Origin of the sequence: Bacillus sp. VT 712 (assembly GCF_001614195.1) — a bacterium.
GTDB classification, from domain to species: domain Bacteria; phylum Bacillota; class Bacilli; order Bacillales; family Bacillaceae_H; genus Priestia; species Priestia flexa.
In genome coordinates this window covers 1-115,343 of the sequence record NZ_LWBK01000005.1, presented here as the reverse complement: position 1 = coordinate 115,343, position 115,343 = coordinate 1, and the positions used below count along the sequence as shown (strand labels likewise).

Genomic DNA, 115,343 nt, shown 5'->3' with positions numbered 1-115,343 from the left:
AACAAAAGGTGCACTCAATTTGAATGCACCTTTTGTACTTACTTTAAGCTATTTTCAAGTGTTGTTAAAATTTCTTCTTTTTCACTTTTAGGCGAGTTTTCCCATAGTACTTCGAAAAGTACACCTAGACCTGGAAGCATTTTTTCTTCACCGCTTTTGATAGCATCCATAATCGTTGCTTCAAGCTCTTCTTGAGAATTACCTGAAACATTTGATATAATAGCATTTCGTAAATTAAGATTCATCGTGATCACCTCAACTATAGATAGTAAAATCAAAAATAGTTTGTGTATGTCACATTCAATTTATGTATCGTAACTGAAATTGATAAATAGAGGAGTTATGTTTGGTGAAGCGAATTGATTCCGTGAAGAACCCACAGGTTAAACTATGGAAAAAATTACATACAAAAAAAGAGCGCGATAATCAAGGTTTATTTTTGGTGGAAGGCTTTCATCTTGTCGAAGAAGCTTTAAACCAAAGAGAAATGATTAAGTATCTCATTCTTGCTGATAATGTTGATATTCCATCGCATTGGAATGTTGATACGGTTGAGATGATTGTGGTGACGCCTGCTGTTATTAAAGCAATTGCTGATACAGAAACCCCTCAGGGAATTGCAGCCGTTTGTTACCAAAACCAATCATCATCCGTCTTACAGACAGCGCGTCGATTAGTGCTGTTAGATGCCGTCCAAGATCCAGGTAACGTAGGAACCATTATTCGTACAGCAGAAGCTGCTGGAATCGATGCAGTCATTATTGGAGCAGGTTGTGTAGATGTTTATAACAGTAAAGTCATCCGTTCGACTCAAGGTGCAATCTTTAACTTGCCTGTTATTAAGAAAGACTTAATTAGTGCGATTAAAGAACTAAAGGAATGTGGAGTTAGCGTGTATGGTACATCATTACAAAATGCTTCTGTGTACACGGAAGTTGAAAAGCCAGAAGCTTTTGCTCTGATTGTTGGTAACGAAGGGCAAGGTGTAAGCTCAGCGGTGCTGAATGAAACGGACCATAACCTATATATACCGATATTTGGAAAGAGTGAATCGTTAAATGTAGCAATTGCATCAGCAATTTTAATGTACTATTTACGTGGAATGTAGTTGCAACGGCTAGCCGTTTTCACTATAATAATACAATAGCTAAATATGCGAAAAGCAGTGATAGAGAGCAGTAGCTTATGTAGCGTTATTCAGGGAGAAAATGCCGTGACTGAAAGCATTTTTATAAGCGCAATAAGTGAATTCACCTCTTGAGTTGACACTTGGACCATCATTTTTGATGTAAAGGTGTTCCGGATATTCCGTTAACGTTAATGAAGTGAACTGTGCAGATGCATGGTTAACAAGGGTGGTAACGCGATTAAACCTCGTCCCTTTTTGGGAGAGGTTTTTTTTATTTGCAATTTTTTAAAACAAAAGGAGGATTATTCAATGAAAGAGCGTTTACAAGAGCTGCAACAAGAAGCGATTGTTAAAATTGATGACTCAAAAGATTTAAAAGCATTGAATGATGTACGTGTAGCTTATTTAGGAAAAAAAGGACCAATTACAGAAGTACTTCGCGGAATGGGGAAATTATCTGCTGAAGAGCGTCCTGTAATGGGAGCACTTGCAAATGAAGTGCGCGAAGCAATCGCTTCAAAGATTGAAGAAAAGCAAGCGGCGCTAGAAGCAGAAGAAATCAACCGTAAACTAGCTTCAGAAACAATCGATGTGACACTTCCTGGTCGACCAGTTAAAGTCGGTACACATCATCCGCTAACAAGCGTAATTGAAGAGGTTGAAGATTTGTTTTTAGGCATGGGCTATGAAGTAGCTGAAGGACCTGAAGTGGAGCAAGATTACTACAACTTCGAAGCGTTAAATTTACCAAAGGGTCACCCAGCACGTGATATGCAGGATACGTTCTATATTACTGAAGAAACGTTATTACGTACTCATACATCAACAGTACAAGCCCGCGTAATGAATGGAAATGAAGGGAAAGGTCCAATCAAAATCATTTGTCCTGGTAAAGTATATCGTCGTGATGATGATGACGCTACGCATTCACATCAATTTATGCAAATTGAAGGTTTAGTTGTAGATGAAAATATTCGTATGAGTGATTTAAAAGGAACGCTTGAGGTATTTGTGAAAAAAATGTTCGGTGCAGAGCGTGAAATTCGTCTACGTCCAAGCTTTTTCCCGTTTACTGAACCATCTGTTGAAGTGGACGTATCATGTGCTAAATGTGGAGGAAAAGGCTGTAATGTTTGTAAGCAAACAGGCTGGATTGAAATTTTAGGCGCTGGTATGGTACATCCAAATGTACTTGAAATGGCCGGCTATGACTCTAAAAAATATCGCGGCTTTGCATTTGGAATAGGCGTAGAGCGTATCGCTATGTTAAAGCACGGCGTTGATGATATTCGTCATTTCTATACAAATGATGCTCGTTTCTTAAATCAATTCAAACAAGTATAAAGGAGGGACTAACATGTTTGTATCATATCGTTGGTTGCAAGAATATGTAGATTTATCAGGAGTAAAAGCTGAAGAACTTGCTGATAAAGTCACAAAAAGTGGAATTGAAGTTGAAGGTGTAGAAAATTTAAATAAAGGCGTAAGCGGTGTTGTCATCGGTCACGTAGTAGAATGTGAACAGCATCCAAACGCAGATAAGTTAAGTCGTTGTCAGGTTGACCTTGGGGATGAAACGGTTCAAATCGTTTGTGGTGCTCCAAACGTAGCACAAGGTCAAAAGGTAGCGGTAGCTAAAGTAGGCGCTGTATTACCAGGCAATTTTAAAATTAAGCGTGCTAAGCTTCGCGGTGAAGAATCAAACGGCATGATTTGTTCTCTTCAAGAGCTTGGAATTGAAAGCAAGCTTGTCGCAAAAGATTACCAAGAAGGAATCTTTGTATTCCCAAGCGATGCTGAAGTTGGAGCAGATGCTTTAGAAGCATTGAATTTGCATGATGAAGTATTAGAACTTGGCTTAACGCCAAATCGTTCAGACTGTTTAAGCATGCTAGGGGTAGCTCATGAAGTAGCAGCAATCTTAAATCGTGAAGTAAAATACCCAGAGGTTGAGTTTCAAGAGACGGAAGAAAAAGCATCGGATTACATTTCAGTTGCAGTAGAAGCAAAAGAAGATAATCCTTTATACGTAGCACGTATGGTGAAAAATGTTAAAATTGCGCCGTCACCGCTATGGATGCAAACGCGCTTGATGGCAGCTGGGATTCGACCACACAATAACGTAGTTGATATTACAAACTACATTTTACTTGAATACGGTCAACCACTTCATGCGTTTGATTATGATCGTCTTGGCTCAAAAGAAGTTGTTGTTCGTCATGCACAAGAAGGCGAAGAAATTGTAACTCTCGATGATCAAAAACGTGTACTAAAAGAGAACCAGCTTGTCATTACAAATGGTAAAGACCCAATTGCTTTAGCCGGTGTAATGGGAGGAGCGAATTCTGAAGTCCAAGATGACACAGTAAATGTGTTAATTGAATCTGCTTACTTCCGCGGGTTATCTGTGCGCCAAACATCGAAAGAGCACGGTCTTCGTAGTGAAGCAAGTGCACGTTTTGAAAAAGGAATCGACCCAAGCCGCACACGTATAGCAGCTGATCGTGCTGCTGAACTAATGGCTGCTTATGCGGGTGGAGAAATTGTTTCAGGAACAGTTGAATTTGATGAAATGACAATTGAACCAGCTGTTGTATCTGTAACGCTTGAGCGCATCAATCATGTTCTTGGTACAGAGCTAGAAATGGCTGAAGTTCAAGAAATCATGAATCGTCTTCAGTTCGAAAGCAAAGTGGAAGGCGATGCCATTATCGTAACCGTTCCAACGCGTCGCGGTGATATTACAATTGAAGAAGATATTGTGGAAGAAGTAGCTCGTATGTATGGGTACGACCACTTACCAACAACTCTTCCTGTGACTGTAGCAACGCCAGGCCGTTTATCTGATTATCAGCTAAAGCGTCGTAAAGTACGCCGTTTCTTAGAAGGCGCTGGGTTAGCTCAAACAACAACATACTCATTAACAAGTGCAGAGAAAGCAACACAGTTTGCATTAAATACTGCATCAACAGTTCGTTTAGCGATGCCAATGAGTGAAGACCGCAGCGTTCTTCGTCAAAGCTTAGTACCACACTTACTTGAAGCTATTAAACACAATAACGCTCGTCAAACAGACTCAATTGCGCTATATGAAACAGGTTCAGTGTTCTTGGGAACTGAAGAAGGTCAGCTACCAATAGAAGAAGAGCGAGTAGCAGGAGCAATCACAGGCTTATGGCATTCTCACAGCTGGCAAGGTGAAAAGAAAGCAGCTGATTTCTATGTGGCTAAAGGCGTTGTAGAAGGATTATTATCAGCATTAGGTCTTGATAATCACATTCAATATAAGCCTACAAATCAAGAAGGCATGCACCCTGGACGTACAGCGGCAGTTGTATTAAATGGTCAAGAAGCTGGGTATGTTGGTCAGCTTCATCCAGTGACGCAAAAACAATATGGTCTTCGCGAAACGTACGTATTTGAGTTAAACTTAAAAGCAATCTTTGCGGCGAAAGTAGAAGAAGTTCGCTATTCTGCAATTCCTCGCTTCCCATCAATCACAAGAGATATTGCTCTTGTTGTGGATAAAGAAGTATTAGCAGGAGAACTTCAAACAGCGATTTATGAAGCTGGTGGAGAACTATTGAAAGAAGTTGCGGTGTTTGACTTATATGATGGTGAAAGAATGGAAGAAGGCAAAAAGTCTGTCGCTTTCTCTTTACGCTATCTAGATCCAGAGCGCACGCTTACGGATGAAGAAGTATCAGCAGCTCACGCTAATGTATTAAAAGTTGTTGAAGAACAATTTAAAGCAAGCTTACGTTCATAAAAAAACAAGAGGCTGGGACATAAGTAATTCAGCCAATGATAAACCTGAACGATTGAGAGTTTCTCACTTTTAATCGTTCAGGTTTTTTGGTTGATTGTGAAAACAATGTTGGAAACAGGGTGGAATGGAGCGTAGGACACTCGACTCCTGCGGGAAAGAGAGGGAAAACTGAGATCCCGCAGCGCAGCGAGGAAGCTCAGGTTCCTCCCCGCGGAAAGCGAGTGGCCGTAGCGCAATGGAACGAACGTGTTCAGACAAACCAAAAAGATTGGAACAGCTATTGTTCGTCTCTTAGAAGCAATCATTTTGTTATGTCCCAAACTCTTTATTTTTTTACTAAAGCTAAAGCTTTTTCTGTATTTGCGAAGTGAGTTTTAGCAATGGAATGTAAACCTTTAACTCCGTGCTTTTTAATAATGGAGGCAGCTGCAATATCCACCTGTTTGCCTGCGCCACGAGGAATGGTCATACCGACCGTTTCTGAAAGCTTATCCATCTGTTTTAAAAAGGCATACCTTGCAATAATAGAAGCAGCAGCTACTGCTAAATGTACGCCCTCGCCTTTCGTACTAAAATATACGTTTTCATTAGCTATTGCTTTTTCATTAGCGATATGTTTGTAATAAGTATTCTTTTCAACAAATTGATCAATTAAAATGCCGTCTGGCTTTTCAGGACTAAGCTTATTCAGCACGTTTAAAATGGCTTTATTATGAAGAAGTGCTTTCATTTTTCCTTGTGTCATACCTCGTTCTTGGAAAGTATTATACTTTTCATTATGTAGGACGAGCAAGCTGTAAGGAGTAATTTTTATTAATTGCTGAGCAAGGGAAATAATTTTTTGGTCGGTTAAATCTTTTGAATCGCGGACACCGAGCTCTTTCAATAATGGAATTTGTTCTTTTTTAACGTATGCAGCAACAACCGTCATTGGACCAAAGTAATCACCAGTTCCTGCCTCATCAGAACCAATTACCGATAGCTCACTAAAGTTTGGAGGTAAAACGGCTTTAGTTTTAGAAATTTGCTTTTTAATTGGTGCGGTTGTGTTGCCCCATTTCACAGCTTCTACTTCCGCATCTTTCCCTTGAAACAGTACTTTTCCAGATTTATAAGCAGTGATTGAGCTGTTACCTGTCTTTGCAGTAAATATTGCACCGGCAGGTACTTTAGCCTGTAAGTGCGGAGTGTAAAATGTTTTCATTTTGAAGATGTCATCAGATGATAAAGTTAAAACAACGTGTGACATATGTCTCCACCTTTCATTGTCGATAAGCTGATTAGTCAACTTATTTTACAAATAAATGTCTATTTTTTATAATAACGTAAATATTGATATGTTTCCATTGCAGTCTTCTTCATGATATGATATTGATTAGGATTTTTTGTGGAACGGAGGACTTTCTCGTGTCAGGACAAGATAAAACACGTGCGACAGTTGATATATATGGTCAGCCTTATAAAATTGTTGGAACAGAAAGTACTAGTCATATCCGACTGGTAGCTTCGATTGTTGATGATAAAATGAGGGAGATTAGCAAAAAAAATCCGTATTTAGACATTAATAAATTAGCTGTTCTAACTGCGGTCAATATTGTGAATGAGTATGTAAAGCTCAAAGAGGAATATGAAATGTTAGAAAAAAAACTTCATCAGAAAGAGGAATGAGACTTCTAATGTTAGACATTATTTTAGTTATCCTGCTGCTGTTAGGATTTGTTACTGGATTAAAACGCGGGCTAATACTACAAATCGTTCACCTTGTGAGCTTTGCCGTAGCGTTTATTGTAGCCTATATTTTTAGCGCAGATTTAGCACCTCGACTACGTTTGTTAATTCCGTTTCCAAATATGCAACAGCAAAGCGTTGCATCATTTGTATTAGATCCTGCGTTTCTTGAAGATGCTTTTTATCGCATGATAGCTTTTGCGATTTTGTTCTTTGTTACCCGTCTTGTTTTACGTATGGTTGGTTCTGTGCTAACTGCTTTAACGGATCTTCCGATCTTACGTCAACTGAATAGATGGGGAGGAGGAGCATTAGGCTTCGTAGAGGTTTACGTTCTCGTATTCATTCTACTCTATCTGGGGGCGGTTCTTCCTGTAAATGACGTACAAACGGCGATTCAGCAGTCAGCAATTGCCACAAATATCGTTGAAAATACACCTTATTTATCATCTGTTATTCAAGATTTGTGGACAGAATACGGTATGGTATAAGCAAGTAATTTAAATAGACAGTGGAGAGGATTGCTCAGAAGTGGCATAATACTTTTGAAATCCTCTTTTTTTGTTTTACAATAATAAAGAAGGACTAAACGTAAATAAAGCTTTTTGGTGTCAAAGTAGTACAAGTAAATATAGACCGCACTGATACATATAAATCTTGAATCGAGGTTGAATAATGAATAAAAAAGATGTTATTAAACTTTTAGAGACTATTGCTACATATATGGAGTTAAAAGGAGATAATCCATTTAAGATTTCTGCTTTTCGTAAAGCTGCGGCAGCGCTTGAGAGCGATGAGCGTAGCCTAAGTGATATTGAAGACGTAACAACTCTACAAGGAATTGGAAAAGGTACAGCGACGGTAATTGAAGAATTTAGAGAAAAAGGCCAGTCATCCGTATTAGACGAATTGAAAAAAGAAGTGCCGGAAGGGCTAGTACCGCTTTTAAAACTTCCTGGATTAGGTGGAAAAAAGATTGCAAAGTTATATAAAGAGTTAGACATTGTGGACATCATTTCACTAGAAGAAGCTTGTCATAATGAAAAAGTTCAGGGATTAGCTGGCTTTGGTAAGAAAACAGAAGAAAAGATTTTAGCCGCAATCGCGGAATATGGAAAAAGACCAGAGCGGTTACCACTTGCATTTATGCTACCAATTGCTGAAGAAATTCTAGGACAATTAGAAGCGATGACAGATATTATTCGATATTCACAAGCTGGAAGTATTAGACGAATGAAAGAAACGGTAAAGGATTTAGATTTTATTATTTCAACGGAAAACCCAGCAGCTGTTCGAGAACAGCTTGTGTCATTGCCGCTTGTTAAAGATATCATTTCAAATGGAGATACAAAAGTTTCTGTGACGCTCGGCTATGACTACGACGTATCCGTTGACTTCCGTCTTGTTGAAGATCAAGCTTTTGTTACAACGCTTCATCATTTTACTGGTTCCAAAGATCATAATGTTCGTATGCGTCAATTAGCTAAGGAGAACGGGGAGAAGATTAGTGAATACGGTGTGGAAAACATAGAGACAGGTGAAATCCAAACATTTGAAACAGAAGAAGCGTTCTATCATCATTTTGGACTAGCATTTATTCCACCTGAGGTTAGAGAAGATGGACGTGAAGTAGACATCTTTACAAAGAATCAAGAGCTCTTAAAGCATGATGATATTAAAGGCGACTTACATATGCACTCAACGTGGAGTGATGGAGGTTACTCTCTTGAAGAAATGGCTGAAGCTTGCCGAGCAAAAGGTTATGAGTATATGGCGATTACCGATCACTCACAGTATTTAAAAGTAGCTAACGGATTAACGCCAGAGCGCATTCGTAAGCAGCGAGAAGAAGTAAAGAGGTTAAATGAAAAATATACGGATTTTACGATTCTAGCAGGAATTGAAATGGACATTTTACCAGACGGGACGCTCGATTATGAAGATGAGCTATTAGCTGAAATGGATTTTGTCATTGCCTCTATTCATTCAAGTTTTTCACAATCTCGTGAAGACATTATGATGCGTTTGAAAAACGCGTTAACAAATCAACACGTAGATTTAATTGCACATCCAACGGGACGCTTAATTGGTCGAAGAGAAGGGTATGATGTGGATATTAATTTGTTAATTTCACTTGCTAAAGAAACCGATACTGCTCTTGAATTAAACGCAAACCCAAATCGTTTGGATTTAGCAGCAGAGCACATTAAGAAAGCACAAGAAGCAGGAGTGAAAATTGCTATTAATACAGATGCTCACAACCTCGAGATGTTAGAAGACATGAAGGTTGGCGTATCTACTGGCGTAAAGGGATGGTTAAAGCCTCAAACAGTGTTAAATACGTATAGTTTAGATGAGTTAAAGGTGTTTTTAAACCGCCACAAAGAGTAATAATTATCAGGAGGAATTTATTTTGCAACCAAGGATCTTTCAAGTGCTTGAATTTAATAAAGTAAAAGAACAGCTAGCTACAAAAGTTGCCTCATCTTTAGGGAAAGAAAAAGTAGATCAGCTTGTTCCATCTACAGACTATGAACAGGTTTTAAAATGGCAGGATGCTACAGATGAAGCCACAACAGTTCTAAGACTTCGTGGACATGCACCTCTCGGTGGAATTTCGGATGTAAGACAAAGCGTAAAGCGAGCTGAAATTGGAGGAACGTTAAGTCCAAATGAACTCTTAGATATTGCTGGCACAATCTATGCAGCGAGACAATTAAAACAATTTGTTGAGCAATTAGTAGAAGACGAAGACGTCAAGATTCCAATCATCCAAGAACATATCGAAAAGTTGGTACCCCTGCCAGAAGTAGAGCAAGCGGTTAAGATAAGCATTGATGAAAATGGAACGGTTCTAGACGGTGCTAGCGAACAGCTGAGAGGCATTCGTCAAAAGCTTCGTTCGACTGAATCACGTATTCGTCAAAAGCTAGAGAGTTTAGTGCGCTCATCTTCTGCTCAAAAAATGCTCTCAGATACGGTTGTAACGATTCGAAATGACCGATTCGTTATTCCAGTAAAACAAGAGTATCGCAGTGCTTATGGAGGTATCGTTCACGATCAGTCATCTTCAGGTGCAACGCTATTTATTGAACCGCAAGCAATTGTTACGTTAAATAATGAATTGCAAGAAGCGAAAATGAAAGAAAAGCAAGAAATCGAAAAAATCTTAATTGAGCTCACGACTCAAGTGGCAGAAGTAGCAAATGAGCTAAGACAAAACATTTATTTACTCGGTGAATTAGATTTTATGTTTGCTAAAGGACGTTATAGTCACGAGTTAAAAGCTTCAAAACCAAAGATGAATGACCGAGGCTACATCAAGTTATTTAAAGCAAAGCATCCTCTGATTTCGCAAGATGAAGTGGTAGCCAACGATATTGAGATTGGTGATGACTATACGTCGATTGTGATTACAGGTCCTAATACAGGCGGTAAAACCGTTACGCTAAAAACAATTGGTTTATTTACACTAATGGCTCAAGCTGGCCTCCAAATTCCAGCGCTAGACGGTTCAGAGATGGCGGTATTTAAGCACGTATTTGCCGATATTGGAGATGAGCAGTCAATTGAACAAAGCTTAAGTACGTTCTCTTCTCATATGGTTAATATTGTGGATATCTTAAAGAAGGTAGATAGCGAAAGCCTTGTTTTATTTGATGAGCTAGGAGCCGGTACAGACCCTCAAGAAGGAGCAGCGCTAGCCATTTCGATTTTGGATGAAGTATATGGGTGCGGTGCAAGAGTAGTTGCAACCACTCATTATCCAGAACTAAAGGCATATGGATATAACCGTGCCGGTGTTGTGAATGCAAGCGTTGAGTTTGATATTGAAACGCTAAGCCCAACTTATAAGCTATTAATTGGTGTACCAGGACGAAGTAACGCATTTGAAATTTCAAAGCGATTAGGGCTAGAAGATAAGGTTATCAATCATGCTAAAAGCTATATTGGTTCTGAGACAAATAAAGTGGAAAACATGATTGCGTCCCTTGAAGAGAGCAGACGTAAATCGGAAGCTGAACTAGCTGAAGCGGAAACATTACGTAAGGAATCTGAAAAGCTTCATCAAGAGCTTCAGCGTCAAATTATTGAATTCAATGAACAGCGCGATAAGCTATATGAAAAAGCAGAAAAGAAAGCTGAAGATACAATTAAGGAAGCATCACAAGAAGCGGAAAACATTATTCGGAATTTACGCCAAATGCAAAAAAATCAGCAAGCATCGATTAAAGAGCATGAGCTGATTGAAGCAAGAAAACGCCTAGAAGATGCGGTCCCTACATTGGAGAAAAGTAAAAAGCAAGTTTCTAAACCTAAAAAGCAAGAGAGAGTCCTGTCTCCGGGCGACGAAGTGAAAGTTGTGACATGGGGACAAAAAGGTACGTTACTTGAGCGGACAGGAAGTAATGAGTGGCAAGTTCAGATGGGTATTATGAAAATGAAAGTAAAAGAAAAAGACCTAGAGTACATCAGCTCACCAAAACCTGTTGAAACAAAGCCTCTTGCAACGGTAAAAGGTAAAGATTATCATGTTAGCTTAGAACTTGATCTTAGAGGAGAAAGATACGAAAATGCACTTAGTCGAGTTGAAAAATATCTAGATGATGCGCTTCTTGCAGGTTATCCACGCGTATCTATTATTCATGGAAAAGGAACTGGTGCTTTACGAAAAGGTGTGCAAGAATATTTAAAGAACCACCGTTCAGTTAAATCAGCTCGTTTTGGCGAAGCTGGTGAAGGAGGGACAGGTGTTACTGTTGTAGAATTTAAGTAATAGAGAAGATGAGGGGGAGGAGAGCTGTAAGGAATGGATAATTTTTGGAAAGATCCTTATGTGGAATCAGCGGCTTACTACAGCGTTGTTATATTAAGTATTGTTGTATTTTTAGCGATTTTCGAACTTGTAACAAAATATAAAAACTGGGAAGAAATTCAAAAAGGGAACCTTGCAGTTGCCATGGCTACAGGAGGTAAAATATTTGGCTTAGCCAATATTTTTAAGTATTCCATCGAGCATAATGATAATTTATTTACAATGCTGGGCTGGGGAATCTATGGGTTTGTTCTTTTGTTAATCAGCTACTTTATCTTTGAGTTTTTAACACCAAAGTTTCGAATTGACGACGAGATTGAAAATGATAATCGCGCGGTCGGCTTAATTTCATTGATTATTTCTGTTGGCATGTCGTTTGTCATTGGTGCAGGAATTGGATAGGGGAGCAGAGACATGGAACTATTGGCAAAAGTATTGATTGGATTATGCGGATTGTTTATGGTGATTGGCCTTATTTATTTGTTGTTTTTTTCATAAATTAGTTAGACAAGAGAAGAGTGAAAATCTCTTCTCTTTTTTTATAACTATTTGTCATGCTAATTACTGATTCAAAAGTAGTATACTTTAAGAAGAAAGAAAATTTAAAAAATAAAGGAGGGAGCAGTATGCTTGATAAACCATGGGTTTCTCAGTACCCATCTGAAATACCTCATTCACTTGCATACAGTGAAAAGACGTTAGCTCAGCTTTTTGAAGAAGCAGCTAAGAAGAATCCACATAAGTGTGCTGTGCACTTTTTAGGCAAGCGACTCACGTTTCATGAACTATATGAGCAAGCAATTACTTTGGCTGTATACCTCAAGGAAATAGGTGTACAAAAGGGAGATCGAGTCGCCATAATGTTGCCAAATTGTCCTCAAGCTGTTATCTCTTTTTATGGAGTTCTCTTGGCAGGAGGAATTGTTGTTGAAACCAATCCGTTGTATACAGAAAGAGAATTAGAGTATCAATTAAATGATTCAGGAGCAACATGTATCATTGCTTTAGATCTATTGTATCCGCGCATCTCAAAAGTGAAAGCGTTAACAAAAATTAAACATGTTATTTCAACTTCAATTAAAGACTACTTACCATTCCCGAAAAATCTATTATATCCTTATGTACAAAAAAAGCAGCAAGCTATAACTGTTCAAGTTGAGCATATGGGTGATACGCATCTATTCCCAACTATTATGAAGCGTAAAAGAGAATCTGAAACCTTTGTATACGACGTTACTTCTAATGAAAATATTGCCTTATTACAATATACTGGTGGAACAACTGGATTTCCAAAGGGAGTTATGCTTACTCATAAAAACTTAGTAACGAACGCAACAATGTGCTCTCATTGGCTTTATCGGTGCAAACAAGGTCATGAAAAAATTCTTGGAATCCTACCGTTTTTTCACGTATATGGTTTAACCACGGTACTCATTTTGTCTGTTTTAGAAGGATATGAAATGATTTTATTACCGAAATTTGATGTGGAAAGCGTTTTAAAAACAATTCATAAGCAGCGTCCTACTTTGTTTCCAGGTGCCCCAACTATTTATATTGCGTTATTAAATCATCCAGATCTCAGCAAATACAACTTATCATCCATTGATTCATGTATTAGTGGTTCTGCACCTCTCCCTGTTGAAGTACAGGAAAAATTTGAGGAAATAACGGGAGGGAAGTTAGTAGAAGGTTACGGTTTAACTGAGACATCTCCAGTTACACACTCTAATTTTGTTTGGGAGAAGAGAATTAGAGGCAGTATCGGTGTTCCTTGGCCAGATACAGATGCCAAAATTATCTCGTTTGAAACAGGCGAAGCATTGCCAATTAATGAAATTGGTGAAATTGTAGTAAAAGGTCCACAGGTTATGAAAGGATATTGGCATCGTCCTGATGAAACCGAAGCTGTGTTACAAGATGGGTGGCTGAAAACAGGTGATGTTGGTTACATGGATGAAGATGGCTTCTTCTATATTGTAGATCGTAAAAAAGATATGATTATTGCAGGTGGATATAATATCTATCCTCGTGAAATTGAGGAGGTACTGTATGAGCACCCGAAAGTGCAAGAAGTCGTTGTTGCTGGAATTCCAGATGAATACAGAGGAGAAACAGTAAAAGCTTACATTGTTCTAAAAAATGGTGTATCATGTACAGAAGAAGAATTAAATACTTTTTCACGTCAATATTTAGCGGCATACAAAGTTCCTCGGGTATACGAGTTTCGAAAAGAACTTCCGAAAACAGCAGTCGGAAAGATTTTAAGAAGAGCACTCGTTGAGGAAGAAAAGGAAAGCCAAAAAAAGGCGACGTGATAAACGTCGTCTCTTTTTTTATAAAACACAATTGACAGAATCATCTTATTTCTTTATTATAAAAATATGAATGAATCATCATTCATATTTTAAAGGAGCGTATTTAGATTGAAAAGAAATAAGCCAAAGTACATGCAAATTATTGATGCAGCAGTAATTGTTATTGCTGAAAACGGCTACCATAATGCTCAGGTTTCAAAGATTGCTAAGCAAGCAGGAGTAGCTGATGGAACGATTTATTTATACTTTAAAAATAAAGAAGATGTATTAATTTCTTTATTTCAAGAAAAGATGGGACAGTTTATTGAAAAGGTACAGGAAGAAATTGTTGAAGTAAACACTGCTTCTGAACGCCTATATATGTTAATTGATAAACATTTCTCATTCTTAGCAAGTGATTATTCATTAGCGGTTGTCACACAGTTAGAGTTAAGACAATCAAATAAAGAGCTTCGCTTGAAAATTAATGATGTATTAAAAGATTACCTTACTGTTATTGATACCATCCTTCAAAAGGGAATCGAAACAGGAGAGTTTCCAGAAAACTTGGATATTCGCTTGGCCCGCCAAATGATATTTGGGACGATTGATGAAACGGTCACTACATGGGTGATGAATGATCAGCGTTACGAATTAAGCGAACTATCTAAAAAAGTACACTATTTATTAATGAATGGATGCAGTGGCTCTCCGCTTTAATGGGGAGAGCTTATGCTCTACATAAATTGAAGCAAGAGGTGAGTAGAATTGAGCGCTTTGTATAGTGAAACAATTCAAGGAATAACGTTTATTACATTTAACAACCCACCTGCTAATGCGCTGTCTCAAGGCGTATTACAAGAGCTTTCACAACTACTAAAAAAGTACGAAGAGATTGAGGAAACTCGAGTTATTATTCTAAAAGGTGAAGGGCGCTTTTTCTGCGCAGGAGCCGATATTAAAGAGTTTACTTCCTTACAACAATCCACTCAATATGAAAATTTAGCTAAAAAAGGTCAAAACTTATTTGAGTATATTGAAAATTATCCAAAGCCTATTATTGCCATGATTCATGGAACGGCTCTTGGAGGAGGGTTAGAATTAGCGATGAGCTGTCACATGCGATTTGTTACGCATGATGCAAAGCTTGGCCTACCTGAACTCCAGCTTGGAATCATTCCGGGATTTGCAGGTACCCAGCGACTGCCACGCTATGTGGGAGCTGCTAAGGCATGTGAAATGATGCTAACAAGCAGGCCAATCAAGGGAACAGAAGCGGTAACCCTTGGATTAGCCAATGCTTCCTACCATGAGGAGGAACTTCATTCAAAAGTAACGGCGATAGCGGAAGTAATTGCTAAAAAGAGCCCAAGTTCTGTAAAAGCGACCCTTGAATTACTACAGTATACAAAAACGAGTCGTTATTACGAGGGAGTAGAAAAAGAAGCACAACTTTTTGGAAGCGTATTCAACACGGAGGATGCAAAAGAAGGGGTTACGGCTTTTATTGAAAAAAGAGAGCCAAAGTTTGTTGGAAAGTAACTATCTTTAGGAGGGGAAATAAATGAATATTTATGTTTTATTAAAAAGAACATTTGATACTGAGGAGAAAATTGCTTTACAAAATGGTCAAATTGCAGAAGATGGAGCAGAGTTTATTATTAACCCTTACGATGAATATGCAGTAGAGGAAGCAATTCAGCTGAAAGATAAGCATGGGGGAGAAATTACGGTTGTAACGGTAGGAAACGAAGAAGCAGAAAAAGAGCTTCGTACAGCACTTGCAATGGGAGCTGATAAAGCGGTGCTAATCAATATTGAAGACGACGTAGAGTATGGGGATCAGTATACGACAGCTAAAATTTTAGCGCAGTATTTAAAAGATCAATCGCCGGATTTAGTTTTAGCAGGGAACGTGGCAATCGACGGAGGATCAGGCCAAGTTGGTCCGCGTGTCGCTGAACTATTAGAAATTCCGTACGTTACTACGGCAACAAAGCTTGATATCGATGGAACAAACGTAACAGTTGTACGAGATGTAGAGGGTGACTCAGAAGTTATTGAGACAACTTTACCGCTACTGGTTACGGCGCAACAAGGTCTAAATGAGCCACGCTATCCATCTTTACCAGGCATTATGAAAGCAAAAAAGAAGCCGCTGGAAGAACTGGAGTTAGATGATTTAGATTTAGATGAAGATGATGTAGAAGCAAAAACAAAAACAATCGAAATTTATTTACCACCTAAAAAAGAAGCAGGACGCGTTTTGAGTGGCGATATTCAAGATCAAGTAAAAGAGATGGTTACGCTATTGCATTCAGAAGCAAAAGTAGTTTAAAAAAAGCTTAAGATAATGGGGGAATTGAAATGGGACGCAAAGTATTGGTGTTAGGAGAAGCAAGAGAAGGTGCATTACGGCACGTATCATTTGAAGCAATTGCTGCAGGCGCAACGGTTGCTGAAGGTGGAGAAGTCGTTGGCGTTCTTGTTGGTAAAGGAGTGAAAAATTTAGGAGACGAACTCATTCATTACGGAGCAAACCGAGTAATTGTAACCGAGCATGATGACTTGGATTCTTATACATCTGATGGCTATGCACAAGCACTATTGGCTGTTATTCAAGAAGAAAAGCCAGAAGCAATTATATTTGGTCATACGGCTTTAGGAAAAGATTTATCACCTAAATTGGCTGCGCGTCTAGATAAGGGGCTAATATCAGACGTAACAGCACTTGAAGCAGCAGGTGGAAACTTAGTCTTCACTCGCCCAATCTATTCAGGAAAAGCGTTTGAAAAGAAGATTTCTACAGAAGACTTTATCTTTGCTACCATCCGTCCAAACAATATCTCGGCTTTGGAAAAAGACACGAATCGTACAGGAGACGTAAAAGAATTTGATGTGGAAATTAAAAATCTACGTACAATTGTAAAAGAAGTAGTTCGCAAAGCCACTCAAGGGGTAGATTTATCAGAAGCAAAAGTAGTCATTGCAGGTGGACGTGGTGTAAAAAGTGAAGATGGATTTAAGCCGCTAGAAGACTTAGCTGATGTGCTTGGTGGAGCAGTTGGAGCATCCCGCGGAGCTTGTGACGCTGAGTACTGCGATTACTCACTTCAAATTGGCCAAACGGGAAAAGTTGTAACACCAGATCTTTATATCGCTTGCGGTATCTCAGGAGCTATTCAACATTTAGCTGGAATGTCTAATTCAAAAGTTATCGTGGCTATTAACAAGGATGCAGAAGCAAACATCTTTAAAGTAGCGGATTATGGCATTGTCGGTGATTTATTTGAAGTCGTACCACTGCTTACAGAAGAATTTAAAAAATTAAAAGTACAATCCTCATAAGAAAAAGTCTTTTCTGCCAGCTACGGTGGAAAAGACTTTTCTTATGAAAATAATGAATGAATTGTTTAAAGGTGTGTAAAATAGGATACAGGTATTATATAAAGCCATTCAGCTTGGCTAGCCTTTCGCTGTTCCATGTCCTGGAACGACCTGTATTATGTAGTAAATAAGTTGTTACGAATACGTTAAAAAGTATAAGCAAATAAATAGCCACTGTTATATGAAGGTGGTATACTTTCTTTATCATGTAGATATAGCATATATTTAGGAGGAATTACAATGGCAATTGCACACGCAACAGATCAAACTTTCTCAAATGAAATTGGTTCAGGGCTAGTTCTTGTTGACTTTTGGGCACCATGGTGTGGACCATGTAAAATGATTGCGCCAGTTCTTGAAGAGTTAGATCAAGAATACGGTGAAAAAGTGAAAATCGTAAAGGTAGACGTGGATGAAAACCAAGAAACTGCTGGTAGCCACGGCGTAATGAGTATCCCAACTTTAATTTTATTTAAAGATGGACAAAAGGTAGACCAAGTTATTGGTTACCAACCAAAAGAAGCACTAGCTGAATTAGTTGATAAACACGCGTAAGTAAAAAACCTAGCGATAGCTAGGTTTTTACTACTTTATACCGCATTGACGGTTTCGTACATTTTTTCTAAAAGTGATATAATAAAAGGAAACGAATAAACGTTCGTTTCCTTTTATTTTTGTATAAATGAAGAATAAATATAGATAAGCAAGAAGGTTTTGGCGAAAGTTAAAAATATTGAAGGAAGGAGAGCAGTATGAATCCTTATTTAAAAGAAAAGCTGGCTATTTTACCTGAACAACCGGGTTGTTATTTAATGAAAGATAAGTATGGAACGGTTATTTATGTTGGAAAAGCAAAGGTTCTAAAAAATCGAGTTCGTTCTTATTTCACAGGGTCTCATGATGGAAAAACGCTGCGCCTGGTTAATGATATTGTAGACTTTGAGTATATTGTGACGTCGTCAGACTTAGAAGCCCTTATTTTAGAAATGAATTTAATTAAAAAGCATGATCCTAAATATAATATTATGCTGAAAGATGATAAGGGGTATCCCTTTATTAAAATTACGAATGAAAAACACCCTCGCCTTGTCATCACGCGCAAAATTAAAAAGGATAAAGGAAAATATTTTGGACCGTATCCAAATGTTCAGGCTGCAAATGAAACCAAGCGGCTATTAGATCGCATTTATCCTTTGCGGAAATGTACGACGATGCCTAATCGAGCATGTTTATATTATCATATTGAACAGTGCCTAGCTCCCTGTGTATATGACGTTACGGATAGCCAAAACAAAGAAATTATTGATAATATTACGCGTTTTCTAAGCGGTGGTTATGAACAGGTGAAAATTGAATTAACAGAAAAGATGATGAAAGCTTCAGAAGAGCTAGATTTTGAACGTGCAAAAGAGTATCGAGATCAAATTGCTCATATTGAAGCTACAATGGAGAAGCAAAAAGTAACGTTCAATGACTTTATTAACCGTGATGTATTTGGCTATTCTTATGATAAAGGCTGGATGTGTGTACAAGTTTTCTTTATTCGACAAGGAAAGTTAATGGAACGCGAAGTGTCTATGTTTCCGTTTTACCACGAACCAGAAGAAGATTTCCTAACGTTCATTGGACAATTTTACGGAAAAAACTTAAAGCCTAAAGAAGTTCTTGTGCCAGCAACTGTAGATGCAAACCTTGCAGAACAGCTTTTAGAAGTAGACGTTCAGCATCCAAAACGAGGAAAAAAGAAAGAGCTTGTTGAGCTTGCGTCAAAAAACGCTCAAATTGCCTTAAAAGAAAAGTTTTATTTAATTGAACGAGATGAACAGCGTACGGTTGGTGCTGTCGAGCAGTTGGGGCAAGCACTAGGAATTGAAGCGCCTTATCGTATTGAAGCTTTTGATAATTCCAACATTCAAGGAACAGATCCTGTTTCTGCTATGATCGTTTTCATTGACGGTAAACCTGAAAAGAAAGAATATCGAAAGTATAAAATTAAAACGGTTGAAGGCCCTGATGATTATGGTTCAATGCGTGAAGTGGTACGAAGACGATATACGCGCGTATTAAAAGAAGGTTTACCTTTACCAGATTTACTTATTGTTGACGGTGGAAAAGGTCATTTAGCAGCTGTTCAAGATGTTTTGGAAAATGAACTAGGGCTGCTTGTTCCAACAGCTGGATTAGTCAAAGATGAAAAGCATAGAACATCTAATTTAATGATTGGAGATCCTCCTGAAATTGTTCCACTTCAGCGTAACAGCCAAGAATTCTACTTGCTTCAGCGAATTCAAGATGAGGTTCACCGCTTTGCTATTACGTTTCATCGACAAGTTCGTTCTAAATCGGCTTTTCAGTCTATATTAGACAATATTCCAGGAGTAGGTGAAAAGCGTAAAAGAGCGTTGTTGCAAAAGTTTGGATCTGTTAAAAAGATGAAGGAAGCATCAATCGAAGAGATTCAAAATGCAGGAGTTCCAAGGCCGGTTGCGGAACAAATTGTTGAAGCCTTAAAAAATTAGTATTGAATTCCAGTTTAAACTCTGATAAGCTAGAACATAATTTCATATGACACTTCATTAAACTGAAGTGAAGATAGAGGTGCGAATTTTAAGAGTACACATTTGGAAGAGTATGAGCTCTAAAGACAAATGTGGAAAGGAAAATTTGCCGAAGTGAATGACATCTCATAGAGTCATTTGCTGGTTCTGCGTTGAATAAATGTAGGATTGTCAAGAATGTGTTTCTTGGAGAGCTATCTCACGGCATTGAACGTTTTATATATACTTTTCGTTCGTTAAGCAATGAGATATCCATCTCATTGCTTTTTTTATTGTCTGAGCTTAAGCAATAGATCGCCTCTTTATCATATTGAAAACAAGTGAAAGGATGAGGAGACTTATGGGATTAATCGTTCAAAAATTTGGTGGAACTTCTGTTGGATCAACAGAACGAATTCAGCATGTAGCAAATCGAGTTATCCAGGAAGTTGAGCAAGGCAATCAAGTAGTAGTGGTTGTATCAGCAATGGGTAAAACAACAGATGAATTAGTAAGATTAGCAGGAGAAATTACAAGTAAACCAAGTAAACGAGAAATGGATATGCTACTAACAACCGGTGAGCAAGTTACCATTTCTCTCCTTACAATGGCGCTGCAAGAAAAAGGCTATGACGCTACTTCCTATACAGGATGGCAGGCAGGAATTTGTACGGAAGCTCAGCATGGAAATGCACGAATCACCAAGATTAATGAACAAGCCATTGCAGGGCGTTTGAAAGAAAATCATATTGTGGTCGTAGCAGGATTTCAAGGAATGTCGGAAGATAACAGCATTACAACGTTAGGAAGAGGCGGATCTGATACAACAGCCGTAGCTTTAGCAGCGGCATTAAAAGCAGATAAGTGCGATATCTATACAGACGTAACGGGAGTATTTACAACGGACCCTCGCTACGTGCAAGGCGCTCGTAAACTGCAGTCTATTTCATATGATGAAATGCTAGAGCTTGCAAATCTAGGGGCGGGTGTATTGCACCCTCGAGCAGTAGAGTTTGCAAAAAACTATCAGGTGCCACTAGAGGTAAGGTCAAGTCTAGTATTAGAAAGAGGAACGATTGTTGAGGAGGAAGTATCGATGGAACAGAATTTAGTAGTAAGAGGAATTGCATTTGAAGATAATATCTCAAGAGTCACAATTGAAGGGCTAAATAATGAACTTCAGACATTATCAACCATTTTTACAGCATTAGCAAAAGAGCACGTTAACGTGGATATCATTATTCAAAATGTGACGTCAGACAATCGTTTATCTATTTCTTTCTCGATTAAAACAGAAGATACGGATACGACTTTATCTGTGCTAGCTCAGTTAAAAGAAGTAGTAGGTCATAAAAAAGTGGAGCATGAAAGGGGCTTAGCTAAAGTTTCGATTGTTGGATCGGGTATGATTTCAAACCCAGGCGTTGCTGCCGATATGTTTGAAGTATTAGCTGTGGAAGAAATTGAAGTGAAAATGGTAAGTACGTCTGAAATTAAAGTATCAACAGTTGTGCCACATAAAGACATGGTCAAAGCGGTAGAAACTTTGCACACTGCTTTTGAATTAGAAGAGCAAGATATTTATCAAGTTCAAAAATAAAAGCGGGCACAGCCCGCTTTTATTTTTTATATCTTTCCGTTCTAGTTTCAGGTGTAATGATATCTTTTTTATCCCATTGAACGGAAAAAAGGACTTTGTTGGCTTTTTCTTTGTTGGTTAAATAAGTTTCTGTTAGACAGTTTTTTAACTGTTGAACTTGTTCAGCAACAAAGCCAGCTTCAAGATGGAAAGATGAATTGGGATACTCAGTAAATCTTCGTTTGACAACTTCACCTGTTAATTCCATTTCAATGTTATATTTTTCAGTTTTTAAAATGGTTAATTGTCCCCAGCCAGCTTTCACAAAAAAGCCGCTAATCTCTTCAATAGAGGAAAGTGGAAATTTTCGTGCTAACCGTTTTCCTGCCCAGTACGAGATTTCATTCGTATCATTGCTAAGAAGCTCTGGAATTAGCACGTCTCGAAGTAAGCTGTATCCAAAATAAGGAGTTGTAGGTGCTTGTGGAGTATCGGTTTGATTGATTTCTTCACTTTCAACGATTTCTTGCTGCGTTTCAGTTTGTTGATTGCTCATTTTTTCCCCTCTTTCTTTACATCTATTATATACAAATTGAGCAGTTCTCTCATCTATTTTTAAAAATAAATCAAGCAAAGTCCATGAGATGGTTGTTGCATCTATAACTTTTCGAAACACGTAAAAAATTATTGTACAATAAAATGAATATCCTTTTATAGGAAGTCGCAATCTTTTGTGGAAAACGGTTACATAAAGGTGTACAATAAGAAGTGTAAAAAATATAAAATCCTATAACATCAACTTAGTAAGCGTTAACAAACTTAATTTTTTATAAATTTATATTTTAATGAAGATTTAAATATCTTATCTTGACGCTCTATGTTGATGGGAGTAAAATTGATGTGTCACATATTTTAATAGAGAATGCAAAGGTTTTCATTTTCTGTTGTATCAATCTATTTATTTTATTCGGGAGCTTTGTTTTCACTAACATTGTTTATCTAACTAAGGGGGGTATTACGCACATGGCAGCGAACAAAGAGTTTCAGTATCGCAAACTACATTCTTTACTAGGTGTCATACCAGTAGGCATATTTTTAGTCCAACATCTGGTTGTCAACCACTTTGCAACAAAGGGAGAAGAAGCGTTTAATCAAGCAGCTCATTTTATGGAGAGCTTACCTTTTCGCTACGCACTTGAAATCTTTATTATCTTCTTACCTATTCTATTTCATGCTATCTATGGCTTGTATATTGCGTTTACTGCCAAAACGAGTGTAAGCAGATACGGTTTCTTCCGTAACTGGATGTTTGTCTTACAACGTGTATCTGGCGTTGTAACGCTTATTTTCATTACATGGCATGTTTGGGAAACACGTATTCAAGCTGCGCTTGGTCAAAAAGTAGACTTTAATATGATGCAAGATATTTTAAGTAATCCTGGTATGATGGTATTTTATATTGTTGGTGTTGTGTCAACGATTTTCCATTTTGCTAATGGATTATGGTCATTTGGCGTTAGCTGGGGGTTAACTGTAACACCTCGCTCTCAACGAATTTCAACATATGTAACATTAGCGATTTTCTTCGCATTAACATTTGTAGGTGTACGTACACTATTCGCATTTGCATAAAATTACGTTTTAAAGGAGTGAGGTTACGATGAGTAAAGGAAGAATTATTGTTGTTGGTGGCGGCTTAGCGGGCTTAATGGCAACAATTAAAATTGCTGAGTCTGGCAAACAAGTTGATTTGTTTTCATTAGTTCCAGTGAAGAGATCTCACTCAGTTTGCGCTCAAGGTGGTATTAACGGAGCTGTAAATACAAAAGGTGAAGGAGATTCACCGTGGGAACACTTTGACGATACGGTATACGGCGGAGACTTTTTAGCCAATCAACCTCCAGTAAAAGCAATGTGTGAAGCTGCCCCAGGCATTATTCATTTATTGGACCGTATGGGTGTTATGTTTAACCGTACTCCTGAAGGTTTGTTAGACTTCAGACGATTCGGAGGAACACAGCATCACAGAACTGCGTTTGCAGGCGCAACAACAGGGCAGCAGCTTCTGTATGCATTAGATGAACAAGTTCGTCGCTATGAAGTAGCAGGGCTCGTAACAAAGTATGAAGGTTGGGAATTCTTAGGAGCAGTATTAGATGATAAGCGTACCTGTCGTGGAATTACCGCACAAGATTTGAAGTCTATGGAAATTAAAACATTCCCTGCAGATGCGGTAATTATGGCCACAGGTGGACCTGGTATTATTTTCGGAAAATCAACGAATTCAGTTATTAATACTGGTTCAGCAGCATCCATTGTGTATCAACAAGGAGCTTACTATTCAAATGGGGAGTTTATTCAAATTCATCCAACAGCCATTCCTGGAGACGATAAGCTTCGCTTAATGAGCGAATCTGCTCGTGGTGAAGGCGGACGTGTTTGGACATATAAAGATGGTAAGCCTTGGTACTTCTTAGAGGAGAAATATCCTGCTTACGGTAACTTGGTACCTCGTGATATTGCAACACGTGAAATATTTGATGTATGCGTAGCGCAAAAGCTTGGTATTAACGGCGAAAACATGGTTTACTTAGACCTTTCTCACAAAGATCCAAAAGAGCTTGATATCAAGCTTGGTGGAATCATTGAAATTTATGAAAAATTCATGGGAGACGACCCACGTAAAGTACCAATGAAAATCTTCCCAGCTGTTCACTATTCAATGGGCGGATTGTGGGTAGATTATGATCAAATGACAAATATTCCTGGTCTGTTTGCAGCAGGTGAGTGTGATTACTCCCAGCACGGTGCAAACCGTCTAGGTGCTAATTCACTTCTATCAGCTATTTATGGCGGTATGGTCGCTGGGCCAAAAGCGGTTGATTACATTAATGGCTTAGAGAAAAGTGCCGATGCTCTACCAACAAGCCTATATGATCAACATGTGAAGCAGGAAGAAGAAAAATGGCAAAGTATTATGTCAATGGATGGAACAGAAAATGCGTATATTCTTCATAAAGAGTTAGGAGAATGGATGACTGACAACGTGACAGTTGTACGTTATAATGACAAGCTGTTACAAACAGATGAGAAAATTCAAGAGCTTATTGAACGCTATGATCGTATTAATATTAACGACACAGCGAAGTGGAGTAACCAAGGGGCAACGTTTACTCGTCAGCTTCAAAATATGCTTCAGCTTTCTCGCGTAGTGACGCTAGGTGCATACAATCGTAACGAAAGCCGTGGGGCTCACTATAAGCCTGAATTCCCAGATCGTAACGATGAAGAATTCTTAAAAACAACAATGGCTCAGTTTGTTGATAAGAAAAAGGCACCAGCTTTCCATTATGAAGAAGTAGATGTGTCATTAATTAAGCCACGTAAACGTGACTATACAAAGAAAAAAGATGAGAAAAAAGCAACGAAAAAACAACAAGAGGGGGTTCGTTAAATGAGTGCACAACAAACGGCACAAAAAACAGTTCGTTTTGTTATTACTCGTCAAGATTCGCCTGAGACAGCTCCTTATAATCAAGAATTTGAGATACCTTATCGCCCTAATATGAACGTGATTTCTGCGCTAATGGAAATCCGCCGTAACCCTGTTGATGCAAACGGTAATGAAACAACACCTATTAACTGGGATATGAACTGCTTAGAAGAAGTTTGTGGAGCATGTTCAATGGTCATTAACGGCAAGCCCCGTCAATCTTGTACCGCTCTAGTAGATAAGTTAGAACAGCCGATTCAACTTCAGCCAATGAAGACATTTCCTGTTGTTCGTGACTTACAAGTTGACCGAAGCAGAATGTTTGATTCATTAAAGAAAGTAAAAGCGTGGGTTCCAATCGATGGAACATACGACTTAGGACCGGGGCCTCGCATGCCTGAGAAAAAGCGTCAATGGGCATATGAACTTTCAAAATGTATGACGTGTGGAGTTTGTTTAGAAGCATGTCCAAACGTTAACGATAAATCAAACTTCATCGGACCAGCACCACTTTCTCAAGTAAGATTATTTAATGCTCACCCAACTGGTGCTATGAATAAAGGAGAAAGACTAGAAGCAATTATGGGGGATGGAGGCCTTGCAAACTGCGGTAACTCACAAAACTGCGTGCAGTCTTGTCCAAAGGGTATTCCATTAACAACATCAATTGCAGCGCTTAACCGAGACACAACGATTCAGGCATTCCGTAACTTCTTCGGTAGCGATCAAGTATAATTACAAAAGAGCTCCACGGCTTTTGCAGCTGTGGAGCTCTTTTTATTTTGAAAAAATTTAGAATGCAGTAACCCATTTATTGCTTCCTACATAAGATATGGTGACTAAATTTACACCCATCCGATAGTTCAACTCAGGATCAGGCAAGGAGGGTTATATTGAAAGAAAAAGAGTTTCAACCTAAACCACTGCTGACAAAGCGTGAAAGAGAAGTATTTGAGCTTCTAGTACAAGACAAAACAACAAAAGAAATCGCGAGTGAACTATTCATTAGCGAAAAAACAGTGCGCAATCACATTTCAAATGCGATGCAAAAGCTTGGAGTTAAGGGGCGTTCTCAAGCAGTTGTCGAACTCCTTCGTATGGGGGAACTTGAATTATAACATGAGCGGGGTATCCCTGTTGGGAACCCGCTTTTTGTTAGTGTTTAGAATGTATCATTAGAAAAAATTAAAATAAATAAAAATATACATAAATGAAACTTATCGCTTGAATACAAAACGCATTCTCCGTATAATAAAAAGTGAGAGAGATTTTCTCTACTTTAGATAAAAGGAGGTGCAAATATGAGAAGAGTTTGGTTTTTAATTATGTTTTTCATGCTGCTTGCTTTACCTTTAGGTAATTTGCCAGTTTCATTAAACGATGGTACACAACAACATGCCACTGTTGATACTGTAGCATTAAATCATCCTACAGAAAGTGTACAGCATTCAACTGGCGTAAAGCTCGTTACCAAGCATTTTAATATATCGTTCGAAACGGGATACGCACCTGTTTTGTCAGTAACACAAGTTGAACAACCTCTAATATATGAAAGTCAAAAAGAGTTATTTGCTCTCCGACAACCCTTTATTTATGCAAAACAATTTCAAACAAATTACCTCTAACTATTCAACAATTAAAATCCTACGTTTACCTTATAAAAAATTAACGTTTAATAAGGTTATTTGTTGTGCAAACTTTTATGTATTAAACGTTACCCTATAAAACTATAATTTCCCATATACACTTTATTAGATTTACACGAGATTAAGATGAGTAACTATCAAAAAATCATTATGTTATAGGAGTTGTTCATGCATGGTTGTTAGAGAATCTGAGCTTCCAGGTATCGGCAGAAAATTTGAAATTGATACACAGGAAGGAAATCGTATTGTTATTATTCTTCATGATGACGGTCGTCGTGAAGTATATTATTTTGATAAAAGAGACTTGGAAGAAAGTGCTTTTGATATTACGCTTAACGATACAGAAGCCAGACAGTTGGCTGCCATTTTAGGAGGCATGATTTATAAGCCAAAGGCAATGGAAACAATCGAAGTGGCTTTTAATGACCTCATCATCGAATGGTATAAAGTTGAATCGGGCGCCAAAGCTCATAATAAAACTATCGGCGATATAGACGTTCGTAGTAATTATGATGTAACAATCGTCGCCATTATGAAAGGACCCAAAACAAAGCTTTCTAGTCCTGGTCCAGATACTGTTATTGAAGAAGGAGACACGCTCGTTATTTCTGGTGAGAGAGGCAACTTGAAACGGTTAATTACAGAGCTTCTTTCAAAAGGAGGTAGCGCTTAATCTATGGATCATTTAGTTTTTGAAGTTGGAACAGCGCTAGTATTGGTGGCAGTGGCTGCTGTTTTGGCAAATAAATTAAAATTTACTATTATTCCATTTTTAATCTTATTAGGAATGGCAGTAGGACCACATGCTCCGGAATTTGGAGCCCTAAGCTTTAAGTTTATTGAAAGTGAAGAAATTATCTCTTTTATGGGCAGAATTGGGGTGCTATTCCTTCTCTTCTACTTGGGCTTGGAATTTTCAGTCGGAAAGTTAATTAAATCGGGGCGTTCTATCGCTGTTGGTGGTTCCATTTATATCTTAATTAACTTTAGTCTTGGTTTGTTGTATGGGTACTTGACAGGTTATCCTCTTTTAGAAGTACTCATTATGGCTGGTATTATTACGATTTCTTCAAGCGCAATTGTTGCTAAAGTTCTGGTTGACTTAAAGCGAACGGCTAACCCTGAAACTGAACTTATTCTAGGAATTATTATGTTTGAGGATATTTTCCTAGCAGTCTATTTATCCGTCGTATCAGGGCTTGTACTTGGTGACCACACGTCCATCTGGAGCTCTGTCGTATCGGTTTTAATTGCGTTTGGTTATATGTTGTTGTTCTTTATCATTGCTCGCAAAGCAACGCCTCTACTCAACAAATTGTTAAACATTTCTTCAAATGAAATTTTTATTATTGTTGTGTTTGCAACACTGTTTTTTGTTGCTGGATTCTCAGAAACAATTCACGTTGCAGAAGCAATCGGAGCATTGCTGTTAGGTCTAGTGTTTTCAGAAACGGAGCATCGCGATCGCATTGAGCACTTAGTCATTCCATTTAGAGATTTCTTTGGAGCGATTTTCTTCTTTAGCTTTGGATTAAGCATTGATCCTTTAACGCTATTAGATGCAGCATGGTTAGCAATCGGTGCGGTTATCTTAACCATCATCGGAAACTTCACAGCCGGTATGATAGCTGGTCGTAAAAGCGGATTATCTCATAAAGCATCAACGAATATTGGATTAACGATTGTTTCACGTGGGGAATTCTCAATTATTATGGCTAATATTGGAATAGCGGGTGGACTGGCTTCAATTTTACAACCATTCGCAGCTTTATATGTACTCATTCTAGCCATTCTCGGACCATTATTAACGAAAGAGTCGAAGATGATTTATGGAATGTTAAACAAGATTTTTAAATGGAAAAAGGTTGAAAAATCTCATTAATCATAGTTGGCAAATCGGAATAATTTGATATATTTCAAGGTAATGAAATGGATGGCTTGGTATTTTGAGGACCAGCGGATTACTGAATGGAAAGCTTCTACCTATTTTAGGTGAGAGTTTTTTGTGTTAATAGGATAATAAAATGAAGGAGTTCTCTAAAGAAGCAAGATCTCGTCTATTTATCATAAAGGAAGTCAAAATAAAAATTTTAAAAAAGCCGACTCAAATGAGCGGCTTTTTAGGTTGTTGGTTTTGGTTTAGTAGGAACAGCTTGATCGACTTTTTTAGTTTGCTGGATATAGACTTTGAATAAGAAGATATTTAAGCATCCTAATGTTAAGAACAAAGGTGCGAAATAATATTCTTTTACGAGGAATAAAACGAAAACGCTTCCAAAACAGAACAGAGAACTAAATAAAAAGTAAAACTGTAAGAACTTTTTCACTTTAATCGCCTCCTGTTTACAACTTCTTACACTTATTATATCAAATGATTAACAAAATAGACACAAAATATTCACAAATTGTTCAAAAAAAATTCGCAAAATATCTTGATTTTTTGTCGAAAACAATCATATGTGTATGATGTATAACAAATGGACGAAAAGAGTTGCTTAAATTGGGAATATATATGTAAAATTTAATATTGCAGGAAAAACGTACAATTAAAGGGGATGAATAGATGAAAAAATTGAGCTTGTTTTGTTTGATGATGTTAATCATGATTATAGCGGGCTGTTCAAATGAAGAAGCAGCGAGCGATCGCTTTGAACAATATGTGAAGCTTTGGAATGATCAAAAGTTTGAAGACATGTATTCTTATCTATCTCAAGAAGCTAAAAAAGATGTGACAAAAGATGAGTTTGTAGCTAGATATCAAAATATTTATGGCGGAGCTGAGGTAAAGAAATTAAAAGTAAAGGCCATAAAATCTGAGGGAAAGCCAGAAAATAATGAAATTTCTTTACCGTTTGAAGTAAGTATGGACACGGCAGCTGGGAAAGTTTCTTTTAAAGAAAACGCGCTATGGGTTGAAGAAAAAGTTGATGATAAAAACAAGTGGAGCGTATCTTGGAAACCCAGCATGATTTTTGAGGGAATGACGGACGGAGATGAAGTAAGCGTTAAAACATTGCGAGCTGAGCGAGGAGAGATTACCGATCGTTCTGGAAGTTATTTAGCTCAGAATGGAAATGCTTCTCAAGTAGGCATTGTACCAGTAAAATTCAAGGCGAAGATGGATGAGAATAAAGAGAGCTTAAGCAAGCTTTTAAATATATCCACTGAAGAAATAGATAAGGCGCTTAATGCTTCATGGGTAAAAGAAGATCAGTTCGTGCCAATCAAAACAATGACAGAAGATGAAGCTTTAAAAGGGGAAGAGCAGCTTCTAGGCATTGAAGGAGTTCAAATTAATAATGTACCTGCACGTGTTTATCCATGTGCTGAAGCGTGTGCACACTTAGTAGGTTATGTAGCCCCTGTGACGGCAGAGTTTTTGAAACAACATAAGGGTGAAGGATACAACTCCCAGTCTAGCGCTGGTTTAATTGGTATAGAAGCTCAATACGAAGAGACGCTGCGTGCCAAAGATGGAGCAGTAATTTCGATTGTGGGTTCTGATGGTAACGTAAAGAAAGAAATTGCGAGTAAGGAAGCTGAAAACGGAAAAAATGTGCAGCTGACAGTAGATGTAGCAATGCAGAAAAAGCTATATGAACAAGTAAAAGATGAAAAGGGGCTCGGGGTTGCGATTCATCCTACAACAGGAGATGTATTAGGAATGGTTAGTGCACCTTCTTTTAATCCAAACCATTTTTCTTTAGGAATTACATCTACAGAGTACAGTAAACTGTCTAACGACGCAGCTAAGCCGTTACTGAACCGTTTTAACAAAACATATTCACCTGGCTCTACATTTAAATTACTATCGGCAGCATTGATTGCTGACAGTGAGAAGTTTGATTTGAATGAAAAGAGAACAATCGGTGATAAATGGCAAAAAGATAGCAGTTGGGGCGATTTTTATGTCACGCGTGTAGGCAATCAACCTAACGTCAATTTTCGAGATGCGCTTGTCACATCAGATAATATTTATTTTGCCCAAGCAATAACGGAATTAGGAGTAAAAGCGTTTGAGCAAGGTAGCAAGAAGTTTGGTTTTAACGAAAAGTTACCAATCGAGTTTCCGTTTCAAACGTCTAAAATTTCACAAAGCAATTCTATAGACTCTGAACTTCTCTTAGCAAATTCAGCATATGGACAAGGAGAAGTGCAGGTTAGTCCTCTTCATCTAGCATCTGTATATTCGTCTATTGTAAACGATGGGAATATGATTAAACCAAAGCTTGTTATGAATGAGGAAACAGAGCCTGAGTTTTGGAAAGAGGACGTAATGAGTAGTGAAGCAGCTTTAAAGATCAAAGAAAGCTTAATTGGCGTTATTGAAGATCCTAATGGGACAGCGAAAGAAGCGAAAATAAGTAACTTAACGCTTGCTGGAAAAACTGGTACAGCAGAATTGAAACTTTCTCAAGGTGAGAAAGGAAAAGAAAATGGTTGGTTTGTAGCGGTAGATACTGAGTCACCACATTTACTAGTAGCTATGATGGTTGAGGATGTAAAAAAAGGTAGTCATGATGTTACGCCAAAGGTAAAAAATATATTTAGCCCAAAATAACAATTAAATAAGAAAAAAGAGGGGGAGAATTTAAGTATTCCCCTTCTTCTTTGTTTTGATTTAATTTTCAGAATAAATAAAAATGTTAAAAGTTTGTAAACCCCAATATTACCCAACTGCTTGGTAACCCTTGATACAACAAGGGTTTATATAATAAGAAAATAAGATTGTAAAGTGGGGTCTTTACAATTCGTCTGAAAACATATTGACATTCGTTCATAATAGGAGTAATTTTTGTTTTGGTATTAAAAATTTCAGTGAAAAAGCTAAGTTTTTGTCGAACGATGTAAAGAGATATAATCTACGATGAAAGCTTACTTAAAATAGGGACTGAAAAAATACATAACGAGTCCTTATAAAGGTTAATAAATTGGATGGAGGCTTTACCGTGATTAAAAGGAAAAAAGACAAATTTTCTGAAATGTTGCTTGATATTGCTCAAAACCTAAAAGACTCAGCTGACTTTTTAGGCAACTTTGAATTAAACAATGTATCAGATTTAAAAGAATTCGCTAATGTATTAAAAGCATACGAATCAAAAGGTGACCAATATGTTCATACAGTAATTACAGAACTGAATAAAGCATTTATCACACCGATTGAACGTGAGGATATTTTACAATTAGCGATGAGTCTAGATGACGTATTAGACGGTATTGATAACTTTGCAGCTATGCTGGAAATTTACTCAATTGCAAAATTTGATGAGTATGTAAAAGAATTTGTGAAGAATATTCAAAGTTGTGCAGCTGAAATTTTACTAACAATTAATCTTTTATCTGAAAAGAAATTATCTCAAATCAGTGCACATGCAATTAAAATTAAAGAATATGAGTCGCAATGCGATATTTTATATAGAAGAGCGTTGAAGCAATTATTTTCTACATGTAAAGATCCAATTCAAGTAATACAGTATAAAGAAATTTATGAAATATTAGAAGAGGTGGCAGATTACTGTCAAACTGTTGCTAATAATTTAGAGACAGTTATCATGAAGAACGCGTAAAGGGGCAATAAAATTGGATTCACTGTTACTTTTAACTATCCTTGTTGTCGTTGGAGCGCTTGCCTTTGATTTTATCAATGGCTTTCATGATACAGCAAATGCAATTGCTACGTCTGTTTCAACCAAAGCGTTAAAGCCTAGACATGCAATTATTATGGCGGCAACAATGAATTTTATAGGAGCAATGACTTTTACAGGAGTTGCAAAAACAATTACAAAAGATATCGTTGATCCATTTACACTTCAAAATGGATCAGTTGTAATACTAGCTGCGTTAATCGCTGCGATTGCATGGAATTTAATTACGTGGTATTACGGAATACCAAGTAGTTCGTCACATGCTATCATCGGTGCAATTGCGGGAGCTGCCATTGCAGCAGCGGGATTTGGTGCATTAAACTATGGCGGTTTTATCAAAATTATTCAAGCTCTTATCATCTCACCAATCCTTGCTTTTGTTGTTGGTTATATTGTATATACCATCATAAAGCTAGTCTTTAAACATAATAGTAATTTATCTAAGACTAACAAGCAGTTTCGTCATGTTCAAATCTTAACAGCGGCATTACAATCTTACACTCACGGAACGAACGATGCTCAAAAGGCGATGGGGATTATTACAATGGCCTTAATTGCAAACAATATGCAGAGCTCAACTGATATTCAGTGGTGGGTACAGCTCTCTTGTGCATTAGCAATGGGAATTGGAACATCAGTTGGTGGTTGGAAAATCATTAAAACAGTTGGTGGTAAGATTATGAAAATTCGTCCGGTTAACGGTGTAGCGGCAGACTTAACAGGTGCTGCGATTATTTTTGGAGCGACGTTTATTCACCTACCAGTTAGTACGACGCATGTTATTTCATCATCAATTCTTGGTGTTGGTTCAGCTCATCGTATTAAAGGTGTTAAATGGGGGACGGCACAGCGCATGTTAATTACATGGGTTATTACGTTACCAATCTCCGCTACGTTAGCAGCAATTGCGTATTTCATCTTAGATCTATTCTTTTAAAGAAGCTCAATTCCTGAGCTTCTTTTTTAGTTATCTAAACGAAAGGTTAGATTTTAGGCAGCCGTTTAAGTTCTAGCTTGAAAAAGAGCGTGAAAAAGAGGACAATAAACATGATAGTTACGAAGGTACGTAGGGCGCTATGCGTTTAAATAAAAATAGAAATAAGGTGAATTCCTTAGAAAGTTAGAAAGGTGGTATATGATTGCGAGATCAAGATGAAAGCATGGTAGCAGAGTTGGAAAGGTCGCTTCGACATATTGAAGCAATCATTAAACAAAAAGGTAGAGAAATTTTGGGGCAGTACTCGATTACTCCGCCCCAATTTATTGCATTGCAGTGGTTGTTTGAGCGTGGTGATATGACAATCGGTGATTTGTCTAATCGAATTTATTTAGCCTGCAGTACCACAACTGATTTAGTAGATCGTATGGAAAAGAACAAATTGGTGATGAGAGTAAAAGATCCAAAAGATAGACGAGTTGTTCGTATCCATCTGCTTCCAGAAGGAGAGCGGATTATTGAAGAAGTAATTTATAAAAGAAGAGGTTATCTAGAAGGTGTACTAAGTGACTTCTCAGAAGAGGAAATAAAAGATCTTCAAGGTAAATTAAAGAGATTACATGATGAAATGAAAGAAAAATGAGGCGATTTTTGTGAGTAGACCAATAGGTGTTATTGATTCAGGTGTAGGTGGATTAACCGTTGCGAAAGAGATTATGAGACAGCTTCCGAAAGAACAGATTATGTATATCGGAGACACAGCTCGCTGTCCATACGGGCCCCGACCCAGTGAAGAAGTGAAAGCTTTTACTTGGGAGATGACGAACTATTTAGTAGAGCGTAATATAAAGATGCTCGTCATTGCCTGTAATACAGCCACGGCTGTTGTACTTGAGGAGATTCAGCAGCAGTTAGATATTCCTGTACTTGGAGTCATTCAACCTGGTTCTCGTGCAGCGCTTAAAGTGACGAAAAATCACAAAATAGGTGTCATAGGGACAAACGGTACGGTCAAGAGTCAGGCGTATACACATGCTCTTAAAGCTTTGCATAATCGAGTAGAAGTAGATAATCTAGCCTGTCCACTATTTGTACCGTTAGTCGAGAGCGGTAATTATGAAAGTGACGAGGCTTTACAGATTGTAAAGGAAACGCTAAAGCCGTTGACTAACACGGATATTGATACGTTGATTTTGGGATGTACTCACTACCCACTGTTACGACCCGTTATTCAACAGGTAATTGGAAGTGGTGTCCAGCTGATAAGCTCTGGTGAAGAGACAGCTATTGAGGTGAGCGCTATCTTATCTTATAGTAATTTACTAGCATCAAACGGTGAATTACCTGAGCATCAATTCTTCACAACAGGATCAGTTGAACTTTTTCAATCTATTGCATCGAAGTGGTTTGAGCATCCGGTGTATAACGTAAATCATATTGTTTTATAATCTACACAAAAGGAGCAGTGAGAGGTCGCTGCTCCTTTCGTATGAAAAAATAAATTCCTTCGGTCTAAAATAAAAAAAGGCTCGTATACATAATAGTACAAACCGTCTGAGGAGGGGAAGAAATGTCTAAAAAGACAAATCTTATCATGGTGTCAGCAGTGGTAGCTACATCGGTACTATTATCGGGATGTGGGATGTTTGGCGGTGAAAAAACGGCAGAAATTGATCCACCAAAAGATGTCACCTACGTTAAAGATGAAAAAGCATTGGAAACTGAAGGTAAAGTAGCAAAAGAAGGAAGCAATCAGAAGAAAGAAGCAGCAAAGTCTAAAGCTGAAAATAAAACAGAAGTTTATTTGATTGATAAAAACGGCTACGTTGTGCCTCAAACATTAACTATGCCGAATGAAAAAGGTGTTGCGAAACAATCGCTTGAGTATTTAATTGAAGGTGGAGAAGTTTCAAATCTCTTGCCAGATGGTTTCCGAGCGGTGTTGCCAGCGGATACTCGCGTGTTAGGAACGAAATTAGAAAAAGACGGAACGATGATTGCTGATTTTTCACCTGAGTTTGCCAACTATAAAAAAGAAGATGAACTTCGTATTTTACAAGCAATTACCTGGACACTTACTCAGTTTGACGGGGTAGAAAAAGTTAAGCTTCGTATTAATGGCTATGATAAAGATACAATGCCAGTTAATAACACGCCGATTAGCGAAGGATTAAGCAGAGCGGATGGTATTAACTTTGATAATTCAGGTGTTGTGAATATTACTCAAACAAAGCCGGCTACGGTTTATTATTTAGCTCAAAACGGGAAGCACACGTACTACGTTCCTGTTACGAAACGAATCAAGGTGAATGAAAGCGATATGTATACAGCTATTGTTAATGAATTAGTGGAAGGCCCATCAGCTTCTTCAGGGCTTGTTACAGACTTTAATCCAGATGCGCAGCTTGTATCTAAGCCGAAATACGCGGACGGTGAGCTAACGTTAACGTTCAATGAAAATATTTTTGGTAATCTGAAAGGAAGCAAAGTATCTCAACAAGTACTAGATTCACTTGTCCTTTCATTGACAGAGCAAACAGGTGTTGAAAGCGTTGCGATTAAAGTGGACGGTAAGAAGACGTTAACGAATGAAGAAGGGAAAAAATTAACTGAACCGGTGTCTCGACCGAAAAATGTGAATACAAAAAGTTTCTAAAAAGGTTTTTCACTATATTGATGATAAACATAAGAAGGAGACTGAGACGTAAGTAGTTCAGCCTCTACTATACCTGAACGATTGAGAGTTCATAACTTTTAATCGTTCAGGTTTTTTGGTTGATTGTGAAAACAATGTTGGAAACAGGGTGGAATGGAGCGTAGGACACTCGACTCCTGCGGGAAAGAGAGGGAAAACGGAGATCCCGCAGCGCAATGGAACGAACGAGTTGAGACAAATCAAAGAGATGGGAACAGCTATAGTGTTCGTCTTTTAGAAGCAATCATTTTGTTATGTCCCAAACTCTTTTCTTATTCGATAGGTATGCTTGTTAATGATATAGGTATATAATGAAAGGTGTTGTGCTTTACAGCGTTCATACGAAATGATACATATAAAAAACTATATTTAAGGAGGAGAATGTATGCGCAATGATGGTCGAAATCAAAAGGAAATGCGTCCGGTTACGATTAAAACGGACTACTTAAAGCATCCTGAAGGTTCTGTATTAATATCTGTAGGGGATACAAAAGTAATTTGTACAGCAAGCATTGATGATCGAGTACCGCCTTTTATGCGTGGTCAAGGAAAAGGTTGGATTACAGCTGAATATTCTATGCTTCCGAGAGCAACGCAACAGCGAAATATCCGTGAATCTACTAAAGGAAAAGTGACGGGGCGTACAATGGAAATTCAGCGTTTAATTGGGCGTGCTCTCCGCGCGGTTGTAGATTTAGATAAAGTTGGCGAAAAAACAATCTGGATTGATTGTGATGTTATTCAAGCTGATGGGGGAACGCGCACAGCATCCATTACCGGAGCGTTTGTCGCAATGACGCTTGCTTTTGAAAAGCTGCTTAAAGAAGAAAGAATGAAGGAAATGCCAATTACAGATTATTTAGCCGCTACGTCTGTTGGAATGCACCGTGAACATGGTGCTATTCTAGATTTGAATTACGAAGAAGACTCAACTGCAGAAGTTGATATGAACATTATTATGACAGGGCAAGGTAAATTTGTTGAGCTGCAGGGAACAGGTGAAGAAGCAACGTTTTCTAAACAAGAGCTTAATGAATTAATTTCGTTGGGGGAAAGCGGAATTAAGCATCTTATTGAAGCGCAAAAACAAGTGCTTCAATCGCTCTAAGCAAAGCTGTTAACATTAGATGTGGAGGAGATTAAGATGGGTCGAGAAGTCATTATTGCAACAAAGAATGCAGGGAAAGTAAAAGATTTTAAAACACTTTTTTCTTCTAAAGGCATTGAAGTTAAGTCGTTGCTAGATTTTCCTGAGATTGCTGATGTTGAAGAAACGGGAACAACTTTTGCTGAAAACGCCATTTTAAAAGCTGAAGCAATCTCACATACATTACATACTGCCGTTATAGCGGATGATTCTGGTTTATCTATTGATGCGTTAAATGGGGAACCGGGCGTGTATTCAGCGCGATATGCTGGCGAACAAAAGGATGATAATGCTAATATAGAGAAGGTACTAGAAAAGTTGAGCGGTGTGCCGTTTGCTGAGCGAACTGCAAGGTTTCATTGTACGCTGGCTCTTTCTGTACCAGGAAAAGACACGATTACAGTAGACGGAACGTGTGAAGGATATATCTTGGAAGAGAAAAGAGGAGAAAATGGCTTTGGCTATGATCCAATCTTCTATATCGAACGGTGGAAGCGTGCAATGGCGGAATTGACGAAAGAAGAAAAGAACACAATTAGCCACCGAGCAAACGCACTAAAAAAGCTTGAACCACTGATTGATGCCCAATTTTAAAGGAGTGATGACGTGTGAAACTATTGATTGTAAGCGATAGCCACGGATTACAAGATGAGTTAATCGTAATTAAGGAGAGACATGCAGATGTAGATAAAATGATACACTGTGGTGACTCAGAACTTTTGCAAAATAGTAAAGAAATGGCGAACTTTTTAAGCGTTCGTGGAAATTGTGATTACGATGCATCCTATGTCAACGATCGCGTTGAAAAAGTGGGAGAAGCTACATGTTTGGTAACACACGGTCATTTATATAACGTCAAAATGTCAATGATGAATCTTCACTACAAGGCAAGGGAAGTAGGGGCAAATGTCGCATGCTTCGGTCACTCTCACGTTGCAGGGGCAGAAGTAATGGACGGCGTATTGTTTATTAATCCCGGAAGTATTTTACTGCCGCGTATGAGAAAAGAGCGCACGTATGCTATACTTGAGGTTGAAGATAATGAAGCAACCGTTCAGTTTTATGATATAAGTGGTGATCGTATTCCTAGCATGCAGCTGACGTGCACGCTTGCTTAAAAAATAAATAAAATAAATGAGAAGAGAAAATTTCTCCTCTCTTCTCATTTATTTTTTAAAAAAACGTTGACTTTTTAATTATATTTAAATATAATTAAAAATGTCTTTGAAACAATTTAGTAATATGTCCCAGTAGCTCAGCAGGATAGAGCAACGGCCTTCTAAGCCGTCGGTCGGGAGTTCGAATCTCTCCTGGGACGTCCAAAAAGCCTACTTTTTATCTTAAGATAAAAAAGTAGGCTTTTTGTTTTGTTCTCCTAAGAAGTACAAATGAACTCGATAGAAAAACTTTTTTAAAGTCATCTCATCCTTAGAGTCTCAACGATGAAAGCGTATCCAAAAATTCTGTTTAGTCTAAATTATCTAAAAAATATTCAAAAAACGGTTGACTATGTATAAAAATGGGCGTAAGATAGTCCTCAAATATAAGTTTTCTAAAAATTTTAATTAGTTGAAAACGTTAGTTTTCTCTGTTGTTTGAAAGTGGAAACCTGAGAATAACAGAGAGATGAAATAATGAATTAAAACGTTGAAGAGGATAAGTAGTTTTGATAGTTTGGTATCAACAGAGAGTCGGGTTGCTGGAAGCCGACGTTACCAGATCAAAGTGAACTCACCTCAGAGTGTCATCCTGAATTGAGTAAGGGTGGCCGAGTGTTATTCCAACACACTCGTTATCAAAACGAATGTTTATACATTCATGAGGTAGTCTTCGTGACTACAAATGAGGGTGGTACCGCGTAAAGTACAAAAGACTTTTCGCCCCTTGACCTATCTTAATAAAGTGGGTCTTTGTCAGGGGTGGAGAGTCTTTTTTTCTTTTTATTAAGAAAACGAAAGGATGAGAAAAAGTGGGAGCCAATATGCAAACAAAAGAGCCAGCAAGCATTGGGAAACAAATGAATGGATCTGACATGTTGATTGAATCTCTAAGAAGAGAAAATGTTGACGTCATTTTCGGTTACCCAGGAGGAGCTGTCTTACCAATTTATGATAAGCTTTACGGCTCAGGAATGTTTCATGTACTTGCTCGTCATGAGCAGGGTGGGATTCACGCAGCCGAAGGGTATGCGAGAATTTCTGGTAAGCCTGGTGTTGTCATTGCTACAAGTGGACCTGGTGCTACAAACATTGTAACTGGTTTGGCAGATGCAATGATTGACTCACTTCCTTTAGTTGTATTTACGGGGCAAGTAGCGTCAAGTGTAATTGGTTCAGATGCGTTCCAAGAAGCCGACGTATTGGGAATTACAATGCCGATTACCAAGCACAGCTATCAAGTACGTAAAGTCAGTGATTTGCCAAGAATCATTAAAGAAGCATTTCACATTGCAACAACGGGAAGACCTGGTCCAGTATTAATTGATATCCCAAAAGACATGGCGCAAGGAGATGGCGAATTCAGCTATGAAGGTGAGGTTAACTTACCTGGCTATCAGCCTACATACACGCCAAACCAGCTGCAGGTTAAGAAATTAGCCGAAGCGGTAACAGCTGCTAAAAAGCCAGTTATTTTAGCAGGCGCGGGTGTATTGTTAAGTAAAGGTTCAGAAGAATTAAAAAATTATGCAGAACAGCAAAACATTCCTGTTGTGAACACGCTGCTAGGCTTAGGCTGTTTTCCGGCGGATCATCCGCTTCATTTAGGAATGGCCGGCATGCACGGCACGTACACAGCAAACATGGCGATTTATGAGAGTGATCTTCTCATCAGTATCGGAGCTCGCTTTGATGATCGTGTAACAGGCAATTTAAAGCACTTTGCACCAAATGCTAAAATTGCACACATTGATATCGATCCCGCTGAAATCGGTAAAAATGTACCAACGAAAATCCCAATCGTGGGAGACGCAAAAGAAGTGCTGTCACAGCTTCTTTTACAAGATGGCGAAACAGGAGATTATACGAAATGGCATGAGAAATTAGCTGGGTGGAAACAAGAATATCCTTTATGGTATGAGAACTCTTCAGAAGTGTTAAAGCCTCAAAAAGTGATTGAGCTACTGCATCAATATACGGATGGAGATGCCGTAGTGACAACAGACGTAGGTCAGCATCAAATGTGGGTTGCTCAATACTATACGTTCAACAATCCAGACCGATGGGTAACTTCGGGCGGTTTGGGAACAATGGGGTTTGGTTTACCTTCTGCCATTGGTGCACAGCTGGCAAATAAAGATAAAACAGTTGTAGCAGTTGTTGGAGATGGTGGCTTCCAGATGACGCTTCAAGAATTAGGTGTCATTCATGAGCTTAATCTACCTGTGAAAGTGGTTATATTAAACAATCATTCTCTTGGAATGGTTCGTCAGTGGCAAGAAATCTTCTATGAAGAGCGCTATTCTCATTCACTGATTCCGAATCAGCCAGACTTTATGAAACTAGCGGAAGCTTATGGTATTAAAGGGCTTCAAGCAACGACTGAAGAAGAGGCACACGCTGTATTAAAAGAAGCGATGGAGACGGATGGTCCAGTGTTAATGAACTTCTTCGTAGCACCAAAAGAAAATGTGTATCCGATGGTTGCTCCTGGAAAAGGACTTCATGAAATGGTGGGGGTGAAACCGTGAAGCGGATTATAACAGCAACAGTGTTAAATAGAGCAGGCGTATTAAATAGAGTAACAGGGTTGTTCACCAAAAGAAATTTCAATATTGAAAGTATTTCAGTAGGTCATACCGAATCAGAAGACGTATCGCGCATGACGTTTGTAGTAAACGTGGAAGACGATGGCGCTGCTGAACAAGTAATTAAGCAATTAAACAAGCAAATTGATGTCTTAAAAGTTCAGGACATTACTGAACAGGCCGTTGTTTCACGAGAGCTTGCTTTAATGAAAGTAGCTTCAACACCAGCGAGCCGAAATGAGCTGTATGCAGTTATTGAGCCATTTCGAGCAACCATTCTTGATGTTAGCCGAGATAGTTTAATCATCCAGGTAACAGGTGAATCAAGTAAAATCGAAGCGATGATTGATCTACTTCAGCCATACGGACTGAAAGAAGTAACGCGAACGGGTACCGTAGCTGTACCGCGCGGAACGCAAAAAGTAGCGGCAAAGTGGTCATCAATTATTTAACTAAGATATAAACCAAAAATTAACCTATAAAAATTAAAAACAAAGAGGAGAGATTTATTATGACAAAAGTATATTATAACGGTGACGCAAAGGATCAATTCTTACAAGGTAAAACAGTAGCAATCGTAGGATACGGTTCACAAGGTCACGCTCATGCACAAAACTTACGCGATAGTGGAGTAAACGTAGTTGTTGGTTTAAGAAAAGGTAAATCATGGGAGCAAGCTGAGCAGGATGGATTCACAGTTCTTTCAGTGAAAGAAGCTGTACAACAATCTGAAGTTGTGATGGTCTTATTACCAGATGAGCATCAACCAAAAGTATATAATGAAGAAATTTTACCAGGATTAAAGCCAGGAAAATCATTAGTTTTTGCACATGGCTTCAACATTCACTTCAACCAAATCGTTGCTCCTGAATTTGTAGATGTATTCTTAGTAGCTCCGAAGGGTCCAGGACATCTTGTGAGAAGAACATATGAAGAAGGTGCGGGTGTACCAGCTCTATTTGCTGTATTCCAAGACGTAACTGGTGAAGCAAAAGAAATTGCGTTAGCATACGCAAAAGCAATCGGATCAGCTCGTGCTGGTGTATTAGAAACAACATTTAAAGAAGAAACAGAGACTGATTTATTCGGTGAGCAAGCAGTTCTTTGCGGTGGCTTAACATCATTAGTAAAAGCAGGTTTTGAAACGCTTGTAGAAGCAGGCTATCAGCCAGAAGTTGCATACTTCGAGTGTTTACATGAATTAAAATTAATCGTTGACCTTATGTATGAAGGTGGATTAGCAGGAATGAGATATTCAATTTCTGATACTGCTCAATGGGGTGACTTCGTATCAGGGCCACGCGTTGTAGATGAGCGTTCAAAAGAACAAATGAAAAAAGTGCTTGAAGACATCCAAACAGGTAAATTTGCTAAAGGTTGGATCCTAGAAAACCAAGCAAATCGTCCAGAGTTTACAGCAATCAATAACAGCGAAAATGAGCATTTAATTGAAAAAGTTGGTGCGCAGCTACGTGAAATGATGCCATTTGTAAAAAAACAAAAGAAAGAAGCGGTGGTCGCTAGTGCAAAAAATTAACCTATTTGACACGACGCTACGAGACGGGGAACAATCACCTGGAGTTAATCTAAACCTACAAGAAAAGCTTGAGATTGCAAAACAGTTAGAGCGTTTAGGAATTGATGTAATCGAAGCAGGTTTCCCAGCTTCTTCAAAAGGCGATTTTCAATCGGTGAAGGAAATTGCGTCGACTGTCAAAGATTCTTCTGTAACAGGCCTTGCAAGGTCTGTTACACAGGACATTGACATCGCTTGGGAAGCCTTAAAAGACAGTGCTGAACCAAGGCTGCACGTATTTATTGCTACTTCTCCAATTCACTTGGAGCATAAGTTGAAAAAGACACCAGAGCAAGTGCTAGAAACAGCGGTTGAAATGGTGAAATACGCAGCGAAAAAGTTTCCGATTGTTCAATGGTCTGCCGAAGATGCATGCCGAAGCGAATTACCGTTTCTAGCACAAATTGTAGAAGCTGTCATTGATGCAGGGGCTAAGGTTGTTAATATTCCGGATACGGTTGGTTATACAACGCCGGCTCACTACGGATCTGTGTTTCAATATTTAAAAGAAAATGTTTCAAACATTGATAAAGTGTCATTGTCTGCTCATTGTCATGATGATTTAGGCTTAGCGGTAGCGAATTCACTTGCTGCAATTGAAGCAGGAGCAACACAAATTGAAGGGACAATCAACGGGATTGGTGAGCGTGCTGGAAATGCGGCTTTAGAAGAAGTTGCACTTGCCTTAAATATTCGCAAAGATTTCTATCAAGCGGAGTCAGGCCTGGTTTTACCAGAAATTAAGCGAACAAGCGACTTAATTAGCAAGCTAACGGGCATGACGATTGCACCAAATAAAGCAATTGTAGGTAAAAATGCTTTTGCTCACGAATCTGGTATTCACCAAGATGGTGTCTTAAAAAACCCATTAACATACGAAATTATTTCCCCAGAACTTGTTGGGGTGAAACAAAACCCGATTGTGCTTGGGAAGCATTCTGGAAGACATGCATTCCGTACACGCTTAGTAGAGCTAGGGTTTGTTCTAGAAGATGAGCAAGCGAACGTTCTATTTGAAAAATTTAAGGACTTAGCAGATAAAAAGAAAGACATCACAGATGATGATTTGTTTGCGCTAGTAGTGCACAAGCAGGTTAATCACGATGTTGAATACAAGCTAGAAGGACTTCAAGTACAGTATGGTATTAATAATATTCCAACTGCTACAATCACGCTTCAGCGTAAGAATGGAGACGTTGTTCAAGAAGCGGCTACGGGATCAGGGAGCGTTGAAGCAATTTACAATACGCTGGCACGTTGTTTAGAACAAGATGTAAAGCTATTAGATTATCGCCTACAGTCCATTAACGGTGGACCGGATGCGCTGGCAGAGGTATTTGTTAAAGTAGAAAGTGACGGTGTGGAAGTAAGTGGAAGAGGCGTAGCATTTGATGTACTAGAGTCATCGGCAAAGGCTTATATCAACGCAATTAACCGCTTATTCGCAGTTAAGCAGCACCGCGTTGAGCAAGAAGTGTAATACGTAGACAAGAAGGGAGAGACTATCATGACAAAAAAGGTAGCGGTGTTACCTGGAGACGGAGTTGGGAAAGAAGTTACAAAAGGTGCAATCGACGTCTTAAACGCCATCGGTCAACGCTTTAACCATCAGTTTGAATTTAGCTATGGGTTAATCGGAGGAGCTGCTATTGATACAGAAGGAGTACCACTTCCAGAAAGTACAGTAGCGGTTTGTAAAGAAGCGGATGCAGTATTGCTTGGGGCTGTAGGTGGTCCTAAGTGGGATGCCGTTCCTACACAGCTCCGTCCAGAGCGAGGCTTATTAGCAATTCGTAAAGAACTGGACCTTTATGCTAACTTGCGTCCAGTTACTTATTATGATAGTTTAGCAGATTCTTCTCCTTTGAAAAAAGAATATATTCAAGACGTTGATTTTATTATCGTACGTGAGCTAACAGGCGGCTTATATTTTGGAAAACCAAGTGAACGCCGCACAAATGGGAGTGAAGAAGTCGTTGTAGATACGCTCTATTACAAGCGTGAAGAAATTGAGCGTATCATTCGCCAAGCATTTGAAACAGCAAAAGTTCGTCGTCAAAAGGTTACGTCTGTTGACAAAGCGAACGTATTGGAGTCAAGTCGTTTATGGCGTGAGATTGCTGAAGAAGTATCAAAAGATTATCCCGAAATTGAGCTTGAACATATGCTAGTGGATTCAGCAGCGATGCAGCTTATTCGTAATCCAAAGCACTTTGACGTAGTCGTTACTGAGAACATGTTCGGAGATATTTTAAGTGATGAAGCTTCGATGCTGGCTGGATCTTTAGGGATGTTACCATCTGCTAGTTTGACGTTAAACGGACCTTCTCTTTATGAACCTGTTCATGGCTCTGCACCAGATATTGCAGGCCAAAATAAAGCTAATCCAATCGCAGCTATTTTATCAGCAGCGATGATGTTAAGACATTCATTTGGTCTTGAAGAAGAAGCGAAAGCAGTGGAACAAGCGGTAGAACACGTATTAAATGCTGGTCATCGTACAGCAGATTTAGCGAACGGCTCACATTATTTATCAACTGAAAAAATGGTAGAAGCAATTGTTGATACGATTGCTGACGATTCTGCAATTGTTAACATTATGACAGCTTATAGTTAATCATGCGTTTCTCACCTTTATGTGAGAAACGTTTTTCATAACTGGAAAGGAGGAGCAAGATGAAAGCAAAGAACATTATTGAGAAACTATGGGAACAACATGTAGTACGCCAAGAAGAGGGGAAGCCGGATTTATTATACATTGATCTTCATCTTATTCACGAAGTAACGTCACCTCAAGCATTTGAAGGCTTACGTGTTGCTGGGCGAAAAGTAAGGCAACCCAATTTGACGTTTGCAACGATGGATCACAACATTCCGACCGTTGACCGCTTCAACATCAAAGATCCAATTGCAAAAAAACAAGTTGATACGTTATCTGCAAACTGCGCTGAGTTCGACGTGAGGCTGTTAGACTTAACGAATGAAGAACAAGGAATCGTTCATATTATTGGACCGGAATTAGGTTTAACGCAGCCTGGTAAGACAATTGTATGTGGGGATAGTCATACATCTACCCACGGAGCGTTTGGTGCATTAGCATTTGGTATTGGTACGAGTGAAGTTGAGCACGTATTAGCTACTCAAACGCTTTGGCAAGCCAAGCCAAGAACGATTCAAGTAAAAGTGGATGGCCAAAAGAAGCCTGGTGTATTCGCAAAAGATATCGTACTAGCGATTATTCAGAAGTTTGGTGTGAACTTTGGAACAGGTTCTATCATCGAATTTACGGGAGATTGCATTAAGCAGCTTTCAATGGAAGAGCGGATGACCATTTGTAACATGTCCATCGAAGCAGGAGCAAAAGCAGGCTTAATCAGCCCTGATGAAGTGACTTTTTCTTATATTAAAGGAAGAGAATATGCACCAAAAGGTGAAAAGTTCACTGAAGCAGTTGAAAAGTGGAAAGCGTTAGCTTCGGATGAAGGCGCAGAATATGATCAAACGCTAGAAATTGATGCAAATGAAATCGAGCCTGTTGTGACATGGGGAACAAATCCTGCGATGAGTTCGTACATTAGTAAAACAGTTCCTACATTTGAATTATGTAACACGGATTCAGAACGCAAATCATTGGAAAGAGCGCTAGACTACATGGGGTTAACTCCGGGTATGGCAATTGAAGATATTCCAATTCAACACGTATTTATTGGTTCCTGTACGAACGCTCGCTTATCGGATCTACGTGATGCAGCTTCTTTTATAAAAGGAAAGAAAGTATCACCGAATGTGCGAGCAATGGTTGTACCAGGTTCTCAGAAAATTAAACGTATTGCTGAAGAAGAGGGGATTGCAAAAACGTTTGTTGAAGCTGGATTTGAATGGCGTGATTCAGGATGTAGCATGTGTTTAGGGATGAACTCGGATTTAGTTCCTCAAGGGGAACATTGTGCTTCCACGTCAAACCGTAATTTTGAAGGACGTCAAGGTAAAGGGGCGCGAACTCACCTTGTTAGTCCAGTGATGGCGGCGGCAGCAGCAGTATATGGTCACTTTGTAGACGTTCGTAAATTACAAGAAGAAGCTGTGAGATAAGGAGAGGTAACATGAATGCATTTACAGTTGAAACAGGAAAAGTAGCCGGGATGGACCGCTCTAATGTCGATACAGATCAAATTATTCCAAAGCAATTTTTAAAGCGCATTGAGCGTACTGGTTTTGGAAAATATTTATTTTTTGATTGGCGATACAATGAAGATGGAGTAACGCCAAATCCTAGCTTTGAGCTAAATGCGCCTGAAAATGAAGGAGCAACAATCTTAGTTGCAAATGAAAACTTCGGATGTGGTTCTTCACGTGAGCATGCACCGTGGGCATTGTTAGATTACGGCTTTAGAGCCATTGTGGCGCCATCTTTTGCAGATATCTTTAAACAAAATTGTCTAAAAAATGGAATTCTACCAATTGCATTACCAGTTGAAGATGTTGAGTATCTATTGAAGGAATCAAAAGCAGCTGATTATAACTGCACGATCGATTTACATCAGCAAACAATTTCAGACGAAGCTGGATTCAAACGAACGTTTGACATTAATAGCCATTGGAAATATATGCTTGTAAATGGGTTTGATGAAATTGGTTATACGTTATCGTTTGCTTCTGACATTGATCAGTATGAAAACAATACCGTTCGTTATTGAAAAAAGCTGGGCAAAGTTACCTCTTTGCTCGGCTCTTTTTTGCGTTCTATTAGACAACTTGCTAAACTGTATAGCAAAGAAATGTGAAGTGAGGAGAGAATATGACTGAGCAAAAGCGAGATAATGTAATTGCGTTTCCTCATTTGCAAGAGCGTTTAGTAGAAAAAGCGAAAGAATATCTACAGAATAAACGCTTTAATGAGGCTCTGCATTTATTTAAGCAAGCATACGAAATAGGCCAAGAGCACCGAGACGTATTGTTCGGGCTAGCTGTATGTTATTTAGAACTAGGAGAGGTTGAAACAGCTAAAACGCTTTGTAAAAAGATGTTGCATGAAGACATAGGACATTACTATGATAATCTACAAATGCTTTTAATGATTCTTATCCAGCTTGGTGAGTATAAAGAAGGCTATGAAACCTTGCAGGCTGTTATAGAAGAACATGATGTACCCGCTGAGGATCAAGAGCAAATTAATCAGCTCTTAGCGTTTTGCTTATCGAGAATGAATCAAGAAAAGGACATAGAAGGACAAACAGAGCAGGAGCAGCTTACGCGTTTAAAAGATTTCTTAAATGAGACGGTCGTTTCAAATCAGATTGATCATTTACACACGCTCCCTCTTCATCGAATGAATCAGTATAGCTTCTTCTTACAAGAGCTATTCACAAATGAATCCGTTCATCCCATTGTGAAAACCGAGGCTCTTAAAATATTAATGAAGGAACAGGTTAACCATGACTTTCACATCAACAAATTTCAGCGTGAGAAAAAAATTAATCCGCTCACTTTACAGCAAATAATACCATCTCCGTTAGCCATTCATGTTGAGAAATCCCTGAGGGAAAAGTTGGAACACGAAAATCCCACTATGCTCCAAGCAAGCTTAGAGATTTGGAATCGTTATTTATATGTTTTATTTCCATTCAGTCCGGTTAATGAACATGTAGGTATCTGGGTGGAGGCGTTATACGCACTCGCAACTGAATTATATGGTGAAGAGGTTGACGCTGAGCAAATCGCACTGATGCATAACTTCTCTGCTGAGGATTTGAAACAAGCTATTAAACACCTAAAGGAAATTGAAGAAATTTCTTTGATATAAAATGAGGTGTTTTGTTGAAACGTCATTGTTGTATGTTATAATATAATGGTTGTAAAATGCACTTAAACAAGTATAGTAGAATTTCATCTTTACATCACGTTCCTACTTACTTTAAAGTAATAGGGAGTTCGATAGATAATGAAGGAAACATTGATCTCATTATCAGAGTGAAAATCACTACTTAAAATGATTTTGGAGGGAAATATACATGTCTGCAAAATGGGAAAAACAAGAAGGTAATCAAGGCGTTTTAACAGTAGAAGTTGAAGCTGCTGAATTCGATAAAGCCTTAGATAAAGCATTCACAAAAGTTGTTAAACAAGTAAACGTACCAGGTTTCCGTAAAGGGAAAATGCCACGTCCACTATTTGAAAAACGCTTTGGTGTAGAATCTTTATACCAAGATGCACTAGATATCTTATTACCAGAAGCTTACAGCAATGCTGTTGCTGAAGCTGGTATCGAGCCAGTAGATCGTCCGGAAATCGATGTTGAAACAATCGAAAAAGGACAAGACTTAGTTTTCACTGCTAAAGTAACAGTTAAGCCTGAAGTGAAATTAGGCGAATACAAAAACTTAGAAGTTGAAAAATTAGACACAACAGTAACTGACGAAGACGTTGAAGCTGAATTAAAATCTCTTCAAGAGCGTCAAGCTGAGCTAGTAGTAAAAGAAGAAGGCGCTATTGCTGAAGGCGATACTGCTGTAATCGACTTTGAAGGATTCGTTGATGGAGAAGCATTCGAAGGCGGAAAAGGTGAGAACTATTCATTAGAAATTGGTTCTAACACATTTATCCCAGGCTTTGAAGAGCAATTAGTAGGTTTAGAAGTTGGCGCTGAAAAAGACGTTGAAGTAACGTTCCCAGAAGAGTACCATGCTGAAGAGCTTGCTGGTAAAAAAGCAACTTTCAAAGTGAAAGTACACGAAATCAAAGCAAAAGAATTACCAGCATTAGACGATGAATTTGCTAAAGATGTAGACGAAGAAGTAGAAACTTTAGAAGCATTAAAAGCGAAAACAAAAGAAAACTTACAAACTGCAAAAACAAACGAAGCTGAATCAGCTCTACGTGATGCATTAGTAGAAAAAGCTGCTGAAAATGCAGAAGTAGAAATTCCAGAAGCAATGTATGCAACTGAAATGGATCGTATGATGCAAGAATTCGAGCAACGTTTACAAATGCAAGGTTTAAACCTTGAGCTATACTTCCAGTTCTCTGGTCAAGATGAAAAAGCTTTACGTGACCAAATGCGTCCAGACGCTGAAAAACGCGTGAAGATTAACTTAACGTTAGAAGCTATTTCTCAAGCTGAAAATCTTGAAGTAACTGACGAAGAAGTAGAAAAAGAATTAGAGAGCATGGCAGGAATGTACAACATGCCTGTCGAAGAAATTAAGAAAGTGCTTGGCAGTCTTGAAACAGTTAAAGCTGACATGAAGATTCGCAAAGCTATAGAATTTCTTGTAGAAAACAGCAAAGCTGTAGCATAATAATAGTAAAGAACAAGGCGCGACTTGATCGTGCCTTGTTTTATAACCTTCAAAAGTTTTTTCATACCATAACGACACGCCAGCACGCTGTTTTGTTCAATTGTCAAAAATCCGTAGTTATGAAATTGGCTTAATAAGCTGACAATACATAATAGCCAATCGATGCTTTTCGCTCATCAAGTGTTTATACATAAAACGTTTTAGTATCTATTCCGAAAAATGTATGATAAAATGCAATACAAATCTTTTCATACATGGGAAACTCGGTATGATAAAAGGTCATGCTTTTACTAAGAAGAGGAAGAGCAGTTGGCAAATAACTCGGATTAAGTGAGCTTCCAGCACTTTAGTCATTACTATAAGGGGTGAAAATTATGTTTAAATTTAACGATGAAAAAGGGCAACTAAAATGTTCGTTTTGTGGTAAAACACAAGAACAAGTTCGTAAATTAGTTGCTGGTCCAGGTGTTTACATATGTGATGAATGTATCGAGCTTTGCACTGAGATTGTTGAAGAAGAGCTTGGAACAGAAGAAGAAGTAGAATTTAAAGATGTGCCAAAGCCAAAAGAAATCTGTGAAATTCTAGATGAGTATGTAATTGGCCAAGATGAAGCGAAAAAATCTTTGGCTGTAGCTGTTTATAATCATTATAAACGCATTAACTCAAACAGTAAGATTGATGACGTTGAATTAGCTAAAAGTAACATTTCTTTAATTGGTCCAACAGGTAGTGGTAAAACATTACTTGCTCAAACGTTAGCTCGTATTTTAAATGTGCCGTTTGCTATTGCTGATGCAACGTCGCTAACAGAAGCTGGTTACGTTGGTGAGGATGTTGAGAACATCTTATTGAAGTTAATTCAAGCCGCTGATTATGATGTAGAAAAAGCAGAAAAAGGCATTATCTATATCGATGAAATTGATAAGGTAGCAAGAAAGTCTGAAAACCCATCAATTACGCGTGACGTATCTGGTGAAGGTGTTCAGCAAGCATTGCTTAAAATTCTTGAAGGCACTGTAGCAAGCGTTCCTCCACAAGGTGGACGTAAGCATCCGCATCAAGAATTCATTCAAATTGACACAACAAATATCTTATTCATTTGTGGTGGAGCATTTGATGGTATTGAACCAATTATCAAGCGTCGTTTAGGTAAGAAAGTAATTGGGTTCGGTTCAGAAACAAAACAAGCAGATCTTAACGATAAAGAGTTATTATCAAAAGTTCTGCCAGAAGACTTATTAAAGTTTGGCTTAATTCCTGAGTTTATCGGTCGTCTACCTGTTACGGCTAGTCTTGTACCGTTAGATGAAGGAGCGCTTGTTGAGATTTTAACAAAGCCAAAAAATGCGCTAGTAAAACAATATCAAAAGCTTCTTGAGCTAGATAATGTTGAGCTAGAGTTTGAAGATGAAGCACTTGTTGAAATTGCTCGTAAAGCAATTGAACGTAAAACAGGTGCACGTGGTCTACGTTCAATCATTGAAGGTATTATGCTAGAAGTGATGTATGATTTACCGTCTCGTGAAGACATTGTTAAATGTATTATCACTGGAGAAACGGTTCGTGATCAAGTAGCACCTAAGTTTATTTTAGAAGATGGTTCAACGGTTGAACAAGGAAGTAAAACATCTGCTTAATAAATAAGAAGACAGAGCGTTAGTTTTTAACGTTCTGTCTTTTTTTATTTTATGAAGAATTTTATGCTAAATTTGTTTATTCCACCTGTTGCAAGGAGATAATAACAAATAATTATCTTAACAATTGTTGCAGGAGGTTACTTATGAATTGGACGAATATTGCCTTAATGGTTCAGCTATTCTTTGGTATCATTATTGGCTTGTACTTTTGGAATTTATTGCGCAATCAGCGCACACAAAAAGTATCAATTGATCGGGAATCAAAAAAAGAAATGGATCAATTGCGAAAGATGCGTGCCATTTCACTAACTGAACCATTAGCAGAAAGAGTTAGACCGTCAAGTTTTCATGATATTGTGGGACAAGAAGACGGCATTCGTGCTTTAAAAGCCGCGCTATGTGGCCCAAACCCACAGCACGTTATCGTATATGGACCTCCAGGCGTAGGGAAAACAGCAGCAGCTCGTCTTGTACTAGAAGAAGCAAAAAAAAATCAAAAGTCTCCTTTCAAAAAAGGATCAGTATTTGTAGAACTTGATGCGACGACAGCTCGTTTTGATGAACGAGGGATTGCTGATCCTCTTATCGGATCTGTACATGACCCTATCTATCAAGGAGCGGGGGCTATGGGACAAGCTGGAATTCCTCAGCCAAAGCAAGGTGCTGTAACGGATGCTCACGGAGGAATTTTATTCATTGATGAAATTGGTGAACTACACCCTATTCAAATGAACAAATTACTAAAGGTATTAGAAGACAGAAAAGTATTTATGGAAAGTGCGTATTATAGCGAAGAAAATGCACAAATTCCGACTCATATTCACGATATTTTTCAAAATGGACTCCCTGCTGATTTTCGTTTAATTGGGGCAACAACGAGAACACCGAGTGAAATTCCGCCAGCCATTCGCTCACGCTGTGTTGAAGTGTTTTTTCGCGAGCTTGATCAAGATGAAATCATTAGCGTTGCGAAAAAAGCCGCTCAAAAAGTACAAATGGAAGTAACAGATAAAGGGCTGTCTATGTTGTCTACATATGCTCGCAATGGGCGAGAAACAGTTAATATGATGCAAATTGCAGCTGGATTGGCAATTTCAGAAGATCGTAAAGACATAAAGAATGAAGATATTGAATGGATTATTCATTCAAGTCAGCTAACTCCACGTCACGAGCCGAAGATTCCAGAACAAGAACAAGTAGGATTAATTAATGGATTAGCTGTATATGGACCTAATTCAGGTGCGTTATTAGAAATTGAAGTAAAAGCAATGAAAGCAAAAGAAAAAGGAAATATTACCATTACGGGGATAGTAGAAGAAGAAAACATCAATGGGCAAGGAAAATCCGTACGAAGAAAAAGTATGGCCAGAAGTTCAATTGAAAATGTCATTACTGTGCTGCGCTCCATGGCTGTGCCTGCCGATGAATATGATATTCATGTGAACTTTCCAGGAGGAGTGCCAATTGATGGACCTTCCGCAGGAATTGCGATGGCAACAGGCATTTATTCTGCTATCTATGAAGTGCCGATCAAACATACAGTTGCAATGACTGGAGAGATTGGACTGCACGGAAATGTTAAACCAATCGGAGGCGTCATTCCTAAAATTAAAGCGGCAAAGCAGGCAGGGGTAACTCATGTAATCGTTCCGAAGGATAATATGAATGGAATGGTGGAACAGATTCGAGGAATTGACATTTTACCAGTGACTCAACTAGCAGATGTTTTAAAATATGCACTCTTACCAATACAAGATCACGTTGCTCACCTATCAAAAGAAGCCGGGGTGCCAAAGCGCGAATTCATGTAATATTAGCGACATTTAGTTGGAAAATTTTTTTATATGAATATCATCTGCCTTTTTCGCGTATAAAACCTTTATACACGCTTTACGAAAAAGGCTTTTTCTATGTGAAAAAGATATTTACTTCGCTTTGCATTGCAAAGACTTCACATGGTACAATTAATAATTACTATTATTAGACATGCCAAGTTAAATAGGATAAAATTGAAGCAGAATTTATCCCTTACATACTATGGAATAAACGGGCATTGGAGGTGTTCATTGAATGACGAAAAATGAAACAATTCGCATTCCACTTTTACCTTTACGTGGGTTGATTGTCTATCCAACTATGGTATTGCATTTAGATGTTGGAAGAGATAAATCCGTGCAGGCTTTAGAAAAAGCAATGATGGACGACCACTTGGTGTGCTTAGTTTCTCAAAAGGAAATGGGCATCGATGAACCAGCGGTTGATGACTTATATAAAATGGGTACTTTAGCAAAGATTAAGCAAATGTTAAAGTTGCCAAATGGCACGATGAGAGTATTAGTTGAAGGATTAAACCGTATTGAAGTCAAGGAAATAATTGAAGAAGAAGGTTGCTTCCTGGCTGATGTAATGAAATACAATGAAGAACATGAAACAGATGTGGAAGACAAAGCGCTAATGCGCACGCTTTTAGATTACTTTGAACAATACATAAAGCTATCTAAAAAGGTATCCGTTGAGACGTTTTCAACCGTAACAGACATTGAAGAACCGGGACGGTTAGCCGATATTATTGCTTCGCATTTGCCGATTAAAATTCAATTGAAGCAAGAAGTTCTTGAAACTGAAGATGTAAAAGAGCGCTTGAACATGCTCATTTCTTACATTCAAGATGAACAAGAAGTGCTACAACTTGAAAAGAAAATTGGACAACGTGTGAAAAAGTCGATGGAGCGTACTCAAAAAGAATACTATCTTCGTGAGCAAATGAAGGCTATTCAAAAAGAGCTAGGCGATAAAGAGGGTAAAGGCGGAGAAGTTGCTACACTTCGAGAAAAGATTGAAGAAAGTGGTATGCCTGAGCGCGTGATGATGACTGCGTTAAAAGAACTAGATCGCTATGAAAAAATTCCCGCTACTTCTGCAGAAAGCTCAGTTATTCGTAACTATATCGATTGGCTACTTGCTTTGCCATGGACAAAGGAAACTGAAGATCGTTTAGATATTCACCGCGCAGATAAAATTCTAAATGAAGAGCACTACGGTCTTGAAAAAGTAAAAGAGCGTGTGCTCGAATACTTAGCTGTTCAGAAATTAACGAACTCATTAAAGGGACCAATTCTTTGTTTAGCTGGACCTCCAGGAGTAGGTAAAACGTCTCTAGCACGTTCTATTGCGACGGCGTTAAATCGGAATTTTGTCCGTGTATCGCTCGGTGGCGTGCGTGATGAATCTGAGATTCGAGGCCATCGCCGTACATACGTAGGCGCGATGCCTGGACGTATTATTCAAGGAATGAAAAAAGCTGGTACAGTCAACCCTGTCTTTTTATTAGATGAGATTGATAAAATGTCTAATGACTTCCGTGGAGACCCATCTTCTGCTATGCTTGAAGTCTTGGATCCGGAGCAAAACCATAATTTTAGCGATCACTATATTGAAGAAACGTATGATTTATCAAAAGTGATGTTTGTAGCTACTGCTAATAATTTAGCGACGATTCCAGGACCTTTACGCGACAGAATGGAAATCATTAATATTGCTGGCTATACAGAGCTTGAAAAACTTGAAATTGCTAAGCGTCATCTAGCAGTGAGACAGTTAGAAAACCATGGTCTGAAAAAAGCTGACCTTCAAATTCGAGAAGATGCTCTAGTAGCAATCATTCGTCTTTATACGAGAGAAGCGGGCGTTCGTAACCTCGAGCGTGAAATTGCATCTATTTGTCGTAAAGCTGCTCGCATTATCGTATCTGGAGATAAAAAGCGCGTAGTCGTAACTGAAAAGAACTTAGAAGAATTTTTAGGAAAAGCAAGGTTTCGCTATGGGCAAGCTGAATCTGAAAACCAAGTTGGTGTTGCAACAGGGTTAGCTTACACAACTGTGGGAGGAGATACGCTTGCAATTGAAGTTAGTCTATCTCCTGGAAAAGGTCGCCTTGTACTAACAGGGAAACTTGGTGATGTGATGAAAGAGTCTGCTCAAGCAGCTTTTAGTTACATTCGTTCAAAAGCGGAAGAGCTAGGAATTGATGAAAAGTTCCATGAGAAATATGACATTCATATTCATGTGCCAGAAGGAGCAGTACCAAAAGATGGACCTTCGGCAGGAATTACAATTGCAACAGCTTTAACTTCAGCTTTAACAGGTAGACCGGTAAGAAGAGAGGTAGGAATGACGGGTGAGATTACGCTTAGAGGTCGCGTCTTACCAATCGGTGGATTAAAAGAAAAATCATTAAGTGCACATCGCGCTGGACTTACAAAAATCTTAATCCCTCAAGACAACGAGCGTGATATTGAAGATATTCCAGATAGTGTACAAGAACAGTTGGACATCGTACTTGTATCTCATTTAGATCAAGTATTGGAACATGCATTAGTAGGAGAGGTAAAATGAAAGTAACCCAAGCGGAAATTGTTATCAGCGCAGTAAAGCCTGATCAATATCCAAAAGAAAACTTGCCAGAATTTGCTTTGGCTGGTCGATCAAATGTAGGAAAATCATCATTTATTAATAAAATGCTTAACCGTAAAAACTTAGCACGTACATCGTCAAAGCCTGGAAAAACACAAACGTTAAATTTTTATTTAATCAATGAAATGATGCATTTTGTTGATGTTCCAGGCTACGGGTTTGCTAAAGTGTCTAAGACAGAGCGTGAAGCATGGGGCAAGATGATTGAAACATATTTAACGGATCGCGATCAGCTAAAAGCGGTGTTATTAATTATTGATTTACGTCACGCGCCGTCTAAAGATGATGTCATGATGTACAATTTCTTAAAGCATTACGAAATTCCTGTAATGGTTATTGCCACAAAAGCGGATAAAATTCCGAAAGGTAAATGGCAAAAGCACTTAAAAGTTGTACGTGATACGTTAGAGCTAGAAGCCGAAGATGAACTCATTCTATTTTCATCTGAAACTGGTCAAGGAAAAGATCAATCGTGGAGATCACTTCAATACCGCATGAATAATTAACAAAAAAAGGTTGAAACGAAAAGCGCTCGCTTTTCGTTTCAACCTTTTTTACATATATTACTTACGTTTGAAAAATAATAAATATAAGCCAATGAGTAGGAATAGAATAGGCCAAAAGGTAGCTAGGTAATTCACGCCGTTTTCAACCGCTGGGGCAAACTGATTTAAATTATTTGAAAACATCATAAACAGCGCAATGAGTAATAAAAGAATACCTTGAAATAGGCCGGTTTTACTCTTTTTCGCACTCAGTAAAAAGCTCAGTGCAATCATTAAAATGACCATGCTAGTATGTTGAGGCCAGAACGGCAGCCAGTCACTTACATAAAAATGACCGCCTAATGTAATTAATATGTAGCTTGCTAGTACGTTAGAATAGTCTTGCGAAATGCGACATTGTGCCCCAAGCGCAACTCCGACTAAAACGAGCAGGAGAGGCCAGGTGTATAAGTGTTCTGCGATTTTTAAGTTAAGCTCGTCTACTAGAAAAAAGATTCCAAATCCAACTAATAAAACTCCGAAAAAAATTGACTGTTTCTTCATCGTAACCTCCTGGTGTGATTAAACAGGAAAAGTGATAAATCACTGCTTTTTTGATACAATTTGTTATGGATAATCGTTAATATCTTAACACATGTTTTCAAAGACTGTTCACATTTTTTTTAAGAACGAGTAGGGAAACATGTTATAATAGAGATAGATAAAAGGACAGTAATTTAATTTTTTATTGAAGGGGGTATGTACAAGTGCATATTATAGCAGTCGGCTTAAATTATCGAACAGCCCCTGTTGAAATAAGGGAAAAGCTTAGCTTTAAAGAACAAGAGTTAGGCTCTGCAATGAAAGCTTTAAGTAGTCAAAAGAGTATCTTAGAAAACATTATTGTGTCAACATGTAATCGTACGGAGATCTATGCAGTAGTGGATCAGTTACACACAGGGCGTTACTATGTAAAAGCCTTTTTGGCAGAGTGGTTTGAACTAGATAAAGACGAGTTTTCACCTTTTTTAACAATTGCTGAAAACGATGGTGCTATTGAGCATTTGTATCGAGTAAGCTGTGGGTTAGACTCAATGGTTGTAGGTGAAACACAGATTCTTGGACAGGTACGTTCAAGCTTTTTACTTGCTCAACAAAATCAAACAATTGGAACGGTATTTAATCAATTGTTTAAGCAAGCTATTACACTAGCCAAGCGTGCGCACAGCGAGACAGAGATTGGAGCCAATGCTGTTTCAGTGAGTTACGCTGCGGTTGAGTTAGCGAAAAAAATTTTTGGTGATCTGTCATCGAAGCATGTGCTTATTCTAGGTGCAGGTAAAATGGGCGAGCTTGCTTTGCAGAACTTATACGGCAGCGGTGCTCAAAAAGTAACGGTTGTAAATCGTACATTCGAAAAAGCAGAAGAACTTGCTAAGCGCTTTTCTGGTCAAGCGAAACAGCTAAACGAACTTCAATGTGCGTTAATTGAAGCTGATATTTTAATTAGCTCTACGGGAGCTAGTACGTTTGTCGTATCAAAAGATATGATGAAGCAAGTAGAGCGCATGCGCAAAGGACGACCTCTTTTTATGGTTGATATCGCGGTTCCGCGTGATTTGGATCCTGCACTTGCAGAGCTTGATAGCGTCTTTTTATATGATATTGATGACTTACAAGGGATTGTGGATGCGAATTTACAAGAACGCAAAAAGGCTGCTGAAACAATCGAGTTAATGATTGAAGCTGAAATTGTTGATTTTAAAATGTGGCTAGGTCGTCTTGGGGTTGTGCCTGTTATTTCAGCTCTTCGTGAGAAAGCACTAACTATTCAGGCTGATACGATGGCTAGTATTAATCGCAAGCTTCCGAATTTGTCTGAGCGTGAACGAAAAGTGCTGAACAAACATACGAAAAGCATCATAAATCAACTGCTGCGAGATCCGATTTTACATGCAAAAGAACTGGCTGGAGAGCAGCATGCTGAAGAGTCGTTAGAATTGTTCATGAAGATTTTTAATATTGAACAAGAAGTGGAAGCTCAAAAGCAAAAAGAATCTCATCATGAGCTACCCGTAACTCCTCAACAAGTAGCTTACCAGTCGTAAGTGAGGCTTTGATATGGTTGATATCTCATTGACCAGAATTTATGAATTAATTGTAATTTTATACGCGGTCAGTGTTTTGCTTTATTTCATTGACTTTGTACAGCATAACCGGAAGGCAAATAAAGTAGCCTTCTGGTTACTTTCTATTGTGTGGTTTTTACAAACAATCTTTTTGTTTTTACGAATGTGGGAAACCAGTAGAGTCCCAATCTTAACAATTTCAGAGGGCCTGTACTTCTATGCGTGGGTGCTCATTACGCTATCGTTAGTCATCAATCGTTTATTTAGAGTTGATTTTGTCGTGTTCTTTACGAATGCGATTGGCTTTTTAATCATGGCGATTCATACGTTTGCACCAATGGAAACACAAACGTCGGTTGAAGCAGAACGATTGGTATCAGAACTTTTAATTTTTCACATCACAATGGCTATTTTATCTTATGGAGCTTTTTCCATTTCTTTTGTTTTCTCAGCTTTGTACCTTGTACAGTATGATTTGCTGAAAAAGAAAAAATGGAACAAGCGACTGATGCGCATTGAGGATTTAACGAAGCTGGATTATCTGTCTTACGTACTGATCTTAATTGGTGTACCTCTATTGTTGCTTTCCTTGATGCTTGGGTTAATATGGGCGTATATTAAAGTAGTCGATTTTCACTGGTATGATACAAAGGTATTAGGTTCGTTCTTTATGCTCCTTGCATATAGCGCTTACTTGTATGTGCGTTTGAGAAGAGGAATTCAAGGTCGGGCAATAGCTATTTGGAACATCGCATTATTTTTAATTTTATTGATTAACTTTTTCTTATTTGGAAGTTTGTCAAACTTTCATTTTTGGGAGTCGTAAAACTAGGAGGACAACATGCGGAAAATTATTGTCGGCTCACGCCGAAGCAAGCTAGCATTAACACAGACAAAATGGGTTATCGAACAGTTGAAACAACAAGGTCTTCCTTTTGAGTTTGAGATTAAAGAAATTGTCACAAAAGGAGATAAAATCTTAGATGTAACGCTTTCTAAGGTAGGCGGAAAAGGCTTATTTGTAAAAGAAATTGAACAAGCAATATTGTCAAAAGAAATTGATATGGCCGTTCACAGCATGAAGGATATGCCGGCTGTTTTACCTGAAGGGTTAACAATTGGATGCATTCCGCTGCGTGAAGACCACAGAGATGTGCTCATTTCAAAGACCGGAAAAACGTTTGAAGAGCTACCAAGTGGAGCTGTCATTGGAACGAGTAGCCTACGACGTGGTGCACAGCTTCTTGCAAAGCGTTCAGACATTGAAATTAAATGGATTCGAGGCAATATCGATACACGTTTAAACAAACTACAAACAGAAGAATATGACGCAATAATTCTAGCTGCAGCTGGTCTATCACGAATGGGTTGGTCTAAAGACACTGTGACGCAGTATTTAAACCCTAGCTTAAGTGTTCCAGCGGTTGGTCAAGGAGCTTTAGCGATTGAATGTCGTTCAGATGACAAGGAGCTACTTGAACTTTTACATATGCTAAACGATGAGGACACAAGCTTAGCAGTTCAAGCAGAGCGCGTGTTTCTAAAGCGCATGGAAGGCGGCTGTCAAGTTCCGATTGCAGGCTATGCTCACGTAGTAGAGAATAGGCATGTACAATTAACAGCGCTTGTTGCTTCTCCAGATGGCCAACAAATTTATCAAGAAACGCTTGCTGGTGCAAACCCCGTAGAAATTGGAGAGGAAGCTGCACGTCGTTTAACTGCCAACGGAGCTAAAGAATTAATTGATCGTGTAAAAGAGGAGCTGGACAGTTAATGAGTCAACAGGCTCCTCTTTTTTTAAAACGAGTGTTGATTACGCGCCAAGCGGAGCAAGCCAAAAGCTTTACTGCTGCAATACAAGCTGTAGGTGGTATTCCTTTAACGGTGCCTGTTTTATCTTTTGTACCAGCAGCTAATCGTACGTACATACAGAGAGTACTTGAACAGCTTCATACATATCAGTGGATTATCTTTACAAGTCAAAATGGAGTCGAGTTTTTCTTTCAGTGGCTTAATCTATTAAATATAAACAGTGGTTTAGCTAAATCCTGTAAGATCGCTGTTGTTGGAAAAAAAACAGGTGAAGCACTCAAAAAACGTGGGATAAAGCCAGACGTAACTCCTGAAGAGTACATAGCAGAGTCACTGCTAGAAGCACTCATGAAGGAGGCTAAACCTCATGAAAAAGTGCTTGTTGTTAGAGGGAATCTAGCACGTCCTATTCTTTTACAAGGACTTGATGAAAAAGGGTATAGCGTGACGGACCTGGTGATGTATGAAACGGTTCAAAATAAAGCATCCAGGAATGAGCTTCAGCACGCGGTTGAGAAAGCGGATATCATTACGTTTACAAGCTCATCTACCGTTAACTTCTTTGTTGATATGATGGATTCAAAACAAGATTGGCTATCGGTTATAAACGAAAAAGTGGTCGTGTGTATAGGACCTATTACCGCTCAAACTGCTGCCAAATATGAAATTGAGCACATCGTTCCAGAAGAGTATACAATTAATGGTATGATAGAGAAAATGGTAGATTATTTTAAAGGTAACAATTAAGGAGGATTTTCTCATGACATTATTACAATTCAATCGTCATCGTCGTCTAAGACGTTCAGATAGCATGCGTGCACTTGTTCGCGAAACGCACTTACAGCCGGAAGACTTTATTTATCCAATCTTTGTAATTGAAGGAGAAAATAAGCGCAATGCAGTTCAATCCATGCCAGGCGTAGATCAAGTATCGCTTGATTTATTAAGTAGAGAAATGCAGGAGCTTGTCGATTTGGGAATTCAGTCCGTTATTGTTTTTGGCGTGCCAGCTGAAAAAGATGCTGTTGGTTCGCAAGCTTATCATGATCATGGAATCGTTCAAAAAGCAATTCGTCAAATTAAAGAAGAGTTCCCTGAACTTGTCGTTATTGCAGACACTTGCTTATGTCAATATACCGATCATGGACATTGTGGCATTATTGAAGAAGGAAAAATCTTAAATGACCCAACGCTTGATTTGCTAGCAAGAACAGCGGTTAGTCAAGCAAGAGCTGGCGCTGATATCATTGCACCTTCTAACATGATGGATGGGTTCGTAGCGGCTATTCGTCATGGTTTAGACGAAGCAGGTTTCGAAGATATTCCTATTATGTCTTACGCTGTAAAATATGCGTCAGCTTTCTACGGTCCTTTCCGTGATGCAGCACATTCTTCTCCCCAATTTGGAGATCGTAAAACGTACCAAATGGACCCAGCCAATCGCTTAGAAGCTCTTCGTGAAGCGGAGTCTGACGTAGCCGAAGGTGCAGACTTCTTAATTGTAAAACCAGCGCTTTCTTACTTAGATATTATGCGTGATGTAAAAAATAACTTTAACCTACCTGTCGTGGCTTATAACGTAAGTGGAGAATACTCCATGATTAAAGCAGCTGCACAAAATGGATGGGTAAATGAAAAAGAGATTGTGCTAGAAAAGCTTACAAGTATGAAGCGTGCTGGAGCAGATTTAATCATTACGTATCATGCGAAAGATGCTGTTCGCTGGCTAAAAGATAACTAAAAGGAGTGTTTGTTCGATGAGAAGTTATGAAAAATCAAAAGCAGCCTTTCTTCAAGCAAAGCAACTAATGCCGGGCGGAGTAAATAGCCCAGTTCGTGCTTTTAAATCTGTAGATATGGATCCTATCTTTATGGAACGTGGAAAAGGAGCGAAAATCTACGATATTGATGGAAATGAATATGTAGATTACGTCCTATCTTGGGGGCCATTAATTCATGGTCACTCAAATGATCGTGTGGTAGAAGCAATTAAGAAAGTAACTGAGTCTGGAACAAGCTTTGGTGCTCCAACTTTAATTGAGAACGAATTAGCTAAAGTAGTAATCTCACGTGTACCTTCAATTGAAATTGTTCGTATGGTGAGTTCTGGAACGGAAGCAACGATGAGTGCTCTTCGCTTAGCTCGTGGCTATACGAATCGAAATAAAATCTTAAAATTTGAAGGATGCTATCACGGGCACGGCGATTCATTGTTAATTAAAGCTGGTTCGGGTGTTGCAACACTTGGTTTACCAGATAGCCCTGGTGTACCAGAAGGAATTGCTAAAAATACGATTACGGTTCCTTATAATGATTTAAAAAGCGTAAAGTATGCGTTTGAGCAGTTTGGTGAAGATATTGCGGGTGTTATTGTTGAGCCAGTAGCTGGTAATATGGGAGTAGTACCACCTCAGCTTGGATTTTTAGAAGGGCTTCGTGAAATTACATCTGACTATGGCTCACTGTTAATTTTTGATGAAGTGATGACAGGCTTCCGAGTAGCGTATAACTGTGCGCAAGGTTACTATAACGTAACGCCTGATTTAACTTGCTTAGGAAAAGTAATTGGTGGTGGCCTTCCGGTTGGTGCTTACGGTGGTAAAGCGGAGATTATGGAGCGAGTAGCACCGAGTGGTCCAATTTACCAAGCGGGTACGCTTTCTGGAAACCCACTTGCCATGACGGCAGGTTATGAGACGCTAACGCAGTTAACGCCACAGTCGTATGATGAATTTTCTAGAAAAGCAGATCGCCTTGAAGAAGGTCTAAAAGCAGCCGCGGCAAAATATGAAGTGCCTCATACAATTAATCGAGCTGGCTCTATGATTGGCTTGTTCTTCACAAACGAAGACGTAATTAACTATGAGACAGCGAAAACATCAAATCTTGAATACTTTAGCAAGTACTATCGTGAAATGGCGAATGAAGGAGTCTTTTTACCACCTTCTCAATTTGAAGGTATGTTTTTATCGACTTCTCATACGGATGCAGATATTGAATTTACAATCCAAGCTACTGAAAAAGCCTTTGCTAAACTTCGTTCATAATCCAAAGAGCTTACGTGATAAACGTAAGCTTTTTTGCTTTTAAAGACATATTTTATTTTTCACTTTCATACATCTTTAATGACAACGCTATTTTGTAAGGTGTTGGAAGGGGGAGAGCAATTTGTCGCAGGATAATTTATCGGGTCTGCGTTTTTCAGTAGAAGAATCAGTATGGTTTCAAAAGGGACAGGAAGTGTCTCAGCTTTTATCAATCTCCTTAGAGCCTCAGGTCGCAATCCAAGAATATGATCAATATGTCTCCATTCGTGGAGCTTTATTGCTAACAGGTGAATATGAAACGTTAGAAGAGGAAGCACACTCTTTGCGCGAATATACAAACGAAAAGCACGTTGAATCAGTGCTTGTTAGAGAAGATGGTACAGCTGAACTATCACATGCCTTCCCTGTTGACATTACGATTCCTAAAAATCGTATTCAGAATATGGAAGATGTTTATGTATCAATTGATTTATTTGATTATGAGTTACCAGAATCGGATTGCCTACAGCTAATGGCGGATTTATCGATTACAGGTCTTTACGGTGAACAGCAAAGTCACGTAAGAGAAGAGGAAAAAGGTTGGGCAGAAATTGAAGAACCAGAAGCAGAATATGAAGAAGAGCTTGAAGCTTCTTACCGCAACACTGCTGTTGAAGAAGTAGAAGAAGAAAAAGAACTTGAAGTTCCTTACCGTAATACTTCTATTGAAGAAGAAGCAAAACATGAAGAAGAGCTTGAAGCTTCTTACCGCAACACTGCTGTTGAAGAAGAAGAAGAAAAAGAAAAAGAACTTGAAGTTCCTTACCGTAATACTTCTGTTGAAGAAGAAGCAAAACATGAAGAAGAGCTTGAAGCTTCTTACCGCAACACTGCTGTTGAAGAAGTAGAAGAAGAAAAAGAAAAAGAACTTGAAGTTCCTTACCGTAATACTTCTGTTGAAGAAGAAGCAAAACATGAAGAAGAGCTTGAAGCTTCTTATCGTAACGCTTCTGTTGAGGAAGAAATGGACGTAAAGGAAGTTGAAAAAGAAGCCGAGGTGCAGAACTATTTTTCGTCCGTTTTCCGTAAAGAAGAACCAAAAGAAACGTTAGTAAAGTACGAAGAAGATGTGTATGAACCGTTTGAAGTAGAAGTGAAAAAAGAAGAAGCGGAAGAAGAACGCGAAGATAATGTAATTGAGCTGTTTCAAGCACGTGAAGATGTGTCCAGTTGGGGCGAAGAAGAAACGGAGATAGCACATTATGAAGAAAAAGAGCAGGAAGAAAATGAAATTGTAGTAGAGTTTCGAAAGGAAGAGGAATCGGCTTCAAACCGTGCGGAAAATGCGCTGTATTTAACAAAGCTATTTTCTCGTGAGGAAGAGAAACAAGCGACATGGCGCTTATGCATTGTCCAAAGTGGAGACTCGCTTGATACGATTGCTGAACGCTATGATACAAACGTACAGAGTCTTTTAAGAGTAAATGATTTAGAAGACGAGCAAGAGTTAGAAGAAGGAAGCATCCTAAACATTCCTGTTAACTAAAATAGCAATAGAAAACAGTTTTGACTTCTGCTACGTCTTAACTGTTTTCTTTGTGTATAAATGAATGTTCAATGCATAGAAAGTAACAAGGAGGTGTGAGTATGAACTATCAGGACCCTGTTAATTATCATGAACTCCTAAAGCAGTATCAGCTTGAAATTGATTTTATCGAAGACTACGGGAAGGTAAAGAAAGTCTATACCAAAAGCGGAGTCTATGCCTTAAAAGAAGTAGAGGAAGCTGAAATTAGAAGTCATGATTTTATTAGAATTCTTCAAAATCTTCAGCATAAAGGATGGATGGGGTTTGTCCCTATTTATCAATCCAGGCAAGGTTCACCTGTGGTAACCCACCAAAACAAAGGTTATTATTTGATGCCTTGGCTTCCTAATACACCTTCTGACGAACGGGATGTAAGATATCATAAATTATTTCAAGAGTTAGCAAAGCTTCATGGTACTTCTTCAAAAGAAGTTGAAGTTAAAAAGAAAGATATTGAAACGCACTATACGGGATTAAAAACAACGTGGGAAGATCGTCAAAAAGAGCTTGAAGAGTATGTAATGGAATGTGAAAAAAAGGTGTATATGTCCCCTTTTGAACTTCATTTTTGTACCGTGTATTATGAAATGATGCGGGCTATGGAATTTGGGTTTAGTCGGTTAGATGAATGGAACACCGAAATGGAAGAAAAAGAAAAAATACGACTTGTGACGATTCATGGAAAGCTGTCGGCAAAGCATTTTTTATACGATGAACGCGGGAATGGCTTTTTTATTAATTTAGAGCAAGCGCGTGAGGCTTCACCGATTCATGATCTTGTCTCATTTTATTTGCGAACGCTACGCACATATCCATTAACGAGCTTAGATAGCTATGAATGGTTCGCAACATACGAGAAGCATTTTGCACTGAGAGAAGAGGAACGTTTACTTTTGCATTCATATCTTGCTTTTCCAGAACCTTTATATCAGTGCATCATGCAGTATCGTCACCAGCGGTATAAAACTGAGCTTGAACATATGCAATCGTTGATTCGAGCATACTGGCTAACAAAAAATATTGAACAGGTCAATATTAAAATCTTTGAAGTAGATCAACAGAAAAAAATAGCAGCAGAAGCGGCTGCTAATGAGACTGAGACATAAGTAGTTCAGCCTCTACTATACCTGAACGATTGAGAGTTCATAACTTTTAATCGTTCAGGTTTTTTGGTTGATTGTGAAAACAATGTTGGAAACAGGGTGGAATGGAGCGCAGGACACTCGACTCCTGCGGAAAGCGAGTGACCGTAGCGCAATGGAACGAACGTGTTGAGACAAACTAAAGAGATGGGAACAGCTAGTGTTCGTCTTTTAGAAGCAATCATTTTGTTATGTCCCAAACTCTTTTTTACATCCATTCTAGATAGAGAACAATGGTGATGAGTGAAAAAATAGCAAGAAGGAAAACATCGAACGTGGTGGGGAAAAAAAGCGTTCGAATTCCTTGAATAATCGTCAGGGGAATGATGAATTGGGCACACGCTGCGCCAATCGTTTTAAACCAGCGCTGTACTTGATAAGAGTTAAACTGTAAGTTAATTCGTTTTTTCATACTTCATATGCTCCTTTCCTGCTTGCAGGCCGTTACATAATAATGTATGAATCATGGGCGCTAGGTGTTCAGTTTTTTTCGTAAGATCTGGCGTGTTTGTGAATAGAATGAGAAAAAAATGGAGAAGATTATTGACGAATTCATATTTTTTCATATAGTATAATTAAGAGAAAATCATATGAACATACAGTGAGTAGGAAGAGTACAAAATAAAGCACCTTTAGAGAGAGAAATCAGCAGCTGAAAGATTTCTTAGGAAAGCTTATTTGGAAGGTCGCCTATGAGTAGTTTTTTTGAACAGACTTTGGTCTAAGTAGAAGAAACCGGTTAATGAACCGTTATGAAATGAAGTGTATAGACGTCTTTACGGGAGAAGTCTATAAAAAAAGGTGGTACCGCGAAATCAACTCCTTTCGTCCTTTTATGGAAGAAGGAGTTTTTTTATGTTCATTCGAGCTTTCGCATATCGAAAGCTATATAAGAAATTATACATGGAGGTACAGAGTATGTCAGAACAGGAAGTAAAGCTTTCAACGAAGTATGACCCAAAATCTGTTGAAGAAAATCGCTATCAATATTGGTTGGATGGGAAGTTTTTTGAAGCAACAAACGATGCTGAGAAAGAGCCCTACACAATCGTGATCCCACCGCCAAACGTAACGGGTAAACTTCATCTAGGGCATGCTTGGGATACAACGTTACAAGACATTTTAACGCGTATGAAGCGCATGCAGGGCTATGACGTTCTATGGTTGCCTGGAATGGATCACGCCGGTATCGCTACGCAAGCAAAAGTAGAAGAAAAGCTTCGTCAAGAAGGAAAAAGCCGTTATGACTTAGGGCGTGAGAAGTTTGTAGAAGAAACGTGGAAGTGGAAAGAAGAATATGCCAGCTTTATTCGTCAGCAGTGGTCCAAGCTAGGCCTTGGCTTAGATTATTCTCGCGAGCGCTTTACGTTAGATGAAGGCTTATCAAAAGCCGTTCGTGAAGTATTTGTTAAGCTATATAAAAAAGGCTTAATCTACCGCGGTGAATATATTATCAACTGGGATCCAGCAACAAAAACAGCCCTATCTGATATTGAGGTTATCTATAAGGATGTGCAAGGTGCATTTTACCATATGCGCTATCCGCTTGCCGACGGTTCTGGGCATATTGAAATTGCAACAACACGTCCGGAAACAATGCTAGGTGATACGGCAGTTGCTGTTCATCCTGAAGACGAACGCTATAAGCATTTAATTGGTAAAACAGTTAAGCTTCCGATTGTAGGTCGTGAAATTCCTATCGTTGGTGACGATTATGTAGACATGGAGTTTGGCTCAGGCGCTGTGAAGATTACACCTGCTCATGATCCAAACGACTTTGAAATTGGGAACCGCCACAATTTAGAACGCATTCTTGTGATGAATCAAGACGGTACAATGAACGATAAAGCAGGAAAATATGAAGGTATGGATCGCTTTGAATGTCGTAAACAAATCGTAAAAGATTTACAAGAAGATGGCATTTTATTTGAAATTGAAGATCACATGCACTCTGTAGGTCACAGTGAACGTAGTGGAGCTGTGGTCGAGCCTTACTTATCAACGCAGTGGTTCGTGAAAATGCAGCCGCTGGCTGATCAGGCAGTTGAACTTCAAAAAGGCGAAGAAAAGGTTCAGTTTGTTCCAGATCGCTTTGAAAAAACGTACCTACACTGGATGGAGAATATTCGCGACTGGTGTATTTCACGTCAGCTTTGGTGGGGACACCGTATTCCAGCTTGGTATCATAAAGAAACTGGAGAAGTGCACGTTGATCATGAGCCTCCAGCAGATATTGAAAACTGGGAGCAAGATTCAGACGTACTTGATACGTGGTTTAGTTCAGCTTTATGGCCATTTTCAACGATGGGTTGGCCGGACGTGGAATCGATTGACTTCCAGCGCTACTATCCAACAAATGCGCTTGTAACGGGCTATGACATCATCTTCTTCTGGGTATCTCGCATGATTTTCCAAGGTCTTGAATTTACAGGCAAGCGTCCATTTGACGACGTATTAATTCACGGACTTGTACGTGACGAGCAAGGCCGTAAGATGAGTAAATCTCTTGGAAACGGTGTAGATCCGATGGAAGTGATTGAGAAGTACGGTGCCGATTCACTTCGCTACTTCTTATCAACGGGAAGTTCACCGGGACAAGATTTACGCTTTAGCTTTGAAAAGGTTGAAGCAACTTGGAACTTTGCTAATAAAATTTGGAATGCATCTCGCTTTGCATTAATGAATATGGATGGCATTACGTTTGAAGAACTTGATATGTCGGGTGAGAAATCAGTAGCGGATGAGTGGATTTTAACACGCTTAAATGAAACAATTGAAAGCGTAACGAAGCTAGCTGATAAGTATGAGTTCGGCGAAGTAGGACGCGTGCTTTATAACTTTATCTGGGATGACTTCTGCGACTGGTATATTGAAATGGCAAAGCTACCTCTATATGGAGAAGACGAAGCGGCTAAGAAAACAACTCGTTCAATCTTAGCGTATGTGTTAGACAACACAATGCGACTTTTACATCCATTTATGCCGTTTATTACCGAGGAAATTTGGCAAAGCTTGCCGCATGAAGGCGAATCGATTACGGTAGCGAAATGGCCAGAAGTACGCCCAGAGCTAACAAATAAAGAAGCGGCAAACGAAATGCGCTTACTTGTAGACATCATTCGTTCAGTGCGTAATATTCGTGCGGAAGTAAATACGCCAATGAGCAAGCAAGTACGCTTGTTCATTAAAGCAAAAGATGAAGCGATTCAAGCGCAGCTTGAGAAAAATCGTGCATACATCGAGAAATTCTGTAATCCAAGTGAGCTTGCAATTTCTACGGAAATCTCTTTAGACGAAAAAGCAATGACAGCTGTTGTAACAGGAGCTGAATTAATTCTACCTCTTGAAGGGTTAATTAACATTGAAGAGGAAATTGCGCGCCTTGAAAAAGAATACGATAAGCTGAATAAAGAAGTGGAGCGTGTTCAAAAGAAACTTGGAAATCAAGGTTTTATCGCAAAAGCACCGGCAAAAGTAGTAGAAGAAGAGCGCCAAAAAGAACAGGATTATGTTGAAAAACGTGAAGCTGTTCAAGCGCGTATTGTCGAATTGCGCGGGGAATAATAGAAAAAAGCGCTGCTTGTGAAGCAGCGCTTTTTGTATACATAACGGAACCACAACCAGACTTTTAAGTTCATTCGATTTTTACTGTTGCATTCGCTATAATAATCATAATACAAAAAGAAGGGTGACCGTGATGATACAAACATATGATGAGGCCTTACAATGGATACATAATCGCTTACGTTTTGGCATGAAGCCTGGCTTAGAGCGAATGAACTGGATGCTTGAACAGCTTGATTATCCCCATCAAAATATAAAAGCTATTCATATTGCGGGCACAAACGGAAAAGGCTCAACCGTTACGTATCTGCGCTATATGCTCCAAGAAGCAGGGTATGATGTAGGCACATTTACTTCTCCTTATATTGAAACATTTAATGAGCGAATTAGCATAAACGGAACGCCAATTTCAGATGAGGAAATGCTTCGCCTTGTACAAGAAGTTAAAGCAGTTGTAGAAAGAGTAGAAGAGACAAAATTTGGCGCTGCGACTGAGTTTGAAGTTATTACGCTCATGTTCTTTTTATATTTTGGCTACCATAACCGCGTTGATTATGTTCTTGTTGAAGCTGGACTTGGTGGTCGATACGATTCAACAAATGTCGTTGAACCACTGTTAACCATTATTACGAATATTGGCTTTGATCACATGGCTATTTTAGGGAATACGGTAGATAAGATTGCGTTTGAAAAAGCAGGCATCATTAAGCGAGGCGTGCCTTTAGTAACGGGTGTAGAACAAAAAGAAGCGATAGAAGTAATTGAAGGAATAGCTCGTGACCATGAGGCGTCGCTAGATCGTTTGGGGAGTGAGTTTACAATTGAAAGTTACAGTGCTTTAGAAAATGGCGAAGCCTTTACATTACAAACACCTATCCATACTTATGAGAACCTTGAACTTGGCATGTTTGGCTATCATCAAGTGAAAAACGCATCCTTAGCGGTTCGAGCTTTAGAGCTGTTAGGACAAAAAGGAGAACTACAGCTTTCTCAAGCTGATTTAGCAGAAGGGTTAAAAAAAGCACGCTGGAGTGGACGCTTTGAAAAAGTGAGTGATTCTCCACTAGTTATCATTGATGGTGCCCATAACCAAGAAGGTATAAAAAGCCTACTAAGTACGCTGCGTCTTCACTATGAAGACAAGCAGATTCACATCATTTTTAGCTGCCTAAATGACAAGAGTGGTAAAGAAATGGTGAAAAGTTTAGAAGGTATTGCTGAAAGTATTACCTTTACATCGTTTGATTTTCCAAGAGCGAGAACAGGACAAGAGCTATATGAACTCAGTAAGCACCCTAGTAAAAAAGTGAATGAACAGTGGCAAGAAGCAATTGAACAAGCTCTTTTACACCATGCAAAACCAAATGACTTAATCGTCATTACAGGTTCACTTTACTTTATTTCAGAAGTTCGATCATTCTTATTACGCGCCTAAAAAGCAAGTCGTCACCGAACGGCTTGCTTTTTTATTTAAAATATTTCGTGAACGACACTGTGAATAAAGAACTATTTTTATTATAATGATGGTAAAACATACTAAAGAGAGGAATAAAAGATACTATGACCAAAGTTATAGGTGAGTGGATAGGATTCTTTATTGCAATCTTGTTGTTCAGTACGTTCGTTCCTCTACAAGGACAAGCTGCAAGCAGTACTCCTGCTTTAAATGTGAACATAAGCCCGTCAAAAGAAGAGTTTTGGACGTAAAGGATGTTATTTCTTTAACCTCCGATCTTCAAGCCATTAATAAAAAGGTTCAAAGTATGACGGCTGATGGAGGAACAAACTATGCACAGTCACTTGAACGAGCAGGTGATATCTTAAAAGATTCAAAGAATGATAAATATATTATCTTTCTCACAGATGGATTTCCTACCCAAGCTCAGGAAGAAAAGTATTTTAACTTTTCCGGTAACGTTCGCAAATGTAACTCTTGGGGATATTGTAAGTATGACTATGTAAGGGTTAATAGTCATAAAACGGTATATTACAATGTATATACCAATGGTTCACAAGATGCGTATATACTAGATGATGATGGCTATAGAATATATGTTAATACATCTGGAACTCCACAATCGATTATTAAAAGCTTGAGCACTAATCAAGCTCTCAGTCTAGCCAATCAAAAGGTCAAACTTTACTCTATAGGTTTTGGAACAAATCAAGAGTTAGACATGAACTATTTAACTAAGCTCTCAGAAACTACTGGCTCTAAAGCCTATCAAGGTGATACAAGCAACCTAAGCGATTTATTTCGAAGCATTACGACTGAAATTGGGCAATATGCAATGAAAGACGTGCAGGTGAAAGTGAAAATTCAGGGAAGCGGAACGTCGTTTCCTGGAAAAGTGAAGTTAGCCGATAATGCGAATGCGTATATGGACGGTGACTATGCGGTGATTAATTTAAAAGACGTTCCGTATGTATTAGGTCAAACGCCTTCTGCGACATCGTATTCCCTACCCCTTACGTTTGATACTAAAGGAACGTATAATTTTTCAGACGTCTCGTTATCCTATAAAAATTTAAGCGGTAGTTCCATTTTGAAAAAGCGCGATGCAGTAAAGGTTGAAATCAAGGATAAAATTGCTCCAACGTTTAAAGGAACGGTTGGTTTTTTAGATACAAACAAAGTAGGTCGGCTTATTAAAAAAGAAGATCGAAATAGCGAATCTAACCAATTTGATTTAATCTATACGCTTACACCTGATGCAACTTTAGAAAAAGCTGATCGAGGCACGCTGCAAACTATTAAACTAACGCAGATTCTTCCTGAAGGGATAACGGTTGTTAATCCGCCTTCAAACGTCAGCGTGAAAGGAAATCTCATTGAAGTAACGTTTACGGATATTCCCTATAACAATGGTTCGTTTAGCATTAACAAGCTAACGCAAACGATTAAACTTCAAGCAAATTGGGCAATGAATCAAACGTTCCAGAATCCAAACTGTCTCGTATAATGACAGTAATGCAGGAGCAAGAAGCGTCATTTTAACAGCTCCAAAATTACCAATTATCGCGAAGGTTGTATTAGAAGATACCCTTGAGAAATATAGTGGGGATGCATATGGTAACATTGAAAAGATAACAAAAAATACCAATACGCTTATTCAAACAATTAAGCTAAAAGGTGGAGAACAAGAGTTAGCTCAGCCAATTAAGTCAATGGTATTTACAGGTGATAAAACAGCAATTGACGTAACGTATAGCAATGACACAAAAAAGCGGCTGAAGCTTGTTCCTTCGTTTGAAATAAGAGGTCAAGATTCAAACGAAGTGATTAAAAACGGTAGTGTGTCATCGGAAAAAGTAAAGTTCTCGTTAGTGGATTTAATTCCAGGAGAAGGTGTAACGTATGAATATAAGGTCAACAACGGTAGTTGGACAACCTTTCAACAAAAAGATGAAGTTACCGTTGATAAAGTAGGAGAAGTAACGATTAAAGTTCGTGCAACGGGTGGTTTTGCAAAAGCTAATCAAGAGGTTACTCAGACAGTAACTATTCGGAAGTTAGTTGACAATATTAATGTTGATCCAGCTAGCGTGACGCTGTTTGTTGGTGAAAAAATAACGTTAAATGCATCTGTTTCACCAGCGGATGCCACGAATAAAGATGTTAAATGGATGATTTCTGATACGGGGATTGTTAAAAAAGATATACTCGTAACGGGTTCATCTAAATATGGAATTATTGGTGTGGCACCAGGAAATACGACTGTTGTAGTAGAATCAGTAGACGGAGCTGTGAAAAAGGAAATTCCAGTACAAGTGCTTGATGATTTTAAATTTAAATATCCTTCGATTACGATGGAACCAGGAGAAGAGCGCAATATAAAAGATTTACTTGTTTATCGTAATGGTGGGCTTTTAGATACGCTACTAAATCGTCAGGTGATTGAAAGTATTGTTACTGAGCCAAAGGATAACCCGTCATTTAGCATTGTATCTAAAGATAACAGCATGTTTATTGTGGCCAAAAAAGTAGGATATGGATCTGTGGTGGCAGCTGGAGCAAAAGTGAAACAAGACGGAACAAGGGTTAGCTCTAGTATGATCGTTATCGTGAAAAAAAGACAAGGAACAGATGGATCTGGGGCGAAGTGGTGAGTGAAAGCCGTGATGCTAAGCATCGCGGCTTTTTGCTGTTCAAAGTATTGTCACTTTAATCAATGGGAAAACTGATATATAATTGACATGAATCCAAACGTAAGGAGATTGTGAAAATGAGTAAGGAAAATGAGAAAATAGTGCCGACTAGTAATAAAAACTATACGGGCATTATCTTAACGGTTTCATTAATTGCAAACGCAATTATCTTAGCACTGTTCTTTTCACCAATCGGTTATCAAGGAGAGGTTCACTTTGATTTAACAATCTTTCCGCGATTAAATGCAATATTAAACAGCTTTACTTTTATCTTTCTTGTAGCGGCACTAGTATCAATTTTAAAGAAAAACATTAAAGCTCATAAAGGGTTTATTTTAGCGGCATTTTCTTCGACACTATTGTTCCTTGTTTTCTATTTGACGTTTCACTATATGTCAACAGAAACAGCAACGTTTGGTGGAGAAGGAGTTATTCGCCCAATCTATTTCTTTATTTTAATTACTCATAGCTTCTTAGCGGCCGTAGTTGTTCCACTTGCGCTGTTCTCAACGGTTTGGGGTTGGACGATGCAAGTAACTAAGCATAAAAAAATCGTTCGTTGGACAATGCCGATTTGGCTATATGTAAGCTTTACAGGTGTGCTTGTATACCTATTTATGGCACCTTATTATTAAAAAAATCTTCTCCTGACGGAGAAGATTTTTTTAATTTCGCGGTTGAATGGTTGCTTCTGGTATTACTTGAAGCGTATCAACAAGCGGTAGAGATTCAAGCTTTGTTAATAAGACGCTGCGGTCATAAAGAACGTTAAAGCGAGAATACTTTCCTACTTGTGAGGTACTAGATCGGTCGATGTCTTTTTCAGTTTCTACGTTACCTCTCACAGCATTAACCGTCAGCGGTCCCTGAGAGAAAATTCCACCGTCGATGGCAAACAGTGAGCCTACGCCGTAAAGCTCAGCTGAAGATTCCGTATAGAAAAAGCCTTGTAACAGCGAGAATACATCTTGCTGTTGATCTTTTAAGTTTTTGAAATTGACTCTTTGTTCTTCTTCGTCATTAAACGTTGTAAACTCATTAATTCGGTTTAAATTAATAGGACCTTTAGCAAGTAAAATCAGCATTCCTTTTTTTCCTTCATTACTATAATTAAAGCCTTCAATACTAACATTGGTAATTTTAACCTCTCCACCTGTATAGACGATGGAATCAAACATCCCAATTTCCTTTTCGGCGGTTGAAACATCCGTATTACCTGTAATCGTCAAATTGTTTTTTACCACAATATTCTTTGTTAATTCAAAAGTGCTGTTTAAAGGTTTCAAGGTTAAATTGTTACCCACAAACAATGGATGATCTAACGAAATGTCATCGTTTGTATCGATGAGTAAGCTTCCACCTAGGCAATAAGGTGAAGCTCTATGATTTTGTCATTTATCTACGCCAGTTTTCAACGCTTTTAAAGGCGGGAGTGACGGTTGTAGAGTCGACGCGTATCTTATCTGCTCAAACCGAAAGTAAACTACTACAGCGAGCGCTTGTACAAATTGAAGAAGAAATTCGGGAAGGAAATGCGCTATCCTCAGCTTGTGCGAAATTTCCTCATGCGTTTCCAAGCATGTTTATTAACATGGTTAAAGCAGGTGAAGTAGCCGGTAATCTCGATGAAACGCTTGAACGCCTAGCCGATTATTTTGAAAAGCAGCACCGCACGCGACAAAAGATTATCTCAGCACTAGCTTATCCAGCAGCGGTGGGCGTCGTGGCCATTGCCGTCGTCATTTTCTTGCTTGTATCCGTTGTGCCAATGTTTGTAGATATGTTCAAAGATTTCGGAGCTGAGCTTCCAGCCATTACGAAGTTTGTATTGGCTTCAAGTGAATTTATGCAAAAATTTTGGTGGGTAATTGTTGGTTTATCTAGCATCATTGCAGTAGGACTTTCACTTTTATATAAGCGCCCACAAACAAAGTATTATTTAGACTATGCCATGTTAAAGCTTCCCGTATTTGGACCAATGCTGCAAAAAGCGGCTATCGCTCGGTTTACGCGAACGCTAAGCTCGCTGTTTTCAAGCTCCGTGCCAATTTTACAAGCCATTCACACCGTTGAAGGCGTTATTGGGAACGAAGTTGTATCTCAAGTATTAAAAAAAGCGCGAACGTCTCTTGAAAAAGGAGCTTCCCTTACCGAACCGATGGAAAAACACTGGGTATTTCCACCGCTTGTGACGCGCATGATTTTAGTTGGTGAAGAAACGGGTGCGCTCGATACGATGTTAAGCAAAGTGGCAGATTTCTACGAAGCGGAAGTTGAAACGACAACGGATCGGTTAAAGTCTCTCATCGAACCGTTAATGATCGTCTTACTAGCTGTACTTGTAGGGACAATTGTACTAGCGATTATGGTGCCGATGTTTGATTTATTTAATCATGTTGATTCGTACTAAAACTATTTTCATATTTTGTAAATTATTGTATAATGAAGAAATGAATAAAATGACCTATAAATCCATTGTGTGATTTCAATCGGGATAAGAAATCAGCATGATAGGAACAAATGAAATCTTCATTTACCATAACGTTTGCAGCGTGGTATTTTCTTTACTTTTTTACTAGTTATAAAGTATGAGGGTTTATGGTCCTAATTATGCTGATTTTTTACATATTCAACAGAATAGAGAACAGAATGTAGTACAAGCACAAAAGCTCAATGCTCATCGGTTCCATTTTCAAGTCAAACGGTGGATTTATGCAAAATGTACAAAGGAAAAGGAGAGAAGCACATGATGAAAAAGTTCTTGAAAAATGAAAAAGGATTAACGCTTATCGAGCTACTAGCCGTAATCGTTATCCTGGGTATCATCGCAGCGATTGCTATTCCAAGTATTGGTGGGATTATTCAGAAGTCTCGTGAGGATGCGGTGAAGGCTGATGCGATTCAGGTATTAAATGCTGCCAAAGTATACATGGCTTCTAATAACGTAGAAAATGGCAGTGAAAACACGATGGATCAAGAAGTCTTGGCTGAATATGTAGACTTTGAAGGTGAAGGATTCGGTACTTATGAAGTGAGCTATAAAGATGGCAAGTACGAATTAACTGCTGAGGGCGATGCAGGAAGTAAAACAATTAAATTTGAGAATGCAACAATTAAGGGTATTAAAGCTAGTGGGAAATCTTTAGAAATTACAAACTAATGATATATTTTTATTGCTACATTCTAACCCTAGGTCTCATCCTAGGCTCCTTCTACAACGTAGTCGGCTTACGCATTCCGGCCAGGGAGTCAATTGTGAGGCCACGGTCTAGCTGCCCGAGCTGTCAGCACGTTTTAACAGCTCGCGAGCTGGTGCCGGTGCTGTCGTATTTGATTCAAAAAGGGAAGTGCCGCAGCTGCGGGACGTCGATTTCAATTAAATATCCGATGGTGGAACTTTTGACAGGTATACTATTTGTCCTGTCATTTCATTTATATGGCTTTCAGTGGGAAACGCTTGTTGCGTGGACTCTTGTATCGCTTCTGATGATTGTGGTGGTATCCGATTTGGCGTATATGCTCATTCCGGATAAAGTGCTGCTGTTTTTCTTGCCGGTTGTAGTCGTTCTTAGACTGTTTGTTCCGCTCGACCCTTGGTGGGATATGTTTCTAGGTGCTGCAGCTGGCTTTGGACTGCTCCTTTTAATTGCTCTCGTTAGCAAAGGTGGCATGGGCGGAGGCGATATTAAGCTATACGGAGTGCTTGGGCTTGTGCTCGGATTTAAGCTCGTGCTCTTGTCCTTCTTTTTAGCCGCGGTAATCGGTGCAATTGTTGGAATATTTGGTATGATAGTAGGAAAAGTCCAACGCGGAAAACCAATGCCATTTGGCCCATCGATTGCAGGAGGAACGCTTGTTGCATATTTTTATGGTGATTTTCTGATAAACTGGTACTTTACATTTTTAATTTAGCAGGTGAACAACCATGGCCTTACGACTTCCGTCAATGAAAAGTAAAATAGGCAATTTGATTATTAAAGACCATGTCATTCGATATATTGAAGTGAAACAAGCAAGTCCGGTTGTTATTTCGAAACAGCATGAGCGTCATTTACCTCATGGCTTAATTCAGCAGGGGAAAATTGTGGATGAAGAGTCATTGCTGTTTATTTTAGATGAATGCGTGAGAGATTGGAAAATTAAAAAGATGAAAGTGCGCTTTATTGTGCCGGATAACCAGGTGGTTATCCGGCAGCAGCAGCTTCCAGAGCACGTGAAGGAAGAGGAGATTCGAACGTATTTGTTTATGGAACTTGGCGCTACGATTCATTTGCCGTTTGAAGAAGCTATTTTTGACTACGTTATTCATCAAAAAACAGAAAAGCAAACGGAAATCACGCTTTTTGCTGCGCGAGAAGATACGGTTGTTAGCTATATGGAACTGATGAAAAAAGCGAAGTTAAAGCCGGTTGTTGCGGACTTGTCTTCGCTTAGTACATACCGACTTTTCTTCCAGGCTGACCTCGTTCGCTCTCAGGCGCACTATATGGTTTTGCAAGTGGATTCGTTTAGCATGAATGCCAGCTTATTTGCGAACCATCGTCCCGTCTTTATGCGCCATATGTCAGTTGGAGAGTACTGTAACGGCTGGACGGTGGAGCAAGAAGGAGACAAAACTTCTCTGCAGTTTTATGGTGACAAACATGAGCAAATACAAGCATTCTATGAAGCTATTCAAGAGCTAGAGCGAATCGTTAGCTTTTATCAATTTTCTATTAATAAAGGTGAACAACTCATCTCCAAAGTTTTTGTGACCGGTGACCATCCCTATATTCATGAGTTAATGGAGCAAATGCAAGAAGCTGTTAGCATTCCATTTGAAGTGATTAACCATGGAATGAGTCGTCAAGAGTTGATAGACGACGTGAAGCCCAGCTTTCATTTGCCGCTTGGCTTGGCACTGAAAGAGGTGAGATGATGCTTGTTGAAATTAATCTCTTGCCCCAAAAAGAACGTGGAAATAAGCTGTTTGTTTGGGGGCTAGTTACCATTGCTGCGCTAGTGCTGTTGGTGGGGAGCTTTATCATTTGGGAGTATTTTAGTTTAGTAGAAAAAGAGCAGTCAGCAACGATAGCGATTCAAGAAGTACAGGTAGACCAAGCTGTCAAAAAAGCGCAGCTTCAAAAAAGCAACGACGGCAAGGAAGTTGAAGAGCTTGTTTCAGCGATTGAATGGGCGCAGAGCTACCCGATGAAAACTGTTCCAATTATCAAAGAGTTTACGGCTGCGCTCCCTGACCGAGGCTTTCTTAAACGATTTGCGTACAGTGCAGAAAACGAGACGGTAGAAATTCAAATTCAATTCGACGAACAGCGCCAGAGCTCCTATTATTTAAGCCGATTAAAAAATGATGTATCGATTGTAAAAGATGCGCAGGTGTTAACGGTGGAAGCTGAAAAAAGTGAAAAAGAGAACGAAGATAAAACGATTCAAAGTGAAGAAAGCATTATTCCGCGCTATGTTGCAACGTATAGTGTTCAGATTGATCGAAAAGCAGTAGGCAACCTTGTTAAGAAAGAAAAAGAAAAGGAGGACCAATGATGATGGGACTATCCAACAAACAGTGGATTATCGGTGCCTCAACTTTTGTTGTTATGGCATCCCTCCTTGTGATTTTATATTTTCAGTTTTTATCACCGTTAAAAACAAATGTTCAGACGCTTGAAGAGGAGCTTGAAGCGGAACAGAGAATTTTAAAATCGTTGAATGAAAGCGGGGCAAATAAGCCGAAAGCCCTTTTAAAAAGCAGCGTGGAGCTACAAAAACAAGTACCCGTACAGCCGTTTACCGAACAGTTTATGCTCGAACTGCAAAAAGCTGAAGTGGTGTCCGATAGCGTCATTGATGAGATGAATTTTGCTGATGGAGAAGGGATTTCTTCACCTGCAGGCGAACAAAGCGCTGAGGATGAAGCGCAGCCTGCTGAAGGGGCTGTCACTCCGGCAGGCTTACAGCAGACCAAAGTCACCGTCACGGTAGAATCGAAGCGATATGATGACCTTTTGACATTTTTACAGACGATGGAGTCTTCAAAGCGCATCACTCAAGTCGAAGCGATTACATTTGATGGACCACAGGATGCAAAGACCATTTCTGATGTAGAAGACCCCGTGCTGCGATATGAGCTAATGCTATCAACATTTTATTACCCTTCGTTAGAGAATTTACGTGATAAAATCCCAGCAATCGACATACCAGAAGCGGGAAACAAAGCTGATCCATTTCAAACGTTAGGTAATCATTAATGAAGTTGATACATAAAGATGAACGAGGACTGACGCTGATTGAAGTTCTAGCGGTTCTTGTAATTTTAGGAATTGTAGCAGCGGTGGCATTTCTCCTTACAAGTAAGGTCATTCAACAATCAAAAGGTCAAGCGTTCGTAGCTAATGCTATTGCTATGAAGGAGTCAGCCACTTTACATAAGCGTTCAAACGAAGTGATCTTAGATGGAAAAGTGGAAGGGAAGCTGATGTATCAAGAATTGATTGAAGAAGGTTATCTTGAGCCGCTCATGGACCCTTATACGAATAAAGAATGGACGACAACAGAAGATGCTGACGGTTCATTTGTAGAGATTCGCTTTGAAGATAATCGCTTAAATTACTATGTTTGCCTAAAGAGTGATACAAAAGTACTTTGCCAAGAGGACGGAGTAGGGATTTTGTCATCGGAGCTTGCGGTCGACAAAATTAAAAATCGTGTAATAAAATAGCGAAACCTTTTATAACAAGACGACAAATGTCTTGTTATTTTTTTTGTCGTCTATGATAGCATGGTAAAAAGTGTATGTGTTAGGTAGCAAAAGGTGGTGAAAAGGTGGACAAGCAAAATCCAAAAGTTACGGTCAAAATTAATGGTAGGGAAAAGAACATAAAAGATACGGATACGCCTAAGGAAAAGGAAGAAGAGGTAGTGTGGGTTCTTCCGGAAAAAGTCGAGGTGTCTGAGCGCAAAGTCGTTTCAATTGAAGAAGTGCGCAACGAAAAGAAAAAACAGCCGAAAAAACTGAAAGAGCAAGTGGGGAAAATATCCATCAAGAAATCATCGTTTTCAGCAGCGAGGAAATTTATTGTGATTGTAGGACTAGCGGTTACCGTTGGCGTCGGGTTTGGAATGTTTGGTTTAAATACGATTACAAATGATAAGCAGCCGTCTCCAGTCAGTCAGAGCCCATCCACAGTTGCGGTTAACTCCGCAGTGACCGATCATTCGGAGCAAACAAAAGCGACTGAAAAAGAACTGAAAGAAGACGCAAAGCCTGGGGCAACGGCCACGGTTGATGCTTTCTCAATCTATATTGTACAAGCAGGTGTTTTCTCTTCAAAAGAAGCGGCAGCAAAAGCAAAAGAAAGTCTAAGCGGAGAAAGCGTTGTGTTTGGTCAAAGCAATGCCTATACCATTGTCGTAGGTGCTAGTACGAGTGAAGCAAAGGCTAAAGAACTGAGCGATGCCTATAAAAAAAGTGGTGAAGACGCCTATGTAAAATCATATGAGATGAAAGGTGCTGCTCAGCTGGCAGAAAGTGACGAAAAAGTGATGTCCACGCTTCAACCATTTATGGCCAATGTGATGGATCAAGTGGGAAAAGTAGTGGAAGGAAACAAAGCGTCAAGCGTGAGTGAAGTTAAGAAAGAACTGGATAAAATCCAAGAGCAAACGGATAATAAAGAGATAGGAAAGCTAATTAAAACGCTAGAACAATCGGTTTCCTCTCTTGAGTCATTTAATCAGTCTAGTAAAAAAAGCGATGGTGATCAAGCAACAAAGTATATGCTAACGTCCCTTGTTCAGTATCAGCAAATTATTAAAAAGTAAATCAGGTGGCGCTTGCTACCTGATTTGTTTATTGTAAAAAATAGTTAATCTTGTTAAAATTGAGATGTGTTCTTTTTTTCAAATATTCGAAGTGTAAAGGTTGAGATTAATGAACAAAGAATTAATATTAGCCTCTGGCTCTCCTCGTCGTAAAGAACTGCTACAGCAGCTTCACATTCCTTTTTCCGTACATGTAAGCAACGTTGATGAAAAAGTTAATCACAACTATTCACCGTCTGAAGTGGTGATGGACTTAGCGTTGCAAAAAGCGTCTGATGTTGCAACACTGTATCCGAATCATATTGTGCTAGGATCCGATACGGTTGTTGTGTACAAAGACAGTATTTTAGGAAAGCCAGCTAGCGAAGCAGAAGCAGTTAAAACTTTAGAGATGCTTTCAGGAAAAAAACATCAAGTGCTCACAGGAGTGGCTCTTGTGGAAGGTGAGCAAGTTCAGACATTTTATGAAAAAACAGATGTTGAATTTTGGCCGTTAACAGTAGATGAAATTACGCAGTACGTTCGAACGGGTGAGCCAATGGACAAGGCGGGCTCGTACGGTATACAAGGCCTAGGAGCTATGTTTGTCAAAAGCATTCAAGGTGATTACTTCTCTGTTGTTGGTCTGCCATTGTCTCGCACAATAAGAGAACTGAGAAAGCGTGGTTTTGTCTACTCCATTTGAGGAGGGAAACCATTTGATGAATGAGTCATTGATAATGAAAGATTTTCCATATGAAGAAAGACCAAGGGAGCGCCTCATGCTAAAAGGTGCTTCCAGTTTATCAAATCACGAGCTTATCTCTATCCTGCTTCGAACAGGAACGAAAGAAGAATCCGTTCTTCAACTTGCCAACCGAATCCTTCGCTATTTTGATGGATTGGAGCTATTGCAAAATGCAACGCTGGATGAAATGGTAAGAATGAAGGGGATTGGACAAGCAAAAGCAGTTCACCTTATTGCTGCGATTGAACTCGGAAAGCGAATGGCTCAGGTGAAACCAGGAGTAAAGTATGCTATTCGAAGCCCAGAAGATGGAGCAAATTACGTAATGGAAGAAATGCGTACATTACTTCAAGAGCATTTTGTCTGTCTTTACTTAAATACGAAAAATCAGGTTCTTCATAAACAAACCATTTTTATTGGTAGCCTCAATTCATCGATTGTACACCCCCGTGAAGTCTTTAAAGAAGCTTTCCGTCGCTCGGCAGCCTCTATTATTTGTGTACACAATCATCCTTCCGGAGACCCTACACCTAGTCGAGAAGATATCGATGTGACTAAACGCTTACAAGAGTGTGGATTAATCATTGGTATTGAACTTTTAGACCATTTAATTATCGGGGATCGAAAATATATTAGCTTAAAAGAAAAAGGATATATGTAATGCTATGCTTTTTAATTTCCTTGAGTTATAATAGTAGTCATGATTTTAAATGACAAGTTCTTTACAATCATCGGTTATTAATAGACAAAGTATGAAAATATATCATACAATATTTGGCGTTGACATCTATAAAAGAAGTATAGAAAATAAAAAATGTTAGTAATGAAATGGTGAAATCGACTGAGAGGGTTTAGCCTTTGCATTTCGGTAAGAGAAAGGAAGAGACACATGTTTGGAATCGGTACTAGAGACCTTGGAATAGATTTAGGTACTGCAAATACACTTGTTTATGTTAAAGGAAAAGGAATCGTTGTACGTGAACCGTCAGTTGTAGCATTACAAACAGATACAAAGCAAATCGTAGCGGTTGGTAATGATGCAAAAAATATGATTGGTCGTACACCTGGAAATGTTGTAGCACTTCGTCCTATGAAAGATGGAGTAATTGCAGATTATGAAACAACAGCAACAATGATGAAATATTACATCAAACAAGCGCAAAAGACAAAAAGTTTGTTTGCTGGCAAGCCTTATGTAATGGTATGCGTACCATCGGGAATTACGGCTGTTGAGAAGCGCGCAGTCATTGACGCAACTCGCCAAGCAGGCGCTCGTGATGCTTATACAATTGAAGAGCCATTCGCAGCAGCAATCGGTGCGAATTTACCTGTTTGGGAACCAACAGGAAGCATGGTTGTTGATATCGGTGGCGGTACCACAGAAGTAGCCATTATCTCACTAGGTGGTATTGTAACATGTCAGTCAATCCGTATTGCCGGAGACGAAATGGATGAAGCAATCATCCAATATATTCGCAAAAATTACAATCTTATGATTGGTGAACGTACGTCAGAAGCGTTAAAAGTGGAAATTGGTTCAGCAGGTATCCCTGAAGGAATCGACAACATGGAAATTCGTGGACGTGACTTATTAACTGGATTACCAAAAACAATTGAGATTTCAGCAGAAGAGATTGCTGATGCGCTGAAAGATACGGTTTCAGCAATTGTTGATTCAGTAAAAGGTACGCTTGAAAAAACACCACCAGAACTAGCGGCAGATATTATGGACCGCGGAATTGTATTAACAGGCGGTGGCGCTTTACTGCGTAATTTAGATCGTGTAATTAGTGAAGAAACAAATATGCCTGTTGTCATTGCAGAAGATCCGTTAGACTGCGTAGCAATTGGAACAGGAAAAGCATTAGATAATATTGATTTATTCAAAAATCGTACAAGCGATTCGTATCGCTAAACAGTAAGAGGTGTAAATCGTGCCACAGTTTTTTTTAAATAAGCGTCTAGTTATTTTGTTAGTTAGTATTATTGTATTAGTGGCATTGATTGGTTTTTCGTTAAATGGTCGTAAAGATGTAACGTGGCCTGAACAGTTTGTGAAAGACACGGTCGGTCTTGTTCAGGCTACATTTCACCAACCCGCACAGTATGTAGCGGGTTTCTTTGAAAATGTAGGTGACCTAAAGCGTACATATGAAGAAAATGAAGTGCTAAAAGCACGTCTTGATGAGCGTATGCAATTAGAAGCGAAAGTAAGTGAGCTAGAAACAGAAAATGATAAGCTGCGTGAACAAATGGATAAAGAAAGCGACCTCAAAGCTTACGATCCAATTGAAGCAACGGTTATCGCTCGAAACCCAGACCGTTGGCATGACGTTATTGCCATTGATAAAGGAAAAGTTCACAATGTTGAAGAAAACATGGCCGTGATTACGCCAGGTGGACTAATTGGGAAGGTGAAACATGCTTCTCAGTTTACTTCAACGGTTCAATTAATTAGCTCATCCGATCGCACCAACCGCGTATCGGCTAAGATTCAAGCGGAAAAACCTGTGTACGGTTTAATTGAAGGATACGACGAAGAAGAACAAGCTCTTTTATTAAGACGAATTCCATTTGATGCTGAAATTAAAGAAAAACAAAAAGTTGTTACCTCTGGCCTTGGAGGCGAAGATGGTGTATTTCCAAGCGGACTTGTTATTGGAGAAATTACGAAGATTGAGCCTGATGAGTACGGTTTAACACAAAAAGCATACATTAAGCCATCAACGGACTTATACGATCTTGATCATGTTATGGTCGCTAAAAGAAGTACAGTGATGTCTGAAGACAGCTTAGAAGCAGAGGAGGAAGAGTGATGAAACGCTTCCTCTTACCTTTCATAATTCTAGTTATTTTTATGTTAGAAAGCATTTTTGTGAACTTTGTTGCGATGCAGCCAGCTTTTCGAGACTGGCTTTTATCGCCGCGCTTTGTTTTAATTGCGCTCGTATTTATGACCATCTATATTAATCGCAAGCAGGCGATGATTTTTGGGATTGTTTTTGGATTTTTATATGATATTGCCTTTACGGACGTACTGGGTATTTATGCACTTGGCTTACCAGCCGTTTGCTATATCGTGTCACAGCTTATAAAGATTTGGCAAAACAATTTGTTAGTGGTGCTTTTAATTTGTTTGATCGCAGTTGCCATTATTGAGTTTTATGTGTATGGCATTAATACAATTATCGGGGTATCGGATATGCTAATGGGGCGTTTCTTAGCCGAACGATTTTATGCAACTCTGATTTTAAATGCAATTTTTACGGTGATTTTTGCGCTACCTCTACAAAAGTGTTTTCAATATTTTTCACTGTTTTATGCAAAGGAACGATAATACTTCAAAAAAAGTCAATTTTCTAGTTCCAAATTCGTAGAAATGTTGTGATTCTGCGAGTGAAAAAAAGGAATTGGTAAGTCTCTGTCGAAATTATATATTCGTTGAGGTGAGCGTCTTGAATAAACAAAAGCAACAAAATATAACTATTAAAGGAACGAAAGATGGACTAACGCTCCATCTCAATGACGCATGTTCGTTCGAGGAGCTATTAGCTGAACTACAGACGAAGCTTTTGACGAATAAACATGGAGATGACGAGCAGCATGTCACCGTATATGTAAAAGTTGGAAATCGTTTTATGACTGAAGACCAGGAAAACGAGTTAAAGGCGCTCATCGAGAAGAATCGACACTTAGTAGTCAAAAAAATCGATAGTAACGTCATTTTAAAACAGGATGCATTACGGGTAAAAGAAGAAGAAGAATTAGTTTCTGTTGCAAAAGTTGTTCGCTCAGGACAAGTACTTCACGTCGAAGGAGACTTATTGTTAATCGGCGACGTCAATCCTGGGGGAACCATTGTAGCAGGGGGAAATCTTTTTATATTAGGTGCTTTAAAAGGAATTGCTCATGCAGGGTATCGTGGTAATAAAACAGCGGTTATTGCAGCTTCAATTATGCAACCGTCTCAGCTTCGAATTGCTGATGTTATCACACGACCTGAAGAAGAGGATAGTGAAAAAGAGCAAAGTGTCATGGAGTGTGCGTATTTAGATGACGCGAATCAAATAGTTATAGACCGCGTTCAAGGTTTAGCGAGTCTACGACCTAACTTGACAAGGTTAGAAAGGAGAATTTGACAGTGGGAGAGGCTATTGTTGTTACGTCTGGTAAAGGTGGAGTTGGAAAAACAACGACATCTGCCAACTTAGGTACTGCGCTAGCGTTAGCTGGAAAGCGCGTTTGTTTAGTAGACACTGATATCGGTCTGCGCAACTTAGATGTTGTGATGGGACTGGAAAATCGAATTATATATGATCTTGTAGACGTGGTAGAAGGGCGCTGCCAACCTCAAAAAGCCTTAATTAAAGACAAACGATTTGAATGTTTGTATCTGCTTCCTGCTGCTCAAACGAGCGATAAGACAGCTGTTCAGCCAGAGCAAATGCGCGAGCTGATTCTTGAATTAAAGCAAGAGTATGACTATGTCATTATTGATTGCCCAGCTGGTATTGAGCAGGGATATAAAAATGCAGTAGCTGGCGCAGATAAAGCGCTTGTTGTGACAACTCCGGAAGTGTCAGCTGTTCGTGATGCTGATCGCATTATTGGGTTGCTCGAGCAAGAAGATATTGAATCGCCAAAGCTTGTCATTAACCGAATTCGAAGCCATATGATGAAAAACGGAGATATGCTTGATGTGGATGAAATTGCTCAGCTGCTTGCAGTTGACCTCATCGGAATTGTAGCCGATGATGAAAATGTCATTAAAGCATCTAATAGCGGTGAGCCCATCGTTATGGACCCATCTAGTAAGGCTTCCATTGCTTATCGTAATATTGCGCGACGAATTCTTGGTGAAACCGTTCCTTTACAATCGCTTGATGATGAAAATAAAGGGATGTTCGCACGCATCAAACGATTCTTTGGTGTACGTGCATAAAAACAAAGCGTTTGTTTGAAAAGCTTCCACAATGGAAGCTTTTTTTGTTTCACTATTCATCATTTTTATCCTGTCATAACGATGCCGGACAAGTCATACATTAAATTATATAAGTTTAAGGACAAGGAGAATGATGAATCATGAATCGACGTGCTGATGAAATTCGAAAGCGAATTGCTGAGCGTAAAAAAAGGCAGCTTTCTACTGCTAAGAAAATCCCGCATGAACCGCTTCATACGTCATTGATGAGTGAAGAAGAAAAGTATGGACTTCCTGATTATTCACCTATTGAATATACACCTACTAAAAGTAGCGGTGAGCGCTATCCCTTTTTTCGAAAAGAGCGCTTCTTTTTTAAAGTCTTAGCGTCAGCTTGCTTAGTACTTATCGTCGCTATTTTATTTAAAAGTCCTTCCCCAACGTTTGAAAAAGCAAGGGTGTACATCTCTACAGCGATGGATCAAGAATTTCAGTTTGCTGCTGTTTCATCTTGGTACGAAGATCAATTTGGCAAACCGCTCACGCTTTTACCACAAAAGGCTGAACCTAAAAGCGATGAACAAAGCGTCAGCGGAGATTATGTTATGCCTGCATCTGGAAAAGTAATGGAGACCTTTGAAGAAGATAAGCAGGGTGTAACAATTCAAACGGGAGCAGATTCTGTTGTCGAAGCGATGAGCGAAGGAATTGTTCGCTATGTTGGAAAACGAGATGGAATTGGAAACACAGTAATTATCCAACATGCTGATGGCTCTGAAACATGGTATGGGCAACTAAAGACGGTTGATGTAAACGTTTATGACTTTGTTAATAAAGGAAAACAACTTGGCGTAGTAGCGAGTTCAGATGACGGAGAAACAGGCCTCTTTTATTTTGCAATTAAAAAAGGTGAAAAGTTTGTGGACCCTAGTCAGGTGATTCAATTTGAATAGCTACTTATCACTGCTGATGAAAATTCATATTCACCCTCTGTTGTGGGGGGTTTTTATTATTGGGATTTTTACAGCGGCGATTAAGCCGCTGATGATTTTGTTTGTGATTATCCTTATTCATGAGTTGGGTCACGCGCTTGCTGCTCACCATTTTTCATGGCGAATCAAGCGAATTATGCTGCTGCCGTTTGGTGGAGTAGCGGAAGTGGATGAACATGGAAACCGTCCATTTCGTGAAGAGCTAATCGTTACGATTAGCGGACCTATTCAGCATATTTGGCTCATTGGCGGTGCTTATTTATTTGCTGAGCTTGGTTGGATTCAAGCGGAAACGTATGAACAATTTCTCTATCAAAATGCGCTTATCTTCTTTTTTAATTTGTTACCTATTTGGCCTCTAGATGGAGGAAAGATTTTGTTTTTATGGTGCAGTAGATATGCGCCGTTTTTAACAGCACATGAACGAATGCTAAAACTATCAAGTGGATTTTTAATAGCGTTATGCCTCTATACGGCCGTTTTTTATGCAATGCACCTTCATTTATGGATGGTGCTAGCCTTTTTGATTCTTTGTCATTATCAAGAATGGCGAAACCGTCATTTTGTCTACATGCGCTTTTTACTAGAACGATATCATGGGAAAGAAAATGCAATTTCTACTTTACAGCCAGTAACTGCTTCTGCAAATGAGCAGATTTATGATGTATTAAAAAAGTTTAAAAGAGGCTGTAAGCATATGGTTGTGTTTCAAGCAAACGGTGAAGCGTTGAGAATTGATGAAAACGAGCTGCTTCATGCTTATTTTGTGGAGAAAAGAGTGGACAGCTCGCTTGATGAACTTGTATCTATCTATTAAAATCAAGTAACATATAAAGAAGGTAAGGTTCGGCTGAACGCGTAGCCGGACTTTTTTTATTGAACATTAAAGAAGTGGAGATTTAAACGTGAGAAAATGTATTATTAATGCTGCAACAAAATCGAAGCGCATTGCCGTTATAAATGATGGAGAGCTAGAAGAGATTTATTTAGAAGAGCAGAATAAGCACCAAATTGTTGGTGATATTTATATAGGTCGAGTTGTGAGGGTTGTACCAGGTATGCAGGCCGCTTTTGTTGATATTGGTCTATCACAAAATGGATTTATTCATCAGCAAGAGCTCGTTTCATATCGAAATGATTCGGACACTCAAAGAGACAGTAAGCCAATGTCAGCTTTTATTCGAGAAGGAGAAGCTATTGTTGTTCAGGTGATTAAAGAAGGAATTGGAACAAAGGGACCGCGCTTAACCGGTGTGATTGAATTTGCAACGGAAGAACTTGTTTATTTACCAGACGGAAACTATGTGGCAACTTCGAAAAAGATGGAGGAGAAAGAGCGAGTTAAGTGGAAGCAGCTTGGTCAACAGCTGGTTGAAGAGAAAGAAGGCCTTGTCTTTCGGACAGCTGTTCAATCGCTGACAGAGGAACAGGTAATAAAGAGAGTCAAAGAGCTGCGAGTTCAGTATCAACATGAAATCGTAGCGAACAAGAATCAAAAGGCACCGAAGCTCTTAAAAAAAGGCCAAGAGTTTTTGAATGCATTTGTACAAAATGCGAGTAAAAAATCAATACAAGAATTCGTAGTGGATGATTTTACTGAATACCAACAGCTTCTTAAGGCGTATCCAACATTACCTTTTTACTATTATAAAGGCACTGAAAGCGTATTTGAGCACTATGAGATTGAAAGCCAATTGGAAAAACTTTTGAAACGCATTGTTTGGCTGAAGAGCGGTGGCTATATTGTCATTGATGAAACAGAAGCAATGACGGTAGTGGACGTAAATACAGGAAAGTTTAGCGGGAAAAGCTCATTGAGAGAAAACATTTTACGCGTTAATAAAGAAGCTGCTTTTGAGATGGCTAAGCAGCTAAAGCTTCGCCACATTGGCGGGATGGTATTGATTGATTTCATTAACATGAGCAGCCGACAAGATCGTGATGAAGTGCTAAAGTATGTTCAAGACATTGTAAAAGAGGATGAGGTTCGTACTACCGTAGTTGGGTTTACTGAACTCGGTATTTTGCAGCTAACGCGCAAAAAGGTACGTGATAGCATCGGTTCTACCTTAACGACGGCTTGTCAGGTTTGCAATGGAACAGGACGAGTAATGGATGCAGAAGCCATTGCGTTTCAAATTGAGCGTAAGCTATGGGAATATCGATTTTCAACAGAAGAAGCCATTTGGGTTGAAACGCGCGAAGATGTAGAAAAATACTTAAAGAACGATGGTTTCTTTCATGCGATAGAAGAAATGATTGGACTGAAGCTTTACTGTACGCCAACGCTTTCAGCTTCTCATATGTACCATGTTAAATACGTTGGGAAAGAATCTGTCATTCGGGACAGATTAAGAAAGTAATCTTTTTATGAATAAAGTTGCAAATGTAATTGACACTTACCTTCATACTGTAGTAAGATTTAATATGTTGGTTTGTAGCACCCGTGCTACAACCGCTCAGAACAGGTTTTAAGTCTAGTATAGGCACCTGTGATGGCGAGTCTTAGTTTTTAGAGGAGGTGCAGAGAATGTACGCAATTATCGAAACTGGTGGTAAACAAATTAAAGTAGAAGCTGGTCAAGCAATCTACATCGAAAAACTTGCTGGTGAACAAGGCGAAACAGTTACTTTTGATAAAGTATTATTTGTAGGTGGCGACAACGTTAAAGTTGGTGCTCCATTTGTTGAAGGTGCAACAGTTACGGCTAAAGTTGAAAAACAAGGTCGTGCTAAGAAAATCACTGTATTCAAATACAAAGCAAAGAAAAACTATCGTCGTAAGCAAGGTCACCGTCAACCTTACACAAAAGTTGTTATCGACGCTATCAACGCGTAAGATTAGCATCTGATGATTAAGGTGACAATTTCTCGTAACGCAAACAAGCAAATCGACGGGTTCACGATGAGTGGACATGCTGAATTTTCCGAGCATGGAAAAGATCTTGTTTGTGCGGGAGCATCGGCAGTTTCATTTGGCACTTTAAACGCTATTCATTCAATAACCGGCGTAACGCCAGTTATCAAGCAGGGTGGAGATGGTGGATATCTTCGCTGTGAGATTCCAGGAAATGTTGATTTATCAGCATTGGAGCAAATTCATCTTTTGCTAGAAGGAATGGTCGTGTCTTTGAAAACAATCGAATTAGACTACAGTAAATATATAAAAATTAACGACAATTAAACAGGAGGTGGATGTCATGTTAGTAAGATTAGACCTTCAATTCTTCGCTTCTAAAAAAGGAGTAGGTAGTACTAAAAACGGTCGTGATTCAATCTCGAAACGTCTTGGTGCTAAACGTGCTGATGGCCAATTCGTAACTGGTGGTTCAATTTTATACCGTCAACGCGGTACTAAAATTTACCCAGGTGCAAACGTAGGTCGTGGTGGAGATGATACTCTATACGCTCAAATCGACGGTATCGTTAAATTCGAACGTTTCGGTCGTGACCGTAAAAAAGTATCTGTATATCCAGTAGCTCAAGAAGCATAAGCTGTGAAAAGAAAACTCTAACCTCAATGGAGGTTAGAGTTTTCTTTTTGTAGAATAATTCACCTATTCTCCACTGGAATTTGTTATAATCGAACATATTAAATAACAATGATGCGAGATGTTTTTTATCGCTTAGAAGTTACTTATGCTCGAGTCAAAAGTTAGTTAGGAGTGCGAAAATGAAAAAAGAGTGGGATGTTGTCGAAGTATTAAAATATGCTAGGCATGATTGGCTAAATAAGATACAGCTAATCAAAGGCAATTTAGCACTGAATCGGGTAGATCGAGCAAACGACATCATCAATACAATCGTGAACGAGTCACAGCACGAATCAAAATTAACAAGCATGAATATGCATTTGTTCACAGGTTTTGTTATGACTTACCACTGGTATAACCACGCGGTTCGGTTAGAACTTGAAGTGCTCGGAAACGCTCAGGATTTATCAAAGTATGATAATGAAGTATACAAATGGTGCCGTTATTTAACGGGTTTGCTAGAATCTCATATTGATTATCATGCTGATAATTATTTGAGTATTTCATTATGCACCGAAGAGCAGGAACCTCGTTTCTTTTTTGATTTTAGTGGAATACTAACGGATATGCAAAATTTACAAGAACAGCTCGGTAGTTATGAATATGGTCAAATGCTTACATGCGTTGAACAAGAAATTCTTCCAACTGAGTTTAATATTCAAATTAAGTTAAATACATGAGTAGATCTCTTTTGTACAAGCGTACAGAAGAATGAACTAGAACGGAGTGAAAGTACATGTTTGTAGATCAGGTCAAGGTATATGTGAAAGGTGGCGACGGAGGAAATGGTATGGTTGCCTTCCGTCGTGAAAAGTATGTGCCAAAAGGAGGTCCAGCTGGTGGTGACGGTGGTCACGGAGCAGACGTTATCTTTGAAGTAGAAGAAGGGTTACGTACGCTGATGGATTTTCGCTATAAGCGACACTTTAAAGCAGATCGTGGTGAGCACGGCATGTCAAAAGGCCAGCACGGGCGCAATGCAGAAGCAATGGTTGTTAAAGTTCCACCAGGAACAGTTGTGGTTGATGCAGAGACAAAAGAAACAATTGCAGATTTAGTAGAACACGGTCAGCGTGCGGTTATTGCAAAAGGTGGACGCGGAGGTCGAGGAAATACGCGTTTTGCAACGCCAGCTAACCCGGCTCCAGAGCTTTCTGAAAACGGAGAGCCAGGACAAGAGCGCGATGTTATCCTTGAGCTAAAAGTACTGGCGGATGTTGGATTAGTTGGATTCCCAAGCGTAGGAAAATCAACTTTACTATCGGTTACGTCTGCTGCGAAGCCAAAGATTGCCGAGTATCATTTTACAACGCTTGCACCAAATCTAGGAGTCGTTGAAACGGGAGACAACCGTAGTTTTGTTATGGCGGATTTACCAGGTTTAATTGAAGGTGCACACGAAGGCGTTGGTTTAGGACATCAGTTTTTACGCCACATTGAACGTACGCGAGTTATTGTTCACGTAGTAGACATGTCTGGATTAGAAGGTCGCGATCCTTACGAAGACTATCTAACAATCAATGAAGAGCTACGCCAATATAATTTACGCTTAACAGAGCGTCCACAAGTGGTAGTAGCAAATAAAATGGATATTCCAGAAGCGGCGGAAAACTTAGCTCGTTTTAAAGAAAAAATTGGAGATGAAGTAAAAGTATTCCCTATCTCTGCTGCAACGCGTGACGGAATACGCGAATTGTTGTTTACGGTAGCTGATCTTGTAGACACAACGCCTGAATTCCCAATGCATGAAGAGGAAGATTTATCGACTCACCGCGTACTTTACAAGCACGAGAAGAAGGAAGTTGAATTCCAAATTACACGCGATAGCGACGGTTCATTTGTATTAGATGGCGAAAAAGTCGAAAAGCTGTTCAAGATGACAGATTTCTCAAGAGACGAATCTGTTCGTCGCTTTGCTCGTCAGCTTCGTGGTATGGGCATAGACGAAGCGCTTCGTGAAAGAGGCGCAAAAGATGGAGATATTGTAAAGCTATTTGAATATGAGTTCGAATTTATCGACTAATCATTCATGTCACGGGGGAGGGGCTTGACTTGGATAAGGCGGATAAGCAGTTTTATTTAGTACGAGAAGATGTATTGCCAGAAGCAATGAAGAAAACGCTGGATGCAAAGCTGCTAATTGAACGTGGAAAATCAGCTTCCGTAGCCGATGCAGTTCAAGAGGTTGACTTAAGCCGCAGTGCTTTTTATAAATATAGAGATACTGTGTTTCCATTTCAAACGGTTGTTACACAGCGAATTATTTCGCTCTTTTTTCACCTGGAAGATCGCTCAGGTACGCTATCTCATTTACTAAGTGTCGTAGCCTCTTCGGGTTGTAACGTGTTAACGATTCACCAAACCATTCCGCTGCAAGGTAGAGCAAACGTTACGCTCTCACTAGATATTGCAAGTATGAAGGTTGAGTTGAACGATTTGTTACGAGAGTTAAAAAGACTTGCATTTGTGGACAAGGTTGAAGTCCTTGGTTCAGGTGCTTAACTAGAAAGCAGACATAGACAGGAGAGAGAAGAATCGTGGGGAAAGTAGGATATTTAGGACCAAAAGCAACATTTACACATGTAGCAGTTCAAGAAGTATTTTCAGAATATGAGCAGATTCCCTTTAAGACTATTCCATCTTGTATTGATGCGGTGTATAACGAAGAAGTAGAGTATGGAATCGTTCCGCTTGAAAATGCACTAGAAGGTTCCGTTAATTTAACACTTGATTATTTAATTCATGAGCATCGTCTTCCAGTAGTAGGCGAGATCATTTTACCGATTCGTCAGCATTTGATGGTTCATCCTGATCATGCAGACAAATGGGAAGAGGTCAAGGCTGTTTATTCACATCCTCATGCCATTGCGCAGTGCCATAAGTTTTTATACGGCAGCTTAGCTCATGTTCCTGTAGAAGAAATGACATCAACAGCATTTGCTGCAAAATATGTTAGCGAGAACCCTGGAGAAGTTGTTGGTGCGATTGCCAACGGGCTAGCTGCTAAGGAGTATGGGCTTCATATCGCACGCCCAAATATTCATGATTATGATCACAACACGACTCGATTCGTTGTACTTCATAAGGATAGAACTCGCGCAGTGCCATTTGAGCAAGAGAATGGTTACAAGACGACGTTAATGATTACATTACCATCGGATCAAGCAGGAGCACTACATCAAGTACTGTCTGCGTTTGCATGGCGTAAGCTAAACCTATCTAAAATTGAATCAAGGCCAATGAAGACAGGATTAGGAAACTACTTCTTTATTGTCGATATTGAACAGAAAATGGACGAGGTGCTCATCCCAAGCGCGATTGCTGAACTTGAAGCACTTGGATGTAAGGTAGCTGTTTTAGGAAGCTATCCACATACGCTACTCGACCAAAAAATCCCGCTATAAAACATAGCGGGTTTTTTTTATTCACTCTTTAATAGGTAGCCAGCTTGCTCAAGTGCATGACAGGCTGCATCAAGCTTCTGAACGGAGTCTGCTTCAAGCGTGTGAAGGTGGGTGCCTTCTGTTAATTGTGAAAGATAGGTTGCGTTGGTTTGATTAATCTTGTGTAAAAAAGCTTCTACATCTTTACGAGTTTGAACCATCATTGAAGCCGTAAGCTCTCCGTATACGGGGTGTTCAATGATTACATCTTTTACGCACACTCCGTGGTCTACGATGAGAAAAAGCTCTTTCTCTGTATCTTCAGGTGCGTGATGACAAGCAATAATTCGCTGCTGAGAGGATGCCTGGCCAGGAGACTGCATATAAATATAGCCTTGGCTTGTGGCTAAAATAGGTTCATTACGGGCTTTTAAGAGCGAGATATCCTGCACAATCACCTGTCTGCTTACCTTTGTTCTTTTTGATAGTTCACTGCCTGTCATCGGCTTCTGTTCATCTTTTAACCATTGTAAAATGAGTTCTCGTCGCTCTTCACCTAAAACTTTGCGTTGATTTTCTGACATGGTCTTACCGCTCCTTCATAATCTCTTTATGTAATAAATGAAGCACATTCATTAGTTCATCTAAATCTTTCGTAGTCGTATGCAAACTAAAGGAAATGCGAATGAAATTTTTGGCTTGCTCTGGACTTTTTCCAATAGCTAGTAGCGAACGAAGAGGGGCTTGTTTATGAACTGTACAAGCGCTGCCCGTTGCTACTGCGATATTGTGACGATTACATTGTAACATAACATACTGACCTTGTACGTTGCGGAACGTTAGTCCGATTATACCAGGAAAGTGAGCTGAGCTAGCTGCTTCCATCTCAACGAATCCCTGTAACTCCTTGATGCGTATAAGCAAGTATGACTTTAAGTGTTCGAAGTGATTGTAGGCTTGTTTTAACTGAGTATAAGCATGTTCAGCAGCCGTCGTAAACGCTGCAATTCCAGGGACGTTCACAGTTCCTCTATGGCTTTCTGTAAGGAAATGAGTTAGGGAAGCAGAAGCTTTAGAAGAACTTGGTTGAATGTAAACGAATCCGACGCCTTTTGGACCATATAGTTTATGGCTTGATACTGATAAGCTATCAATGTTTGCTTCTTTCACGTTAATCGGTAATTTTCCAAATGACTGCACACAGTCGCAGTGGAACCAAATGTCTCGTTTTTTTAACAGTTGTCCAATATCATAAACGGGCTGAATTGATCCTAGCTCGTGATTGACATGCTGAATGGCTACAAGAACTGTGTCGTCTTGAATGGCGTCTTGCAAAGCTTCTATCGACACAACGCCATCTTTTGTGACTGGTAGATAAGTAATAGTATACTCTACTTCTTGGAACGAAGAGAGAGCCTGTAAGACGGAGGAATGCTCTAACGAAGTCGTTATAATGTGTTTTCCTCTATGCTCTGTGTAATGGAGAAGCGAGCGGATAGCAAGTACGTTGGATTCCGTGCCTCCGCTTGTAAAGTAGATGGCTTGTTGCTCTCCATTAATAAGAGAAGCGAGCTGATGTCGACATAAAGAAAGCAAATCATCTGCTTGCGTACCAACCATATGTAAGCTGTTTGTATTTCCGTAATATGATGTGGCCGCTGTGTGATATGCTTGGATTGATTCCTTACTCATGGGCGTGGTTGAAGCATAGTCAAGGTAAATCATAGCTTTCCCTCTTTCGGTCAAAATAAAAAATATCTTGTCTTTTATTTAATAATATGTAAATATAAGTGTCAAGACACATGTAAAGTTAATTGTCTTGTTTTTTGTTTTTATAAATTAACAGAAGTGTAAGAGGTGAAGCATGCATAAGACGGACGTGTTGATTATTGGAAGTGGATTGGCAGCTTTAGCTACGGCTTCTGCTTTGTATCCATATAAGAAAGTTACGATTGTAACAAAAGGAAGCATAGAACAAAACAATTCTGTATTAGCGCAAGGTGGAATTGCAGCGGCGGTGGGAAACCATGATAGTTGGCAAGAACATGCTTATGATACGTTAGCAGCTGGTAGCAGTCACTGCAGCGAAGAGACCGTACATATATTAACTAAAGAAGGAATCAGCTGCGTATTCGACTTCATTGCTAACGGCATGGAGTTTGATCAATTCCAAAATGGCAGCCTGCATTTTGGTAGAGAAGGAGCTCATCGAGTAAATCGAATTTTGCATGCAGGAGGAGACCAAACGGGTGCTTTATTATTTGCCTTTTTAAAGAAGCGCGTATTACCTCATGTTGAAATTATAGAGCATCAAATTGTTCATAAGCTAATTTGTGATGAACAAGGATGTATTGGAGCGATTGGAGAAGGACGAAAAGGGGAGATACAAGCGTATTTAGCAGAGCATGTTGTAGTGGCTACTGGTGGAATCGGCGGTTTGTATCAGTATACGTCCAATCATGCTTACGCCACTGGAGACGGCTTGATGCTTGCTTATGATGTGGGAGCAGAACTTGAAGATTTAGAATTTATTCAGTTTCACCCTACGCTCTTGCGAGAGGGGAATCATGCTGCTGGACTGGTATCAGAAGCGGTACGCGGTGAAGGAGGCGTGCTCGTAACTGAAGATGGAGAGCGCTTCATGAAAGGAATTCAGCCGTTTGAAGACCTATCGTCGCGAGATATTGTAGCAAGAGCAGTTTTTGGGCAAATACAAAAAGGAAAAGATGTCTTTTTAGATATTAGCGAAGTAGAAAAGTTTAACAAACGCTTTCCGACAATAAAAGCTCTTTGTCAAAAAGCAAATATTCACCTTTCCAAAAATCGAATACCTGTCATACCAGGTGTACATTTTTTAATGGGTGGAATCAAAGTTAACGAACACGGAGAAACGACCATTCCATCTCTTTATGCTGTAGGAGAAGCAGCCTGTACAGGCGTACATGGTGCAAACCGTCTAGCTAGTAACTCGTTGTTAGAGTGTATCGTATTCGGTAGACGAGTAGGGTGCCATATCCTATCAAAAGAAAGTCGGCGAGTCGTAGAGTATAAAACAAACTATCAGATTTCAAGAGTTGAGGAGTCTTTAATTATGCATCAAGCGGATATTCAAGCCGTTATGATGCAGCACGTAGGAATCATTCGAAACGGAGCTGGTCTCCGTCAAGCAATCAGCTGGTTTGATGAGGAGCTAGACTCGTTGGATTTTAGCTTTACAAGGTCATATCCCGAACAACAAAGGCGGCGAATTTTGATGCTCAGACTTGGAAAACTCATAGCTTCTGCAGCGATACATCGATGTGAAAGCAGAGGCGCACATTACAGGTCTGACTTTCCTCAAACTAGTCATCAGTGGGAGAAACAAAAAGTTACTCATGTTTTACGAGGCGTATTAGCGTAATTGGTAATGAATGATACAAAGAAAACGAGGGGAATTGTATGAACGCATTAAAGGTTAAAGCACTTCTTCATCAATTTTTTATTGAAGACGTTGGAGATCAGGATTTGACGAGTGAAGCCATTTTTTCACGTCACGAAACGGGAAGCGCTGAAATTGTCACTAAGCAAAGTGGAGTTTTTGTGGGTGATAGTATTATTACAGAAGGCTTTCAATTACTAAATCAACAAGCGAAAGTTCAGCTTTATATAAAAGATGGACAGTACGTTGAAGCTGGAGATATCATTGCAAAGGTTCACGGACCAATACAAGCAATTTTAACGGGAGAGCGCGTTATATTAAACCTTATCCAGCGCATGAGCGGAATCGCAACGATGACTTTTCAAGCGAGAAAAATAATGGAAGGGACGCATACACAAATTTGTGATACGCGTAAAACAACGCCTGGGCTTCGAGGGTTAGAAAAGTATGCTGTTCGAATGGGTGGAGGAGTTAATCATCGGTTTGGGTTGTACGACGGAGTCATGTTAAAAGATAATCATATTGCGTATGCAGGTTCTATTAAAAACGCTGTTTTAAAAGTGAAAGAATATATTGGACCCATGGTAAAGGTAGAAGTGGAGATAGAGACCCTGGAACAGCTAAAAGAAGCGGTTGAAGCAGACGTAGATATTATTATGTTTGATAACTGCGACCCACAAACGATTAAGAAATGGATTTCTCAGGTACCAAACCACATTACGACAGAAGCTTCTGGTGGAATGAATTTGAATAATATAGCTTTATATAAAGACACGGGTGTTGACTACATCTCCTTAGGAGCATTAACACACTCTGTGCAGTCACTTGATATTAGCTTAAACGTGGAGGAAATGAACCATGAACTTGTTTGAAACGTTAAAGACTAAGACATTACCCTTTGAGTATTCAATGATGTCGGATGAAGAGATGAAGAGAAGAATTAGAATCATTAAGCAAAAGCTTGGCGATCAGCTTTACATATTAGGACATCATTATCAAAAGGATGAAGTTTACAAGTTCGCGGATGCGGTAGGAGATTCCTTGCAGCTATCTCAAATGGCGGCAGCAAATAAAAAAGCTGCTTATATCGTATTTTGTGGTGTTCATTTTATGGCAGAAACGGCGGATATTTTAACAACGAGTAATCAACGAGTTGTGTTACCTGATATGCGAGCAGGGTGTTCTATGGCCGATATGGCTAACATTGAACAAACAGAAAAAGCATGGCCGATTTTGCAATCTTTGTTTGGAGACACAATTATACCGCTTACGTATGTTAATTCCACCGCGGAAATCAAGGCGTTTGTCGGCAAACATCATGGAGCAACCGTGACGTCATCAAACGCAAAAGAAGTGGTTCAGTGGGCGTTTTCTAAAAAACAGCGTATTTTATTTTTACCAGATCAGCATTTAGGAAGAAATACAGCTTATGAATTAGGAGTGCCTCTTTCTGAAATGGCTATTTGGGATCCCATTGAAAATGAGCTCGTTTTTGATGGTGATATAGAAGATGTGAAGATTATCCTGTGGAAGGGACACTGCTCCGTTCATGAAAATTTCACGTTAAAAAACATTGAGCATGTACGTAAAGAACACCCGAACATGAACATCATTGTGCATCCAGAGTGTACGCATGACGTAGTGCAGCACTCTGATTACGCTGGCTCAACAAAGTACATCATGGAGACGATTGAACAAGCACCATCAGGTTCAGAGTGGGCAATTGGAACAGAAATGAACTTGGTTAACCGCTTGATTCATGCTCATGATGATAAGAAGGTTATTTCACTTAATCCGTATATGTGTCCTTGTTTAACAATGAATCGTATTGATCTTCCTCATTTGCTTTGGTCTTTAGAAATGATTGATAAGGGCACGCCCATCAATGAAATTAAAGTGGAGTCTGAAGTAGCAGAACTGGCTCAAAAAGCACTCAACAATATGCTTGCAATGGTTTAAAGATGTCGGACTAAATGAAAAGTGAAAAACAAGCATAAAAGAGATCCTCTCACATACATTTGTGGTGATGGATCTTTTTTTTATAAAAAAATCCAAACTTTTAAGCATCAAGAATAAAATACTTGTTCAAGGCATATGTTGTGATGAACAAACAGAACTTGCTTTGATTCCGCACATATAGATGAAATATACTCGACTCGGGAGGGGAATGACGTTGAAAATCCATATTGTCCAAAAAGGGGATACCCTTTGGAAAATTGCCCAAAAATATGGCGCAAACTTTGAAGAACTTAAAAAGATGAACTCACAATTAAGCAATCCAGACATGATTATGCCTGGAATGAAAATTAAAGTGCCAACTGGCGGAGTACCTGTTGCAAATGAAGGGAACTCATTAGGGATTAAAGAAATGCCTAAAGTCCAGCATCCATATAGCGACCAATCAACGAAAGCTTATCCGGTAACAGAAATAGATAGTGAACAATCACCAATTCCGAGCATGCAGCCAGTGAAAAAAGAGATGCCAATTGCTCAGCCGCCGAAGAAAGAAGCACCAGTAGCGCCAGTAGCGCCGAAGAAAGAAGCACCAAAGAAGGAAATGCCAAAAAAAGAGGCACCAAAGAAAGAAGCGCCTAAAACGGAAATGCCTAAGATGCCTAAGATGCCAAAGCTTCCAAAGATTCAGCCAATCGCTCCTGAAATTGACATTAACAATTACTATACGTTAAACATGGCGATGCAACAGCCGAAAAAAGAAGAGCCAAAAGTAGAAGCTGTTGTAGAGTCACCTGAAAGTCCAGAGATGGAGAGTGTAGAAGCACCGGTGCAACAGCCATGCTATCCAATTGTACCAATCTCTCCAGTAATGCCTGGATGTGGATTTCATTATATGCCGTGTTATCCACCGCCAATGCCACCAGCATATCCTGTGTATCCACATCAATGGCAGATGCCACAGGTACAAGGAGCAATGGAAGAAATGGAGTCCATGGAAAATAACCAAATGGTAGCTGGTCAAATGCAACATCCAAATGCGCCAATGCATGCTGTGAATGCACCATTTTACCCAATGATGAATCCGTATATGCCATGTGGTCCGGTTCAATGCTCGCCTTGTCCACCACCTTGGGGATACCAGCAACCTGCGTATCCAATGTATCCGTCGATGCCACAGGTACAAGGTGAAATGATGGAATCTCCAGAGATGGAAAACAATAGCGTAATGGGTATGCAGATGCCATACCAGCAACCGCAAGAAGACTGCGGATGTGGATCTCCTCAGCCCATGCCATATGGACACCAGCAGATGCCGTATGGATACCAACAGATGCCATATGGGTACCAAGATCAGCGCTTGGCACCGTACCCAGCCCCGTATGGACCCCCATTTGGTATGATAGGGGCACCGCCATATCCAGCGGTTGATCCGGATTTATTTAATATACCCGATTATGAAGAAGATGAAGATTAATAACGGCAGAGGCGATGACTCTATACATCGCCTCTTTTTTTGTTTGGTAGAAAAAGGAATTCTTGTGAAGCAATACTATATAAAAAAGCCACACGTACTTTATGTAAACACGAATCAAGGGATGAAAATAATAAAGAAGTATCGGTATGAAAACACTATTAATCGTAATTTTCAGTTCATTCAAGCACTCAAACAGCACGGGTTTAACGCTACCATTAATTTTGAACCTTTTTCAGATGGAGAGGTTGTGATCAAAACCAGAGGAGAAGTTTGGGGAATTATGCCTTATCTCCAAACAAAGTCACCGGTTTCATATGAACAATCCCATCACCGAAAGCGAGTCATTGAGCTACTACATTCTTATCATGAAACCGCAGCATTTGCTTGGTATGATGTGAAAGACATATTTCCAATGTATGAACTTACTCACGTGTGGCAAAAGCGACTTGCTAGTTTTATTCATCATAACAAGCTTATTGAGTCCATCATTGGAAAAAGAACGTATAAAGTTATTGAAGAGTTATGTCAAAACAGTTTAGTAACCATGCATAAATACGAACATGAAGGGCAGAAGCATCAACACACAATAATCCATGGTGACACGGCTTCTCATAATTTTTTAAGGGGAGTTAATAACGATTATTATTTAATTGATTTTGATTGTGCAGCTCAATCCACATTTTTTACGGATTATATTCAACTAGCTCAACGCTTTTTATTACAGGAAGACTTTTCTATTGAAAAGCTGCTAAAGGAAGAGGGGATGAGCAATCTTTTTCATTTACCGTATTTTGCTGCGGCTCTGCGCTTTCCAGCTATGCTTTTGCTGCCTTGGTACATTCGTTTAACCAGCATATCACCTTCATATAAAGAGCTTATTCAGCTAAAACAATGGACTGAAAAGCAAGCTATAAAAGCAGAATTAACAAATAGGGAGATATTGCGTATATTCCCCAATATCTAAAGAGTTTACCGCTAACTGACAGCATAAATTTTGCTCAACTTTAAGACCCTAATGGTGAGTCCGCTATAAGGTGGCTCATTTAAAGGGGGGGGTTCGATTGAACAAGTATATCATTTCATCATTAGCAGCTGGCTTTATGTTTGGCTTAACGGCTTGTACAAGTGACCAAGGAATGGAACAGCGTTATAACGATAACACTGAGCCTGTTGGTTACTATACAAGTGAAAACGAAAATGAGCATCGTCTTGACCAAGTAAAAGGCCCTGTAACGGATATGTTAGACGGCGACGACGAAAATAACAACAATAGACGAACTGCTCCGTTAAACGTAACGGATGGGCGTTATGATAGCCCAACTAATTCTTATCAAAACCCATCTACAAATAAAAATGGTTTTTATAGCAATGCTAACATCGGTGGTAGTGATAGGAATTATCACGGTCATCTCAATGGTAGAAACAATCTTACGCAAACGAATACAAATGCTTACCCAGCAGACTTGACTGAGAAAGTAGCAGACAAAGCAGCTGGTGTAAACGGTGTGAAAGGCTGTAGAGTAGTAGTTGATGATAACCGCATGTTGGTAGTTGTTGATCCAGCTAACAGCAACGTGAACGAAGAAGAGCTTAAAAAAGCTGTGCAAAAAGAAGTAAAGCCTTTAGCGAAAAAATATAATCTTCAAGTTGAGGTAGATAATGGAATGTTCAATAGCGTTCGTAATATTGATAATGACATTCGTAACGGTGTAGATAACGGAATTATTCGTACAAATATCAACAGCTTGTATGAATCCATTGATGAAAATGTTAATCGTAAAGACCGCTAAGTAAAAAAGAGCTGGGACATCAGTATTCCAGTCAACGAGATATCCGAATGATTGCGAGCTAACTTGCAATCATTCGGATGTTTTTTGTTTTGAAAACCTAACTATTGTAGAAGAGTCATGATTCGTTTTTGAGAAGGACTCATTTAGCTTTGTCCCAGCTTCTTTTTGTATATTTAAGAAAATGGATAAAAAAAGAAAGAAAGGAAAAGATATAAATAGCAATTCTTCTTTCAGTCATCTTTATGAAGTGACAAATTACATGTGTGAGGTGATGATGGATGAAACGAACCATTCATCAAATAATCATTGTATGTACTATCAGCAGCTTTTTAGTAAGCTTAGCTGGAGTAGTAGAAGCTGAACGCCCAATGACTATTTTTTTAGAGCGTACGTATGTAGATGGAGTTATTAGTCAAGAGGTCTTGAATTCCCCGTACATGACAAAAGAAGAAGTACTAAGCGCGTATCCTATGTGGAGAGTGATTAAAGCATCAGACGAAGAGGTTGTACTTAGAAAGGCGGTTGACGACATTTCGCCAATGCTTAAAGAAAACGGCTACGTTGGCTTATCAGTTAACGGAGTATTATCTACGTTTGAAGGGAAGCCGGTAAATTCCACAAATATTATTCAATCTTTCTTTCAGATTGATGTAGAAAAATTAGAGAGCTATCAAGAAGAGCTGCTGAAAGATGGGATTCGTGTTCAAACGAAAGATGATTACGTATCCTTGATGGATTTTTATAAAATGTACGAGCTTAATTCGCGGCCTACTTCTAGTAAGTAGCCGCTTTTTGTCGCGTTCTAATCCACAGTAAGGACTCGAAAGCAGATTTCTTTTTATTTCTATGTCAAATTCCTTCTATTCACTTTTAGGGTTGTGTTAAAATAATAGTCAGCGCTAAATGTTCGACAGAGTATGCAAAAGCAATTGTGAAATTAAAATTGTTACGGCTTCTTAGTTGGAAGATAGATGAATGAACTGGGCAGTGTTCTCTACTTGATGATAACAAGGAGGGTAGACTGCCTTCGTTCATGTGAGAGGGAGAGAGTTAGTTGATTGATTATATCAGAGGTGTGATTACATATATTAATCCAGAATACGTTGTCATTGAAAACCAAGGAATGGGCTATCAGGTATTTACACCAAACCCTTATGTGTTTTCAGTTGATAATGAAGAGAGAGTTATTTATACGTATCAGTATGTCCGTGAAGATATCTTAGCACTGTACGGCTTTAATTCTCGCGAACAAAAAGAACTATTCATGAAATTAATTAGCGTCTCAGGCATTGGTCCAAAAGGTGCGCTGGCGATTCTAGCATCAGGTAACCCTTCTCAGGTGGTGCAGGCCATTGAAGAAGAAAATGAAAAGTTTTTGGTGAAGTTTCCAGGAGTAGGAAAAAAAACAGCTCGTCAAATGATTTTGGACTTGAAAGGCAAGCTTCATGATATCGTACCGGATGCAGTGCCATCACTATTTGCTGATATGGACGAACAAGAAGTTAAATCCCAAAGCTCAGAAGCTTTAGATGAGGCTATCGAGGCATTAAAAGTACTTGGATATGCAGAGCGAGAGATTAATAAGGTAGTTCCAGCCTTAATGCAACAGTCGATGACGACAGATCAATATATTAAGGAAGCGTTGAAGCGTTTGCTTAAGTAACGAATGAAGGAGGAATATGATGGACGATCGTATTGTGACAGGCGATGCACTTAGCGAAGAAGAAGTGCTAGAGCAAAGTCTTAGACCTCAATTTCTACAACAGTATATTGGTCAGCATAAAGTAAAAAGCCACTTAGATATCTTTATTAAAGCTGCTAAAATGCGAAGCGAAACGTTGGATCATGTTTTACTATATGGACCTCCTGGCTTAGGGAAAACAACGTTGGCGACCATTATTGCAAATGAGATGGGCGTGCAAATTCGCACTACTTCCGGACCTGCCATTGAGCGTCCTGGAGATTTAGCGGCTGTACTAACAAGCTTAGAACCGGGCGATGTGTTGTTTATTGATGAAATTCATCGTCTTAATCGATCGGTTGAAGAGGTCCTTTACCCTGCAATGGAGGATTTCTGTCTAGATATTGTGATTGGAAAAGGCCCAAGCGCTCGCTCCGTGCGTTTAGATTTACCACCCTTTACGCTTGTGGGGGCGACAACAAGAGCTGGTTTGCTCTCATCACCACTGCGAGATCGTTTCGGGGTTTTAAGCCGCTTGGAATATTACCAAGAAGAAGACTTAGCGTCTATTGTAGAGCGTACTGCTTCTATTTTAAATGTAGGCATCGATACGCAAGCTACGCATGAAATTGCCAGGCGAGCTCGTGGGACCCCGAGGATTGCCAACCGGCTTTTAAGACGCGTTCGCGATTTTGCGCAGGTAAAAGGTGATGGTGAGATTACTGTTCAGCTTGCTACAGAAGCTTTAGAGATGCTGCAAGTCGACCGTTTAGGTTTGGATCATATTGACCATAAATTATTAAGAGGGATTATTGAAAAATTCCGTGGAGGTCCAGTTGGCTTAGATACAATTTCGGCTACCATTGGTGAAGAATCACATACAATTGAAGATGTATATGAGCCGTACTTACTTCAGATTGGCTTTCTGCAAAGAACGCCTAGAGGGCGGATTGTGACGCGGCTTGTGTATGATCATTTTCAAATGGAGGTGCCAGAGAAGTGAACGAACTCCCTAAATTCGTAATGATTGTGGGTGGTATTTTACTATTGGTCGGTTTTTTGCTACAATTTATCGGCAAACTTCCTGGTGATATTTTAATTAAAAAAGGAAATACAACCTTTTATTTTCCAATCGTTACGTCGATTGTTATTAGCATTTTATTATCGCTTATTTTCTTTTTTATTGGTCGATTTAAATAATTATTTTAGTAGGAACAGGTGAATGAAATGAAAGTAGATTTATTTGATTTCCATTTACCGGAGGAATTGATTGCGCAAACGCCGCTTGAAAAGCGTGATGCATCAAGACTCATGGTAGTAAACAAAGAAACAGGTGAGGTACGTCATCATATGTTTCAAGACCTTCTTGACTATTTACAAGAAGGTGATTGTCTTGTATTAAACGATACGCGTGTTTTACCAGCTCGTTTATTTGGAACAAAAGAAGATACGGGCGCTAATATTGAAGTCCTTCTTTTAAAACAAACGGAAGGTGACATGTGGGAAACGCTTGTGAAGCCCGCTAAGCGAGTTAAAGAAGGAACGGTTATTTCATTTGGAGATGGTCGCTTAACGGCTGTTTGTAAAGGTGTGAGTGATCAGGGGGGAAGGCTGCTGGAATTTAAGTATGACGGAATCTTTTATGAAGTATTAGAACAGCTTGGTGAAATGCCGCTGCCACCTTATATCAAAGAACGCCTTGATGACCGCGAACGCTATCAAACTGTGTTTGCACGTGAACAAGGTTCAGCTGCAGCACCAACGGCAGGACTTCACTTCACGGAAGAGATGTTGGAAGAAATTAAAGCGAAAGGTGTGCATATTGCTTTCTTAACACTGCACGTTGGCCTAGGAACCTTCAGACCCGTAAGCGTAGATGATCTGGAAGAGCATGATATGCACGCTGAATACTATCAAGTGAGCGAAGAGACAGCTTCGTTGTTGAATTCAGTGCGTGAACAAGGTGGACGAATTATCTCTGTTGGTACCACGTCTACGCGAACGCTTGAAACAATCGCAACTGAACACGACGGTGTGTTTAAAGCTTCATCGGGCTGGACGAGCATCTTTATTTTCCCTGGATATGAATTTAAAGCAATTGATGGTATGATTACAAACTTCCATTTGCCGAAGTCAACGCTTATTATGCTTGTTAGCGCGTTAGCTGGACGTGAGCATATCATCGGCGCATATGAAACAGCGGTAAAAGAAAAGTATCGATTCTTTAGCTTTGGCGATGCCATGCTAATCTTGTAATTTAACATGAAAGGAATACACTAATGACAGCTATTCGTTATGAACATATTAAAACATGTAAGCAAACCGGAGCACGCCTTGGCATTGTGCATACTCCACACGGATCTTTTGAAACGCCGATCTTTATGCCAGTTGGTACGCTTGCTACAGTAAAAACAATGTCTCCTGAAGACTTAAAAGCAATGGGAGCAGGAATTATTTTAAGCAACACGTATCATCTATGGCTACGTCCAGGTCACGAAATTGTAAAAAAAGCTGGCGGACTTCATAAATTCATGAACTGGGACCGTCCAATTTTAACGGATTCAGGTGGTTTCCAAGTGTTTAGTCTAAGCGATCTTCGACGTATTGAAGAAGAAGGCGTGCATTTCCGCAATCACTTAAATGGTGACAAGTTATTCCTATCACCTGAAGGAGCAATGGAGATTCAAAACGCACTTGGTTCGGATATCATGATGGCATTTGATGAGTGTCCACCATATCCAGCTGAATATGATTATTTAAAGCGTTCAGTAGAGCGTACAAGCCGTTGGGCTGAGCGCTGTTTAGAAGCTCACAGTCGTCCGCAAGACCAAGGATTATTTGGGATTGTACAAGGAGGAGAATTTGAAGATTTACGTCGTCAGAGTGCTTCTGACTTGGTTTCTATGGACTTCCCGGGTTATGCTGTAGGAGGACTATCTGTTGGAGAACCAAAAGACGTTATGAATCGCGTGCTTGAGTTTACAACACCTTATCTGCCTGCGGATAAACCTCGTTACTTAATGGGCGTAGGTTCACCAGATTCATTGATTGATGGAGCAATCCGTGGAATTGATATGTTTGACTGCGTGCTACCAACGCGTATTGCACGTAACGGTACATTAATGACAAGCGAAGGGCGCTTAGTTGTTAAAAATGCAAAATATGCAGAAGACTTTGGGCCAATCGATCCAAACTGTGATTGCTATACGTGTAAAAATTATTCAAGAGCGTATATTCGCCACTTAATTCGTTCTAATGAAACGTTTGGAATTCGATTAACATCTTACCATAACTTATATTTTCTGCTAAACTTAATGGAGCAAGTCCGTGAAGCTATTCGCGAAGATCGATTAGGTGACTTCCGTGATGAATTCTTTGATAAATATGGATTTAACGGACCAAATGCAAAAAATTTCTAGGTCATTACAGGGGTTTTTCATCAACATATGAATAAGTACCTGTTGATAAATTGATTAAAGGAGGAGATCTTGTGGAAATTTTCCAAGCAATATGGCCATTACTTTTAATGTTCGCCATCTTTTATTTCTTATTAATTCGTCCACAGCAAAAGCGTCAAAAAGCTGTACAGCAAATGCAGTCTGAACTGAAGAAAGGTGACAAAGTCATCACAATCGGTGGAATGCACGCTTTAGTTGAAGCAATTGATGAAGGAACAGTTATTGTGAAAACAACAGACGGTTCTAAAATGGTATTTGACCGCGCTGCAATTCGTGAAATCCGTAGCGAAGCATAATTATAGAAAGAGACTGAGACATAAGTAGTTCAGTCCTTACTATACCTGAACGATTGAGAGTTTCTCACTTTTAATCGTTCAGGTTTTTTTGTTAATTGTGAAAACAATGTTGGAAACAGGGTGGAATGGAGCGTAGGACACTCGACTCCTGCGGGAAAGAGAGGGAAACATGAGATCCCGCAGCGCAGCGAGGAAGCTCAGGTTCCTCCCCGCGGAAAGCGAGTGGCCGTAGCGCAATGGAACGAACGGGTTGAGACAAACCAAAGAGATGGGAACAGCTAGTGTTCGTCTTTTAGAAGCAATCATTTTGTTATGTCCCAAACTCTTTTTATGCTGTTCTAGAGCCTGATAAATTGACCCCAATCACACCGCCGAGCATGGCTACCAGTAAAAACCCACCGTGAAATAAAAGCTGCTGAGCTGAAAAGAGCTCGTTGTATCCAAGAAATTGTAGCATAAGCATAAGAACAGAGTAGATAAGACCAGTTGCTCCACCAATCATCCAACCCTTTGAGCCGCTTTTTCCACCTGACATAAATCCACCAATAAAGACTGCCAAAAAGGATAAAATAGCAATCCATAGTTGCAAAGCTTGTTCAGTAACAGACGAAAACTTTAACAAAAGTGCTAACAAAAGGCTGATGACAAAACCGATGATAAAGATGATCATTACTCCAAAAAAGATAGCACTGCTCATTCTTTTTGCTTCCATTACTAAAAACCCCCTTATATGTCAAACTGCAATCTTAGTACGAGCATATTCACAAAATGGAAGAAATAGACGCAAAAAAATCCGTCTATTTTTTGTGTTTAAACGAAAACTAGTCAGGAATGTCAAAGTGCGGAGGTTTTTATATGGAGATCGTAACAATGGTTTTTCGTACTATTTTGTTATATTTTATCGTATTAGTCATCTTTAGACTAATGGGTAAGCGTGAAATTGGCGAGCTCAGTATTTTAGACCTTGTCGTGTTTATTATGCTAGCAGAGCTAGCGGTAGTGGCAATTGAAAATACAAATGATCCATTGCATCATAGCTTAGTTCCGATGATCACCTTACTTGTGATTCAAATTGGGTTGGCTCTTTGGTCACTCAAAAGTAATCGCATGCGCAACTTCTTAGACGGTCAGCCGACGGTTATTATTCAAAATGGCGAAATTCGTGAAAAGGAAATGAAAAAGCAGCACTATAACTTTAACGATTTACTCATACAGCTTCGTGATAAAAATGTGAAGGATATTGCTGACGTTGAATTTGCTATTTTAGAACCTTCTGGCAAGCTTTCTGTTTTTGAAAAAAAGAATAATACCGCTCCTTTTGGAAAAGAAAGCTTAAATCTGCCTTACATTATTGATGGCGTAGTCCAAGAAGAACATTTAGCACTCGATCACCGTACAACGCTATGGCTTCGCCAAGAATTAAAAAAGCTAGGTTATCAAGAAATAAAGAATATTTCATATTGTACCTACAATAATGGCACCTTTTTTGTAGATAAAGTGGACGAACCAAAATAAAGAAGATGAGTATGGTTGCTCATCTTCTTTATTTCTTTTTAAACAGTCGTAGAATTGAAAAGCGGTTGAGCTCTTCTTTCGTAATAAGCTTGAATAGTAATAAAAGAATAACGTATAACAGGCTTGTTAGCATTATAGAGACTAATGTTTGTAGTACAAGTGGAAGGTTGGCAAAAAAATGTGTAAACGCATACTGTCCCACCGATCCAGCAGCTAACATGACGATACAGCTTTTTACATAATCCATGATTTGTAGCTTATACATAATTTGTTTCGTAACGGTTGATAAATGAAGAAGAGTGACGAGCATAGTGCCAACTACAATAGAAAGTCCGGCGCCCATAATGCCGAGAGTAGGCTGAGAAGCTAATAAAAAAATCAATGCGGTTTTCACAGCTGCGCCAATGAAACTGTTAATCATGGCGGCTTTAGCTAGGTCTAAAGCTTGAAGGACGGCCTGAAGGGGTCCTTGAAAGTAAGAGAAGATAAAAAAGGGTGCCATGACTTTAACAAAGATAGCTGCTTTATCTGATCCGTACATCAATTCCATTATGGGGTTAGCGAATACGTATAATACGACAACGGCAAGTCCCCCTGTTATAAACGATAGGCGCAGCGCTTGGTGAAGTCTATACTGAATTTGTTTCATATGGTTCTTTGCATAGGATTCACTGATAGCAGGTACTAGTGCAGTTGAAAGAGAAACGGTAATAAAGGACGGTAGCATTAATAATGGAAGTGCAAAGCCCGTTAATTCTCCGTACTGCTGAGTAGCGACGGTGGTTGCTACTCCAGCAATCGCTAGGCTCTTGGCTACAACAATTGGTTCTAAAAACCAAGAAACTGAACCAATCATACGACTCCCTGTAGTGGGAACAGCGATTCTCATCAAGTCATAAAAGGTATCTTTGCCAGCACGAAGTGATTGAAAAAAGTTACGACGAACGGTTAACTTCTTTTTTCGTTTAAACATATAGAACATATAAAATAGAGATGCCAATTCTCCAAATACAGAAGAGAGCATAGCGCCAGCAGCGGCATATTCAATTCCATAAGGTAAGAATGCCTTTGTACATACAGCGATTAAAGTGATACGAACGACTTGTTCAATGACCTGCGAATAAGCAGCGGGTTTCATTTGCTGAAGACCTTGGAAATAGCCGCGAATAACCGATGAAATAGCGATAATTGGAATAACAGGAATAACCGCTAATAGTGGATATAAGGTACGCTCATCTGTAAAAAAGGTTTTTGCGATAATAGGAGCGAATACTATTAAACTGAGCGTAAATATAAAACTCAATGTACACGTGATGCTTAAAGAAACAACCAGAATCTTTTTAATTTTTCGTTTGTCACCGAGTGCCTGTGCTTCTGCAACTAGCTTTGAAATGGCTACAGGCAAACCTAACTGCGTTAACGTAATAACGAGTACAAGAGTAGGAACAGCCATCATGTATAGGCCAACACCTTCGTTCCCAATCATTCTTGCAATAACAACGCGGTTAATGAATCCGAGAACTCTTGTAATCAATCCAGCTATAATTAAAATAATAGTACCTTGCAAAAATTTAGACATAGATCCTCACTGCCTTCTTGGACAAATTATAATTGATGTAATCCAATATATGCAGGGAATGTGTCCAAGCATGACAAGGAATCAAAGAAATAACAGAGAGCTTGCTGGCTTATATATTTTGCATGCGTGTGAGAAAAGGAGTCGTGAACATGAATTCGATAATATCAGATGAGCAAAAGACAATCATTCAACCAGTAATTGAGAGTAAGCTAGAAGAATTTCATTTAATTGGTTACGAAGACGTAACGGAAGCAGAATTGTGGGGGTATTTGAACCAAAAGAAGTGGAAAAAGCGTCAAGAATTTTCGTTGCATCAGGTTGTTAGTGACGTGTTGACTGTTAAGATTACTGATGTAATGAGCTATGTAACAATTGAATCTTATAAATCAAATATGTTCGAAACTGTTAGTGACAATGAAGATTGGAAAGAATTATTAAAGTAATGCAAATTTTATGGTTCGTCATTTGACAGACCCCTAGTTATCGAAGATAATTAAGTTGGTATTTTACAGCGATCAGCTCATGTGTTTTACATAAGAAGGAGGATTTCTTATTTATGGTTAAAAGAGGACGTATCGTTACCTTTTTCCTCTTAGTACTTTTAATATTTGGTACAATCGGAACAACGGTTATAGGTATTGCAAAAGATATTAAGCTTGGCCTTGATCTTCAAGGTGGGTTTGAAATTTTATATGATGTAAAACCTGCTAAGAAAGGTGATGTCATCGATAACAGTGCACTTAAAAGCACCGTTGAAGCGCTAAATCAGCGTGTGAATGTGCTCGGTGTAAGCGAGCCTAGTATTCAAATTGAAGGAGATGATCGCATTCGCGTACAGTTGGCTGGTGTTACGGATCAGTCACAAGCGCGTGAGCTATTATCAACTGAAGCAAATTTAACCTTCCGTGATGTAAATGACAATATCTTAATGGATGGTTCTGACCTTGCTCAAAATGGTGCAAAGCAATCGTTTGATGAAAACAATCAGCCGAGCGTTTCGTTAAAGCTAAAAGATGCGGATAAGTTTAAAGAAGTAACAAAGAAAGTGCTAGATATGGCACCCAATAATTTATTGGTCATCTGGTTAGATTTTGAGGAAGGAAAAGATTCCTATAAGGCAGAAGCAGCTAAGCAAAATCCTAAGTTTTTATCTGCAGCAACTGTAAATCAAGTTTTCTCTCAAAAAGAAGTATCGATTACGGGTGGTAACTTTACAGTTAAAAGTGCTACAGAATTATCAGATCTATTAAATGCAGGCTCTTTGCCTGTTAAATTGGATGAAATTTATTCAACATCTGTCGGGGCTCAATTTGGTGAGAAAGCTCTCGATATGACCGTATTTGCCGGAGCAATTGGAATTGCTATCATCTTCCTTTTCATGATTGCATTCTACCGTCTACCAGGGCTTATCGCGGTAATTACGCTAAGCTTTTACGTATATTTAAACCTTTTAGTATTCGATCTTATGCATGTTGTTCTTACTCTTCCAGGGATAGCAGCTTTAATTCTTGGAGTCGGGATGGCAGTGGATGCTAATATCATTACATACGAGCGAATTAAAGATGAATTAAGGACAGGCCGATCTGTAATGTCTGCTTTTAAAGCAGGAAATCGCCGTTCCATTGCAACGATTTTCGATGCAAACTTAACAACAATGTTAGCAGCTGTTGTGCTGTTTATCTATGGAACAAGTTCTGTTCAAGGATTTGCGACAACGTTAATGATTGGGATTGTACTGAGCTTTGTGACAGCTGTATATGGAACGAGATTGTTGCTAGCTCTGCTAGTTAACAGCCGTTGGTTAAATAAAAAACCTCACTTATTCGGTGTGAAAAAATCTGAAATTCATGATTTAAGCAAAGACGATGGTCAAACAGTTTTACCAACAGCTTGGGACAGATTTGATTTTGTTAAATACAGAAAACGCTTCTTTGCTTTATCAAGCATCCTTGTTGTAGCTGGAGTTATTGCCTTGCTTATCTTCAAGCTTAACCTAGGAATTGATTTTGCAAGCGGAACGCGAGTTGAAGTAGCAAGTGATAAAGCTTTAACTCAAGAACAGGTAGAAAAGGACATGTCTTCAATTGGATTAGAGTCAGACGATGTGATTATCACGGGTGATGATAAAAAGACGGGAGTTGCCAGCTTTGTAGGTGTACTTTCACAAAAGGAAATTGCTGATTTAAAGGATTACTTCAGTGGAAAGTATGGCTCAGAACCTAACGTAAGTACAGTGTCTCCGACTGTCGGAAAAGAGCTAGCACGCAATGCAATGATTGCGGTATTAATTGCTTCTATTGGAATTATTATTTATGTAGGGTTCCGATTTGAGCTGTATATGGGATTAGCTGCCATTGTAGCCTTACTACATGATGCCTTTTTCATCATTGCTTTCTTCAGTTTAACTCGTCTTGAGGTTGATTTGACATTCATTGCGGCAATCTTAACAATCGTTGGTTATTCAATCAACGATACGATTGTAACGTTTGACCGCATTCGAGAGAATATGAAGAAGTTCAAATCAAAAACGTTTGAGGACTTAAAGTTTATCGTGAACTTAAGTTTGCGTGAGACCCTAACTCGATCGTTGAATACGATTATTACGGTAATTATTGCTGTAGCAGCACTGTTGATTTTTGGAAGTGACTCAATTCTAAACTTCTCTATCGCTCTACTAGTAGGATTAATTGCAGGTACGTACTCATCGATTTTCATTGCCTCTCAGCTGTGGCTTGTATGGAAAGGCAAGCAGCTAGAACGTAAGAGAGTCGTTGAAAACGAAACAGAATAAATGAATGAAAAAGTGCACGGATTATTCCGTGCACTTTTTCAGATTGACGAGAAACCTGTAAGGTTCTCGTCAATCTGAGGCTCTTTTCATTTTTTATAGTGAAACAAGTAAACATTTCACAAACAAATCGTCGTTTTCCATAAAAATCGCCCATTACCTGACCTGTTTTGGTCAGGTAATGGGCGATTTTTTTCATGTTTTGACAAGCTGCCGTCAGATACGCCTGCATCTGGACAGACTTCAGCCCTCGATACCGGGCATATCGATACCCATTTAGCTCTTTTGCGTCGGCAAAGCTACGCTCAATCGTCGTGCAACGCATACGATAAAGTTGTTTACCTGCTTTTGTGCGCTTATTTAGACGCGCTTGTTCTTTGAATCTCTCCCAAATGTGACGGGTCACCACGCGTTGTTTTTGGGAAGCGGAAAAACAACCGTCTCTCATTGGACAAACGGCACAATCACTTGGATTTGATTTGTATGTACGATCTCCTGTGCGACTGGTAGTCGCATACGATAAAATGCACCCCATTGGACAAGCGAATACATCTTTTTCCTGTACGTAGTGAAACAGACGTTTTG

110 protein-coding genes, 1 tRNA gene, 2 pseudogenes, 1 riboswitch and 4 other annotated features are annotated in these 115,343 nt (G+C 39.1%); of the genes and pseudogenes, 101 read left to right on the top strand and 12 right to left on the bottom strand.

Annotated features, from left to right (window positions below; genetic code table 11):
• Positions 1-38 precede the first annotated feature (38 nt).
• Positions 39-245, bottom strand: coding sequence for a small acid-soluble spore protein SspI (gene sspI, locus A2U94_RS03800; RefSeq protein ID WP_025907199.1), 207 nt, complete (start codon positions 243-245; stop codon positions 39-41).
• Positions 246-349: 104 nt separating this feature from the next.
• On the opposite strand from sspI, the gene A2U94_RS03795 reads away from it, so the two are divergent.
• The 3 genes from A2U94_RS03795 (at position 350) to pheT (ending at position 4,898) form a co-directional block, all read left to right on the top strand.
• Entirely contained in the window at positions 350-1,108 is a 759-nt protein-coding gene (locus tag A2U94_RS03795; protein ID WP_025907196.1) for a TrmH family RNA methyltransferase, read from the top strand.
• 48 nt (positions 1,109-1,156) lie between these two features.
• Positions 1,157-1,385: a binding site (T-box leader), on the top strand.
• Positions 1,386-1,438: 53 nt separating this feature from the next.
• Positions 1,439-2,473, top strand: coding sequence for a phenylalanine--tRNA ligase subunit alpha (gene pheS / locus A2U94_RS03790; RefSeq protein WP_025907194.1), 1,035 nt, complete (start codon positions 1,439-1,441; stop codon positions 2,471-2,473).
• A gap of 13 nt (positions 2,474-2,486) precedes the next feature.
• Entirely contained in the window at positions 2,487-4,898 is a 2,412-nt protein-coding gene (pheT, locus tag A2U94_RS03785) for a phenylalanine--tRNA ligase subunit beta (protein ID WP_062954421.1), read from the top strand.
• A gap of 325 nt (positions 4,899-5,223) precedes the next feature.
• Here the strand turns inward: pheT and rnhC are convergent, their stop codons facing one another.
• The gene (rnhC, locus tag A2U94_RS03780; protein ID WP_025907833.1) at positions 5,224-6,147 is read right to left on the bottom strand and encodes a ribonuclease HIII; all 924 of its coding nucleotides are present in this window, start codon (positions 6,145-6,147) and stop codon (positions 5,224-5,226) included.
• Between the two features lie 158 nt (positions 6,148-6,305).
• On the opposite strand from rnhC, the gene zapA reads away from it, so the two are divergent.
• The 13 genes from zapA to A2U94_RS03715 all read left to right on the top strand — a co-directional run bounded on the left by zapA (position 6,306) and on the right by A2U94_RS03715 (position 21,260).
• Positions 6,306-6,566 (top strand): cell division protein ZapA, encoded by a 261-nt coding sequence (gene zapA, locus A2U94_RS03775; protein ID WP_025907834.1) that lies wholly within the window; start codon positions 6,306-6,308, stop codon positions 6,564-6,566.
• Between the two features lie 8 nt (positions 6,567-6,574).
• Positions 6,575-7,117, top strand: a complete 543-nt coding sequence (locus tag A2U94_RS03770) for a CvpA family protein (RefSeq protein ID WP_025907835.1) — start codon at positions 6,575-6,577, stop codon at positions 7,115-7,117.
• A gap of 184 nt (positions 7,118-7,301) precedes the next feature.
• Positions 7,302-9,017 carry a DNA polymerase/3'-5' exonuclease PolX gene (gene polX, locus A2U94_RS03765; RefSeq protein ID WP_025907836.1) on the top strand — a complete coding sequence of 572 codons (1,716 nt, stop codon included), beginning with the start codon at positions 7,302-7,304 and terminating at the stop codon, positions 9,015-9,017.
• A 22-nt stretch (positions 9,018-9,039) separates the two neighbouring features.
• Complete coding sequence (locus tag A2U94_RS03760; protein ID WP_025907837.1) at positions 9,040-11,403, top strand: endonuclease MutS2; 2,364 nt, start codon at positions 9,040-9,042, stop codon at positions 11,401-11,403.
• Between the two features lie 33 nt (positions 11,404-11,436).
• A complete protein-coding gene (locus A2U94_RS03755; RefSeq protein ID WP_025907838.1) occupies positions 11,437-11,844 on the top strand; it encodes a DUF350 domain-containing protein in 408 nt (135 codons plus the stop codon).
• Between the two features lie 224 nt (positions 11,845-12,068).
• Positions 12,069-13,757, top strand: coding sequence for a long-chain-fatty-acid--CoA ligase (locus A2U94_RS03750; RefSeq protein WP_025907839.1), 1,689 nt, complete (start codon positions 12,069-12,071; stop codon positions 13,755-13,757).
• Positions 13,758-13,865: 108 nt separating this feature from the next.
• Entirely contained in the window at positions 13,866-14,456 is a 591-nt protein-coding gene (gene fadR, locus A2U94_RS03745) for a fatty acid metabolism transcriptional regulator FadR (protein ID WP_025907840.1), read from the top strand.
• 48 nt (positions 14,457-14,504) lie between these two features.
• On the top strand, positions 14,505-15,278 hold the full coding sequence (locus A2U94_RS03740) for an enoyl-CoA hydratase (protein ID WP_025907841.1): 774 nt from the start codon (positions 14,505-14,507) through the stop codon (positions 15,276-15,278).
• A 22-nt stretch (positions 15,279-15,300) separates the two neighbouring features.
• Positions 15,301-16,074 (top strand): electron transfer flavoprotein subunit beta/FixA family protein, encoded by a 774-nt coding sequence (locus A2U94_RS03735; RefSeq protein WP_025907842.1) that lies wholly within the window; start codon positions 15,301-15,303, stop codon positions 16,072-16,074.
• Between the two features lie 29 nt (positions 16,075-16,103).
• Complete coding sequence (locus A2U94_RS03730; RefSeq protein ID WP_025907843.1) at positions 16,104-17,084, top strand: electron transfer flavoprotein subunit alpha/FixB family protein; 981 nt, start codon at positions 16,104-16,106, stop codon at positions 17,082-17,084.
• A gap of 279 nt (positions 17,085-17,363) precedes the next feature.
• A complete protein-coding gene (gene trxA / locus A2U94_RS03725; protein WP_025907844.1) occupies positions 17,364-17,678 on the top strand; it encodes a thioredoxin in 315 nt (104 codons plus the stop codon).
• 197 nt (positions 17,679-17,875) lie between these two features.
• Entirely contained in the window at positions 17,876-19,642 is a 1,767-nt protein-coding gene (uvrC, locus tag A2U94_RS03720; RefSeq protein ID WP_025907845.1) for an excinuclease ABC subunit UvrC, read from the top strand.
• Between the two features lie 66 nt (positions 19,643-19,708).
• Positions 19,709-19,886: riboswitch (Lysine riboswitch) on the top strand.
• Positions 19,887-20,021: 135 nt separating this feature from the next.
• A complete protein-coding gene (locus A2U94_RS03715; RefSeq protein ID WP_025907846.1) occupies positions 20,022-21,260 on the top strand; it encodes an aspartate kinase in 1,239 nt (412 codons plus the stop codon).
• A gap of 19 nt (positions 21,261-21,279) precedes the next feature.
• Here the strand turns inward: A2U94_RS03715 and A2U94_RS03710 are convergent, their stop codons facing one another.
• Entirely contained in the window at positions 21,280-21,795 is a 516-nt protein-coding gene (locus A2U94_RS03710) for a YslB family protein (protein WP_062954420.1), read from the bottom strand.
• 467 nt (positions 21,796-22,262) lie between these two features.
• Here A2U94_RS03710 and A2U94_RS03705 point away from each other — a divergent pair, with 467 nt between their 5' ends.
• The 7 genes from A2U94_RS03705 to A2U94_RS03675 all read left to right on the top strand — a co-directional run bounded on the left by A2U94_RS03705 (position 22,263) and on the right by A2U94_RS03675 (position 28,260).
• A complete protein-coding gene (locus A2U94_RS03705) occupies positions 22,263-22,871 on the top strand; it encodes a succinate dehydrogenase cytochrome b558 subunit (RefSeq protein ID WP_025907848.1) in 609 nt (202 codons plus the stop codon).
• Positions 22,872-22,899: 28 nt separating this feature from the next.
• Positions 22,900-24,693 (top strand): succinate dehydrogenase flavoprotein subunit, encoded by a 1,794-nt coding sequence (gene sdhA, locus A2U94_RS03700; protein ID WP_061785406.1) that lies wholly within the window; start codon positions 22,900-22,902, stop codon positions 24,691-24,693.
• Entirely contained in the window at positions 24,694-25,467 is a 774-nt protein-coding gene (sdhB, locus tag A2U94_RS03695; RefSeq protein ID WP_025907850.1) for a succinate dehydrogenase iron-sulfur subunit, read from the top strand.
• Positions 25,468-25,625: 158 nt separating this feature from the next.
• A complete protein-coding gene (gene gerE, locus A2U94_RS03690) occupies positions 25,626-25,850 on the top strand; it encodes a spore germination transcription factor GerE (RefSeq protein WP_013059396.1) in 225 nt (74 codons plus the stop codon).
• A 183-nt stretch (positions 25,851-26,033) separates the two neighbouring features.
• Positions 26,034-26,357 (top strand): hypothetical protein, encoded by a 324-nt coding sequence (locus tag A2U94_RS03685; protein WP_061785405.1) that lies wholly within the window; start codon positions 26,034-26,036, stop codon positions 26,355-26,357.
• A gap of 193 nt (positions 26,358-26,550) precedes the next feature.
• The gene (locus A2U94_RS03680; RefSeq protein ID WP_025907852.1) at positions 26,551-27,051 is read left to right on the top strand and encodes a cation:proton antiporter regulatory subunit; all 501 of its coding nucleotides are present in this window, start codon (positions 26,551-26,553) and stop codon (positions 27,049-27,051) included.
• A gap of 3 nt (positions 27,052-27,054) precedes the next feature.
• On the top strand, positions 27,055-28,260 hold the full coding sequence (locus A2U94_RS03675) for a cation:proton antiporter (protein WP_025907853.1): 1,206 nt from the start codon (positions 27,055-27,057) through the stop codon (positions 28,258-28,260).
• A 238-nt stretch (positions 28,261-28,498) separates the two neighbouring features.
• Here the strand turns inward: A2U94_RS03675 and A2U94_RS03670 are convergent, their stop codons facing one another.
• On the bottom strand, positions 28,499-28,705 hold the full coding sequence (locus tag A2U94_RS03670; protein WP_061785402.1) for a hypothetical protein: 207 nt from the start codon (positions 28,703-28,705) through the stop codon (positions 28,499-28,501).
• A gap of 236 nt (positions 28,706-28,941) precedes the next feature.
• Here A2U94_RS03670 and A2U94_RS03665 point away from each other — a divergent pair, with 236 nt between their 5' ends.
• The 23 genes from A2U94_RS03665 (at position 28,942) to yihA (ending at position 56,040) form a co-directional block, all read left to right on the top strand.
• The gene (locus A2U94_RS03665) at positions 28,942-30,939 is read left to right on the top strand and encodes a penicillin-binding transpeptidase domain-containing protein (RefSeq protein WP_062954418.1); all 1,998 of its coding nucleotides are present in this window, start codon (positions 28,942-28,944) and stop codon (positions 30,937-30,939) included.
• 388 nt (positions 30,940-31,327) lie between these two features.
• Complete coding sequence (locus tag A2U94_RS03660; RefSeq protein ID WP_025907856.1) at positions 31,328-31,945, top strand: DUF47 domain-containing protein; 618 nt, start codon at positions 31,328-31,330, stop codon at positions 31,943-31,945.
• Positions 31,946-31,958: 13 nt separating this feature from the next.
• Positions 31,959-32,960 (top strand): inorganic phosphate transporter, encoded by a 1,002-nt coding sequence (locus tag A2U94_RS03655; RefSeq protein WP_025907857.1) that lies wholly within the window; start codon positions 31,959-31,961, stop codon positions 32,958-32,960.
• 223 nt (positions 32,961-33,183) lie between these two features.
• Positions 33,184-33,603 (top strand): MarR family winged helix-turn-helix transcriptional regulator, encoded by a 420-nt coding sequence (locus A2U94_RS03650; RefSeq protein ID WP_035319955.1) that lies wholly within the window; start codon positions 33,184-33,186, stop codon positions 33,601-33,603.
• Between the two features lie 10 nt (positions 33,604-33,613).
• The gene (gene racE, locus A2U94_RS03645) at positions 33,614-34,408 is read left to right on the top strand and encodes a glutamate racemase (protein ID WP_061785400.1); all 795 of its coding nucleotides are present in this window, start codon (positions 33,614-33,616) and stop codon (positions 34,406-34,408) included.
• Positions 34,409-34,530: 122 nt separating this feature from the next.
• Positions 34,531-35,616 (top strand): GerMN domain-containing protein, encoded by a 1,086-nt coding sequence (locus tag A2U94_RS03640; protein ID WP_061785399.1) that lies wholly within the window; start codon positions 34,531-34,533, stop codon positions 35,614-35,616.
• Between the two features lie 424 nt (positions 35,617-36,040).
• A complete protein-coding gene (gene rph / locus A2U94_RS03630) occupies positions 36,041-36,763 on the top strand; it encodes a ribonuclease PH (RefSeq protein WP_062954416.1) in 723 nt (240 codons plus the stop codon).
• 36 nt (positions 36,764-36,799) lie between these two features.
• Positions 36,800-37,396 (top strand): XTP/dITP diphosphatase, encoded by a 597-nt coding sequence (locus A2U94_RS03625; protein WP_062954415.1) that lies wholly within the window; start codon positions 36,800-36,802, stop codon positions 37,394-37,396.
• Positions 37,397-37,410: 14 nt separating this feature from the next.
• The gene (locus A2U94_RS03620; protein WP_062954414.1) at positions 37,411-37,920 is read left to right on the top strand and encodes a metallophosphoesterase family protein; all 510 of its coding nucleotides are present in this window, start codon (positions 37,411-37,413) and stop codon (positions 37,918-37,920) included.
• A 126-nt stretch (positions 37,921-38,046) separates the two neighbouring features.
• Positions 38,047-38,120 (top strand) — tRNA-Arg (locus A2U94_RS03615).
• A gap of 320 nt (positions 38,121-38,440) precedes the next feature.
• Positions 38,441-38,690 (top strand) — a binding site (T-box leader).
• A 93-nt stretch (positions 38,691-38,783) separates the two neighbouring features.
• Positions 38,784-40,490 carry an acetolactate synthase large subunit gene (gene ilvB / locus A2U94_RS03610; RefSeq protein WP_152545167.1) on the top strand — a complete coding sequence of 569 codons (1,707 nt, stop codon included), beginning with the start codon at positions 38,784-38,786 and terminating at the stop codon, positions 40,488-40,490.
• Positions 40,487-40,999, top strand: a complete 513-nt coding sequence (gene ilvN / locus A2U94_RS03605; RefSeq protein ID WP_025908570.1) for an acetolactate synthase small subunit — start codon at positions 40,487-40,489, stop codon at positions 40,997-40,999. Before ilvB ends, ilvN begins: the two co-directional genes overlap by 4 nt.
• A 59-nt stretch (positions 41,000-41,058) precedes the next feature.
• On the top strand, positions 41,059-42,084 hold the full coding sequence (gene ilvC, locus A2U94_RS03600; protein ID WP_025908569.1) for a ketol-acid reductoisomerase: 1,026 nt from the start codon (positions 41,059-41,061) through the stop codon (positions 42,082-42,084).
• Positions 42,071-43,603 (top strand): 2-isopropylmalate synthase, encoded by a 1,533-nt coding sequence (locus tag A2U94_RS03595; protein ID WP_025908568.1) that lies wholly within the window; start codon positions 42,071-42,073, stop codon positions 43,601-43,603. The genes ilvC and A2U94_RS03595 overlap by 14 nt, the downstream gene beginning before the upstream one ends.
• Positions 43,604-43,630: 27 nt before the next feature.
• Complete coding sequence (leuB, locus tag A2U94_RS03590) at positions 43,631-44,740, top strand: 3-isopropylmalate dehydrogenase (protein ID WP_025908567.1); 1,110 nt, start codon at positions 43,631-43,633, stop codon at positions 44,738-44,740.
• Positions 44,741-44,799: 59 nt separating this feature from the next.
• Complete coding sequence (gene leuC / locus A2U94_RS03585) at positions 44,800-46,215, top strand: 3-isopropylmalate dehydratase large subunit (protein ID WP_025908566.1); 1,416 nt, start codon at positions 44,800-44,802, stop codon at positions 46,213-46,215.
• Positions 46,216-46,226: 11 nt separating this feature from the next.
• On the top strand, positions 46,227-46,820 hold the full coding sequence (leuD, locus tag A2U94_RS03580; RefSeq protein WP_025908565.1) for a 3-isopropylmalate dehydratase small subunit: 594 nt from the start codon (positions 46,227-46,229) through the stop codon (positions 46,818-46,820).
• A 101-nt stretch (positions 46,821-46,921) separates the two neighbouring features.
• Complete coding sequence (locus tag A2U94_RS03575; RefSeq protein ID WP_025908564.1) at positions 46,922-47,926, top strand: tetratricopeptide repeat protein; 1,005 nt, start codon at positions 46,922-46,924, stop codon at positions 47,924-47,926.
• A 208-nt stretch (positions 47,927-48,134) separates the two neighbouring features.
• Positions 48,135-49,421, top strand: a complete 1,287-nt coding sequence (tig, locus tag A2U94_RS03570; protein WP_025908563.1) for a trigger factor — start codon at positions 48,135-48,137, stop codon at positions 49,419-49,421.
• Between the two features lie 374 nt (positions 49,422-49,795).
• Positions 49,796-51,061 carry an ATP-dependent protease ATP-binding subunit ClpX gene (clpX, locus tag A2U94_RS03565; RefSeq protein ID WP_025908562.1) on the top strand — a complete coding sequence of 422 codons (1,266 nt, stop codon included), beginning with the start codon at positions 49,796-49,798 and terminating at the stop codon, positions 51,059-51,061.
• A 143-nt stretch (positions 51,062-51,204) separates the two neighbouring features.
• Positions 51,205-52,872, top strand: a complete 1,668-nt coding sequence (gene lonB / locus A2U94_RS03560) for an ATP-dependent protease LonB (protein WP_025908561.1) — start codon at positions 51,205-51,207, stop codon at positions 52,870-52,872.
• Between the two features lie 259 nt (positions 52,873-53,131).
• A complete protein-coding gene (gene lon, locus A2U94_RS03555) occupies positions 53,132-55,456 on the top strand; it encodes an endopeptidase La (protein WP_025908560.1) in 2,325 nt (774 codons plus the stop codon).
• Positions 55,453-56,040: a ribosome biogenesis GTP-binding protein YihA/YsxC gene (gene yihA, locus A2U94_RS03550; protein WP_025908559.1), complete on the top strand. Its 588-nt coding sequence runs from the start codon at positions 55,453-55,455 to the stop codon at positions 56,038-56,040. Before lon ends, yihA begins: the two co-directional genes overlap by 4 nt.
• Positions 56,041-56,097: 57 nt before the next feature.
• On the opposite strand, the gene A2U94_RS03545 is transcribed toward yihA, so the two are convergent.
• Positions 56,098-56,583 carry a LiaF transmembrane domain-containing protein gene (locus A2U94_RS03545; protein WP_025908558.1) on the bottom strand — a complete coding sequence of 162 codons (486 nt, stop codon included), beginning with the start codon at positions 56,581-56,583 and terminating at the stop codon, positions 56,098-56,100.
• Positions 56,584-56,786: 203 nt separating this feature from the next.
• Between A2U94_RS03545 and hemA the strand changes: the two genes are divergently transcribed.
• From hemA to ysxE, 8 genes are all read left to right on the top strand, one after another.
• Positions 56,787-58,127: a glutamyl-tRNA reductase gene (hemA, locus tag A2U94_RS03540; protein ID WP_025908557.1), complete on the top strand. Its 1,341-nt coding sequence runs from the start codon at positions 56,787-56,789 to the stop codon at positions 58,125-58,127.
• A gap of 13 nt (positions 58,128-58,140) precedes the next feature.
• Entirely contained in the window at positions 58,141-58,974 is an 834-nt protein-coding gene (locus A2U94_RS03535; RefSeq protein ID WP_025908556.1) for a cytochrome C assembly family protein, read from the top strand.
• Between the two features lie 15 nt (positions 58,975-58,989).
• Complete coding sequence (gene hemC, locus A2U94_RS03530) at positions 58,990-59,922, top strand: hydroxymethylbilane synthase (protein WP_025908555.1); 933 nt, start codon at positions 58,990-58,992, stop codon at positions 59,920-59,922.
• Entirely contained in the window at positions 59,922-60,707 is a 786-nt protein-coding gene (locus tag A2U94_RS03525) for a uroporphyrinogen-III synthase (RefSeq protein ID WP_025908554.1), read from the top strand. The genes hemC and A2U94_RS03525 overlap by 1 nt, the downstream gene beginning before the upstream one ends.
• Positions 60,708-60,720: 13 nt before the next feature.
• Positions 60,721-61,701, top strand: coding sequence for a porphobilinogen synthase (hemB, locus tag A2U94_RS03520; protein WP_025908553.1), 981 nt, complete (start codon positions 60,721-60,723; stop codon positions 61,699-61,701).
• 16 nt (positions 61,702-61,717) lie between these two features.
• Positions 61,718-63,007 (top strand): glutamate-1-semialdehyde 2,1-aminomutase, encoded by a 1,290-nt coding sequence (hemL, locus tag A2U94_RS03515; RefSeq protein ID WP_025908552.1) that lies wholly within the window; start codon positions 61,718-61,720, stop codon positions 63,005-63,007.
• A gap of 121 nt (positions 63,008-63,128) precedes the next feature.
• Entirely contained in the window at positions 63,129-64,532 is a 1,404-nt protein-coding gene (gene spoVID, locus A2U94_RS03510; RefSeq protein WP_025908551.1) for a stage VI sporulation protein D, read from the top strand.
• Positions 64,533-64,633: 101 nt separating this feature from the next.
• Positions 64,634-65,680, top strand: coding sequence for a spore coat protein YsxE (gene ysxE, locus A2U94_RS03505; RefSeq protein ID WP_062686613.1), 1,047 nt, complete (start codon positions 64,634-64,636; stop codon positions 65,678-65,680).
• Between the two features lie 244 nt (positions 65,681-65,924).
• On the opposite strand, the gene A2U94_RS03500 is transcribed toward ysxE, so the two are convergent.
• On the bottom strand, positions 65,925-66,128 hold the full coding sequence (locus tag A2U94_RS03500) for a YszA family small membrane protein (RefSeq protein WP_025908549.1): 204 nt from the start codon (positions 66,126-66,128) through the stop codon (positions 65,925-65,927).
• 180 nt (positions 66,129-66,308) lie between these two features.
• Positions 66,309-66,552 (top strand) — a binding site (T-box leader).
• An 82-nt stretch (positions 66,553-66,634) separates the two neighbouring features.
• Here A2U94_RS03500 and A2U94_RS03495 point away from each other — a divergent pair.
• The 6 genes from A2U94_RS03495 (at position 66,635) to A2U94_RS03475 (ending at position 74,064) form a co-directional block, all read left to right on the top strand.
• Positions 66,635-69,280 (top strand): valine--tRNA ligase, encoded by a 2,646-nt coding sequence (locus A2U94_RS03495; RefSeq protein WP_025908548.1) that lies wholly within the window; start codon positions 66,635-66,637, stop codon positions 69,278-69,280.
• A 133-nt stretch (positions 69,281-69,413) separates the two neighbouring features.
• A complete protein-coding gene (locus A2U94_RS03490) occupies positions 69,414-70,715 on the top strand; it encodes a bifunctional folylpolyglutamate synthase/dihydrofolate synthase (RefSeq protein ID WP_062686614.1) in 1,302 nt (433 codons plus the stop codon).
• A gap of 125 nt (positions 70,716-70,840) precedes the next feature.
• Entirely contained in the window at positions 70,841-70,987 is a 147-nt protein-coding gene (locus A2U94_RS21435) for a hypothetical protein (RefSeq protein WP_160169866.1), read from the top strand.
• Positions 70,978-72,243, top strand: coding sequence for a vWA domain-containing protein (locus A2U94_RS03485; RefSeq protein WP_062686615.1), 1,266 nt, complete (start codon positions 70,978-70,980; stop codon positions 72,241-72,243). Before A2U94_RS21435 ends, A2U94_RS03485 begins: the two co-directional genes overlap by 10 nt.
• A 205-nt stretch (positions 72,244-72,448) precedes the next feature.
• Positions 72,449-73,390 (top strand): Ig-like domain-containing protein, encoded by a 942-nt coding sequence (locus A2U94_RS03480; RefSeq protein WP_062686616.1) that lies wholly within the window; start codon positions 72,449-72,451, stop codon positions 73,388-73,390.
• Positions 73,391-73,506: 116 nt separating this feature from the next.
• Positions 73,507-74,064: a DUF420 domain-containing protein gene (locus A2U94_RS03475; protein ID WP_025908545.1), complete on the top strand. Its 558-nt coding sequence runs from the start codon at positions 73,507-73,509 to the stop codon at positions 74,062-74,064.
• A 30-nt stretch (positions 74,065-74,094) separates the two neighbouring features.
• Here A2U94_RS03475 and A2U94_RS03470 read toward each other — a convergent pair whose 3' ends face one another.
• Positions 74,095-74,715 carry a hypothetical protein gene (locus A2U94_RS03470; protein ID WP_025908544.1) on the bottom strand — a complete coding sequence of 207 codons (621 nt, stop codon included), beginning with the start codon at positions 74,713-74,715 and terminating at the stop codon, positions 74,095-74,097.
• A 74-nt stretch (positions 74,716-74,789) separates the two neighbouring features.
• Between A2U94_RS03470 and A2U94_RS03465 the strand changes: the two are divergent.
• The 25 genes and pseudogenes from A2U94_RS03465 to pheA form a co-directional block, all read left to right on the top strand.
• Positions 74,790-75,839: pseudogene (locus A2U94_RS03465) on the top strand (type II secretion system F family protein); the annotation flags it as partial.
• Positions 75,840-76,175: 336 nt separating this feature from the next.
• Positions 76,176-76,589 carry a prepilin-type N-terminal cleavage/methylation domain-containing protein gene (locus tag A2U94_RS03460; protein WP_025908543.1) on the top strand — a complete coding sequence of 138 codons (414 nt, stop codon included), beginning with the start codon at positions 76,176-76,178 and terminating at the stop codon, positions 76,587-76,589.
• Positions 76,589-77,341, top strand: coding sequence for a prepilin peptidase (locus tag A2U94_RS03455; RefSeq protein ID WP_025908542.1), 753 nt, complete (start codon positions 76,589-76,591; stop codon positions 77,339-77,341). Before A2U94_RS03460 ends, A2U94_RS03455 begins: the two co-directional genes overlap by 1 nt.
• A 13-nt stretch (positions 77,342-77,354) precedes the next feature.
• On the top strand, positions 77,355-78,347 hold the full coding sequence (pilM, locus tag A2U94_RS03450; RefSeq protein WP_025908541.1) for a type IV pilus biogenesis protein PilM: 993 nt from the start codon (positions 77,355-77,357) through the stop codon (positions 78,345-78,347).
• On the top strand, positions 78,344-78,970 hold the full coding sequence (locus A2U94_RS03445; protein WP_156482216.1) for a PilN family protein: 627 nt from the start codon (positions 78,344-78,346) through the stop codon (positions 78,968-78,970). Before pilM ends, A2U94_RS03445 begins: the two co-directional genes overlap by 4 nt.
• Positions 78,967-79,674 (top strand): hypothetical protein, encoded by a 708-nt coding sequence (locus A2U94_RS03440; protein WP_138116584.1) that lies wholly within the window; start codon positions 78,967-78,969, stop codon positions 79,672-79,674. Before A2U94_RS03445 ends, A2U94_RS03440 begins: the two co-directional genes overlap by 4 nt.
• Positions 79,674-80,144, top strand: coding sequence for a type II secretion system protein (locus A2U94_RS03435; RefSeq protein WP_025908538.1), 471 nt, complete (start codon positions 79,674-79,676; stop codon positions 80,142-80,144). Before A2U94_RS03440 ends, A2U94_RS03435 begins: the two co-directional genes overlap by 1 nt.
• 104 nt (positions 80,145-80,248) lie before the next feature.
• Positions 80,249-81,247, top strand: coding sequence for an SPOR domain-containing protein (locus A2U94_RS03430; RefSeq protein ID WP_025908537.1), 999 nt, complete (start codon positions 80,249-80,251; stop codon positions 81,245-81,247).
• A gap of 109 nt (positions 81,248-81,356) precedes the next feature.
• Entirely contained in the window at positions 81,357-81,932 is a 576-nt protein-coding gene (locus A2U94_RS03425; RefSeq protein WP_025908536.1) for a Maf family protein, read from the top strand.
• Between the two features lie 16 nt (positions 81,933-81,948).
• On the top strand, positions 81,949-82,635 hold the full coding sequence (gene radC, locus A2U94_RS03420) for a RadC family protein (protein ID WP_025908535.1): 687 nt from the start codon (positions 81,949-81,951) through the stop codon (positions 82,633-82,635).
• Positions 82,636-82,863: 228 nt separating this feature from the next.
• Positions 82,864-83,889 carry a rod shape-determining protein gene (locus A2U94_RS03415; RefSeq protein ID WP_025908534.1) on the top strand — a complete coding sequence of 342 codons (1,026 nt, stop codon included), beginning with the start codon at positions 82,864-82,866 and terminating at the stop codon, positions 83,887-83,889.
• A 19-nt stretch (positions 83,890-83,908) separates the two neighbouring features.
• Positions 83,909-84,790, top strand: a complete 882-nt coding sequence (gene mreC / locus A2U94_RS03410) for a rod shape-determining protein MreC (RefSeq protein ID WP_061785219.1) — start codon at positions 83,909-83,911, stop codon at positions 84,788-84,790.
• A complete protein-coding gene (gene mreD / locus A2U94_RS03405) occupies positions 84,790-85,311 on the top strand; it encodes a rod shape-determining protein MreD (protein WP_025908532.1) in 522 nt (173 codons plus the stop codon). Before mreC ends, mreD begins: the two co-directional genes overlap by 1 nt.
• A 118-nt stretch (positions 85,312-85,429) precedes the next feature.
• Positions 85,430-86,113, top strand: a complete 684-nt coding sequence (gene minC, locus A2U94_RS03400; RefSeq protein WP_025908531.1) for a septum site-determining protein MinC — start codon at positions 85,430-85,432, stop codon at positions 86,111-86,113.
• 2 nt (positions 86,114-86,115) lie between these two features.
• Complete coding sequence (minD, locus tag A2U94_RS03395) at positions 86,116-86,916, top strand: septum site-determining protein MinD (RefSeq protein WP_025908530.1); 801 nt, start codon at positions 86,116-86,118, stop codon at positions 86,914-86,916.
• Positions 86,917-87,056: 140 nt separating this feature from the next.
• Positions 87,057-87,848, top strand: a complete 792-nt coding sequence (locus A2U94_RS03390) for a M23 family metallopeptidase (RefSeq protein WP_025908529.1) — start codon at positions 87,057-87,059, stop codon at positions 87,846-87,848.
• On the top strand, positions 87,841-88,704 hold the full coding sequence (locus A2U94_RS03385) for a M50 family metallopeptidase (protein ID WP_062686618.1): 864 nt from the start codon (positions 87,841-87,843) through the stop codon (positions 88,702-88,704). Before A2U94_RS03390 ends, A2U94_RS03385 begins: the two co-directional genes overlap by 8 nt.
• An 88-nt stretch (positions 88,705-88,792) precedes the next feature.
• On the top strand, positions 88,793-90,250 hold the full coding sequence (locus tag A2U94_RS03380) for an Rne/Rng family ribonuclease (protein ID WP_062686619.1): 1,458 nt from the start codon (positions 88,793-88,795) through the stop codon (positions 90,248-90,250).
• A gap of 80 nt (positions 90,251-90,330) precedes the next feature.
• Positions 90,331-90,403, top strand: a sequence feature (ribosomal protein L21 leader region).
• 14 nt (positions 90,404-90,417) lie between these two features.
• Positions 90,418-90,726 carry a 50S ribosomal protein L21 gene (rplU, locus tag A2U94_RS03375; RefSeq protein ID WP_025908526.1) on the top strand — a complete coding sequence of 103 codons (309 nt, stop codon included), beginning with the start codon at positions 90,418-90,420 and terminating at the stop codon, positions 90,724-90,726.
• Positions 90,727-90,738: 12 nt separating this feature from the next.
• Positions 90,739-91,071 carry a ribosomal-processing cysteine protease Prp gene (locus tag A2U94_RS03370; protein ID WP_025908525.1) on the top strand — a complete coding sequence of 111 codons (333 nt, stop codon included), beginning with the start codon at positions 90,739-90,741 and terminating at the stop codon, positions 91,069-91,071.
• A 16-nt stretch (positions 91,072-91,087) separates the two neighbouring features.
• Positions 91,088-91,381, top strand: a complete 294-nt coding sequence (rpmA, locus tag A2U94_RS03365; protein ID WP_025908524.1) for a 50S ribosomal protein L27 — start codon at positions 91,088-91,090, stop codon at positions 91,379-91,381.
• A gap of 179 nt (positions 91,382-91,560) precedes the next feature.
• Positions 91,561-92,100 carry a Spo0B C-terminal domain-containing protein gene (locus A2U94_RS03360; RefSeq protein WP_025908523.1) on the top strand — a complete coding sequence of 180 codons (540 nt, stop codon included), beginning with the start codon at positions 91,561-91,563 and terminating at the stop codon, positions 92,098-92,100.
• Positions 92,101-92,156: 56 nt separating this feature from the next.
• Entirely contained in the window at positions 92,157-93,443 is a 1,287-nt protein-coding gene (obgE, locus tag A2U94_RS03355; RefSeq protein ID WP_025908522.1) for a GTPase ObgE, read from the top strand.
• 29 nt (positions 93,444-93,472) lie between these two features.
• Positions 93,473-93,922 (top strand): transcriptional regulator ThrR, encoded by a 450-nt coding sequence (gene thrR, locus A2U94_RS03350; protein ID WP_025908521.1) that lies wholly within the window; start codon positions 93,473-93,475, stop codon positions 93,920-93,922.
• 32 nt (positions 93,923-93,954) lie between these two features.
• Positions 93,955-94,824: a prephenate dehydratase gene (gene pheA, locus A2U94_RS03345; protein WP_061785224.1), complete on the top strand. Its 870-nt coding sequence runs from the start codon at positions 93,955-93,957 to the stop codon at positions 94,822-94,824.
• 17 nt (positions 94,825-94,841) lie between these two features.
• On the opposite strand, the gene A2U94_RS03340 is transcribed toward pheA, so the two are convergent.
• Entirely contained in the window at positions 94,842-95,387 is a 546-nt protein-coding gene (locus A2U94_RS03340; protein ID WP_061785225.1) for a transcription repressor NadR, read from the bottom strand.
• A 4-nt stretch (positions 95,388-95,391) separates the two neighbouring features.
• Positions 95,392-96,528 carry an IscS subfamily cysteine desulfurase gene (locus tag A2U94_RS03335; RefSeq protein WP_025908518.1) on the bottom strand — a complete coding sequence of 379 codons (1,137 nt, stop codon included), beginning with the start codon at positions 96,526-96,528 and terminating at the stop codon, positions 95,392-95,394.
• Between the two features lie 139 nt (positions 96,529-96,667).
• On the opposite strand from A2U94_RS03335, the gene nadB reads away from it, so the two are divergent.
• The 13 genes from nadB to yajC all read left to right on the top strand — a co-directional run bounded on the left by nadB (position 96,668) and on the right by yajC (position 108,876).
• Positions 96,668-98,203 carry an L-aspartate oxidase gene (gene nadB, locus A2U94_RS03330; RefSeq protein WP_062954413.1) on the top strand — a complete coding sequence of 512 codons (1,536 nt, stop codon included), beginning with the start codon at positions 96,668-96,670 and terminating at the stop codon, positions 98,201-98,203.
• A 38-nt stretch (positions 98,204-98,241) separates the two neighbouring features.
• Positions 98,242-99,093 carry a carboxylating nicotinate-nucleotide diphosphorylase gene (gene nadC, locus A2U94_RS03325; RefSeq protein ID WP_025908516.1) on the top strand — a complete coding sequence of 284 codons (852 nt, stop codon included), beginning with the start codon at positions 98,242-98,244 and terminating at the stop codon, positions 99,091-99,093.
• Entirely contained in the window at positions 99,080-100,180 is a 1,101-nt protein-coding gene (nadA, locus tag A2U94_RS03320; RefSeq protein WP_062686621.1) for a quinolinate synthase NadA, read from the top strand. Before nadC ends, nadA begins: the two co-directional genes overlap by 14 nt.
• Positions 100,181-100,388: 208 nt before the next feature.
• Positions 100,389-101,651, top strand: a complete 1,263-nt coding sequence (gene safA, locus A2U94_RS03315) for a SafA/ExsA family spore coat assembly protein (RefSeq protein WP_062686622.1) — start codon at positions 100,389-100,391, stop codon at positions 101,649-101,651.
• A 64-nt stretch (positions 101,652-101,715) separates the two neighbouring features.
• Entirely contained in the window at positions 101,716-102,615 is a 900-nt protein-coding gene (locus A2U94_RS03310) for a phosphotransferase (protein WP_160169865.1), read from the top strand.
• Between the two features lie 97 nt (positions 102,616-102,712).
• On the top strand, positions 102,713-103,441 hold the full coding sequence (locus tag A2U94_RS03305; RefSeq protein ID WP_062686623.1) for a YhcN/YlaJ family sporulation lipoprotein: 729 nt from the start codon (positions 102,713-102,715) through the stop codon (positions 103,439-103,441).
• A gap of 278 nt (positions 103,442-103,719) precedes the next feature.
• Positions 103,720-104,226 (top strand): BofC C-terminal domain-containing protein, encoded by a 507-nt coding sequence (locus A2U94_RS03300; protein ID WP_025908511.1) that lies wholly within the window; start codon positions 103,720-103,722, stop codon positions 104,224-104,226.
• A gap of 269 nt (positions 104,227-104,495) precedes the next feature.
• Complete coding sequence (ruvA, locus tag A2U94_RS03295) at positions 104,496-105,104, top strand: Holliday junction branch migration protein RuvA (protein WP_025908510.1); 609 nt, start codon at positions 104,496-104,498, stop codon at positions 105,102-105,104.
• 19 nt (positions 105,105-105,123) lie between these two features.
• Positions 105,124-106,125 (top strand): Holliday junction branch migration DNA helicase RuvB, encoded by a 1,002-nt coding sequence (gene ruvB, locus A2U94_RS03290; RefSeq protein WP_025908509.1) that lies wholly within the window; start codon positions 105,124-105,126, stop codon positions 106,123-106,125.
• Positions 106,122-106,322 carry a DUF2905 domain-containing protein gene (locus A2U94_RS03285; protein WP_025908508.1) on the top strand — a complete coding sequence of 67 codons (201 nt, stop codon included), beginning with the start codon at positions 106,122-106,124 and terminating at the stop codon, positions 106,320-106,322. The genes ruvB and A2U94_RS03285 overlap by 4 nt, the downstream gene beginning before the upstream one ends.
• Before the next feature lie 27 nt (positions 106,323-106,349).
• Positions 106,350-107,378, top strand: a complete 1,029-nt coding sequence (gene queA / locus A2U94_RS03280; protein WP_025908507.1) for a tRNA preQ1(34) S-adenosylmethionine ribosyltransferase-isomerase QueA — start codon at positions 106,350-106,352, stop codon at positions 107,376-107,378.
• 23 nt (positions 107,379-107,401) lie between these two features.
• Positions 107,402-108,541: a tRNA guanosine(34) transglycosylase Tgt gene (tgt, locus tag A2U94_RS03275; RefSeq protein WP_025908506.1), complete on the top strand. Its 1,140-nt coding sequence runs from the start codon at positions 107,402-107,404 to the stop codon at positions 108,539-108,541.
• Between the two features lie 71 nt (positions 108,542-108,612).
• The gene (yajC, locus tag A2U94_RS03270) at positions 108,613-108,876 is read left to right on the top strand and encodes a preprotein translocase subunit YajC (protein WP_025908505.1); all 264 of its coding nucleotides are present in this window, start codon (positions 108,613-108,615) and stop codon (positions 108,874-108,876) included.
• Positions 108,877-109,204: 328 nt separating this feature from the next.
• On the opposite strand, the gene A2U94_RS03265 is transcribed toward yajC, so the two are convergent.
• On the bottom strand, positions 109,205-109,588 hold the full coding sequence (locus tag A2U94_RS03265) for a TIGR04086 family membrane protein (protein ID WP_025911747.1): 384 nt from the start codon (positions 109,586-109,588) through the stop codon (positions 109,205-109,207).
• A 143-nt stretch (positions 109,589-109,731) separates the two neighbouring features.
• Between A2U94_RS03265 and A2U94_RS03260 the strand changes: the two genes are divergently transcribed.
• Positions 109,732-110,391, top strand: a complete 660-nt coding sequence (locus A2U94_RS03260; RefSeq protein ID WP_025911745.1) for a DUF421 domain-containing protein — start codon at positions 109,732-109,734, stop codon at positions 110,389-110,391.
• A 28-nt stretch (positions 110,392-110,419) separates the two neighbouring features.
• Here the strand turns inward: A2U94_RS03260 and spoVB are convergent, their stop codons facing one another.
• Complete coding sequence (gene spoVB, locus A2U94_RS03255) at positions 110,420-111,970, bottom strand: stage V sporulation protein B (protein ID WP_062686956.1); 1,551 nt, start codon at positions 111,968-111,970, stop codon at positions 110,420-110,422.
• A 149-nt stretch (positions 111,971-112,119) separates the two neighbouring features.
• Between spoVB and A2U94_RS03250 the strand changes: the two genes are divergently transcribed.
• Together A2U94_RS03250 and secDF are read left to right on the top strand one after the other, a co-directional pair.
• Complete coding sequence (locus tag A2U94_RS03250) at positions 112,120-112,413, top strand: post-transcriptional regulator (RefSeq protein ID WP_025911741.1); 294 nt, start codon at positions 112,120-112,122, stop codon at positions 112,411-112,413.
• Between the two features lie 113 nt (positions 112,414-112,526).
• Positions 112,527-114,761 carry a protein translocase subunit SecDF gene (secDF, locus tag A2U94_RS03245; protein ID WP_062686955.1) on the top strand — a complete coding sequence of 745 codons (2,235 nt, stop codon included), beginning with the start codon at positions 112,527-112,529 and terminating at the stop codon, positions 114,759-114,761.
• Between the two features lie 139 nt (positions 114,762-114,900).
• Here secDF and A2U94_RS03240 read toward each other — a convergent pair.
• Positions 114,901-115,343 (bottom strand): annotated as a pseudogene (locus A2U94_RS03240) (transposase); the annotation flags it as partial.

Coding starts and splice junctions, on each gene's coding strand:
- sspI (WP_025907199.1), bottom strand. CDS start 245: ATGAATCTTAATTTACGAAATGCTATTATATCAAATGTTTCAGGTAAT.
- pheS (WP_025907194.1), top strand. CDS start 1,439: ATGAAAGAGCGTTTACAAGAGCTGCAACAAGAAGCGATTGTTAAAATT.
- pheT (WP_062954421.1), top strand. CDS start 2,487: ATGTTTGTATCATATCGTTGGTTGCAAGAATATGTAGATTTATCAGGA.
- rnhC (WP_025907833.1), bottom strand. CDS start 6,147: ATGTCACACGTTGTTTTAACTTTATCATCTGATGACATCTTCAAAATG.
- A2U94_RS03770 (WP_025907835.1), top strand. CDS start 6,575: ATGTTAGACATTATTTTAGTTATCCTGCTGCTGTTAGGATTTGTTACT.
- polX (WP_025907836.1), top strand. CDS start 7,302: ATGAATAAAAAAGATGTTATTAAACTTTTAGAGACTATTGCTACATAT.
- A2U94_RS03755 (WP_025907838.1), top strand. CDS start 11,437: ATGGATAATTTTTGGAAAGATCCTTATGTGGAATCAGCGGCTTACTAC.
- A2U94_RS03750 (WP_025907839.1), top strand. CDS start 12,069: ATGCTTGATAAACCATGGGTTTCTCAGTACCCATCTGAAATACCTCAT.
- A2U94_RS03735 (WP_025907842.1), top strand. CDS start 15,301: ATGAATATTTATGTTTTATTAAAAAGAACATTTGATACTGAGGAGAAA.
- A2U94_RS03730 (WP_025907843.1), top strand. CDS start 16,104: ATGGGACGCAAAGTATTGGTGTTAGGAGAAGCAAGAGAAGGTGCATTA.
- trxA (WP_025907844.1), top strand. CDS start 17,364: ATGGCAATTGCACACGCAACAGATCAAACTTTCTCAAATGAAATTGGT.
- uvrC (WP_025907845.1), top strand. CDS start 17,876: ATGAATCCTTATTTAAAAGAAAAGCTGGCTATTTTACCTGAACAACCG.
- A2U94_RS03715 (WP_025907846.1), top strand. CDS start 20,022: ATGGGATTAATCGTTCAAAAATTTGGTGGAACTTCTGTTGGATCAACA.
- A2U94_RS03710 (WP_062954420.1), bottom strand. CDS start 21,795: ATGAGCAATCAACAAACTGAAACGCAGCAAGAAATCGTTGAAAGTGAA.
- A2U94_RS03705 (WP_025907848.1), top strand. CDS start 22,263: ATGGCAGCGAACAAAGAGTTTCAGTATCGCAAACTACATTCTTTACTA.
- sdhA (WP_061785406.1), top strand. CDS start 22,900: ATGAGTAAAGGAAGAATTATTGTTGTTGGTGGCGGCTTAGCGGGCTTA.
- sdhB (WP_025907850.1), top strand. CDS start 24,694: ATGAGTGCACAACAAACGGCACAAAAAACAGTTCGTTTTGTTATTACT.
- A2U94_RS03685 (WP_061785405.1), top strand. CDS start 26,034: ATGAGAAGAGTTTGGTTTTTAATTATGTTTTTCATGCTGCTTGCTTTA.
- A2U94_RS03680 (WP_025907852.1), top strand. CDS start 26,551: ATGGTTGTTAGAGAATCTGAGCTTCCAGGTATCGGCAGAAAATTTGAA.
- A2U94_RS03675 (WP_025907853.1), top strand. CDS start 27,055: ATGGATCATTTAGTTTTTGAAGTTGGAACAGCGCTAGTATTGGTGGCA.
- A2U94_RS03665 (WP_062954418.1), top strand. CDS start 28,942: ATGAAAAAATTGAGCTTGTTTTGTTTGATGATGTTAATCATGATTATA.
- A2U94_RS03650 (WP_035319955.1), top strand. CDS start 33,184: ATGGTAGCAGAGTTGGAAAGGTCGCTTCGACATATTGAAGCAATCATT.
- A2U94_RS03640 (WP_061785399.1), top strand. CDS start 34,531: ATGTCTAAAAAGACAAATCTTATCATGGTGTCAGCAGTGGTAGCTACA.
- rph (WP_062954416.1), top strand. CDS start 36,041: ATGCGCAATGATGGTCGAAATCAAAAGGAAATGCGTCCGGTTACGATT.
- A2U94_RS03625 (WP_062954415.1), top strand. CDS start 36,800: ATGGGTCGAGAAGTCATTATTGCAACAAAGAATGCAGGGAAAGTAAAA.
- ilvB (WP_152545167.1), top strand. CDS start 38,784: ATGCAAACAAAAGAGCCAGCAAGCATTGGGAAACAAATGAATGGATCT.
- ilvC (WP_025908569.1), top strand. CDS start 41,059: ATGACAAAAGTATATTATAACGGTGACGCAAAGGATCAATTCTTACAA.
- leuB (WP_025908567.1), top strand. CDS start 43,631: ATGACAAAAAAGGTAGCGGTGTTACCTGGAGACGGAGTTGGGAAAGAA.
- leuC (WP_025908566.1), top strand. CDS start 44,800: ATGAAAGCAAAGAACATTATTGAGAAACTATGGGAACAACATGTAGTA.
- leuD (WP_025908565.1), top strand. CDS start 46,227: ATGAATGCATTTACAGTTGAAACAGGAAAAGTAGCCGGGATGGACCGC.
- A2U94_RS03575 (WP_025908564.1), top strand. CDS start 46,922: ATGACTGAGCAAAAGCGAGATAATGTAATTGCGTTTCCTCATTTGCAA.
- tig (WP_025908563.1), top strand. CDS start 48,135: ATGTCTGCAAAATGGGAAAAACAAGAAGGTAATCAAGGCGTTTTAACA.
- clpX (WP_025908562.1), top strand. CDS start 49,796: ATGTTTAAATTTAACGATGAAAAAGGGCAACTAAAATGTTCGTTTTGT.
- lonB (WP_025908561.1), top strand. CDS start 51,205: ATGAATTGGACGAATATTGCCTTAATGGTTCAGCTATTCTTTGGTATC.
- lon (WP_025908560.1), top strand. CDS start 53,132: ATGACGAAAAATGAAACAATTCGCATTCCACTTTTACCTTTACGTGGG.
- yihA (WP_025908559.1), top strand. CDS start 55,453: ATGAAAGTAACCCAAGCGGAAATTGTTATCAGCGCAGTAAAGCCTGAT.
- A2U94_RS03545 (WP_025908558.1), bottom strand. CDS start 56,583: ATGAAGAAACAGTCAATTTTTTTCGGAGTTTTATTAGTTGGATTTGGA.
- A2U94_RS03535 (WP_025908556.1), top strand. CDS start 58,141: ATGGTTGATATCTCATTGACCAGAATTTATGAATTAATTGTAATTTTA.
- hemC (WP_025908555.1), top strand. CDS start 58,990: ATGCGGAAAATTATTGTCGGCTCACGCCGAAGCAAGCTAGCATTAACA.
- A2U94_RS03525 (WP_025908554.1), top strand. CDS start 59,922: ATGAGTCAACAGGCTCCTCTTTTTTTAAAACGAGTGTTGATTACGCGC.
- hemB (WP_025908553.1), top strand. CDS start 60,721: ATGACATTATTACAATTCAATCGTCATCGTCGTCTAAGACGTTCAGAT.
- hemL (WP_025908552.1), top strand. CDS start 61,718: ATGAGAAGTTATGAAAAATCAAAAGCAGCCTTTCTTCAAGCAAAGCAA.
- ysxE (WP_062686613.1), top strand. CDS start 64,634: ATGAACTATCAGGACCCTGTTAATTATCATGAACTCCTAAAGCAGTAT.
- A2U94_RS03500 (WP_025908549.1), bottom strand. CDS start 66,128: ATGAAAAAACGAATTAACTTACAGTTTAACTCTTATCAAGTACAGCGC.
- A2U94_RS03495 (WP_025908548.1), top strand. CDS start 66,635: ATGTCAGAACAGGAAGTAAAGCTTTCAACGAAGTATGACCCAAAATCT.
- A2U94_RS03490 (WP_062686614.1), top strand. CDS start 69,414: ATGATACAAACATATGATGAGGCCTTACAATGGATACATAATCGCTTA.
- A2U94_RS21435 (WP_160169866.1), top strand. CDS start 70,841: ATGACCAAAGTTATAGGTGAGTGGATAGGATTCTTTATTGCAATCTTG.
- A2U94_RS03480 (WP_062686616.1), top strand. CDS start 72,449: ATGGTATTTACAGGTGATAAAACAGCAATTGACGTAACGTATAGCAAT.
- A2U94_RS03475 (WP_025908545.1), top strand. CDS start 73,507: ATGAGTAAGGAAAATGAGAAAATAGTGCCGACTAGTAATAAAAACTAT.
- A2U94_RS03460 (WP_025908543.1), top strand. CDS start 76,176: ATGATGAAAAAGTTCTTGAAAAATGAAAAAGGATTAACGCTTATCGAG.
- A2U94_RS03455 (WP_025908542.1), top strand. CDS start 76,589: ATGATATATTTTTATTGCTACATTCTAACCCTAGGTCTCATCCTAGGC.
- pilM (WP_025908541.1), top strand. CDS start 77,355: ATGGCCTTACGACTTCCGTCAATGAAAAGTAAAATAGGCAATTTGATT.
- A2U94_RS03445 (WP_156482216.1), top strand. CDS start 78,344: ATGATGCTTGTTGAAATTAATCTCTTGCCCCAAAAAGAACGTGGAAAT.
- A2U94_RS03440 (WP_138116584.1), top strand. CDS start 78,967: ATGATGATGGGACTATCCAACAAACAGTGGATTATCGGTGCCTCAACT.
- A2U94_RS03435 (WP_025908538.1), top strand. CDS start 79,674: ATGAAGTTGATACATAAAGATGAACGAGGACTGACGCTGATTGAAGTT.
- A2U94_RS03425 (WP_025908536.1), top strand. CDS start 81,357: ATGAACAAAGAATTAATATTAGCCTCTGGCTCTCCTCGTCGTAAAGAA.
- radC (WP_025908535.1), top strand. CDS start 81,949: ATGAATGAGTCATTGATAATGAAAGATTTTCCATATGAAGAAAGACCA.
- A2U94_RS03415 (WP_025908534.1), top strand. CDS start 82,864: ATGTTTGGAATCGGTACTAGAGACCTTGGAATAGATTTAGGTACTGCA.
- mreD (WP_025908532.1), top strand. CDS start 84,790: ATGAAACGCTTCCTCTTACCTTTCATAATTCTAGTTATTTTTATGTTA.
- A2U94_RS03390 (WP_025908529.1), top strand. CDS start 87,057: ATGAATCGACGTGCTGATGAAATTCGAAAGCGAATTGCTGAGCGTAAA.
- rplU (WP_025908526.1), top strand. CDS start 90,418: ATGTACGCAATTATCGAAACTGGTGGTAAACAAATTAAAGTAGAAGCT.
- A2U94_RS03370 (WP_025908525.1), top strand. CDS start 90,739: ATGATTAAGGTGACAATTTCTCGTAACGCAAACAAGCAAATCGACGGG.
- rpmA (WP_025908524.1), top strand. CDS start 91,088: ATGTTAGTAAGATTAGACCTTCAATTCTTCGCTTCTAAAAAAGGAGTA.
- A2U94_RS03360 (WP_025908523.1), top strand. CDS start 91,561: ATGAAAAAAGAGTGGGATGTTGTCGAAGTATTAAAATATGCTAGGCAT.
- obgE (WP_025908522.1), top strand. CDS start 92,157: ATGTTTGTAGATCAGGTCAAGGTATATGTGAAAGGTGGCGACGGAGGA.
- A2U94_RS03340 (WP_061785225.1), bottom strand. CDS start 95,387: ATGTCAGAAAATCAACGCAAAGTTTTAGGTGAAGAGCGACGAGAACTC.
- A2U94_RS03335 (WP_025908518.1), bottom strand. CDS start 96,528: ATGATTTACCTTGACTATGCTTCAACCACGCCCATGAGTAAGGAATCA.
- nadB (WP_062954413.1), top strand. CDS start 96,668: ATGCATAAGACGGACGTGTTGATTATTGGAAGTGGATTGGCAGCTTTA.
- nadC (WP_025908516.1), top strand. CDS start 98,242: ATGAACGCATTAAAGGTTAAAGCACTTCTTCATCAATTTTTTATTGAA.
- nadA (WP_062686621.1), top strand. CDS start 99,080: ATGAACTTGTTTGAAACGTTAAAGACTAAGACATTACCCTTTGAGTAT.
- safA (WP_062686622.1), top strand. CDS start 100,389: ATGACGTTGAAAATCCATATTGTCCAAAAAGGGGATACCCTTTGGAAA.
- A2U94_RS03300 (WP_025908511.1), top strand. CDS start 103,720: ATGAAACGAACCATTCATCAAATAATCATTGTATGTACTATCAGCAGC.
- ruvB (WP_025908509.1), top strand. CDS start 105,124: ATGGACGATCGTATTGTGACAGGCGATGCACTTAGCGAAGAAGAAGTG.
- queA (WP_025908507.1), top strand. CDS start 106,350: ATGAAAGTAGATTTATTTGATTTCCATTTACCGGAGGAATTGATTGCG.
- tgt (WP_025908506.1), top strand. CDS start 107,402: ATGACAGCTATTCGTTATGAACATATTAAAACATGTAAGCAAACCGGA.
- A2U94_RS03265 (WP_025911747.1), bottom strand. CDS start 109,588: ATGGAAGCAAAAAGAATGAGCAGTGCTATCTTTTTTGGAGTAATGATC.
- A2U94_RS03260 (WP_025911745.1), top strand. CDS start 109,732: ATGGAGATCGTAACAATGGTTTTTCGTACTATTTTGTTATATTTTATC.
- spoVB (WP_062686956.1), bottom strand. CDS start 111,970: ATGTCTAAATTTTTGCAAGGTACTATTATTTTAATTATAGCTGGATTG.
- A2U94_RS03250 (WP_025911741.1), top strand. CDS start 112,120: ATGAATTCGATAATATCAGATGAGCAAAAGACAATCATTCAACCAGTA.
- secDF (WP_062686955.1), top strand. CDS start 112,527: ATGGTTAAAAGAGGACGTATCGTTACCTTTTTCCTCTTAGTACTTTTA.